Annotated in this window: 108 protein-coding genes and 1 tRNA gene (2 of these 109 running past the window's edge); 48 read left to right on the plus strand and 61 right to left on the minus strand. The window is 62.0% G+C overall.

Annotated elements, in window-relative coordinates; translation table 11 throughout:
- From hisD to RID42_15505, 3 genes are all read left to right on the plus strand, one after another.
- On the plus strand, positions 1 to 670 hold the 3' portion of the coding sequence (gene hisD / locus RID42_15495) for a histidinol dehydrogenase (GenBank protein ID MEQ8249083.1). The gene continues 617 nt to the left of window position 1, outside the view; 670 of the gene's 1,287 nt are visible here — the last part of the coding sequence; its start codon lies off the left edge, out of view; its stop codon occupies positions 668 to 670.
- 52 nt (positions 671 to 722) lie between these two features.
- A complete protein-coding gene (locus RID42_15500; GenBank protein MEQ8249084.1) occupies positions 723 to 1,475 on the plus strand; it encodes an SDR family oxidoreductase in 753 nt (250 codons plus the stop codon).
- Between the two features lie 134 nt (positions 1,476 to 1,609).
- Entirely contained in the window at positions 1,610 to 2,380 is a 771-nt protein-coding gene (locus RID42_15505) for a class I SAM-dependent methyltransferase (protein MEQ8249085.1), read from the plus strand.
- A 20-nt stretch (positions 2,381 to 2,400) separates the two neighbouring features.
- Here RID42_15505 and RID42_15510 read toward each other — a convergent pair whose 3' ends face one another.
- A complete protein-coding gene (locus tag RID42_15510) occupies positions 2,401 to 3,342 on the minus strand; it encodes a 3-hydroxyacyl-CoA dehydrogenase (protein MEQ8249086.1) in 942 nt (313 codons plus the stop codon).
- An 83-nt stretch (positions 3,343 to 3,425) separates the two neighbouring features.
- On the opposite strand from RID42_15510, the gene RID42_15515 reads away from it, so the two are divergent.
- The 7 genes from RID42_15515 to RID42_15545 all read left to right on the plus strand — a co-directional run bounded on the left by RID42_15515 (position 3,426) and on the right by RID42_15545 (position 9,386).
- Positions 3,426 to 4,004: an NADPH-dependent FMN reductase gene (locus RID42_15515; protein MEQ8249087.1), complete on the plus strand. Its 579-nt coding sequence runs from the start codon at positions 3,426 to 3,428 to the stop codon at positions 4,002 to 4,004.
- A gap of 11 nt (positions 4,005 to 4,015) precedes the next feature.
- Positions 4,016 to 4,756, plus strand: a complete 741-nt coding sequence (locus RID42_15520) for a hypothetical protein (GenBank protein MEQ8249088.1) — start codon at positions 4,016 to 4,018, stop codon at positions 4,754 to 4,756.
- 86 nt (positions 4,757 to 4,842) lie between these two features.
- Positions 4,843 to 6,255 (plus strand): 3-isopropylmalate dehydratase large subunit, encoded by a 1,413-nt coding sequence (gene leuC / locus RID42_15525; protein ID MEQ8249089.1) that lies wholly within the window; start codon positions 4,843 to 4,845, stop codon positions 6,253 to 6,255.
- 2 nt (positions 6,256 to 6,257) lie between these two features.
- Positions 6,258 to 6,884, plus strand: coding sequence for a 3-isopropylmalate dehydratase small subunit (gene leuD / locus RID42_15530; GenBank protein ID MEQ8249090.1), 627 nt, complete (start codon positions 6,258 to 6,260; stop codon positions 6,882 to 6,884).
- 11 nt (positions 6,885 to 6,895) lie between these two features.
- Positions 6,896 to 7,282, plus strand: coding sequence for a carboxymuconolactone decarboxylase family protein (locus tag RID42_15535; GenBank protein MEQ8249091.1), 387 nt, complete (start codon positions 6,896 to 6,898; stop codon positions 7,280 to 7,282).
- 113 nt (positions 7,283 to 7,395) lie between these two features.
- Entirely contained in the window at positions 7,396 to 8,424 is a 1,029-nt protein-coding gene (locus tag RID42_15540) for a zinc-binding dehydrogenase (GenBank protein ID MEQ8249092.1), read from the plus strand.
- Between the two features lie 23 nt (positions 8,425 to 8,447).
- Positions 8,448 to 9,386, plus strand: a complete 939-nt coding sequence (locus RID42_15545; GenBank protein MEQ8249093.1) for a polysaccharide deacetylase family protein — start codon at positions 8,448 to 8,450, stop codon at positions 9,384 to 9,386.
- Positions 9,387 to 9,392: 6 nt separating this feature from the next.
- Here the strand turns inward: RID42_15545 and RID42_15550 are convergent, their stop codons facing one another.
- Together RID42_15550 and RID42_15555 are read right to left on the minus strand one after the other, a co-directional pair.
- On the minus strand, positions 9,393 to 10,739 hold the full coding sequence (locus RID42_15550) for an amidase (protein MEQ8249094.1): 1,347 nt from the start codon (positions 10,737 to 10,739) through the stop codon (positions 9,393 to 9,395).
- A complete protein-coding gene (locus tag RID42_15555; protein ID MEQ8249095.1) occupies positions 10,736 to 11,551 on the minus strand; it encodes a hypothetical protein in 816 nt (271 codons plus the stop codon). The genes RID42_15550 and RID42_15555 overlap by 4 nt, the downstream gene beginning before the upstream one ends.
- 177 nt (positions 11,552 to 11,728) lie before the next feature.
- On the opposite strand from RID42_15555, the gene RID42_15560 reads away from it, so the two are divergent.
- From RID42_15560 to RID42_15575, 4 genes are read left to right on the plus strand one after another with little or no spacing between them, the layout of a single operon-like run.
- A complete protein-coding gene (locus RID42_15560; protein ID MEQ8249096.1) occupies positions 11,729 to 12,835 on the plus strand; it encodes a sugar ABC transporter substrate-binding protein in 1,107 nt (368 codons plus the stop codon).
- A gap of 56 nt (positions 12,836 to 12,891) precedes the next feature.
- The gene (locus RID42_15565) at positions 12,892 to 14,454 is read left to right on the plus strand and encodes a sugar ABC transporter ATP-binding protein (GenBank protein ID MEQ8249097.1); all 1,563 of its coding nucleotides are present in this window, start codon (positions 12,892 to 12,894) and stop codon (positions 14,452 to 14,454) included.
- Entirely contained in the window at positions 14,451 to 15,449 is a 999-nt protein-coding gene (locus RID42_15570) for an ABC transporter permease (protein MEQ8249098.1), read from the plus strand. Before RID42_15565 ends, RID42_15570 begins: the two co-directional genes overlap by 4 nt.
- 10 nt (positions 15,450 to 15,459) lie before the next feature.
- Complete coding sequence (locus RID42_15575; protein ID MEQ8249099.1) at positions 15,460 to 16,152, plus strand: isochorismatase family protein; 693 nt, start codon at positions 15,460 to 15,462, stop codon at positions 16,150 to 16,152.
- Here RID42_15575 and RID42_15580 read toward each other — a convergent pair.
- The 3 genes from RID42_15580 to sseA form a co-directional block, all read right to left on the minus strand.
- Positions 16,149 to 16,655 carry a hypothetical protein gene (locus tag RID42_15580; GenBank protein ID MEQ8249100.1) on the minus strand — a complete coding sequence of 169 codons (507 nt, stop codon included), beginning with the start codon at positions 16,653 to 16,655 and terminating at the stop codon, positions 16,149 to 16,151. The genes RID42_15575 and RID42_15580 overlap by 4 nt on opposite strands.
- Positions 16,652 to 17,218 carry a permease gene (locus RID42_15585; protein MEQ8249101.1) on the minus strand — a complete coding sequence of 189 codons (567 nt, stop codon included), beginning with the start codon at positions 17,216 to 17,218 and terminating at the stop codon, positions 16,652 to 16,654. The genes RID42_15580 and RID42_15585 overlap by 4 nt, the downstream gene beginning before the upstream one ends.
- Before the next feature lie 145 nt (positions 17,219 to 17,363).
- The gene (gene sseA, locus RID42_15590) at positions 17,364 to 18,230 is read right to left on the minus strand and encodes a 3-mercaptopyruvate sulfurtransferase (GenBank protein MEQ8249102.1); all 867 of its coding nucleotides are present in this window, start codon (positions 18,228 to 18,230) and stop codon (positions 17,364 to 17,366) included.
- Positions 18,231 to 18,332: 102 nt separating this feature from the next.
- Here sseA and RID42_15595 point away from each other — a divergent pair, with 102 nt between their 5' ends.
- From RID42_15595 to RID42_15610, 4 genes are all read left to right on the plus strand, one after another.
- On the plus strand, positions 18,333 to 18,797 hold the full coding sequence (locus tag RID42_15595; protein ID MEQ8249103.1) for a VOC family protein: 465 nt from the start codon (positions 18,333 to 18,335) through the stop codon (positions 18,795 to 18,797).
- The gene (locus RID42_15600) at positions 18,797 to 19,642 is read left to right on the plus strand and encodes a DUF4437 domain-containing protein (protein MEQ8249104.1); all 846 of its coding nucleotides are present in this window, start codon (positions 18,797 to 18,799) and stop codon (positions 19,640 to 19,642) included. Before RID42_15595 ends, RID42_15600 begins: the two co-directional genes overlap by 1 nt.
- 20 nt (positions 19,643 to 19,662) lie before the next feature.
- Positions 19,663 to 20,520 (plus strand): DUF4437 domain-containing protein, encoded by an 858-nt coding sequence (locus tag RID42_15605; protein ID MEQ8249105.1) that lies wholly within the window; start codon positions 19,663 to 19,665, stop codon positions 20,518 to 20,520.
- A 99-nt stretch (positions 20,521 to 20,619) separates the two neighbouring features.
- Complete coding sequence (locus RID42_15610) at positions 20,620 to 20,874, plus strand: hypothetical protein (GenBank protein ID MEQ8249106.1); 255 nt, start codon at positions 20,620 to 20,622, stop codon at positions 20,872 to 20,874.
- 9 nt (positions 20,875 to 20,883) lie between these two features.
- On the opposite strand, the gene RID42_15615 is transcribed toward RID42_15610, so the two are convergent.
- The 5 genes from RID42_15615 to RID42_15635 all read right to left on the minus strand — a co-directional run bounded on the left by RID42_15615 (position 20,884) and on the right by RID42_15635 (position 27,212).
- Positions 20,884 to 21,669 carry a hypothetical protein gene (locus RID42_15615; GenBank protein MEQ8249107.1) on the minus strand — a complete coding sequence of 262 codons (786 nt, stop codon included), beginning with the start codon at positions 21,667 to 21,669 and terminating at the stop codon, positions 20,884 to 20,886.
- A 59-nt stretch (positions 21,670 to 21,728) separates the two neighbouring features.
- A complete protein-coding gene (locus RID42_15620) occupies positions 21,729 to 22,664 on the minus strand; it encodes a DMT family transporter (protein ID MEQ8249108.1) in 936 nt (311 codons plus the stop codon).
- A gap of 145 nt (positions 22,665 to 22,809) precedes the next feature.
- Positions 22,810 to 24,318, minus strand: a complete 1,509-nt coding sequence (locus RID42_15625; protein ID MEQ8249109.1) for an ABC transporter substrate-binding protein — start codon at positions 24,316 to 24,318, stop codon at positions 22,810 to 22,812.
- 125 nt (positions 24,319 to 24,443) lie between these two features.
- Positions 24,444 to 25,601 (minus strand): LLM class flavin-dependent oxidoreductase, encoded by a 1,158-nt coding sequence (locus RID42_15630; protein ID MEQ8249110.1) that lies wholly within the window; start codon positions 25,599 to 25,601, stop codon positions 24,444 to 24,446.
- Between the two features lie 102 nt (positions 25,602 to 25,703).
- The gene (locus tag RID42_15635; protein ID MEQ8249111.1) at positions 25,704 to 27,212 is read right to left on the minus strand and encodes an ABC transporter substrate-binding protein; all 1,509 of its coding nucleotides are present in this window, start codon (positions 27,210 to 27,212) and stop codon (positions 25,704 to 25,706) included.
- A 175-nt stretch (positions 27,213 to 27,387) separates the two neighbouring features.
- Here RID42_15635 and RID42_15640 point away from each other — a divergent pair, with 175 nt between their 5' ends.
- From RID42_15640 to RID42_15660, 5 genes are all read left to right on the plus strand, one after another.
- Positions 27,388 to 27,711 (plus strand): hypothetical protein, encoded by a 324-nt coding sequence (locus RID42_15640; GenBank protein MEQ8249112.1) that lies wholly within the window; start codon positions 27,388 to 27,390, stop codon positions 27,709 to 27,711.
- A gap of 171 nt (positions 27,712 to 27,882) precedes the next feature.
- Positions 27,883 to 28,161 carry a hypothetical protein gene (locus RID42_15645; protein ID MEQ8249113.1) on the plus strand — a complete coding sequence of 93 codons (279 nt, stop codon included), beginning with the start codon at positions 27,883 to 27,885 and terminating at the stop codon, positions 28,159 to 28,161.
- Positions 28,162 to 28,219: 58 nt separating this feature from the next.
- Entirely contained in the window at positions 28,220 to 28,615 is a 396-nt protein-coding gene (msrB, locus tag RID42_15650) for a peptide-methionine (R)-S-oxide reductase MsrB (GenBank protein ID MEQ8249114.1), read from the plus strand.
- 4 nt (positions 28,616 to 28,619) lie between these two features.
- Positions 28,620 to 29,597 carry a zinc transporter ZntB gene (locus tag RID42_15655; protein MEQ8249115.1) on the plus strand — a complete coding sequence of 326 codons (978 nt, stop codon included), beginning with the start codon at positions 28,620 to 28,622 and terminating at the stop codon, positions 29,595 to 29,597.
- A 2-nt stretch (positions 29,598 to 29,599) separates the two neighbouring features.
- A complete protein-coding gene (locus RID42_15660; protein ID MEQ8249116.1) occupies positions 29,600 to 30,928 on the plus strand; it encodes a mechanosensitive ion channel in 1,329 nt (442 codons plus the stop codon).
- Between the two features lie 46 nt (positions 30,929 to 30,974).
- On the opposite strand, the gene RID42_15665 is transcribed toward RID42_15660, so the two are convergent.
- Entirely contained in the window at positions 30,975 to 32,141 is a 1,167-nt protein-coding gene (locus RID42_15665) for a multidrug effflux MFS transporter (GenBank protein MEQ8249117.1), read from the minus strand.
- A gap of 182 nt (positions 32,142 to 32,323) precedes the next feature.
- Between RID42_15665 and RID42_15670 the strand changes: the two genes are divergently transcribed.
- Positions 32,324 to 32,572 carry a hypothetical protein gene (locus tag RID42_15670; protein MEQ8249118.1) on the plus strand — a complete coding sequence of 83 codons (249 nt, stop codon included), beginning with the start codon at positions 32,324 to 32,326 and terminating at the stop codon, positions 32,570 to 32,572.
- Here the strand turns inward: RID42_15670 and RID42_15675 are convergent.
- Entirely contained in the window at positions 32,569 to 34,512 is a 1,944-nt protein-coding gene (locus RID42_15675; protein ID MEQ8249119.1) for a nitrilase-related carbon-nitrogen hydrolase, read from the minus strand. The two genes, RID42_15670 and RID42_15675, sit on opposite strands and share 4 nt — an antisense overlap.
- 163 nt (positions 34,513 to 34,675) lie before the next feature.
- Here RID42_15675 and RID42_15680 point away from each other — a divergent pair, with 163 nt between their 5' ends.
- Genes RID42_15680 through RID42_15690 form a run of 3 tightly spaced genes read left to right on the plus strand, consistent with a single transcriptional unit; the run spans position 34,676 to position 37,092 of the window.
- Positions 34,676 to 35,482, plus strand: coding sequence for a CoA ester lyase (locus tag RID42_15680; protein MEQ8249120.1), 807 nt, complete (start codon positions 34,676 to 34,678; stop codon positions 35,480 to 35,482).
- Between the two features lie 6 nt (positions 35,483 to 35,488).
- Complete coding sequence (locus RID42_15685) at positions 35,489 to 36,487, plus strand: 2-oxoglutarate and iron-dependent oxygenase domain-containing protein (protein MEQ8249121.1); 999 nt, start codon at positions 35,489 to 35,491, stop codon at positions 36,485 to 36,487.
- A gap of 20 nt (positions 36,488 to 36,507) precedes the next feature.
- Positions 36,508 to 37,092, plus strand: coding sequence for an HD domain-containing protein (locus RID42_15690; protein MEQ8249122.1), 585 nt, complete (start codon positions 36,508 to 36,510; stop codon positions 37,090 to 37,092).
- Here the strand turns inward: RID42_15690 and RID42_15695 are convergent.
- Genes RID42_15695 through RID42_15710 form a run of 4 tightly spaced genes read right to left on the minus strand, consistent with a single transcriptional unit; the run spans position 37,089 to position 40,905 of the window.
- On the minus strand, positions 37,089 to 38,558 hold the full coding sequence (locus tag RID42_15695; protein ID MEQ8249123.1) for an amidohydrolase family protein: 1,470 nt from the start codon (positions 38,556 to 38,558) through the stop codon (positions 37,089 to 37,091). The genes RID42_15690 and RID42_15695 overlap by 4 nt on opposite strands.
- A gap of 40 nt (positions 38,559 to 38,598) precedes the next feature.
- The gene (locus RID42_15700) at positions 38,599 to 39,393 is read right to left on the minus strand and encodes a substrate-binding domain-containing protein (GenBank protein ID MEQ8249124.1); all 795 of its coding nucleotides are present in this window, start codon (positions 39,391 to 39,393) and stop codon (positions 38,599 to 38,601) included.
- A gap of 50 nt (positions 39,394 to 39,443) precedes the next feature.
- Positions 39,444 to 40,205, minus strand: coding sequence for an ATP-binding cassette domain-containing protein (locus tag RID42_15705; protein MEQ8249125.1), 762 nt, complete (start codon positions 40,203 to 40,205; stop codon positions 39,444 to 39,446).
- On the minus strand, positions 40,198 to 40,905 hold the full coding sequence (locus tag RID42_15710) for an ABC transporter permease (protein MEQ8249126.1): 708 nt from the start codon (positions 40,903 to 40,905) through the stop codon (positions 40,198 to 40,200). Before RID42_15710 ends, RID42_15705 begins: the two co-directional genes overlap by 8 nt.
- A gap of 103 nt (positions 40,906 to 41,008) precedes the next feature.
- Between RID42_15710 and RID42_15715 the strand changes: the two genes are divergently transcribed.
- The gene (locus RID42_15715) at positions 41,009 to 41,707 is read left to right on the plus strand and encodes a hypothetical protein (GenBank protein ID MEQ8249127.1); all 699 of its coding nucleotides are present in this window, start codon (positions 41,009 to 41,011) and stop codon (positions 41,705 to 41,707) included.
- Positions 41,708 to 41,729: 22 nt separating this feature from the next.
- Positions 41,730 to 42,851, plus strand: coding sequence for a class I SAM-dependent methyltransferase (locus tag RID42_15720; protein ID MEQ8249128.1), 1,122 nt, complete (start codon positions 41,730 to 41,732; stop codon positions 42,849 to 42,851).
- Positions 42,852 to 42,854: 3 nt separating this feature from the next.
- On the opposite strand, the gene RID42_15725 is transcribed toward RID42_15720, so the two are convergent.
- The 5 genes from RID42_15725 to RID42_15745 all read right to left on the minus strand — a co-directional run bounded on the left by RID42_15725 (position 42,855) and on the right by RID42_15745 (position 48,567).
- Positions 42,855 to 43,898 (minus strand): zinc-binding dehydrogenase, encoded by a 1,044-nt coding sequence (locus tag RID42_15725; GenBank protein MEQ8249129.1) that lies wholly within the window; start codon positions 43,896 to 43,898, stop codon positions 42,855 to 42,857.
- Positions 43,895 to 45,649 carry an amidohydrolase family protein gene (locus tag RID42_15730; protein ID MEQ8249130.1) on the minus strand — a complete coding sequence of 585 codons (1,755 nt, stop codon included), beginning with the start codon at positions 45,647 to 45,649 and terminating at the stop codon, positions 43,895 to 43,897. Before RID42_15730 ends, RID42_15725 begins: the two co-directional genes overlap by 4 nt.
- 64 nt (positions 45,650 to 45,713) lie before the next feature.
- Complete coding sequence (locus tag RID42_15735) at positions 45,714 to 47,441, minus strand: ABC transporter substrate-binding protein (protein MEQ8249131.1); 1,728 nt, start codon at positions 47,439 to 47,441, stop codon at positions 45,714 to 45,716.
- Between the two features lie 146 nt (positions 47,442 to 47,587).
- Complete coding sequence (locus tag RID42_15740) at positions 47,588 to 48,073, minus strand: DUF3237 domain-containing protein (protein ID MEQ8249132.1); 486 nt, start codon at positions 48,071 to 48,073, stop codon at positions 47,588 to 47,590.
- Between the two features lie 8 nt (positions 48,074 to 48,081).
- The gene (locus tag RID42_15745; GenBank protein MEQ8249133.1) at positions 48,082 to 48,567 is read right to left on the minus strand and encodes a DUF3237 domain-containing protein; all 486 of its coding nucleotides are present in this window, start codon (positions 48,565 to 48,567) and stop codon (positions 48,082 to 48,084) included.
- A gap of 34 nt (positions 48,568 to 48,601) precedes the next feature.
- Here RID42_15745 and RID42_15750 point away from each other — a divergent pair, with 34 nt between their 5' ends.
- Positions 48,602 to 50,239 carry an AMP-binding protein gene (locus RID42_15750; GenBank protein ID MEQ8249134.1) on the plus strand — a complete coding sequence of 546 codons (1,638 nt, stop codon included), beginning with the start codon at positions 48,602 to 48,604 and terminating at the stop codon, positions 50,237 to 50,239.
- Here the strand turns inward: RID42_15750 and RID42_15755 are convergent.
- Positions 50,225 to 51,097, minus strand: a complete 873-nt coding sequence (locus tag RID42_15755) for a hypothetical protein (protein ID MEQ8249135.1) — start codon at positions 51,095 to 51,097, stop codon at positions 50,225 to 50,227. The genes RID42_15750 and RID42_15755 overlap by 15 nt on opposite strands.
- Before the next feature lie 58 nt (positions 51,098 to 51,155).
- On the opposite strand from RID42_15755, the gene RID42_15760 reads away from it, so the two are divergent.
- Positions 51,156 to 52,073 (plus strand): ChaN family lipoprotein, encoded by a 918-nt coding sequence (locus tag RID42_15760; protein ID MEQ8249136.1) that lies wholly within the window; start codon positions 51,156 to 51,158, stop codon positions 52,071 to 52,073.
- On the opposite strand, the gene RID42_15765 is transcribed toward RID42_15760, so the two are convergent.
- Positions 52,070 to 52,462 carry a DUF423 domain-containing protein gene (locus RID42_15765; GenBank protein ID MEQ8249137.1) on the minus strand — a complete coding sequence of 131 codons (393 nt, stop codon included), beginning with the start codon at positions 52,460 to 52,462 and terminating at the stop codon, positions 52,070 to 52,072. The two genes, RID42_15760 and RID42_15765, sit on opposite strands and share 4 nt — an antisense overlap.
- A gap of 75 nt (positions 52,463 to 52,537) precedes the next feature.
- On the opposite strand from RID42_15765, the gene RID42_15770 reads away from it, so the two are divergent.
- Both RID42_15770 and RID42_15775 read left to right on the plus strand, forming a co-directional pair.
- Positions 52,538 to 53,374, plus strand: a complete 837-nt coding sequence (locus tag RID42_15770; GenBank protein ID MEQ8249138.1) for a phytanoyl-CoA dioxygenase family protein — start codon at positions 52,538 to 52,540, stop codon at positions 53,372 to 53,374.
- A gap of 133 nt (positions 53,375 to 53,507) precedes the next feature.
- Complete coding sequence (locus RID42_15775; protein ID MEQ8249139.1) at positions 53,508 to 53,993, plus strand: YajQ family cyclic di-GMP-binding protein; 486 nt, start codon at positions 53,508 to 53,510, stop codon at positions 53,991 to 53,993.
- 6 nt (positions 53,994 to 53,999) lie between these two features.
- Here RID42_15775 and RID42_15780 read toward each other — a convergent pair whose 3' ends face one another.
- Positions 54,000 to 54,839 carry an alpha/beta hydrolase gene (locus RID42_15780; GenBank protein ID MEQ8249140.1) on the minus strand — a complete coding sequence of 280 codons (840 nt, stop codon included), beginning with the start codon at positions 54,837 to 54,839 and terminating at the stop codon, positions 54,000 to 54,002.
- 189 nt (positions 54,840 to 55,028) lie between these two features.
- Here RID42_15780 and RID42_15785 point away from each other — a divergent pair, with 189 nt between their 5' ends.
- Both RID42_15785 and RID42_15790 read left to right on the plus strand, forming a co-directional pair.
- Positions 55,029 to 56,624 carry an NAD(P)/FAD-dependent oxidoreductase gene (locus tag RID42_15785; GenBank protein ID MEQ8249141.1) on the plus strand — a complete coding sequence of 532 codons (1,596 nt, stop codon included), beginning with the start codon at positions 55,029 to 55,031 and terminating at the stop codon, positions 56,622 to 56,624.
- Positions 56,625 to 56,768: 144 nt separating this feature from the next.
- Positions 56,769 to 58,589, plus strand: a complete 1,821-nt coding sequence (locus tag RID42_15790; protein ID MEQ8249142.1) for an ABC-F family ATP-binding cassette domain-containing protein — start codon at positions 56,769 to 56,771, stop codon at positions 58,587 to 58,589.
- A gap of 3 nt (positions 58,590 to 58,592) precedes the next feature.
- On the opposite strand, the gene RID42_15795 is transcribed toward RID42_15790, so the two are convergent.
- Positions 58,593 to 59,834, minus strand: coding sequence for a TIGR03862 family flavoprotein (locus RID42_15795; GenBank protein MEQ8249143.1), 1,242 nt, complete (start codon positions 59,832 to 59,834; stop codon positions 58,593 to 58,595).
- An 80-nt stretch (positions 59,835 to 59,914) separates the two neighbouring features.
- Between RID42_15795 and RID42_15800 the strand changes: the two genes are divergently transcribed.
- Positions 59,915 to 60,964 (plus strand): YHS domain-containing (seleno)protein, encoded by a 1,050-nt coding sequence (locus RID42_15800; protein ID MEQ8249144.1) that lies wholly within the window; start codon positions 59,915 to 59,917, stop codon positions 60,962 to 60,964.
- A 124-nt stretch (positions 60,965 to 61,088) separates the two neighbouring features.
- On the plus strand, positions 61,089 to 62,291 hold the full coding sequence (locus tag RID42_15805) for an RtcB family protein (GenBank protein ID MEQ8249145.1): 1,203 nt from the start codon (positions 61,089 to 61,091) through the stop codon (positions 62,289 to 62,291).
- 117 nt (positions 62,292 to 62,408) lie between these two features.
- Here the strand turns inward: RID42_15805 and RID42_15810 are convergent.
- A tRNA-Glu gene (locus RID42_15810) sits at positions 62,409 to 62,483 on the minus strand.
- A 117-nt stretch (positions 62,484 to 62,600) separates the two neighbouring features.
- Positions 62,601 to 63,848, minus strand: coding sequence for a Xaa-Pro peptidase family protein (locus RID42_15815; GenBank protein MEQ8249146.1), 1,248 nt, complete (start codon positions 63,846 to 63,848; stop codon positions 62,601 to 62,603).
- Between the two features lie 196 nt (positions 63,849 to 64,044).
- On the opposite strand from RID42_15815, the gene RID42_15820 reads away from it, so the two are divergent.
- Positions 64,045 to 64,518, plus strand: a complete 474-nt coding sequence (locus tag RID42_15820) for a DUF3598 family protein (protein ID MEQ8249147.1) — start codon at positions 64,045 to 64,047, stop codon at positions 64,516 to 64,518.
- A gap of 69 nt (positions 64,519 to 64,587) precedes the next feature.
- Here the strand turns inward: RID42_15820 and RID42_15825 are convergent, their stop codons facing one another.
- The 6 genes from RID42_15825 to RID42_15850 all read right to left on the minus strand — a co-directional run bounded on the left by RID42_15825 (position 64,588) and on the right by RID42_15850 (position 71,797).
- A complete protein-coding gene (locus tag RID42_15825; protein MEQ8249148.1) occupies positions 64,588 to 64,965 on the minus strand; it encodes a hypothetical protein in 378 nt (125 codons plus the stop codon).
- Positions 64,966 to 65,017: 52 nt separating this feature from the next.
- Complete coding sequence (gene recJ / locus RID42_15830; GenBank protein MEQ8249149.1) at positions 65,018 to 66,799, minus strand: single-stranded-DNA-specific exonuclease RecJ; 1,782 nt, start codon at positions 66,797 to 66,799, stop codon at positions 65,018 to 65,020.
- A 5-nt stretch (positions 66,800 to 66,804) separates the two neighbouring features.
- Positions 66,805 to 67,791 carry a class II fructose-bisphosphatase gene (gene glpX, locus RID42_15835; protein MEQ8249150.1) on the minus strand — a complete coding sequence of 329 codons (987 nt, stop codon included), beginning with the start codon at positions 67,789 to 67,791 and terminating at the stop codon, positions 66,805 to 66,807.
- An 11-nt stretch (positions 67,792 to 67,802) separates the two neighbouring features.
- Entirely contained in the window at positions 67,803 to 69,095 is a 1,293-nt protein-coding gene (locus RID42_15840; GenBank protein ID MEQ8249151.1) for a homoserine dehydrogenase, read from the minus strand.
- Entirely contained in the window at positions 69,092 to 70,309 is a 1,218-nt protein-coding gene (locus RID42_15845) for an LL-diaminopimelate aminotransferase (protein MEQ8249152.1), read from the minus strand. Before RID42_15845 ends, RID42_15840 begins: the two co-directional genes overlap by 4 nt.
- Before the next feature lie 78 nt (positions 70,310 to 70,387).
- Entirely contained in the window at positions 70,388 to 71,797 is a 1,410-nt protein-coding gene (locus tag RID42_15850; protein ID MEQ8249153.1) for an OmpA family protein, read from the minus strand.
- Positions 71,798 to 71,947: 150 nt separating this feature from the next.
- Here RID42_15850 and phaC point away from each other — a divergent pair, with 150 nt between their 5' ends.
- Positions 71,948 to 73,726 (plus strand): class I poly(R)-hydroxyalkanoic acid synthase, encoded by a 1,779-nt coding sequence (gene phaC, locus RID42_15855; protein MEQ8249154.1) that lies wholly within the window; start codon positions 71,948 to 71,950, stop codon positions 73,724 to 73,726.
- Positions 73,727 to 73,729: 3 nt separating this feature from the next.
- Here phaC and RID42_15860 read toward each other — a convergent pair whose 3' ends face one another.
- The 5 genes from RID42_15860 to rplM all read right to left on the minus strand — a co-directional run bounded on the left by RID42_15860 (position 73,730) and on the right by rplM (position 77,369).
- The gene (locus RID42_15860) at positions 73,730 to 74,575 is read right to left on the minus strand and encodes a hypothetical protein (GenBank protein ID MEQ8249155.1); all 846 of its coding nucleotides are present in this window, start codon (positions 74,573 to 74,575) and stop codon (positions 73,730 to 73,732) included.
- 26 nt (positions 74,576 to 74,601) lie between these two features.
- Positions 74,602 to 75,126, minus strand: a complete 525-nt coding sequence (locus RID42_15865; GenBank protein ID MEQ8249156.1) for a gamma carbonic anhydrase family protein — start codon at positions 75,124 to 75,126, stop codon at positions 74,602 to 74,604.
- A 43-nt stretch (positions 75,127 to 75,169) separates the two neighbouring features.
- Entirely contained in the window at positions 75,170 to 76,300 is a 1,131-nt protein-coding gene (gene argC, locus RID42_15870) for an N-acetyl-gamma-glutamyl-phosphate reductase (GenBank protein ID MEQ8249157.1), read from the minus strand.
- Between the two features lie 86 nt (positions 76,301 to 76,386).
- Entirely contained in the window at positions 76,387 to 76,899 is a 513-nt protein-coding gene (gene rpsI / locus RID42_15875) for a 30S ribosomal protein S9 (GenBank protein MEQ8249158.1), read from the minus strand.
- Between the two features lie 2 nt (positions 76,900 to 76,901).
- Positions 76,902 to 77,369, minus strand: a complete 468-nt coding sequence (gene rplM / locus RID42_15880; GenBank protein MEQ8249159.1) for a 50S ribosomal protein L13 — start codon at positions 77,367 to 77,369, stop codon at positions 76,902 to 76,904.
- A 186-nt stretch (positions 77,370 to 77,555) separates the two neighbouring features.
- Here rplM and RID42_15885 point away from each other — a divergent pair, with 186 nt between their 5' ends.
- The 3 genes from RID42_15885 to RID42_15895 are packed head-to-tail and all read left to right on the plus strand — an operon-like array spanning position 77,556 to position 80,142.
- A complete protein-coding gene (locus RID42_15885) occupies positions 77,556 to 78,362 on the plus strand; it encodes an enoyl-CoA hydratase (protein MEQ8249160.1) in 807 nt (268 codons plus the stop codon).
- The gene (locus RID42_15890; protein MEQ8249161.1) at positions 78,363 to 78,845 is read left to right on the plus strand and encodes a CoA-binding protein; all 483 of its coding nucleotides are present in this window, start codon (positions 78,363 to 78,365) and stop codon (positions 78,843 to 78,845) included. It abuts the gene before it with no gap.
- A 10-nt stretch (positions 78,846 to 78,855) separates the two neighbouring features.
- Entirely contained in the window at positions 78,856 to 80,142 is a 1,287-nt protein-coding gene (locus tag RID42_15895) for an O-acetylhomoserine aminocarboxypropyltransferase (protein MEQ8249162.1), read from the plus strand.
- A 22-nt stretch (positions 80,143 to 80,164) separates the two neighbouring features.
- On the opposite strand, the gene cutA is transcribed toward RID42_15895, so the two are convergent.
- The 3 genes from cutA to RID42_15910 all read right to left on the minus strand — a co-directional run bounded on the left by cutA (position 80,165) and on the right by RID42_15910 (position 84,595).
- A complete protein-coding gene (gene cutA, locus RID42_15900; GenBank protein ID MEQ8249163.1) occupies positions 80,165 to 80,506 on the minus strand; it encodes a divalent-cation tolerance protein CutA in 342 nt (113 codons plus the stop codon).
- Positions 80,503 to 81,522, minus strand: a complete 1,020-nt coding sequence (locus RID42_15905) for a COX15/CtaA family protein (protein MEQ8249164.1) — start codon at positions 81,520 to 81,522, stop codon at positions 80,503 to 80,505. Before RID42_15905 ends, cutA begins: the two co-directional genes overlap by 4 nt.
- A gap of 265 nt (positions 81,523 to 81,787) precedes the next feature.
- The gene (locus RID42_15910; protein MEQ8249165.1) at positions 81,788 to 84,595 is read right to left on the minus strand and encodes a FecR domain-containing protein; all 2,808 of its coding nucleotides are present in this window, start codon (positions 84,593 to 84,595) and stop codon (positions 81,788 to 81,790) included.
- 144 nt (positions 84,596 to 84,739) lie between these two features.
- Between RID42_15910 and RID42_15915 the strand changes: the two genes are divergently transcribed.
- The 4 genes from RID42_15915 to gspD all read left to right on the plus strand — a co-directional run bounded on the left by RID42_15915 (position 84,740) and on the right by gspD (position 88,986).
- Positions 84,740 to 85,777 carry a PilN domain-containing protein gene (locus RID42_15915; GenBank protein ID MEQ8249166.1) on the plus strand — a complete coding sequence of 346 codons (1,038 nt, stop codon included), beginning with the start codon at positions 84,740 to 84,742 and terminating at the stop codon, positions 85,775 to 85,777.
- Positions 85,774 to 86,322: a type II secretion system protein GspM gene (gspM, locus tag RID42_15920; GenBank protein MEQ8249167.1), complete on the plus strand. Its 549-nt coding sequence runs from the start codon at positions 85,774 to 85,776 to the stop codon at positions 86,320 to 86,322. The genes RID42_15915 and gspM overlap by 4 nt, the downstream gene beginning before the upstream one ends.
- Before the next feature lie 10 nt (positions 86,323 to 86,332).
- Positions 86,333 to 86,785, plus strand: a complete 453-nt coding sequence (locus RID42_15925) for a hypothetical protein (GenBank protein MEQ8249168.1) — start codon at positions 86,333 to 86,335, stop codon at positions 86,783 to 86,785.
- Between the two features lie 68 nt (positions 86,786 to 86,853).
- On the plus strand, positions 86,854 to 88,986 hold the full coding sequence (gene gspD / locus RID42_15930) for a type II secretion system secretin GspD (protein ID MEQ8249169.1): 2,133 nt from the start codon (positions 86,854 to 86,856) through the stop codon (positions 88,984 to 88,986).
- 25 nt (positions 88,987 to 89,011) lie between these two features.
- Here the strand turns inward: gspD and RID42_15935 are convergent, their stop codons facing one another.
- The 10 genes from RID42_15935 to RID42_15980 all read right to left on the minus strand — a co-directional run bounded on the left by RID42_15935 (position 89,012) and on the right by RID42_15980 (position 98,562).
- Positions 89,012 to 90,190 carry a PPC domain-containing protein gene (locus RID42_15935; protein MEQ8249170.1) on the minus strand — a complete coding sequence of 393 codons (1,179 nt, stop codon included), beginning with the start codon at positions 90,188 to 90,190 and terminating at the stop codon, positions 89,012 to 89,014.
- Between the two features lie 3 nt (positions 90,191 to 90,193).
- Entirely contained in the window at positions 90,194 to 92,089 is a 1,896-nt protein-coding gene (locus tag RID42_15940) for a hypothetical protein (protein MEQ8249171.1), read from the minus strand.
- Between the two features lie 106 nt (positions 92,090 to 92,195).
- Complete coding sequence (locus RID42_15945) at positions 92,196 to 93,071, minus strand: type II secretion system protein GspK (GenBank protein ID MEQ8249172.1); 876 nt, start codon at positions 93,069 to 93,071, stop codon at positions 92,196 to 92,198.
- Positions 93,068 to 93,682, minus strand: coding sequence for a prepilin-type N-terminal cleavage/methylation domain-containing protein (locus RID42_15950; GenBank protein MEQ8249173.1), 615 nt, complete (start codon positions 93,680 to 93,682; stop codon positions 93,068 to 93,070). The genes RID42_15945 and RID42_15950 overlap by 4 nt, the downstream gene beginning before the upstream one ends.
- Positions 93,675 to 94,100 (minus strand): type II secretion system protein, encoded by a 426-nt coding sequence (locus RID42_15955; GenBank protein ID MEQ8249174.1) that lies wholly within the window; start codon positions 94,098 to 94,100, stop codon positions 93,675 to 93,677. The genes RID42_15950 and RID42_15955 overlap by 8 nt, the downstream gene beginning before the upstream one ends.
- Entirely contained in the window at positions 94,060 to 94,518 is a 459-nt protein-coding gene (locus RID42_15960; GenBank protein MEQ8249175.1) for a GspH/FimT family protein, read from the minus strand. The genes RID42_15955 and RID42_15960 overlap by 41 nt, the downstream gene beginning before the upstream one ends.
- Positions 94,499 to 94,930 carry a type II secretion system major pseudopilin GspG gene (gene gspG, locus RID42_15965; protein MEQ8249176.1) on the minus strand — a complete coding sequence of 144 codons (432 nt, stop codon included), beginning with the start codon at positions 94,928 to 94,930 and terminating at the stop codon, positions 94,499 to 94,501. Before gspG ends, RID42_15960 begins: the two co-directional genes overlap by 20 nt.
- The gene (locus RID42_15970; protein ID MEQ8249177.1) at positions 94,914 to 96,158 is read right to left on the minus strand and encodes a type II secretion system F family protein; all 1,245 of its coding nucleotides are present in this window, start codon (positions 96,156 to 96,158) and stop codon (positions 94,914 to 94,916) included. Before RID42_15970 ends, gspG begins: the two co-directional genes overlap by 17 nt.
- The gene (locus tag RID42_15975; GenBank protein MEQ8249178.1) at positions 96,158 to 97,810 is read right to left on the minus strand and encodes a GspE/PulE family protein; all 1,653 of its coding nucleotides are present in this window, start codon (positions 97,808 to 97,810) and stop codon (positions 96,158 to 96,160) included. Before RID42_15975 ends, RID42_15970 begins: the two co-directional genes overlap by 1 nt.
- Entirely contained in the window at positions 97,807 to 98,562 is a 756-nt protein-coding gene (locus tag RID42_15980; protein ID MEQ8249179.1) for an A24 family peptidase, read from the minus strand. Before RID42_15980 ends, RID42_15975 begins: the two co-directional genes overlap by 4 nt.
- A gap of 78 nt (positions 98,563 to 98,640) precedes the next feature.
- Here RID42_15980 and RID42_15985 point away from each other — a divergent pair, with 78 nt between their 5' ends.
- Together RID42_15985 and RID42_15990 are read left to right on the plus strand one after the other, a co-directional pair.
- Positions 98,641 to 99,012 carry a hypothetical protein gene (locus tag RID42_15985; protein ID MEQ8249180.1) on the plus strand — a complete coding sequence of 124 codons (372 nt, stop codon included), beginning with the start codon at positions 98,641 to 98,643 and terminating at the stop codon, positions 99,010 to 99,012.
- 167 nt (positions 99,013 to 99,179) lie between these two features.
- Entirely contained in the window at positions 99,180 to 100,526 is a 1,347-nt protein-coding gene (locus RID42_15990; GenBank protein MEQ8249181.1) for a multiheme c-type cytochrome, read from the plus strand.
- Between the two features lie 12 nt (positions 100,527 to 100,538).
- Here the strand turns inward: RID42_15990 and RID42_15995 are convergent, their stop codons facing one another.
- The 9 genes from RID42_15995 to RID42_16035 form a co-directional block, all read right to left on the minus strand.
- Positions 100,539 to 101,702 carry a serine protease gene (locus RID42_15995; GenBank protein MEQ8249182.1) on the minus strand — a complete coding sequence of 388 codons (1,164 nt, stop codon included), beginning with the start codon at positions 101,700 to 101,702 and terminating at the stop codon, positions 100,539 to 100,541.
- Positions 101,703 to 101,783: 81 nt separating this feature from the next.
- Positions 101,784 to 105,593, minus strand: a complete 3,810-nt coding sequence (locus tag RID42_16000) for a hypothetical protein (GenBank protein MEQ8249183.1) — start codon at positions 105,591 to 105,593, stop codon at positions 101,784 to 101,786.
- A 10-nt stretch (positions 105,594 to 105,603) separates the two neighbouring features.
- Positions 105,604 to 107,430 carry a hypothetical protein gene (locus tag RID42_16005; GenBank protein ID MEQ8249184.1) on the minus strand — a complete coding sequence of 609 codons (1,827 nt, stop codon included), beginning with the start codon at positions 107,428 to 107,430 and terminating at the stop codon, positions 105,604 to 105,606.
- Positions 107,420 to 109,399: a heme-binding protein gene (locus RID42_16010; GenBank protein ID MEQ8249185.1), complete on the minus strand. Its 1,980-nt coding sequence runs from the start codon at positions 109,397 to 109,399 to the stop codon at positions 107,420 to 107,422. Before RID42_16010 ends, RID42_16005 begins: the two co-directional genes overlap by 11 nt.
- Positions 109,396 to 109,890, minus strand: coding sequence for a hypothetical protein (locus RID42_16015; GenBank protein MEQ8249186.1), 495 nt, complete (start codon positions 109,888 to 109,890; stop codon positions 109,396 to 109,398). The genes RID42_16010 and RID42_16015 overlap by 4 nt, the downstream gene beginning before the upstream one ends.
- 165 nt (positions 109,891 to 110,055) lie before the next feature.
- The gene (locus tag RID42_16020; GenBank protein MEQ8249187.1) at positions 110,056 to 111,792 is read right to left on the minus strand and encodes a hypothetical protein; all 1,737 of its coding nucleotides are present in this window, start codon (positions 111,790 to 111,792) and stop codon (positions 110,056 to 110,058) included.
- Positions 111,793 to 111,797: 5 nt separating this feature from the next.
- On the minus strand, positions 111,798 to 112,628 hold the full coding sequence (locus tag RID42_16025; GenBank protein MEQ8249188.1) for a hypothetical protein: 831 nt from the start codon (positions 112,626 to 112,628) through the stop codon (positions 111,798 to 111,800).
- A gap of 11 nt (positions 112,629 to 112,639) precedes the next feature.
- Positions 112,640 to 115,042 (minus strand): cyclic nucleotide-binding domain-containing protein, encoded by a 2,403-nt coding sequence (locus tag RID42_16030; protein MEQ8249189.1) that lies wholly within the window; start codon positions 115,040 to 115,042, stop codon positions 112,640 to 112,642.
- Between the two features lie 190 nt (positions 115,043 to 115,232).
- Positions 115,233 to 115,343, minus strand: the final stretch of a protein-coding gene (locus RID42_16035; GenBank protein MEQ8249190.1) for a caspase family protein. 2,124 nt of this gene lie beyond the right edge of the window; 111 of the gene's 2,235 nt are visible here — the last part of the coding sequence; its start codon lies beyond the right edge, outside the window; its stop codon occupies positions 115,233 to 115,235.

Here is a 115,343-nt window from a genome sequence, read left to right on the forward strand (position 1 = left end):
CTTCGTCGCCGAAGCCAAACGTCAGCTCTTCGGCAGGGTCGGGATCGACTTGCTGGCCGGACCGACCGAAACGCTGATCATCGCCGATGAAACTTCGGATGCGGAAATGTGCGCAACCGATCTGTTGGGCCAGGCTGAGCACGGGCCCAATTCGCCGGCCTATCTTCTGACGACGTCGCGGGCGTTGGCCGAAGCCGTGCCGGGCGAAATCGCGCGCCAGCTCGAAACGCTGGAAACCGCCGATGTCGCCAGCGTCGCGTGGGAGGAATACGGACGTATCATCCTGTGCGACACAGTCGACGAGATGGTTCAGGTTGCCGACGAGATCGCCTCGGAACATGTCCAAGTACTTACCGCCGATCCGCAATACTTCTTGGATAACATGAAGAACTACGGCGCGTTGTTCCTCGGCAAAGAGACCAACGTGGCTTACGGCGACAAAGTGATCGGCACCAACCACACGCTGCCGACACGCAAAGCGGCCCGCTATACCGGCGGTCTGTGGGTCGGAAAGTTCATCAAGACCGTCACCTACCAACGCTGCACAGAGGAAGCGAGCGCGATGATCGGCGAATACTGCTCGCGCCTGTGTGCCATTGAGAACTTCGCCGGTCACAAGGCGCAGGCCGACCTTCGCGTCGCCCGCTACGGCAAGCAAGCGGCGGAGTAATGCACCGCTTGTTACCCCAGGCAGGCGTGTCGTTCGTGGCGGCCGCAGTCAAATGACGCCCCCGCTCGACGGGAAGGTTGCCCTCGTTACCGGCGGAAGCCGCGGTATCGGTGCTGCCACGGCGCATGCGCTTGCAGCGGCCGGTGCGCGGCTCATCGTTACCCACCGCGACAGTGCCGATGCCGCCGCCAAGGTCGCGACCGCATTACCGGGCAGCGGCCACCGCGCGATCCAAGCATCGGTCACCGATAGCGCATCGCTCACGGCGCTGGCGGCAGATATCGGCGGCGGCGAGGGTCGCTTGGACATATTGGTGAACAACGCCGGTTGGTCGCGCGTCATCGCCCACGGCGATCTGGCTGGCCTCGACGACGAGACTTTCGATCACATTATGAAAACGAACGTGCGCGGGGCGTTTGCCTGCGTGCGCGCGCTCGCTGGTTTGCTGTCCGAGGGCGACGGCGGGGTTGTCGTGAATCTCTCGTCGGTCGCGGCGCATATCCACTTTGGCTCGAACATTGCCTATTGCGCCTCCAAGGCCGCGATCGAATCGATGACCATGACCCTGGCGCGGGCGCTTGCGCCCAAGGTGCGCGTTGTCGCTGTCGCCCCCGGGGTCGTCGACACCGACTTTACGCGGGCCTGGGATCCCGCGGTTAGAGCAGCCCAGATCGCAGCGACGCCCTTGGGCCGTTTTGCAACGCCCGAAGAAGTCGGCGCGGCGATCCTTGCCGCCGTCATCCACTTCCCCCATACGACCGGCGCCGTCTTCCCGATTGACGGCGGGCGGCCGCTCGGGACTTAGGCGCGGGCCGACAACACCTCCACCGGTTAGCGGGACCACGCTCCGAGCGGTCCAGCGCGGCGGTCGTCGAACGCTAGGATTTTGGCTGATACCCGTGGTATGGACCTCACTTCCACCAAGTCGGAGAAAGGCCAATGACCCGCGATCATGCGGCCATCAATCGAGCAGTTTGGGACGCCGATGCGCCAAATTGGGTTGCCATCGGCGAGCGACTTTGGAACAGCGAAACGCCGGTGTGGGGAAATTGGGGAATACCTGAGCACTCCCTAAACCTGCTTCCCGCGGATATGAGCGGCAAAGACGCGATCGAGTTGGGATGCGGGACCGGCTATGTTTCCGGTTGGATGGTTCGGCGCGGCGCGCAGGTCACGGGCATTGACGTCTCGTCCAACCAGCTGGCCACGGCACGTCGGTTGGCGAAGAAACACGGCGCGGATATCACGTTCATTGAGGCAAACGCCGAGATAACTGGCTTGGCCGATTCTTCCTTCGACTTCGCGATCTCCGAATACGGTGCAGCCATATGGTGTCGTCCCGAGACATGGCTGGGAGAGGCCTGGCGCTTATTGCGCCCCGGTGGGCAGTTGGTGTTTCTCGGGAATCATCCCCTGGTGCTGATCTGCTCGCCGACCAGCGGCGCGCCCACCGAAACAACGCTGCACCGGCCCTATCGCAACATGTGGGGCGCAGACTGGACCACGGTCGAATTCGACCCCACTGGCGTGTGCTTCAATTTGACCATCTCCGCTTGGATGGCCCTATTCGCCGAGATCGGGTTTGTCGTCCGGAACTATCAGGAAGTCTTTGCGCCCGAATCCGAAACCGAAACGCGTGCGTGCGTTCCCGCCGAATGGGCCAAAAAGTACCCGGTCGAACAGGTCTGGCACCTCGATAAACCCAAATGACGAAGTGACGGCTTTTGCGGTTAGTCCCCCAACCGCGCCGCCGCATCCTTTTTGTGTTTGGCCAACGCCATCAGGCGCCGGTCGCGCCATTGCTGGCGCTCGACATGTTTGTCCATCGGCAGGGTGGCGCGGCGATCCTTGGCCGCTTGGCCGAATAGTTTGTCGTCCCACGGCCTAGCCTCCGCTTCCTTGGCGACCTGGTGGTAGATCGGACCGTAGCGCGTCGAGTAATCGGGGACGCCGCCCGGCGCATTGAGGTCGATCGTCTCCATCGGTCCCATGAACGACCAACGCAGACCGAGCCCGTACTTTACGGTCTTATCGAGATCTTCGGTGGTGACGTAACCGTCGGCGATCAATCGCATTGCTTCGTTAAGTAACGCGCCCTGGAGCCGGTTAAGAATGAAACCGTCGATTTCTCGCTGGACGGTGATTGGTTGCTGGCCGACCGCCGCCATGAGCTGGCGCACCTTCTCCACCGCGCCCGGATCGGTCCACGGTGCCGGCGCCAGTTCGACCAGCGGCACGACGCTCGGTGGATTGACGGGATGGGCGACGAGGCACCGCGCGCGACCCTTGAGATGTTCACTGAATTGCGAGGCGCGAATGCCGGACGTCGAGCTGCCAAAGATGGTCTCGGGCGGTGCCGCCGCGTCCATCGCGCCAAAGAGAGCGCGTTTGATGTCGAGGGTTTCCGGCGCGTTCTCCTGCGCGTAGGCCGCTCCCGCCAGCGCCGCGCCGAGGTTGGTTGTGGCGGTGATGCGGCCAACGATGGCTTGGGCGTCTTCGTCAACTAGCCCCTCGCGGTGCAGGTCGTTGGCCGCCCCGGCGATCAGCACCAGCGCGTTCTCCAATGCGTTGGCGTCGGTGTCGTAGAGTGCAACCGACCGCCCGGCCCGGGCAAAAACGATTGCCCAGGACCGCCCGACCATGCCGGCGCCGATAACAGCGATCTTTTCCATGCTTTCCCCTCGAAGCGGCGTTACCGCGAATATGTAATCTCGACAGTTAGTATCTAACATACCGAAACGAGAGAGGAGTGCCGATGACCTACGCGATCGCCGTTCTTTATGGTTCGGTCCGCCAAGACCGTCAGGGAATCCGCGCCGCGCGTTTTGTCGTGCGGCAGATCCAGTCGCGCGGGCATACACCGACTTTGATCGATGCCCTGGATGTTGGGCTGCCGCTCCTCGACCGAATGTACAAGGAATACGACGCAGGCCATGCGCCCGCGAACCTCGAATCCATGGCGCGCGTTCTAAGGGCATCGGACGGCTTTATCGTTGTAAGCGGCGAGTACAATCACGGCATTCCGCCCGCGCTCAAGAACATGCTGGATCATTTTCTTGAGGAATGGTTTTGGCGGCCCTCGGCAATCGTCGCCTACTCGCAGGGGCGATACGGGGGCGTCCGCGCGGCCATGCAACTCCGTATGACTTTGGCGGAACTTGGCATGCCCTCAATCTCATCCCTGCTGGCGGTGCCGCGGGTCCACAAAGCGTTCGACGAGGACGGCTCGGCGACCGACGATGCCTGGATGCGCCGCGCCGGGAAGTTCCTCGATGAATTCGAGTGGCACGTCGCCGCCCAAAAGGCGCAACGTGCGCTTGGAACGCCCTACTGAGGAGACCGTCGATGCCCGACAGAATGGGATACAGAGCGAAATGGGGCCTGATCGTGCCCGAGCGCAATACCGTGTGCGAGAGCGAGATGCACGCCGCCGTGCCGGCGGGGATCTCGATCAACACGGCACGAATCCAGCGCGATCAAGCGCCGACCTGGTCGACCGACGCCGAATTCAGACAAATGGCGCAGGGCGTTCGATCGGGCGAACCGGGCGCGCTTGCCGCTTTGATGCCGGCCGAGCCCGACTACTACATTGTCGGCGACGGCGGCTTTACGATCGGGCGCGATCAACACGAAACGATCGCGGCGGGGTATGACGCGCTCACCGGCAAGGACGTTGCGACCTCGGCGCGGGCGTTCCTGAAGGCACTCGACACGATGGGCGTCCGGCGGCTTGCCGTACTGACCCCACGGCTGCCCGCCAGCGGCGTCGTGTCCGGCGGTTTGTGGGAGGAATGCGGGTATTCGGTTTCGGGCGCTCACGGTCTGGACTGCGGGTCGGCCTTCGAGATCGTCAATACCAGCGAGGCCGATCTGCGATCAGCCCTCGCAACGCTTTGCGCAACGGACGCGGAGGTCGTATTGGCGACCGGTAGCAACATTTTTCTGATGCGCTTGGCCGAAAGTGCCGAACGCGAGCTCGGCAAGCCCATCCTGCATATCAACACGGTGCTGCTGTGGTATGCGCTGCGGCAGAACGGGTTTGCAGACCGCATCCCGGGGTGTGGTCGGTTGCTCCGCGAGTACTAGCGTAAAGCCGGTCAACATTGTGGCGCCGGGGTGATAGCCTGCGGCACCAACCACCAAAAAGACCACCAAGCAGGACGGGATAACGCATGAGCCAGCGGCGCACGCTCTTTCAAAAAATCTGGGCCGATCACGAGATCCGCGACTTCGGCGACGGCTATTCGCTATTGCATGTCGACCGCGACATCATGCACGACCTGCTCGGCGCACTGGTGTTCGAACCGCTCGACAAAGCCGGGCGCAAAATGCCCAACCCGGAACTCCACTTCGCGACGATGGACCACGGGGTCGACACCGACCCGGGGCGCGGCGACGAAACCAAGATCCCGGGCGGCAAGGCCGGCGTCCAAGGGTTGCGCCGCAAGTCCAAAGAATACGGTATCCACCTGTACGACATCGGCGACGTGCGTCAGGGCATCGTTCACGTCATTACGCCGGAACTCGGCATCGCGCTGCCCGGTAGCACTTTGATTTGCGGCGACTCCCACACCTCGACCATCGGCGGCCTGGGCGTTCTTGCGTGGGGCGTCGGGTTGACCGAGATCGAGCACGTCCTGGCGACACAGACGATCGTGGCGCAAAAACCGAAGACCATGCGCATCACCTTCGAAGGGAATGTTGCGCCGGGCGTTAGCGCCAAGGACATGATTCTCTATACGATCGGCCAGTTGGGCGCGAAGGCCGGCAACGGCTACGTCGTCGAATACGCCGGCGCGGCGATCCGGGCGCTACCGGTAGAGGCCCGCTTGACGGTGGCGAACATGTCGATCGAGATGGCCGCGCGCTACGGCATGATCGCCGCCGACGACACGACGTTCGACTACTTGCACGGACGCCCGTTTGCGCCAAAGGATGCGGTATGGGACCAGGCGGTCAAGTATTGGCGCACCCTGCCAACCGACGACGGTGCGACGTTTGACCGCGAGGAAACCATCGACGCGACCAAGATCGGTCCGATGATCACCTGGGGAACGAGCCCGCAGGATGTCATCGGCATCGACGGCACCGTGCCCGACCCGGCGCATGCGGGAAGCGCCGACAAGAAAGCCTATTTGGAACGCGCCCTCGCCTATACAGGCCTGACGCCGGGCAAGCCGATCGCGGACACCCCGATCGACGTTGCGTTCATCGGCTCGTGCACCAACGCACGGCTGTCCGACCTACGCGCGGCGGCGCAAATTCTGAAAGGCCGGAAGGTCGCCGACGGCGTACAAGCGTGGTGCGTCCCGGGGTCGGGCTTGGTCAAGCGCGACGCCGAGGCCGAGGGATTGGACACGATCTTCAAATCGGCAGGTTTCGAATGGCGCGAGCCGGGCTGCTCGATGTGCGTCTCGTTGGGCGGCGACAAATTCAAACCGGGGGGCCGGGCGATTTCGTCGACCAACCGCAACTTTGAAAACCGCCAGGGCGTCGGGGTGCGAACCCACCTCGCCAGCCCCGAAATGGTCGCGGCCGCCGCGGTCACCGGCAAGATCACCGATACCCGCAAACTGGCGAGATAATCATGAGCGACAAATTCACCACCCTCAAAGGCACCGCCGCACCGCTGATGCGGGCCAACATCGATACCGACGCGATCCTGCCGAGCCGGTTCCTGACCCGCATCAACGAAACCGGCAAGGATGGATTCGGCGGATTTTTGTTCGGCGATTGGCGTTTCGAGAAAGACGAGAAGACGCCCAAACCCGACTTCGTGCTCAACCAAGCCAACTACAAAGACGCCAAGATCATGTTGGCGCGCGACAACTTCGGCTGTGGCTCGTCGCGGGAACACGCCGTTTGGGCGCTGAAGGGCTATGGCATCCGCTGCGTCGTTGCCCCATCGTTCGGCGAGATTTTCTTCAATAATTGCTTCAAGAACATGGTCCTGCCGGTGGCCCTCGACGAAGACGCTGTTGAAGCGATCGCGGCGCAGGTCGAGGCCGGACAACGGACCGTGTCGGTCGATTTGGAGACACAGACGGTGACGGCCCCCGACGGCACGGCCTACCATTTCGATATCGATGCCGCGCGTAAGGATGCGTTGCTCAAAGGGCTCGACGCAATCGGCGTGACCTTGCAGGGATGGGATCAGATTAAGGCTTGGCAGGACGCCGACCGCGTCAAGCGGCCCTGGAACTACCTGGACTGAGCGGCACCGAGATGGGCGACAAATACGACGCCGGTTTGCGCAAACTCGAAGAGATTGTCGGGACCGAGACCGCCGAAGCGGCGCTCAAGGCTTTCGACGACATCGACCCCGACATCGGTCGGTATTTGGCCGAATCGGTTTACGGCGACCTGTACCAGCGCCCGGGGATCGACCTCAAGACTCGGCAACTGTGCACGGTGGCAGCATTGACCGCCCTCGCCGCGTTCAAACCGCATTTGAAGACACACATAGACGGCGCCCTCAACGCTGGGGCGGCTCCGGCCGAGGTGATCGAAGTGATCCTGCAGATGTCTGCCTACGCCGGCTTCCCCGCCGCGACGACCGGACTGGCCGCAGCCCGCGAGGTGTTTCAAAAGCGCGGGGTCAAACCGCGTTAGGCGCGCGGTACCGGTCGGTCCACGCGACGCGACATCGCCGGCGCTTCCCTTGACCGAACGGGAAAGCCCCCGTCAAATGCGCCGCAACAAGATCACCGGATAGGGAGACCCAAATGAAAGCGATCGTTCTGAGCAAGAACGGCGGGCCGGAGGCCCTTAAATATCAGACCATCGCAACGCCCGAGCCCGGTCCGGGCGAAGTGCTGGTGCGGGTCTATGCCGCAGGCGTCAATCACGTCGACATCGACATCCGCAACGGTCTGTCCGGCATGGAGGGAAGTTTTCCCCACATCCTCGGGGTCGACGCGGCCGGCGAGGTGGCCAAGGTCGGCGACGGCGTGCGCCAGTGGAAAAAGGGCGATCGGGTGGCGCCCCACTTCATTTTGAGCTGCGGCGTCTGCCAAAACTGCATGGCAGGGAAAGAAAACATCTGCCTGGCCTTCGGGATCCTCGGCGCCACCGCCTGGGGCACCTATGCGGAATACGTGAAGGTCGGCGCGCACAACCTCGTCGCCATCCCTGACAAGTTGGACTACGACCAGGCCGTCTCGGCCTATGTCCCATTCGCCACCGCCTGGGAAGCTTTGGTGGAAGTCGGTAAGATTCAAGCTGGCGAGAATGTACTAATCAACGCCGCGAGCAGTGGCGTGGGTTCGGCCGGCATCCAAATCGCCAAACTGGCCGGCGCGCGCGTGCTGACGACGTCCAGTTCGGCGCAAAAGCTGGCGCGCGCTAAGAAACTCGGCGCCGATGTCGGCATCAACTACCGGACTCAGAAGATCGGCGCCCAGTCCCGCAAGATGACCGGCGGCCTCGGCGTCGACCTCGCCCTTGAGATGGTCGGTGGCGAGACGCTGAAAGAGACCATTGACGCCCTCGCACCCGGCGGGCGGATCGTCACCGTCGGCGCGCACGGCGGTGAACAAGTCGACTTCGACATGATCGAATTTTTCCGCAAACACATCTCAATGCATGGCTGCGGTCGGTCGACCAAGGCAATGGCACGGCACGTCCTCGAACTTACCGCGGAGAAAAAGCTCAAGCCGGTGATTCACAAACGGTTCGCCCTGAAGGACGCCGCCGAAGCTCACAAGCTGATGGAGAGCCGCAAGTTCTTCGGACGCATGGTCCTCAATCCTTAGGCTGACATAGAGAGGCCCCACCGATGGTAAGCAACCCCTTCATCGACAAAGACGTCCCAGGCCCCAAGCGCGATTATGTCGGTTACGGTCGGGACGTACCCAAGGTGCGCTGGCCTAACAACGCCCGGGTCGCCGTCAACATCGTCCTCAACTATGAGGAAGGCTCGGAATATACCCACCCCGCGGGCGACAAAAAGAACGACGGGCTGACCGAGATTCCCTACATGATGGACCCCCAGTACCGCGACCTCGCCGCCGAGTCGGTCTACGAGTATGGTTCGCGCGCAGGTGTGTGGCGGGTGCAACGATTGGTCGACGGCTACAAGATTCCGATCACGTTCTTTGCCGCGGCGACCGCGTTGGAACGCAACCCCGAAGTTGCGTCGTGGCTGAAGGAGTCCGAGCACGAACCTTGCAGCCACGGCTGGCGCTGGGAGGAAGTCTGGACCCTATCGCGCGAAGAAGAAAAGCAACACATGCTGTGGGCGATCGAGTCCTTCAAGCGGACGGTCGGCCAACGACCCCAAGGATGGTACTGCCGCTATGGACCTTCGGTTCATACGCGTGAATTGCTGGTCGAAGAAGGCGGTTTCGTCTACGACGCGGACGCCTATAACGACGACCTTCCCTACTTTCAGGAGGTCAAAGGCAAGCGGCACCTGATCGTGCCTTACAGCTTTACCTATAACGATGCGCGCTTCGTCTTGGCGCAAGGCTACGGGTCGCCATCGGATTTCGCGGACTACTTGAAGCGCGCGTTCGATACCCTGTGGGAAGAAGGCGCCGAACGGCCGCGGATGATGTCGATCGGCCTACATCCACGCATGATCGGCCAGGCGGCGCGGATCTCCGGCCTCAAGGAATTTATCGAATACGCTCTGAACAAGGGCGATGTGTGGTTCGCCAAACGGATCGACATCGCCAACTGGTGGCTCGAACACCACGAAGAGTTCAAGCCCTGATCCCTACTAGCTGAACAGGATTGGCGCCTTGCGAAGGTGCCAATCCGTTTCACGCTGGTAGGCGGCACCCGCGCGCAGCAAAGCGGGCTCGCTCCACCACGGTCCCTCCAGCATTACTCCGATTGGCAAGTTGTTGCCGGTTAAACCACACGGCAGCGAGATCGCCGGGGTACCGGACAACCCAGCGCCGTAGGTGAACTTGGTCGCGTCGTGCGTGGCGTCGAGCAGTTTGCGCGAATCCTGGATGAGGGCGGGCTCGCCCGGCATCGTCGGCGTCAGGACCATATCGACTCCGCTGAACAGGTCGGCCAGCGTCCGTTTCCAAGTTTCTTGAGCACGCATGCCGCGCGCGTAGTCCGTACCGGTATGGACGAAACCGGTTTTCATCCGTTCCAGAACGGCCGGCGAAATCATCTCAGGCTGGTTTTCGATCACGTCGCCGAAGTGAGCGCACAGGTCTGAATAGATCATCGTCGCGGCCCAGCGATGGGCGGTCTCGGCCCCCGCCACCGTCACCTTGTGCAGCGTTGCCCCGAGACGCTCGAAGGTTTTGGCGGCGTCGGCAACGGCGGCTGCCACATCCGGGTGGAGGTCGTCATAGAAGAAGTTCTCCGGCACGCCTATCCGAACCCCGGCGACGCCGTCGCCAAGCGTCGGCAGGAAGTTCTCCAGAGGCCGGTCCGCCGAGAGGGGGTCCTTCGGATCGAAACCCGCCAAGACAGCAAAGAGACGCGCGACATCCTCGACCCGACGCGCCATCGGACCGACGGTATCGAAGCGGACGCTGACTGGGGTGACGCCGTGATTGGAGATGCGGCCGTGGGTGGGGCGCAACGCCGTCACGCCGTTCATCGCGCCAGGCAAACGGACCGATCCGCCGGTGTCGGACCCGAGCGCGCCGACGCACATATCGGCAGCCAGCGCCGCACCGGACCCGCCGCTCGACCCGCCAGGTATCCGGTCGAGATCCCAGGGGTTGTGGCACGCGCCAATGATTGGGTTATCGGAGCGCACGCCGAACGCGAGTTCGTGCATCGTCACCTTCCCCACCATCACCGCGCCCGCCGCACGGACCCGCCGCATGACCTCGGCGTCGTGGTTGGGGACGTGGTCCTTGTAGAGCAGCGAGCCGCTGGTGGTTCGAGTTCCCGCCGTCGCGATATTGTCCTTCACCGCGATCGGCATGCCGTGCAGGAGGCCAAGCCAACGCCCCTCAGCGGCGGCATGGTCGGCCCGCTGCGCCTGTTCGCGCGCGGCATCCTCGGTCACGGTTATGAAAGCGTTTACGGCATCGTCGTGGTGGCGAATGCGGTCGAGACAGACGTCCAGGGATTCACGGGCGGTGACGGTCATACGTTCTTTTCTTCCATTAGGGCAGCGGCGAGGAGCCGACCGACGACAATCATTTCAGGGATGCGGCGCGAGAACTTTTCTACCGATTCCGTCACGGCCGCGCGATTCGTAATCAAGAGCGGGGGAGCCGGCGCGATGTTCAGGCCCGCAACCAGGCGCGGCACTTCGTGTCGGCCTGCTTCTGCGACAGCGTGCGCGGCAGTTAAGATCGAGCCGTCGTCGAAGCGTCGGCCCAGCGCCGTGGCGGCAGCGCCGAGGAAGCCCGGCCAGTTCGCCAGGTGTCGGTAAAGGCTGGGCACGATGCCGTCGCCGGCCGTCTCGGACGACTCGAGTCTGCCGACGGCGACACGCAGTTCGGCCGGAAACGCATCGGGCGAAACCATCGGCGGCACATGCTTGGGTGCCTCGGGAAGCCGTTCGTCGCCAAAGACCGATCCCTCTAGGGCGTCAGGGTCGAGCGAACGGGCAGACAAAATGTGATCGAGCAAGGCGGCGCACGTGTAGTTCATCGGATTGGCGCGGTTGTAAGCGGCAACCACCGCGCCGATCGCCGCGCGGTCGTCCGGCGCGGCTCCGAGCGAAAGGCGCGCCGGCGGGGCGCCGGCGGCGGCGACACGCGCCGCGGTGCGTTGCAGCCGACCCGATGCCAGGAGCGGCGCGACGATATCCCACATCCAGGCCAAAGCACCGTCGATACCCGCCAAATTGCGGTAGAATAGAGCGACAAACGGCACGCCCATACGAATGCGTATCTCGCCGTAAAGATGAGCGATATCGGTGGGTGCGTCGGTTTCCGGAACTTCTAGAAGCATTTTTCGGTTCCTGCGCTTGCCATCTCGGCACCCATATCCCAGCCGCAGCCAAATGCCTAGGGCGCAAACCCCTTTCTGTTGGTCCGGACATTAGCTAGTGTACTTTCTGGCTGCGTTCGGGCCGGCTTATCACCGCCGAGGCTGGCCAGCATTGACCAACATCTAGGGAGGAACCCCGTGAAAGGGAAATTGTTACTCGGTACGGTTGCCGCAATCGCAACCGCCGCACTTGGCGCTCTGTCGCCCGCGTCCGCGCAAGGCATGGACGCCGCAAAGCAAATGGTTCAAACGCACCGGGCCTTGCCGGTGTTTTCAGCTCCTGGCCCGGCATTCGACGCTAAGTCGTGCGCCGGCGGTAAGCGGATCTTGACCATGCCGGTCTCGAGCGCCAATCCGTTCACCAAGAACATCGCGCTCGCCATCATCGAAGCCGCCAAGGAAGTCGGCGTCGAAGTGGTCGAGTGGGAGAACCAAGCCCAGCCGACCCAGTGGGTCCAGGGCATGAACTTCGCGATCAACGAAAAGTTCGACCTCATCGATCTGCTCGGTGGTATCGATCCGGGCGTGATCGTGCCGCAGATCCAGGCCGCCAAGAATGCCGGGATCAAAGTCAAGACCTCGCACTTCTACGATCTAACCCAGACCCCGCATGCAAGCCTCGACGGCACCGTGCCGTTGTCGTTCTATAAGGTCGGCCAGATCATCGCCAACTGGACCATTGCCGACTCGGGCGGAAAAGCCAATGTCGTCATTATCGGCTCCGACGAAATCCTGCCGACCGGCCCGTTCGTGAAGGGTATCCGCGACACCCTGAAAGCGAATTGCCCGGATTGTAAGGAAGTCGCCTACATCAATGCGCCGGTGCCGGAGTGGGCAACCAAGATCCAGCCGAGCGTTCAGTCGGCGCTTCTCGCCAATCCCGACGTCAACTACCTGATCCCGATCTACGACTCTATGTCGGGCTTTGTGGTGCCGGGCGTGCGGATCGCAGGTAAGAGCAATTCGGTCAAGATCGCGACCTTTAACGGTACGCCGTTCGTGATCGACATGATCCAACAGGGTCAGGTCCACATGGATGTGGGCGAAAGCCTGGGATGGATCGGACGCGCGATCCTCGACTCCCACATGCGCACCCTGTGCGGATTGGAAGAGCCGAAGGAATTGAACGTTCCGTTCTACATCTTCGATAAAGACAATGCGAAAGACGCCGGCACGCCGGCCGAACTCGACCGCGGTTACGGCGACGTGCATGTCGCTGGCTTCCGCAAGCTCTGGGGCCTCTAATTAGCTCCGAGCAACGCAACGGAACGGGGGCGCCGGATTCCGGCGCCCCCGCGCTGTTGGCGGAACATCTCTCCAAGACTTTCGGCGGCGAGCGTGCCCTAGACGACGTTACGTTCAGCGTATTGCCTGGCGAAGTCCACGGCCTGCTGGGCCAGAACGGATCGGGCAAATCGACCCTGATCAAGACCCTGTCGGGGTTTCACCATCCCGATTCGGGCGGCCGACTAAAAATATACGGGAAAGACGTCGGGCTGCCCCTGCCGCCCGGTCAATTCCGCCGCCACGGGCTTGCCTTCGTGCACCAGCACTTGGGCCTCGTGCCAAGCATCAACGTGCTCGAGAATTTTTTTGTTGGCGACCTCGCCACTAAACAGACCGGGTTCATCAACTGGGGCGAACTGCGGCGCAAGGCAATTGACACCTTTGCGCGCTTCAACCTTAACATCGACCCCGATGCGCGCGTAGCCGATCTGCCCCAAGTGGAACGAGCGCTGCTCGCGATCGTTCGCGCGTTCGAGGACATTCGTGCCGAGCAAGCGGAGCACGGGACGCCCGGGATTCTATTTCTCGACGAGCCGACGCCCTTTCTCCCGAAGGAAGGCGTCGACCAATTGTTCACGTTGGTGCGCGGTATCGTTCGCGAAGGCGCTAGCGTGGTGTTCGTCTCGCATGACGTCGACGAGGTGATGGAGATCACCGACCGCGCGACCATCTTGAGAGACGGTCGCGTCGCCGGCACGCTGGTGACCAAGGATGCCGACAAGGACGCTTTTATTGCCATGATCATCGGCAGCCGCGTCGAGCCGTTCCAGGCCGTGCCTCAGGATTTCGGGACCAAGAAGGCCGATATTACGATTCGAGGGCTCACCGGCGGATCGTTGGACAATCTGTCGCTGGACCTGCACAAGGGCGAGGTCATCGGCCTGACCGGTCTGATTGGATCTGGCTTCGACGAGATCCCTTCGATGCTTTTCGGCGCCACGAATGCGGACGCCGGGACCTTGGTCATGAACGGGGAAGCCACCGACCTTTCCAATACCAAGCCGCGCGATGCGATCGACCGCGGGATTGCCTTCTTACCGGCGGACCGTTTGGGCGCGGCCGGCGTGGGCGAGTTGACCCTCACTGACAACATGACACTTACCATCCTTCCCAAGATGCGGACCGTCTACGGTCTCGACCGGCGCGCCATGCGCGAAAGGACCGACAAACTCGGCAAAGAGTACGACGTACGCCCCAACGCCCCATTGATGAAACTGGCCTCACTGAGCGGCGGCAACCAACAAAAGGTGCTGTTGGCGAAATGGCTGCAGACCAACCCCCCGCTCCTGCTGCTGGACGAACCGACCCAGGGCGTCGACGTCGGCGCGCGCCAACAGGTGTTCGGCGCGATCGCCGAGGCTGCGGAACAGGGATCGGCGGTCATATGCGCCAGTACAGACTATGAACAGCTATCGCAAATCTGCGACCGCGTGTTCATTTTCGCCCGCGGCAAAATCGTCCAAGAGCTGCGCGGCAGCGACGTGACCAAAGATCGAATCGCGGAACAAACATTGCTGAGCCTCAGCCTCGCGGGAAGCCGCGGCGCGGCGACCGATACCACCGGAGTACCTGCATGACCGACACGACAAGCGCCGCCCCAAAGAAGAATAGCCGGACTTGGGCAACCGAGTTGGAGCGCTATGCGCTGTTGATCGCCTGGGTGCTGTTGATTCTATTTTTCTCGCAGGTCGCGCCGGCGTCGTTCCTAACCTGGTCGACCTTTTCATCGATCATCTTCGGATCGCAAGCGGTGCTGCTGGTCTTAACCTTGGCCTTGATCATCCCGCTGACAGCGGGGGACTTCGACCTATCGGTGGCGGCCGTCCTCACCTTCTCGGCGATGTTGCTCGCCATCTTGAACGCGAAGCTGGGCTGGCCGCTGTGGGGCGCCTTCTTGGTGTGTCTCGGCATGGGACTGGCCATCGGCCTGATCAACGCGTTCTTCATCCTGTATTTCCGAATCCATTCCTTGATCGTCACCTTGGGCACCGCCTCCATCATCCAGGGGTTGATCTTGTGGGTGTCGGGGTCGCAGACGCTGAGCGGCGTTTCCAACACGCTGATCGAATGGGTCATCGTGAAGCGGTTTCTCCAGATCCCGTTGGCCTTCTATTACGCGATCATCTTGGCTGCGATCATCTGGTACGTCTTCGAATACACGTCGATTGGCCGCCGGCTTCTGTTTGTCGGGCGGGGGCGTGAGGTCGCGCGGTTGAGCGGAATCAGCGTGACACGGGTTCGCGCTGGCTCGCTGGTGGCTTCGGCGATGCTTGCTTCGCTGGCCGGGATCATCAACGGCGGTACGACCGGCGGGGCCGACCCGCTATCGGGCCTGACGTTCTTGCTACCGGCGTTCGCCGCCGCATTCCTTGGCGCGACGGCGATCATTCCTGGCCGGTTCAATCCAATCGGATCGGTCATCGCAGTCTTTTTCCTGGTGACTGGGATCACCGGGTTGAACTTCCTCGGCGTCGACACCTTCGTACAGAATATCTTCAACGGTGCTGCGCTGATCGTCGCGGTATCGGCGTCCCAGCTCGTGCGCGGTCGCGAAGAACAGGGCATCACGTAAGGAGCGGGCGATGGGCGATTGGCGCGACAACCTGTCCGACGCGGACCGGGCGATCATCGAAAAGGGAAGTTGGGCGCAGCGGGCCGGTTACGGCCGGCGGCCGGCGTTGATCATTATCGACGCCCAGAACTACATGGTCGGCAAACCCGGCAACCACGACGACTACCCGTTGAGCTGCGGCGATGTCGGCTGGGAAGCGGTGAAACACATCAAGCGGATCGCCGAAACCTGCCGCGCCCGAGGCGTTCCGGTGTTCTACACCCAGTTCGTTTTAGCCCAAGACGGATCGGATGCCGGCATGTTCGATCGCAAAATCGGCGTGGCGCGCGGCGAGAACGCCTATTTCGAAGGAACCCACGGCGCCGACATCGTGGCCGACATCGCGCCCCAGCCCGGCGACATCCATTTCATCAAGAAAAAACCAAGCTCGTTTTTCGGCACGCCGCTTCAGGCGTACCTCAACGACCGGCAGATCGACACGCTCATCATTACCGGCGGCGCGACGTGCAATTGCGTACGCGCCACGGCCTGCGAATCCTTTTCGTTGAATTATCGCACCATCGTGCCACGCGAGGCGGTGTTCGACCGGATTCCCCTGTCCCATGAGATCACACTGTTCGACATCGACCGATTCCTCGGCGACGTGGTGTCGACCGACGAGGTCGTCGGATACTTGGACGGATTGCCGCGCGCGAACGACTAATTCGTTACCTGAAAGACCGCGCCGATCGCCATCGCGACAAGAGCCGCGACAAACGGTGCCGGGATCGACACCGTCATCCGCCGGGAGACGAAGGACCAACCCATCAACGGCGCCTCCCACATCAGCGTACGCTGAACGCCAAATAGCGACCACGCCGTCAAGAACGTAACCAGTTGCGGCACCCCGGCGCCGAGGTGCATCAACGCAATGGCCACCGGAAACGAGATGATCGGGCCGGAGGGGACGATCGCGCCCAAACCAGCAGCAATCAGCACGCCGAGGAAGCCGGAGTCGCTGCCGATCCAACCCGATATCTGTTCCTCTGGCATGAGTTCGGCGAGGAAGCCCGCGGCGATCAACGCCATCGGCATGCGCGGCAGCACGACGATCGCCTGGGTACGCGCGAACCGTAGCGCTTCGCCAAACAGACCGCGCCGCCGCCGGTACGTCACCGCCCCGAGGATTGCCACGAGACTCCAAATAAGCACCATCGACAGGATCATGGCGAGCCGTCCTTCGGTGCCCCGGGCGCCCGAAAAGCGATCGGCGGCAAACGCCGAACGAGATAGCCCGCAATGAAGGGTAACGGAATCGACGCGAGGAAGCGGACGACCGCGAAGTCGACGCCCATGAACGGCAACTCCCACACGATGATCCGGTTGAGACCAAGCGTCGACCAAGCGGTGAGATAGGCCAGCAGCGCGCCGATATCGGCCCCAGCGACTGCCAACGCCATAACAATTGGAAAAGAGATGATCGGCCCGCCCGGGGTGATAGTGCCGGCAATCGTCGCAATGAGAATGCCGCGAAAGCCGCTCTCGCGGCCAAGCCAGCGCGCCACGACATCGTTGGGGATCAACACCGAGATGAATCCACCGACGAGCATCCCGCCGACGATTTGCGGCGCAATGCGCAGGAACAACCCCATGTCCTTCTCGAGCGTCGCGATGAAGACCCCGCTTCCCTTCAGAAGGAAGACGGCGATCCCGCCCCCGATCGCGAGTACGAGAAAAACAAAAAAAGAAGTGTCGAATAGCTGGCGGCGAAAGCCCGGTGGACGACCCATCATCCCTCGTCGAAAACGGAAACGGCGGCGCGGGGCCGCCGTTTTGGTAAGCGCATCATAGGAATGACCTCGCAGCGCGGCAATCCGCCGTACTGCTCGCGTTCGCGCCGCGAGCCGCGACGGTCAAAGGATTTTGCCGCGGTGCCTAGGTTTCGCCGGTTTCGACCGGTGTGTCGGTCTGGGCGGCCCACTCGCTCCAGGACCCATCGTAGAGCGCCCAATCCGTGTGTCCGATACGCTCCAACCCAAGCGCCACCAAGCCCGCGGCAACGCCGCCGCCGCAGGTGGTGACTACCGGTTTGTCCGGATCGATCCCGGCTTGCGCGAAGAGGCTTTGCAAGGCCGCCGCATCGGGCAGGGTATTGTCCGGCGTCTTAAACCGCTGGTAGGGCAGGTTTTTGGCCCGGGGCATATGCCCGGTGCGCAGACCGGGCCGCTTTTCCGCTACAGCGCCCAGGAACCGGTCACGTTCGCGCACGTCGACGATTTGTGCCGTTCCCGCCGCCACCAGGCGGCGCATATCGGCCAAGGTGCGAAGCTGGGACGGCTCGAACGCTGCAGTGAAGCTCGCCGGCGTGGGTGCAGGGTTACCGCGCTCCAGCGTACGACCCTCGGCGCGCCACTTGGGCAACCCGCCGTCCAGTACTGCAACGGCCCGGTGGCCAAAGGTGCGGAACATCCACCACACCCGCCCCGCGTTCAGCATGTCGCCGGAATCATAGACCACGATGCGGTGGCGGTTGGCGATCCCCAGAGCCCCCACCGCCGCGGCGAACGTCGGTGCATCGGGGAGCATCAGGGGTGCCGGGTGGGACCGATCGCGAATCTCGCGGATATCGAACAGGACCGCACCCGGCAAATGCGCCTCTTCAAAGACCGCCGCGATATCGGGCGCGTCCTCGTCCGACGAGTAGCTCCCATCGACGATCCGTATGTCGGGATCGGCGCCGTTCTTTGCCAACCAGTCGGTGGTCACTAACGGATGGGTATCGGCGGGAAATGGATTTGTCATCGCGGGATTAAACCGCGCCGCACCGCGGGCGACAAGGGGATCGCGTTTGCCGCACTGCCGCCCCCGTGACACCATCCGGCAGGATCACTGGGGAGGCTTACCATGAACATGACCGCACCGATGAAACGGGTCACCATCATCACCCGCGACATGGACAAGGCGCTGGCCTTCTATCGCGACATCCTTGGGTTCGATATTTTTTACGAGGGCGATGTCGGTGGCGAAGGTGTCTCGACGCTGATGGGCGTCCGGTGCAAAAAAATTCGCATGAAGGTTCTACAGGCCGAAGGGAGCGAGGTCGGGATGATCGGCCTGATGCAATTCCTCGAGCCGGAGGATCCGCCGGAACCTATCGCCACCCCGTCGCGTCCGTCGATCGGCGAATCGATCCTAGTCATCCCGACCACCAACATGCGTGCGCTGGTGCAACGCCTCAAGGACGGCGGCCACACCCTGATCAGCGAACCTGTGCGCATGGAAGTCCCGAACCGTCCGCCAGTGCACGAATTGTGTTGCCGCGACCCCGATGGCACGTTGGTCAACCTGACCCAGCGCGGCGAACTTTAGTGAGCCGCCCCCATACAGTTTTCGTGCAGGCCCAGGAAATCCCGTGGGCGACCGGCCTATACGGCACCGGGCGCTCGGATGTCGGCATCAAGGAACTCTCGCGCGACGCCGACTCCGGCGCATCGACAACGATTATCCGCTACCCGGCCGGTTGGCGCCGCGATGGAGCACACCACCTCACGGTGCATGAAGAATTCCTAGTTCTTGAAGGCAGCATCGAGATCAACGGGCGCACCTATAGCCCTTATTGCTATGCAAACCTGCCTGCGGGGTACGCGCGGCAGATGGCAAAGTCGGCAGACGGCGCGGTTGTCCTCACCATGTTGTCGGGCGAGCCGCACACCAAAGACGGGGCGGCCGCGCCTGGTTTGCTAGACCCCAAACTTCTGGTCGAACACATCGACTGCGCGGGCAAGGGGCTCGAAGGGTGGACCGAAAACCCGTACACCCGTTACCTAATGGGAACCGGTGTGCAACCGCTTCGCGAGGATCCCTATACCGGCGAGATCACGATTCTCTACGCGGCGTTACCGTTCCGCTACATGGAGAAGCAGTGGTCGCACCCCACGGTGCAGGAGATGTATCTGCTGGCCGGCGAATATGTCATCAACGATGTCGGCATCCTGCGCCCCGGCGCCTATTGTTGGTGGCGGGAGAATCTGTTTCACGGTCCCTACGGGTCTCGCACAGGTTTCATGTTCCTGATCCGCACGGATGGCGGCAAGCTTGCGAACATCATCAAGGACGAGATCATTCCGGTGGACTACGACGCCCCGCATCGTCCGTCGCTGCCGGACGAACTCCGACCTTATGACGCCGAACTGCCGCCCATCAAAAATTACTGACCGCCGACCGCAGGGACATCATGGCGCGACCCCATACACTGTTCGTTCAGTCGCAATTTGTGCCCTGGGAGGACGGTGTCGTCGGCGGGGCGCGCAACGATGTCTTGGTGAAGACATTGTCGATCGATGCCGGGAACGGCGATTGTAGCCTTATCGTACGCTACCCCGCGGGCTGGCAACGGACCAAGCCAGAGACGCTCGGCGCGACCGAAGAGTTTTTTGTCCTCGACGGCGGTCTAGAGATCAACGACCGCCATTACGGCCAGCACGCCTACGCCAATCTGCCGGCAGGATATCCGCGCGAACGCGCCGCCGCGCCGGAGGGTGCCACGGTCCTCACGTTCTTCGACCGCGAAGCCCGGACCGTCAAGCGGGCAAAGGTCGGGTTCGACGAGGCGCGATTGGTGGAGCATATCGATACCTTGAGGCTTCCTTGGGTGGGCGGCGCCGCAGGCAGCGTCACCGGTAAACCGCTGAGCCACGGCATCGAAACGAAGAAACTGCGGCTCGATCCCGAGACCCAGGAACAGAGCTTCCTCTATACCGCCCAACCGCAGCACGGTCCGCCGGGAATCATGAAGGGCAAGTTCGGTCACCCGATGATCGAGGAGATTTTCACGCTCTCCGGGACCTACGTCTTTGCCGATGCTGGGATCATGGGCCCTGGCGGCTACTGCTGGTGGCGCGAAAACGAGTTCCACGGTCCGGCCGGGAGCATGACGGGCTACAATCTCTTCATACGGATTATCGGCGGACCGCTGCGCAACGTCTTTTCGGACGACCCCTTCCCCTTCACATTTACGCCAGACCACAACCCGGTCCTGCCCGACGAACTCAAGCCCTACGGCCAGCCCTACCCCTATCCCCCTGCATATTGACGTTGGCGCCGTTCGTCGGCGCAGATGAGAACGGCTCGCGCTCGACGTGCTGGATTGCTGCGGTCGATTACCCTAGGATGTGGGTGCCAGGGCAATGGTATGAGTCTATCCAAAAAGGGGATCGGGATGGGCAAGACAACGCTCGAACTCACGTCACGTGACGCCGCCGTGGTGAAACGGACATTCGATCAGGAAATCGATCGGCTGTTCGGTCGCGGCAAAAACATTACCCACATCAGCGCACCAGATTGGGCATTGAGCCAACTCGGCGCGCAAAAGGGCACCTACAAGGGACTGCGGGTGGCCTCGCAACGGGAGGCTTCCGATCAGGTCGCGATCATCTTCGAGGATTAGGTGGCGGGCCTAGAGCCCGCCGAATAGCCAACCGAATCCGCGCGCGACCAACCACGCGCCGCCGACGAGTATACCGGAGGCGAGCGCGACGAGGACCATGTAGGCAGCGGCAACCGCGTGCCCAAAGACCATGAATCCCGCCGCCTGGACGGTCAGGATGACAATCGTCACCGCAAGCCGTACCGGGAAAAACACAGCGCGTTTCCACCGCGGTACGACGACGGCCACCGGACGTATCGGCGGGAGGTTGGCGCTGTCCATGCCCGCGCGGGCACCGGCGTGGTCGCGCGCCGCAAATACCGCGCCGGGTAACGCATGGATGAGTATCCAAACGTCATCTATGAAATAGAACGGGAACCCGGCCGCGGTATAGCCGGTCTCGCGGTAGATAAAGCCGCGCCCAAGCAATGCCGCGATCTCCGGTGCATCTTCCGCGCGGGCGATCCCCCGTTGGCGGAGGTTGAAGGCCTGGCACAACAACCGAAGTTCGGCCAACGACATCTCCGAGAGCGTTCGGTCGAATGCAGCGCCCTCTGTCGCAAGGAGGGCCGCGTGCCGCAACGCCTCTGCCCGCCGTTGTCGTTCGCGTTCGACCCACTGGACGGTATCGAAGATCCACCCCTGGACGCCGACCACCACCGGGAGGCCCGACAGGACCGCCATGCCGATGAAGTAGGCGACCGACTGGCCCGTGGCAGCGCCGATAACGATAGCAAGGGCCAACGGCACCAGGTAGGTCGCCCATCCGGTCCAAACGGCGGCTTTGTTTTCGTCAAAGCGGGACAGACGGGGCATGTCAGACATTCTTGGACAGCCGCGGAACCGGGCCGGAAGTGCGCGCCATCCCTCGTCCCCTACGTCCGGGCCCGCATGGCGATGTAGTTTCCGGCGAGCACCGCGACCACGCCAAATGCCAACGCGCCGGTGATCGGCAAGCCTTCGACCAAGACCGAAATGACGATGGCGACCATCGGCGACATCAACGTGAAGTAGGACGACCGCGCGGGCCCGACGCGCGTCACGACGACGAAATAGATGATGAAAGCGACGAGTCCTGCGGCGAGCGACAGGTAGAGCAGGGATGCCACGTAGGGTAGAGTCCAGTCGAACGTGAGTTCGCGTCCGAGGACAACAACGAAACCGGCGTTAAACAGCAGTCCATAGACCATTCCCCAACCGTTCGCCTGGAGCGCAGGCACCCGCCGCAAATTTAGCTTGGCAGTCACGACGGTGGCGAGCGACACGACGTAAGCCGCACCAAGAAGATACGCGACGCCAATCAGGGTTGAGCTATCGACACCGGAATCGAACAACGAACCGCCGAAGATCACGACGAGACCCGTGACCCCGATCAGACCGCCCAGGATAATTCTGGGGTTGAGAGGCGCCGACAAAAATAGGCGCGCATTGAGCGTTGTGAAAAACAACGCCATCGTGAAGGTGATCGCCGATAGGCCGCTTGTGAGTTCGGTTTGACCGCGGTAGATCAAGACATAGTTGAGAGAGAAGAAGCACAAGCCCAGCGCCGCGAAATAAAAATGATCGCCCCGCGAAAACCCGCCCATTTTCCGGCGGGCCGCGAAACAAATGCCGATCATTGCGACCGCCGCGATGGCGTAGCGATAGAGAATGGAGACTTCGGGCGCGACCACGCCGAGCTGGAACTCGATCGCCAGGAACGACGCCCCCCATAGCAAGACCAAAACCGCGTAAAGAGCGACATCGCCCGGGGTCATGGGCCGATCTTGGGGCGTCGCCGACGCGACAGCGGGCGTTGGGGAATCGGTCATGGGCCTATCGAAGAGCTTGGCGAGCGGGAGCACCTTGATTAGGGGCTCGGCAACGTTTTGACAACGGTCCGCGGTGCGGGCCGAAAAAAGGCCCGCCGAAAACGTCTCCGGCGGGCCGATCGGTTAGGCTAATTCCGTCGAGCGCCTATCCTTGAAACTCGACCTCGTGCCAGTTGATCACCCAGTTGTTCGGGTTCCAATTCTGGACGGCCGCGTCCATGCCCTCGAGCTGATACTGCTCGTGCAGATAAATCGACGTCGCTTGGTCGTGATAGAATTGCGCAACCTTGGCCAAGAGCGCGTCGCGCTTGGATTGATTGAACTCTTGATTTGCAGCCGCGATCGTCGGTTCGATTTCCGGGAAGCAGGTCCACTTGGATTGCGTGTTGCAAGAATGCAGCGCGTTTATCGAACGCATCATGTCCATTGTAGGAAACGAGCCCATGTCGAAACTGAAGAGCTGACCCTCGATCGGCTTTTGACCGCGCGCCTTGGCGATCAGATCGGGAAGCGTGATTACCCGCAATTCGACATCGACACCGATCTTTTTCAAATCGGATGCCACATACTGATAAACGTCGTTGAGTTCCGCCGTGTTGTTGACGACCTCTGCGACAAGTTTCAGACCGTTGCCATACCCCGCTTCCGCCAAGAGCTGTCGCGCCTTTTGCGGGTCGTAGGGGTAGGCCTTAATGCTGGCCTGGTAGCCCCTCACCGAACGCGGCGCCGGTTGCCCGGTAGCAACCGTAACCCCTTTACCGATGATCGCGTCGATATAAGCGTCCTTATCCACCCCGTAGTTTATTGCCTGACGGACCCGCACATCGGTCATCGGTCCTGGATTGGTCGACTGAATCATTAGGGTCAAAACCGACGGTGCAACGGAACTCTTCATCTTGCCACCGGAGGAGACGACCTGGGGGGTCGCGTCGTTATTCAAGCCTAGGGCAACATCGATCTGATCGGACTGGAGTGCCTGGACCCGTGCCGCGAGTTCCGGCAACTCCAGCCAAGTGACTTTGTCGATCTTGCCGGGACGCCAGCCCTCCTTGAACGCCTCCAACTCGATCCGGGTACGCTCCCATTTAATCGACTTGTACGGTCCGGTGCCGATCGGCGCGGTCGCATATCCATCAAACCCGACATCGGCGAAGTGTTTCATGTCCATACCCTTCAGGATGCCGATCTCGTTCATCATCAGGGGGTTGGATGCTTTGGTTGAGATTTCGAAGGTGGTGTCGTCGATCTTTTTGGCGCCGGCGAGCGCACCCAGATTGCGCACCATCGCGACACCCTTGGCCTTGCCTTCGTCGGTCAGCAGATAGTCGAGCTGTCCGACGATGTCGTCGACGGTCATCGTTCTGCCGTTGTGGAATTTCACACCGGTGCGGATCTTTGCCCGCCACGTTGTCGGACCGACGTTTTCAAACGAGGCAATGAGGCCCGGCCCCGGCGCACCGGAGGTATCCATGTAGGTCAGATGATCGAACGCGGACTGAAATACCCAACCATGACTGTTCGACGAACAACACATCGGATTACCGAGCCCGTTAGGCAAACTGGAATGGCCGACCCGCAATTCCGCGGCCGACGCCGTTGTCGCAAACCCGAATACCGCAACCGCGACAAAGCCCGCTTTCAAGCGCTTGTTCATGGCGAGATCCTCCCTGATGAGATCTTGGAGCTGCGCGCTCCATGCCCCTTGCTACTGCCAAGCCGCGTGCACCCCCCAATGGATAATCGGTGGGGTGCTAATGTCCGGTTATTTGACGCAAAGCGTTATTGCGCCGCGGTGCTGCTTTCTTCGCCTAGGTGACGAACCGCCGGAAAGACGATATCCCGCAGGTATTCCATGGTCCGCCGCCCTACCGCGCGCGGCATATTGCCGATGTTGCAGTGCAATCCCATGTGCCGGATGCCCAACTCCTTGTGGAATCGGGTGATCTGTTCGATCGCCATTTCAGGTGTCCCGCAGACCATCAACCCGGCCTCGACCTTGTCGTCGAAACTCAGGCCGCCTTGGCGCATGTTGACAAAGGTCTTGCGACGTTCTTCCAGTTCCTGGGCCGAACCGAAGTACCGCGTTTTTTGAATGACGATCTGTTGCGCCGTGCGGATGCCGCCGCCCAAGGTGCCGAAGAAATACTCGATCGACGGCTCGAGGTAGCTCTTGGCCTCTTCGTAGGTCGGCGCGATGCAACAGTTGGCGCCGGTTGTGAAATGATCCGCGGTCGGTTCCCAGCCGGCCTCGCGCGCATACTGGCGATAGCGGTCCTGCGTCTTGCGCGCATCGTCGAACGACGTCAACGCAAGGATACCCGCGATGGCCTTGAACTTGGCCGCGATCCGCGCGGAGCGGTCGGTCGAGACCGACATTACGAGCGGCGGATGAGGTTTTTGGATCGGGCGCGGCCAGACCGAAACGGCGCGGTACTGATAATACTCGCCCTCCCACCCGAAGGGTTCGGGCTCGGTCCAGCACTTGAGGATCAGTTCGACTGCCTCTTCCATCCGGTCGTAGGATTCGTCGGCCGCTACGTTGTACGCGACGTACTCATGGGGGATGCCGCGCATGAAGCCAGCGACGAGACGTCCGCCGCTGGCGACATCGAGCATGGCGTATTCCTCTGCGATGCGGATCGGGTTAGTGATCGGCACCAGGTTGCCTGCTTGGAGAATACGCGCCGTCTTCGTGCGATCGGCGAGAATCGCGCCAACGAGATTGGGATTGGGCATCATGCCATAGGGGCTGAAATGGTGTTCGTTGGATCCCATCCAATCAAAACCACAAGCCTCGGCGTAAACCTTGTCTTCGATATATTCCCGCCACAGAGTTTGGGCGAGGTCGCCGTCGTACTGTTTATTCGGAACCGGCCAGTCCTTGGCGGCCTCTTTCACCCCGGTATAGGGCATGAAGTGCGTGTGGGTGAACTGCATGGGATGCCCCTCCGCTACCGGCGCCGGTGCGCGCCGCACGTGACGACCTATAGAAAGGGGCCCACGACGGTGCCGTGAGCCCCCCAATCCGTGCGTTTCGCGTTAACCGCCGATGGAAAGATCGTGCCAGTTGATGACCCGATTTTTCGGCGCATAGCCCGAAACTTTATTGCTGACAGCGTCGATCTGGACTTCCTCATAAAGGAAAATGGCAGACGCCTGATCGTGGTAGTGCTTGTTGATCTGCTTCAGCATTTCGCGGCGCTTGTTCTCGTCGAATTCCTCGTTCGCCGCTTTGATGGTCGGCTCGATCTCCGGGAAGCACGTCCATTTGGTGGCCGTGTTGCACGAGTGCAGCGCGTTGATCGAACGCATGACATCCATCGTCGGTTCGGAGCCATAGTTAAATCCGAACAACGGGGCCATCTTGGTCGAATCCCGGACCTTGCCGATCAGGTCCGGTAGCGTGATCTCGTTGATCGTGATCTTGACCCCGACCTTGGCTGCGTCGAGCGCGACCTGCGAATAGATTTCGCGACGTTCGGCGACGTTAACCACGGCCTCGGCGAGCAGTTCGAGACCATCGCCGTAACCGGCTTCGGCAAGAAGTTGACGCGCTTTGGCTGGATCGTAGGGATATGCCGCGACATCCGGATTGTATCCGTTCACGGTGCGGGCCGCGGGCTGGCCAGCCGGCACTGAAAGTCCACCAAGGATGGCATCGACGAATGCCTGTTTATTGACGGCGTAGTTTAGGGCTTGGCGCACACGGACATCGTGCAAGGGCGTTCCCGGCCGGTTTTGGAAGAACATCAGGTTGATGTTCTGCGGTGTCGAACTGACGACGAGTTTGCCGCCCGCAGCTTCGACGCGGCTGCGTGTCTCGGGCGAAACTTCGATAGCGAGATCTACTTGCTTGGATTCGAAAGCCGACATCCGGGCCGCCACTTCGGGCAGTTCGCGGACGACCAGCTTGTCGATCTTGCCCACGCGCCACCCGGCAGTATGCGGCGTTACTTCGATGACGTCTTTTTGCCATGACACCGATTTGTAAGCGCCGGTGCCAATGGGATTGGTTGTGATCCCATCGTAGCCAACGTCGTTGAACAGTTTCATGTTCACGACATAGAGGCCGCCGAGCAGCGGCGGCACCATCGGATCGGGTGTCTTCGTCGACACCTCGAGGGTTGCATCGTCGATCACCCGCGCAGCAATAATGTTCGACATATTGCGCAGCGTGTTGATCCCCTTGGCCTTACCTTCGTCGGTGTTGAGCCAATTGATGAGGTCGGCAATATCCGAGGCGTGCAGCGCCTTGCCGTCGTGGAACGTGACGCCCTGCCTGACCTTGAGCTCCCAGGTCGTGGGCGAGATGTTCTTCCAGGAAACGGCTAGCCCGGGCACGGTACCGGTATCGGCGCCGTAAGTAACCGGATCGAAGGCAAGCTGGAAAAGCCAGCGCCCGGAATGCGACGCGTCGCCGAGCGGGTTGGCGAGCGAACGCGGCATGCTCGCGGTCGCGACGGTCATTTCAGCGGCACTTGCACCCCCGACCGCGATCATCGACGCGGTCGCGAACGGCACCAAGAAGTTACGTACGTATTTCTTCACAATCCTACCTCCCCGAAGGTTATCGTTAAGACAACGCATACTATAGGAGGCCCGTGTGCTGGGTAGCGGAATCATTCGCCAATCACCGCGAAGAATGTCCGGACCTTTGCCCGGCATTGCGTCAGCTTAGATTGCGGAGCGTCCGCGCCATCTGCTGCATGCCATCGCAGTAGGCTTGCCAATTGGGGCGAGCGAAGTCGTTCTTGAGGACGGCACCGGCCCGAACCAGGGCGTCCTTGAGACCGAGGATGCGGTCGCTGACATCGTCAGGATAACCGCGCGCAAAGGCATCGAAGGCCTGCTGGTCAAGGGGCGCGAAGAGGATTTGCGGGAAAAGGTCGATACTCTTCAGTGGCGCATCGATCCCGCGGGTCTCGCTGGTTGGCGGCGGATATCTGCGGACGAAAGCCTCGTACCCTCGTTGGCACTGGACGGCTATCTTTTCATCGACTTGGCCCGCATAGAGCCTGGCACTATCGGGGTCCGGCCCGTCGCATGAAACCAAGAAACCTGCCAACAAAAGAGAGAGAGCCGCCCTTCGCATCGTTCATCTATTACGCTGGTTCGCTACCTCGGGCAACGCCCGTTCTGTGCGGGGCCTCTCGGTATTTACCGAGTCTTAACCATGCCGTACCTACCCTAGGCTAAAGAAATTTCCGAGAGGACGACCATGCGATCCACCTTCTTACGCTACTTGGCGGCATCGACCCTCCTCTTGGGCCTCTTCGCTTTGCCGGCCGCATCCGGAGCCCAATCCCAGGCCTCCAAGACCGGTCTCGGCGTCTCCCGCCAGCAGGCCGGCGCGGCATCTGGTCAGTCCGCCGGCGCAACCGCGGGCGCCCTATCCATTGGCGCCGTTGCCGCCGCGGTCGGCGTTGTTGTTGTGATCGGGGTCGCGGTCGCCATCGGTTCGGGCGACGGCGCATCGTCGGCCTCCAGCACGAACTAGCGAACAGCCCTAGACCCTCGCCGCGCGCCCTGCCAGACTCACGGCAGGAGGCAACATCATGGCGAAAACCGAAAAATCCGACGATGCGTGGCGCGACAAGTTGACGCCTGAAGAATTCCACGTCCTCCGTGAGAAGGGGACGGAACGCGCGTTCTCCGGCGAATACAACAGTTTTAAGAAACCGGGGACTTTCGTATGCCGGGCTTGCGGCAACGACTTGTTCGATTCCCAAACAAAGTACGACTCCGGTAGCGGCTGGCCTAGCTTCTACGCGCCGATCGCGCCGGACAGAGTCGCCGAGGAACGCGACGTCAGCCACGGCATGGTTCGCGTCGAAGTTACCTGCAGCAAGTGCGGCTCCCACCTCGGGCATGTCTTCGACGATGGGCCGCAACCGACCGGTTTGCGCTACTGTATGAACTCGCTCTCGCTGAAGCACAAACCCACCGACTGACCCGATGACCGACCGAGACGGCTTAGTCTACGCCGCGGTCCTTGACGGCAAAGGCGGTGCAACAACCGTTCTCGATTGGGATGGCGTTCGCCAGTGGCAAACCGACCAGGGTCCCATCTGGATTCACCTTCAGCGTAATGTCGCCCAATCCGACCGGTGGCTGCGCGAAGAAAGCGGCCTCGATCAATTCACCGTCCAAGCACTGTTGGAAGACGACCCGCGCCCCCGAACCGCCGTCGTCGGCGACGGCATTCTCGCGGTTCTGCGCGGCGTGAACCTCAATCCGGGGGCCGATCACGAAGACATGGTGTCGGTGCGGCTTTTCGTGACGCGGGACCGCGTGATCTCGGTGCGAACCCGCGTCTTAGCCTCGGTCCAAGCCATGCGCGACGACATTAGCGCAGGGCGCGGCGCGAGAACGGCACCGGGCGTCCTCGCCCGCCTTGCCGACCACCTCGCGGTAAGAGTGGATCCCATCATCGAAGGTATCGAGGACCGTCTGGGCGACCTTGAGGCCAGCATCAGCGTCCGCCGCTCCACCGACTTGCGGCGCGATTTGCACGAAATTCGACGCGAAGCGATCGCCTTGCGCCGCCACATCGCGCCTCAACGCGACGCCATGAACAAACTTCCCGGCATCGACTCGCCCTTGCTTGATACGGCCCAGCGCAGCCGGATGCGCGAGGTCGCCGACCGGACCATGCGCCATGTCGAAGACTTGGATGCTGTGCGCGATCGTACCGCCGTCCTACAGGACGAACTGACGACCCAAATGTCCGAACAGATGAACCGGACGATGTACCTGTTGACGGTCGTCGCGACCGTCATGCTTCCGCTCGGTTTCGTCACCGGATTACTTGGCGTCAACGTCGGCGGCATACCTGGCGCCGACACCCCATGGGCCTTCGCCGCGCTCTGCGCCATCCTCGCTGTGCTTGTGGCGGTTGAGGTCGTCCTCCTACGCCGGTTGCGGTGGGTCTAGCGATGATCGGTGCCTTCGACGTCCAGCGCGTTTGGAATTTGATCGACCGTCTTGGCGATTGGCTAGTCGTTCATCTTTTGGTGCCACCGACCCTTGTCCAGTTTGCTGCCGCGTTGGCGTTGATCGCCGTCGCCGCGACGATCCGTATTCCCCTTCGACGCATCGCCAATCGGTTAATCGGCGATGCTACTTCGGAGGGGCCAGTGCGCCGCGTTATCGGCACGTTGCTGAGTCTGGCATTCCCGATCCTTGCCATTGCGCTGCTTTGGCTTGCCGTTGGCATCGCTAACAGCCTGGATCTGCCCAGTCGCGTGATCGGGGTCGCCGCCAGCCTTTTCAGTGCTTGGGTCCTGATCCGTTTTGTCTCCGGAATCGCGGGCGATACCACCCTCACCCGCTCGGTTTCCTTCCTCGCATGGACCGTCGCCGCGCTCAACATCGTCGGCCTTTTGGACGTGACAATCAGCACGCTCGATGCTGCGTCCTTCGAACTGGGATCGCTCAGGATTTCGGCTTTGACGATCATCAAAGGCATCACCGTCCTCAGCCTGCTGTTGTGGCTGGCGGTTGTCGTTTCGAGCGCGCTTGAGCGCCGCATTCGATCGGTCAGCGATCTCACCCCTTCCGTCCAAGTCCTCCTGATCAATCTCTCCAAGATCGCGCTCATCATTGTGGCCATCGTTGCGGGGATCAGTAGCGTTGGCATCGACCTGACGGCCTTTGCGGTCTTTACCGGTGCACTTGGCGTCGGCATCGGCTTTGGTTTGCAAAAGGTGTTCGCGAACTTCATCAGCGGGATCATCATCCTGCTCGACAAATCGATCAAACCTGGCGACGTCATCGAAATTGGGACGACCTACGGTCGGGTTATGTCGCTCGGGGCGCGGTATGTTGCCGTTGTCACACCGGACGCCCACGAATACTTGATCCCCAACGAAGAGCTGATTACCCAGCGTGTCGTTAACTGGTCGTTCAGCGACCAGATGGTTCGACAATCTGCCGAGGTCGGCATTCATTACAATTCCGACCTACGCCAAGCCATCACACTTTGCCTCGAAGCGGCGGACGAGGTCGAACGCATCCTAGAGACACCGAAACCGAAGTGTTTTGTTCAAGGGTTCGGCGACAATTCGGTGAACCTGTTGGTGAGTTACTGGATTAACGATCCGATGAACGGCACCGTCAACGTGCGGAGCGATCTGTTCTTAAGGATTTGGGACAAGTTCCATGCAGAGGGGATCGAAATTCCCTATCCGCAAAGGGATATCCACATCAAGGAGGGGGCGCTTGCGATGCCGCAGCCCTCATTGAACCCGAACGACACGGCGTAACCGGCCGCCTCGCCGCACGGATACGCTGAGAGTTTCGCCACGAAGGTTAGCCGCGTTTCGTCAGAACGACGGTTAGAATCCCGAACCCGAGGCCCGGGATCGAGAGCGCCGCCAGCATTCCCGTCATCCCCAGTCCGTCGCCGCCTTCGAGACTTCCCACGAAGAAACTCGACAGTGTCATGAAACTGAACGAGACCGCCCCCAGCAACGCCGCGCCGGTTCCCGCGATCTTTGGGTCCACCTCGATCGCGCCGGCCATCGCGTTGGGGATGTTGATCCCGACGCCCACCGTGTAGACCATCATCAGCGGATAGAGAATCGCGATGTTCAGTTGGCCGGATAGGACAATGACAAACGACAGACTTGCAGCACCCGCAGCAAGCGAACATCCGACGATAACCATCGGGTGAATCGATACCCGGCTCGAAATCCGGCTGGAGATTAGGTTGCCGATCATGAACCCTGCTGGAAGCAAGGCCGTGAGGACACCGTAGAGTCCGCTGCTAACGCCAAGGGTCTCGATCACGACAAACGGTCCGCCTGTCATAAAACCGAAGATTCCGCCGCTTAGAAGCGCTTGGGACAGGGCGTAACTCATGAACAGCGGCGAGCGCAACAGACGGCCGTAGTTCGTGAGCATGCGGACGCCCCCGTACGCCGCAGCATCGCGTACCTTGTGCGTTTCCGGCAGAAAGACGATGGCGATGCCCAGAAAAATAAAGGCGATCACCGCAGTCGTCCAAAAAATACCCTGCCAGCCCAGCGCATTGGCCACAAAGCCGCCTGCAACCAGCGAGAGCAGCGGCGCGAGTGTTGCGCCGCTGTTGATCAACGCCATCGGCTTGCGGACATGGGGAAACGCCCATACATCGCGCGCGATAGCTCGTGCCAGAATTGTTCCGCCCACTGCACCGAAAGCCTGGGGTATCCGGGCCAAGGTCATCCATTCGATGGTGGGTGCCAGCGCTACGGCAATCGACCCGAGCCCGTAGATCGCCAAGCTGCCGATCAATACCCACCGCCGGCCGTAGCGATCGGACAACGGCCCATAGATCAACTGGGACACCGCGAACACCGCAAGAAACACCGTGAGCGTGAACTGTGCCGAGGAGGCATCGGTACCAAGGTCGCGCGCCAATTGCGGAATCGCTGGCGTGTACATGACGCCACCGATCCAACCGATCGCACTCAGGCCTGCCAGCAGAAGCAACACGCAATCAAATCCTTTGAGCGATAGGGGCCGTGGACGGGGCCATGGCGGGAAACCGGCGAACAGCCAGCCCGCCACAGTAGGCGGTTAGCCCGGATCCGCTATCGAAAAGATCGCACCGTGCAAGCAGACGATGGGATGGGGTCTTGATAAGTGGGACCGATGCCATCGCCGTTGGAGTGTCCATGGTCCCCCTATCGTGGCTTGTCGAAGAACGAATGCGCCTCTTTGTCTGGTGCATTCGCTGCGACCACCATGGCACGATCGCGCCAGGGCTGCTGATTGACAGACTTGGCCCCGACTTTCCGATCCCGAAGGTCGCAAAAAAACTCGTCTGCACCAAATGCGGCGCGCACGAGTTCACCGTGAACCCCCATTGGAACGACGTCGACATTCCCGGCGCGCCCAAGATGTTTCCGGTTGCACCGCGCTAGGCCGCCTCCGGTGCAACAAAAACGCCGTCGGCGGTATATCTCCGGACGACCTCCATCGTCGGCTTCATACCGCGGTAAGGAAACTCGGCGCCGTCGTCCGCCCATAGATCGTTCGGCAACCCCTGGCGAGCGGCATAGACGTGGCCGTAAACCGCCGGCTCGTCCCACGCCGCAAGATTGGCAAACGGATTGGCGCGAGCCTTGCGCAATGCCCGCAAATCTACCCGCCCCTCGAGCGCGACCCGACCGGGGCCGTCGGCAACCACCTGCACCCCACCGTCGTAGTTCACGATCTTCGCGTGGCCGCGCGAATAGAGGTTGGGCACAGTGTCAGTGTGGTTCAAGTACTCCCCGCCCATCGCCGCCGACACGACGTAGGCCGTGTTTTCGAAGGCCCGGCTGCGCCGCCCCATCTCCCACGCCGCGCGGCCGCCGCCGTGCGGTTCGGACGTCGGGTGAAGAATCACCTCCGCGCCCCGTTTGACCAGCGCCCGGGCCGTTTCAGGAAAGTTCATGTCGAAACACACGACGGTACCTAGACACCCAAGCGGCGTGTTCACGACCGGGAACAGATGATCGTAGCCGTATTTGTCGACGTAACGCGTAAAGATGCTCCCCGGCGTCGTATCCGGGAGTGTCCCCAGCACGTCGGCGCATTGAATCTTCCGGTAGCGGTGAATGACCGTGCCGGAATCGTCGATAATGAAAGCCGTGTTGAAAAAGCGCCCCGGCCAGTCGTCGTCGGCTTCGAAGCACCCGCCTGCGACATAGCACTTCATGTCCTGGGCGAATTGGCAGAGCCGGTCGATTTCCGGCCCCGGGAACCGCACGCCGATTTGCGCCCATACGTCGGGCGTTCGGTTGACCTGGGCACCGGTAATAAAGAACTCGGGGAATACGACGATGCCGGGTTTGGTCCGCTCGACCCGGAACTGGACGAGTTCGATCGCCTCTTCGACATTGCGCATCTTGGTTTCCGCGGCAAGATCGGCCCGGCGAACGATGCGCACCACGTGCTGGCCGAGAATCACTCCGTAGTTGAGGCGTTCATCCTTTGTTGGCGTGCGGGCGACAGCGGCGACGCGGCGTTGGCCCTCTTCTTTCCACGCGGCACGGGTGGCGGGCGATTCGACAACGTTGCGACCGTCGGTTCGGTACTCCGGCGCGTAGAGTTGGGTGCGCAAGATTGCCGGGAAGTTCGGGCCGGGCGCTTGGCGCAAGCGGCGCAGGCGGTCGATGTCCGGATTGCAGACGATGAAACTCTCATTGCCCTTCGCGCTCACGGTATTGCCGATCCAATCGTTCAACGCCGTGGCCGGCGGGAGTGCGATTTCGGTATCCTCAAGCGTCACCGTGCTGGGCGACGCACAGGCTAGATAGAGACGGTTTTCGTAGGGCCGCGCCCGACGCACGATCTGCCGCATCTCAAAGCGATCGTCGCTCAACTCGCGTGCCGGGTTGAGCAGCAATTCGCATCCATTGAGGGTCAAGGCCCGGACCAGGTGCGGAAACAACACATCCTCGCCGAGGAGAAACCCGAGTTGGCCATGCGGGGTGGCGGCCACCGCGAAATCGGCCGGGGTATTCAGGACTGCCGCTGAATCGTTGTAACGATCCACGAGGTCCGGTGAGATTTTTGGCGTCCGGAGCAACCTGTTGCCGTCGGGATCGAAGAGAAACGCAACCGTCTGCACCTGCCCGCTCGTGTCGGTGACGACCTGCCCCGCTGCGGCGAGGTAGATCTCTTCGCTGCGCGCCACCGCGCCCAGGCTTTGTTCGAAGACACCTTCGCTGGGGGCCCCGCCCGCCGGGTCCGCCAAGGGGAGCAGGACCAACGGCGCCCCATCGTCCTCCGAGCGGCGTTTTGCCGCTCGAATCTGGGCTCGCGTTTGGGTCTCCAGGGTCTTCGGCCCCCACGCATGTTGAAAAATAACGAGCATCGGCGTCCTCCTCGGTTGCGCGGCGATTGTTTCGACCACGCCGAAACGACGCAACACTTACCCAAACCGTTGACCGCCCTGCGTCTGCGGACCATCCTGCAGCCTAAACGACCCACACAAGGAGGGTGTCATCGCTCGTTCAGCCAATCTCTACCGCAGCACCTTGTTCGTCCCCGGAAACAAACCGGAGCGCTTCGACAAAGCCGCCGCCAGCGGCGCCGACCTCATCGCGGTCGATCTTGAAGACGCGGTGCCGCCCGAGAATAAGGACGCGGCGCGTAAAACCGTGATGGACTACCTCGCCCAGCCCTACAGCGGCGCGGCGCGGCGGTTTGTGCGCATCAATTCGCCCAAGACCGCAGCGGGAATGCGCGACCTGGTGGCGCTGATCGATTCCCCCTCGATGCCAGACGGCATCCTGATCCCCATGGTTGCGACCGCCGCGGAGGTCCAATGGGTCGACGGCCTTCTGGCGCATCAAACCGACCTCGATCTCATTGCCGTGATCGAGACGACCGAAGGGTTGAACAACGCCTATGACATTGCGGGCGCCTCGCCCCGTTTACGCGCGATCGGGTTCGGTTCGGCCGACTTTACGTCGGAAAGCGGCAGCACGATGGAATGGGATCCCCTTCTCTACCCCCGCAGCCGTATTGCCGCGGCGTGCGCGCGGCACCGGGTGATCGCTATCGACGGGGTATGGTTGAATATCAACGACGAAGACGGACTGGTCGGCGAAACTCGCGCGATCCGCGCGTTGGGCTATCGCGGCAAAATCGCCATTCACCCCAAACAAATTGCGGGAATCCATACCGGATTCGCCCCGACCGAGAAGGAGATCGAGAACGCCCGCAAGGTCGTTGCAGCCTTCAAGGACGCCGGCGGCGCCGCTATCAAAGTTGACGGCCTGATGATCGACCTACCCCTGTACGAATCGGCACAGCGAACGCTTGCCAGCGCTAGGGAGTAATCACCCATGTCTACCGTTCCTTTGATCGACATCGCCCCCTTCCTCGACGGTAGCGACAAGGGCGGCGTTGCCGCGCAGCTCGACGCCGCGTGCCGGAAGATCGGATTCCTGGTGATCCAGGGCCACGGCGTGGATCCGGCCCTGATCGCGGAGATGCACCGCGTCAGCAAGGCATACTTCGAGCTGCCGTACTGGGAGAAAATGCGTTTCAAGATGCCCCCAGACAGGTACCGAGGCTATACCCCTTACGGCGCCGAGAGCCTCTCATATAGTTTGGATGAAGCGCTCCCGCCGGACCTGAAGGAATCGTTCTCCATGGGTCCGTTCGACCACGCCTACGACGCGTATCATTTCGGCGCCGCCGGGGCGCGCTATTTCGCGCCCAACTTCTGGCCGGCGCGGCCCACGACGATGCAGGCGGTTTGGGAGACCTATTACACCGAAATGGATCGACTAGCCCGCGACTTGATGCGGATCTTCGCCGTCGCACTCGGCCTCAAGGAGGATTGGTTCGCCGACAAAATCGACCGACACATCACCAACTTCAGTGTCATCCACTACCCGGGCCAGGAAGACACCGCCCCGAAAGCTGGCCAGAGCCGGGCCGGCGCGCACACCGACTATGGCAGCCTAACTATCGTCCAGACAGATACCGACGTGGGCGGACTAGAAGTTCAAACCCGGGACGGCAATTGGTCGGCGGTGCCCTGGATTCCCGATACCTTTGCCATCAACCTGGGCGACCTGATGTCCGAATGGACCAACGATCAATGGGTCTCGACGCTGCACCGCGTTGCCAATCCGCCGCGCGACAAAGCCAATGTCAGCAAGACTTCCCTGCTGTTCTTCCATCAACCCAACTACGACGCCGTCATTGAGTGCATCCCAACCTGTACCGATGCCGATAACCCGCCGCGGCATGACAAGATCACGTCGGGCGACCACGTTACGATGAAGATCAACAAGCACCGCACCGTGGACGACGTGATGCAGGCGGCCCAATAGCTATTCTTCAGGAGACGACCATGGAGAAACTCACGTTCCGGCACCTCGCCGACTCGACGAAGGCCGATCACGAGATTTTGCAGCCCTACCTCGAAGAAGAAAACAAACTGACCGGAGAACGGGTGCTGGAAATGTTCGCCGCCCTAAAGGACAAGGACTGCGGACCGCTACCCGTCGACATCTTCGAACACGGACTGCAAACAGCAACCCTGGCACTGCGTGACGGCGAAGACGAAGAAACCATCGTCTGCGCCTTGTTACACGATCTTGGTCACTTCGTTGCACCGATGAACCATGGCCGCTTCATCGCCGAGTTGTTGCAGCCCTTTATTTCCGAGGAGAATTATTGGGTCTTGCAGCACCACACGATCTTTCAAGCCTACTACTACCTCCACCATATCGGTAAGGACCGCAACGCCCGCGACAGGTACAAAGACAGCCCCTATTACGAACGTGCGGTGCGGTTCGTCGAGCGGTGGGACCAAATGGCCTTCGACCCGGACTTCACGCCCGAACCGATCGAAACCTTCGCCCCGATGGTCCGGCGCATTTTCGCACGCCCACCCCACGGCGCGAGCGCACCTTTGTCTGCCTCGGTGACCTAGGCCTCGGCCTTTGTCTTCATCGCCGCGGCCACTGCGTCCTCGACAACCGTCCCCTTGAAGATGTCGGGATTCATCCCGGCATGCATTTCAGCGGGATGGACAAAGGTCAAATCGCGGAAGTCCGCCAGCGTAAGGGACCCTTCTTCAACGAGACTGTAGGCCTTGGCAATCACCTTGCGCGCGTCAGTGACGTCAAAATGTCCGATATCGGACCCGATTAGGGCTTTGAACTTGGCGCCGAACTGGTTGAGTTTTTGGTTGAAGGCCCACGCCATGATGCGATCGTCGGATTCGCAACCGAAATAGAAGTTCGGAACAAAGAGATCGTAGATGTCCTTTTCGCTAACGATGCCGCAGCGCGCAAAATCATCAAGATCAGTCTCCCGCTCGGGCGGCCATTCATAGAAGAAGCCGTCGCTCGTCTTGAGCGCGTCTAGTTTGGTCTGAACCTTGGGACCGCCGTATTGTGTGGCGAGCTCCACCAGCATCTCCCGGTCGATCCGGGCCGGATCGAGGTGGCGCTTGAGTTCGGGTACATTGCGCTTTTCCCAGTGTTCGATGAGATCGTTGTAGAGGCTTGCGGCCCAACCGACGCCGCATTCGAGGAAGCCGAACTTCAGATCGGGGAACCGCCGCGTCACTCCGCCAAGAACGAGCGCCTTGCAAAAGGCCTGACTGCCGGCCGCAAAATGTCCGATGTGATTGAAGGTCACGTTGGAAATGGAGGTCCGGTCGACCCAACCCATCGTGCTGGTGTGCATCGTCGGCGCGACCTTTAGGTCCATGCATTTCTGCCAGACCGGGTCATAGTCGTAGGGGCTGTCGAGCGCGAGCGGATCAATCCAATAGGACGCCGCGGCCGAGGCAAGGTCGCGGTCACCGCCGATGGCACCTTGGATCGGGCGCCGGACAGCGCCTTCGACCATCGCCGCTTTGAGTCCGCGTTGGCCGACTGCAAAGTCGAGTTCCTCGATCGCTTCCACGGGTGTGTGCATCGGGATCACGGCCGCCGGCGCCAAGCGATCGGAATACTCGTCGAACAAATCCGCGTTCATTGTATTGATCGCGCGCACCACACCGCGGCGCATCTCTTCGTCGTCAAGGCCGACGAAAAGAATCGCCAACGTGGGGTAAACGAAGGAGAAATCGATGCCGAACTCGTCGAGCCGGGAGCGCAACAGGCCTGGGAACATCGCTGTCGCCCGGTCCCGAGTATTGCCCGCTGGGAACATCCAAAAGGGGGCGCGCTTGATCCGCTTGCGGGCCCGTTCCTCCGGCGTTGCGTGATACCAGCCCCAGAACTTCCCGTCCGCAAGCATGTCGACGTAGCGCTTGACCATCGTCGACCCACCGACGTCTTTGACGTAATCCATCAAGACCGGTTCGACTTCGAGCATATGCGCATCGGCATCGATGATCGGGTGGTTTAAGCCCTCGCGGACGATTTGAGATTTACTTTTGGTCATCTTGTCTCCCACGGGTTGCAATTCGAAATTGATTATCTCGTTATGAATTCGGTTTGGCGGAGGTATGAACCGGATAGAACAGTTGTTGCCCCTCGACCTTGAAATCGGCGATGGCTTGCTGCCCGTGCGAACCGATCAGCCAATCGATGAAGCGTTGTCCGTCCGCCGCACGGACCCGCATATGGCGCGCTGGATTGACCAAGATAACGCCATAGGGATTGAACAGACGGTCGTCGCCTTCGACTAGAACGGCCTGGCGACCTTTGTTGCCGAAGCCAATCCATGTACCACGGTCTGTCAGCGTGTAGCCCGCCATCCCGGTCGCGGTGTTGAGCGTTGCTCCCATCCCCGCACCAGTCTCGCAGTACCAGGTACCGCTCGCCTTGGCGACATCAACGCCGGCCTCCGCCCATAGAAACAGTTCTTTTTGGTGGGTACCGGAGTCATCGCCGCGCGACAGAAACGGGACTTGGGCCGCGGCGATGGCTTGGAGCGCGGCTACCGCATCGCCTTTTCCCTTGATGCCGGCCGGGTCGTTCTGCGGCCCGACCAAAACGAAATCGTTGTACATCACGTCGTAGCGCCGGACGCCCCAGCCTTCGGCTACGAAGGTATCTTCCGCGACGCGGGAGTGTACCAAGACGACGTCTCCGTCCCCGTTTCGCGCATTCTTTAGTGCCTGACCGGTTCCGACGGCAACGACTCGCACCTCTATCCCGGTTTCACGCGTGAAGCGCGGCAAGATGAAATCAAACAAGCCGGCATTCTGCGTCGAGGTCGTGGATTGAACGACGATGAATCGTTCAGCAGTTTCACCACTTTTGACGTGTGCCATCGTCAGACCGAGGCACACCAACAATCCAGCGAACCAACGCCATGCCGTGTTCATAAAACCAACTTTCCTTCAAGGAAGGCCTGGGCCTGCAGCGTTGTGGGCGAATCGAAAAATGCGGGGGTTGCCCCGCGTTCAACGATTTTACCGCCCACCATGAAGACGACATCCTCCGCGATGCGCCGGGCTTGGCCAAGGTCATGGGTGACCATAATGAGTTTGGTTCCGCGGGTCCGTGCGGCTTGCAGCAATGCCTCGATGGCAATGATCGAGGCGTTGTCCAAGTTGGCGGTGGGCTCGTCCAGGAAAACGACGTCGGGTGCGCAGCACAGCGCGCGGGCGATCGCCAAGCGCTGCTTCTCGCCCCCCGAGAGCACGCCGGCGGGGCGCCGCGCCAAATCGGACAGCGTGGCGCGCCCGAGCCATTCCTCGACGCGGTCGCGTAGTGCCGCTCCGGTGTATCCCCGGATACGCAACGCATAGCGCAGGTTTGCCGCCACCGATCGGCGGAGAACCACCGGGTCCTGAAAGACCATTGCCTGGCGTAGGCGCAGATCGCGATCGGCGCGCGCGCCGCGCCACTCGACCCTTCCGGTCGTCGGTTCCAACAGACCGTGAAGAAGCCGCAACAGAACACTCTTGCCGGCGCCGTTGGGACCGAGAATGACTGTTGACCCGCCGGGGCCGATGGTCAGATCGAGCGGACCGACCCAAGTACCCGCCGCCGTCGTGTAGGACAGGTCGGTTGCGCGCAAGGGCAGGATCGGTCGCCGGTCGACGATCGTCCGATCCGAGGGGAGTGCCAAATCAACCATAGGCTTGGCTCATCAACCGCGTCCTAAAGGTCATCGCCGCCCCGTTCACGATCATGGCGATCAATATGAGAATGAAACCTAGCGCCAACGCCAACCCAAGATTGCCTTTCGACGTTTCCACAGCGATCGCCGTCGTCATCACCCGCGTGACGTGATCGATGTTGCCGCCGACCGTAATCACCGCGCCGACTTCAGCAATCGCGCGGCCAAAACCCGCCAAGGCGGTCGTGAGGAGACTAAAGCGCGCGTCCCATAGCAACGTGCCGACTTGTCCCATCGCCCCCACGCCCAACGAACGCAACTGCTCGTCGTATTCGCCGGCCAAGTCTTCGATGGTCTGGCGCGTCAGCGCCGCCACGATCGGTGTCACCAGGACGCACTGCGCGATAATCATCGCGGTCGGTGTGTAGAGCAATTGCAAGACCCCAAGCGGCCCCGCATTCGAGAGCATCAGATAAACCATTAGGCCGACCACGACGGGCGGTAGCCCCATCAGGGCACTCATGGTCACGATGACTGCTTGGCGACCGGGAAAGCGCAGCACCGCCGTTAGCGCGCCCAAGGGGAATCCGATCAGACAGGCAATCACCACGGCGGTGAGGCTCACGCGCAAGGAAAGAAACACGATTTCCGCGAGGTCGGCGTCGCCCCGGACGATTAGGTCGAAGGCCAAAACGAAGGCTGCCCCGAAATCCTGCACGTTCCTCCCCACAATTTCTTTGCAACGGTCACGTCGATTTTGACAGTTTCCGACGAGCGCTCCAAGCTATCGGCGGACATCGCTTTTAGGGGAGGCAGACGCCGTGAAGCATCGCAAGATTAGAGGCCGGATCGACTACATCACCGACGACGTCGGGGTCATGGGCCGGGAGTGGTTCACCCATAGCGTCCATTCGGACGGGCGCCGCACCATGCGCGCCCTCACCGAAATGGACGACGACGACCTGATGCGCGACGTCACCTTCAGCGTCGACGAGAACTGGCTACCGTTGGATTGTTTCGTCCGCCTGACGATCGGCGACCGGTTTCAAGGGACCGGATGGTTCCGTTTCACCGACACGTATGCCGAATGCGAATCGTTCTCGATCGACGGGGGGCGCGTCAGCCAGCGCTGGCCCATGGACGGACGTCCACCCCTGTTCGTTAGCCATGCCGTCGCTTGCGACGCCTGGACCAACGCTGCTTTCGACATGTCTCGCAAAGGCGAACGCCAATTGGTCTATCCGCGCATGGCGTGCTCGCCACTCGGCAACGGCGGATCGGGTCCGATGCTGGGGAATTCGACGACGGTTACACCGACACCGGCGACGTTGTACCTCGACTATCTAGGCGAGGAGGACGTGACCGTCCCAGCCGGGACATTCAAGTGCCATCGCATGGCGCTCAACCGCGGCGATATCCCGCGCTTTGAAATCTGGACCCACGGGCCAGACTTCCTGCCCGTGCAACTCCGCTACGACCGGTTAAACCAGTACTATCAACTCGCCGAACTGGACATGTAATCGGCGCGCGAAAGAGGTTCGTATGGAAACGCAGTACCGCCACAACCTTCTGGTTGACGAAAACCACGACGAAGAGGCACGCGAGATGTTCGCCGTGGACCTCGCCACGCATCTTTCCAAGGATGTCTTCCCTGGAACACGCCGCTTGTTCGAGGAACGGATCGCACCGGCGTTCCAGCGTCAGCACGATCGGGCCCCGAATCGAACCGAGACCCGGCGCGCACTGCTGGGCCAGCCCTTCTATCAGATGTGGAGTTCGCTCAAGCGAACCGACCAGGAGATATTGTTCGACTATGTCGGCGAAGCGGTCGAGCACCAGTTGAGCGGCATTACCGCACGCAGCAAACGACCCCCCCGCAAGGCTGGTGGCTCGCTCCGTCTGGACCCAACCGTCAAGCCGCCGCGATACCTCACGGCGGTCGATATCCATTGTATGCCAGGCAACTACACCGGGGATTTGGGCGGCGACGACGTTTCCGCCGGCGCGATTTTCGACCGCGGTCTGTTTCTGTACGGGCGCGGCGGTCTCGGGCCGCAGAGCGACGATATGGGCGCCTCGGCCTGCGCCTGGCTCAAGCGGACGCATCCCGGTTTCGCGCCAAGCGACATTCTGGATATGGGCTGTTCGATCGGCGGCAACACCCTGCCCTTTGCCCGCGCGTTTCCGAAGGCAAACGTTCAGGCGATCGACGTGGGGACCGGTATCTTGCGCTATGGCCATGCCCGGGCCGAAGAACTTGGCGTGCCGATCCATTTTTCACAACAGGATGCCGAACACACGTCGTTCCCCGATGAGAGTTTCGATTTAATCGTCTCGCACTTGCTCGGTCACGAAACCTCGTTGGCGGGCTATCGCAACATCGTCCGCGAATGCTTCCGGCTACTGCGGCCCGGCGGCATGATGCTGCATACCGAGACCGAGTGGTCGACCGAGGTCGATCCATTCAACCAGTCGGTTCTCGACTGGGAGACGCACTACAATGCCGAGCCGTTCAAGACAAAGCTCGACACGCTCGACAACATCGCCGTCGCCGCCGAAGCGGGATTCACCAAGAATAAAGCCTTTGTCGAGCGCGCGCCGAGTTTGCGGGCCGGCACTAAATACTACCAAGGCCGCTGGGTGATCTTCGGCGCGACGAAATAGGCCCTAGACCTCTAGAACAATGTTCCCATAGAAGTCCCGGCTTTCGAGCATTTCGTGGGCCTTGCGAGCGTCGCTGAGGGGAAAACGGGCGGCCAGGACCGGTCGCAGATCGCCGCGCGCGAGGAACCTGAGGACTTGCTTGATCGATTCCTTGGGCGTGAAGTGAGTCCCGGTCAGCATGATTTGGCTGCGGACCAATAGACGGCGGATATCGATTAGGGTTTCGGTCGGTTCGATCGAGCCCGCGCTCGACAGCCGGCCGTTATAGGCGAGCGCATCCAAGCTCTTGCGCAAGATGTCGCCGCCGATAGTTTCCAACACGACGTCGACCCCGCGCCCGCCCGTGGCCGCGCGGACTTCCTTGGTCAGGTCCTGGGTCCTATAGTTGACCCCGACATCGGCGCCGTCCTGCTGGGCTCGGCGCAGTTTGTCGTCCGACCCCGCACTCGCGACAATACGACAGCCGGTCATATGGGCGATTTGGACCGCCGCACTCCCCACCGCGCCGCCGACGGCGTTGATGAGGACCGTATCCTCGGGCCGAAGGTTAACCTTGCGCGCCATCTCCCACGCAGTTGCATAGGCGACAAGCGAGGTCGCTGCGTCAAGGAACGAAACCTCCGCGGGTAACGGCAGCAGACTGAACTGGTTGACCCTGACATACTCGGCGTAGGTGCCCCACCGAGTGTGGCCGAGCTTGTCGAACTTGGCGCAAATGTTGTCGTGGCCTTGCATACAATAGCAGACTGGCTCGCTGCACGTGCCGAGTGAAACGGTGAGCACAGGGACGACCCGGTCGCCCGCCTTGAGCCCGGCAACCCCTGGACCGACTTCCGCCACGGTCCCCGCACCCTCGACTCCCAAAATGTGCGGAAAAGTTACCGATGCGTTGGGGACGTTGCCGTTACGCACCAGGGTGTCGAAGCGGTTGATCCCGACGGTATCGACCTTGATAAGAACATCGCCGGGACCCACCTCGGGTGTCGGAACATCGGCATACCGCATGGCTTCAGGCCCGCCGTGGCCGTCAATAACGATCGCTTTCATGGCGCCTTTCCGGTTGGTGACTCGTAACGCGGGCCATCCGGGGTCGAGCGAATTAACCGACCGGGCCGAGCCTCGGTTTCCTGTCCGCGTCGTTGAATGACCTGACCTGCAACGATGGTCGCTTCGTAGCCCCGCGCCTTTTGCATGAGGCGCATCGCGCCAGCCGGCAAATCGTTGACGAAGTACGGCGTCTCCAGCCGCAGACCGTCGAAATCGATCAAGTTTAGGTCGGCGCGCAGACCGGGCTTGATCGCGCCGCGATCGTTGAATCCATAGAGCGCGGCGTTATCCAGCGTTTGCTTCTTGACCAACCACTCCAAAGGCAGCGACGCACCGCGCGTGCGGTCGCGAGCCCAGTGGGTCAGCATGAAGGTCGGGACGCTCGCATCGCATATGTAGGTCACATGCGCCCCTGCATCGCCGCCGCCCAAAACGGCCTGCGGGTGGACGAGCATTTCGCGAACCGTCTCTAAGTCGCCATCCGCGTAATTGAAGGCGGTAAAATACAAAACCGCGCGCCCGTCGTCGGCAAGCAACTTGTCGTAGCCAAGGTCTGCAGGGTCGCGACCGCCCGCTTTCGCTTGCGCTGCAATGCTATGGGCCGGGTCAGGTTCGTAATCCAACGGATCGCCCAGGTCGTAGCTGCCCGCCCACGCGGTCTTGAGAATATTGTTGAACGCATCGTCGTTAGGATCCGATTGCGCCAAAAGCCGCGCCTTGAACGCCGGATCGCGCATCGTTCGTACGATTTCCCCATGCGACTTCCCGGCGATTTCGACAAAGGCCGGATAACGAAAGAACGGATGGATTCCCGCCAACGTGAACAGGTAGTTGGTCGGCCGACCGAAGACCTGGGGATAGATACGTGCGCCATCCGCCGCGGCTGTCGCGCAGGCATCCAAAACGGCACGCCAGACCTCGGGGTAATCGTGGGCCTGCCCGAGCAAGAAGGTTATCGGACACCCCGTGCTTTTGGAGATCCGGTGCATCCATTGAATTTCACTGGGCGGACCGGCGGCATCGAAACCGCTCATCCCGCGCACTGTCATCTCAAAGACGCCATGGCCGGCACCGGCGAGCGCTTGGGCTAGGGCGAGAAGTTCGTCCTCGGCGGCAAAGGTGCCCGGCACGAGGTCACCGTCGATGTCGAGGTGGAGCAGCGAGCGCGACGTGCTAAGCCCGGCGGCACCGGCCGCCATCGCTTCGCGCACCACACGCGCCTCGGCGGCGATGTCGCCTGCGGTCGCCCATTCGTCGTGGGCGCGGTCGCCCATGACATAGGCGCGAATCGCGCCATGACCGATTTGCGCCGCGACGTCGAGGGCGCGCGGCATCGCATCCAGCGCATCGAGATATTCGGGGAAGGTCTCCCACTGCCAGCGTATCCCCGCCGCCAGGGCGCTGCCGGGAATGTCCTCAACCCCCTCCATCAACCCGAGGAGCCAGGCGCGCCGGTCCGGCGCCGCGGGCGCGAATCCAACGCCGCAATTCCCCATCACCACAGTGGTGACCCCATGCCAGATGGACGGCGTCAGAAGCGGGTCCCAGGTGACCTGACCGTCATAATGGGTGTGGATATCGACCCAGCCTGGGGTCAACAGCAGGCCGTGTGCGTCAATCGTTTCCGCGGCCGCGCCGGTGAGGCGGCCAACCTCGGCGATGTGACCATCGGCGACCGCGACATCGGCAACGACCGCAGGCGCGCCGGTCCCATCGACAACCTGCGCCCCTTTGATCAGGAGATCGTACATAACCCACTCAAAGAAAAGGGGCGCAACGCCGTGACAGCCTTGCGCCCCTCGTCAAGTTGGTCTGCTACCTACTCAGGTCGAAGAAGCGCGGTTGAGCCTCGGGTTGAATACTGAGACCCTTGAGGCCTTCACGCCATGCATACTCGTGCTTGTATTCCAAGACCGGCACAAGCGCGAGCTCGTCCATGATGGTGTCCTGGATTTCCTTCAGCATCGCGTCGCGCTTGGCCTTGTCGGGCTCGGCTTTGGACGCGAAGGCCAGCTCGTCAACGCGGGGGTTGCTGTAATTCCCCCAGTTATTGAGCCCGCCCTTGGACACTGAAACGTATTGCAGCATCACGGAATACGCCGCGTCGATCCCGAACGGACGGCTGGTGTCGTTCAACGCCATGCCGAGATCCTTCTTCACGAATTGCCGGTCCGAGTACTGTTGGAGCGGCAACGGATCGAGCAATACGGGAAAGCCGACGGCCTTGAGCGAGCTTTGGATGATCGTCGCGACCGGGCCGATGATGGACTCGCGCTCGGCGACGAAGGCGAGCTTAAATTCCTCGGCAAATTTTTCGAGGCCTTCGCCGTTCGGGTAACCCGCCTCGGCGAGCAGTTGCTTGGCTTTTTCGGGGTTGTAGTCGTAGCTCACCGACGGCTTGTGGTAACCCGGGTACTCCGGCGGCACTAAGCCTTCCCATTTGCGCGCGGCGCCGAAATAGACCTTTTCAATGAGTTGGTTGTAAGGGATGGCATGGGCGACGGCCTTACGGACCTTGACGTTGTCGAACGGTGGCCGCCCCCAATTCAACGACATCATGATCGTCGAATTGAGGTACCCGCCGCCGACTTTGATCCCTTTGACCTTCTTGAGGCTGTCGAACTCCCGGGGGGCCAAGGAATCGACGAAGTCGGCTTGGCCGGACCGCAAGATCGTCAGGCGGTTGGAGCTTTCCGGAATCTTCTTCCAGACGACTCGGTTGTAGTGGGGCTTGCCGCGGTAATAGTCCTGGTTGGCCTCGAGGATGATGGTGTCCTCTTTTTTCCACTCCCCAACGCACCAAGGACCGAAACCCGGACCATTGGTGGTATTGGTATAGTTGTGGCTCCAAGGGTCTTCCGGCGTGGCGTTCGCCTCCATGGTTTCCTTGTCGTAAATGTGGAGCGCGAAGATCGCTAAGACCGGCAGAAATAGACCGTTGGCCTGATCCTGCCGAATCTTCACCGTGTATTGATCGACCTTGGTGACCTCATCTCCCAGCACGCGGGGATCGGGACTCGGCACCGGCTTGCCTTCTTCGATCGCCTTGTTCGCAGCAGCACGGGCGGCAAACAACGAAGGGGCGAACGTATCGATCGAGCCGACGTTCGCGAGGAAGTAGCCGACCGCTGCCGTACCGCTGATCGATTTGGCACGGGCCAGGGTGTAAAGGACATCGTCGGCATCGAAGGTGGCGCCGTTGCACCCCTTCACGCCACGGCGCAAGTTCAGCGTCCAAGTCAGGGTCGGAACGTCGAAGCTCCAGGATTCAGCGAGCCTGCCTTCGAAGGTGTGCGTGTCAAGTGCGGCGAAACCGTCGGCATTGACCTCACCCAGTTTGAAGTAGACCAGCGGTTCGAGGACCTGAACCATTCCGCTATAGGAAGGCGGAAAGGTCCCGCCCGGTCCGTCGACGTTCAGGCTATTCGGCACGTTGTACGAAAGATACAAAAGGTCTTCGGCTTGGGCGACAGTCGTCGCCCCTAATCCGACCAGCCCCATCCCTGCGGCGGCCAGTACGTTGCGTACGCGTCTCCTCAGCATTACATCCTCCCAATTGGCTCATGCCCATAGGTCGGCACGATCTCTCCCTCAGACCACGCCGTCCCTCGGCCAATTCTGTGGTCGCGGCCTTGCCCGAGTCAAATGGTCGATGATCGGGCGACCGATTTGGGCCGATAGACCCGCGCCTAGAGGACCTGAAACAGTTCGTACCGGACGCCAAACGCACCGCCGTCGAGAATTCGAACAGCGCCGCGCCCGATGGCGATCGTGCTGTTCAACCAGGCATAGTCGTTATCCATGGCAGTTTCGAAGAAGACGGCGCTCCGCATGTAATAGCGATCGCCCGGCACCGCTTCGCGCCGTCCCAGTTTCTTTAGTACGTCCTTCGGACCCGACACGATGCCTTGATAGGCGATCTGGATGAGCACTCCGTCGTCCGCCTCAAGGACCAGCCGCACATCGGGCCGCGCGGAATCGTCGCGCAGAACCAACAGGTGATCCGTCGCGGTGACCACGCGACCGCGCAACTTTGGACCTTCGAAAGTCCCCCTTTCGATCCGGTCGATTCGCCGCCACCCCCGAGGGGTCTTGCCGATTTCGAGACCGGGCTTGGCCTCCATGTCGAGAGTCATCAAATATTCCGTTCGCAGCGGCGCTTGTTGATCGTCCATGGTTCCTCCTAGTGCACGAGATAAACGTTGTAGTGATCGCCGAAAGCGCCACCGGGGAACACCAACAAGCGCCCCGTTGCGACGGCCAATGCTGTGTTTAGCCAGTCGTAACGCGAGTCGGCGGTTTCGAATGCGACGGCGGTTCGCAGATAATAGTCGCGCGGGTCGACCACCTCGCGCCGGCCAATCCGTTTCATGACCTCGCGCGGCCCGGCGACGATACCGTCGTAGGTCATTTGAATGAGCGCCTCATCTTCGGTCCGTAATACCATCCGCACATCGAGCCGTGCCGAATCGTCACGCATCACCAGAACGGGATCGGTCCCGGTTACGATCTCGCCGGTGAGGCGCGGCCCGGCGAATCGACCTCGCAGGATGCGATCCACCCGGCGCCAGCCCCCAGGCGTCTTGCCGATCTCCAGACCGGGCATTGCTTCGATCACAAAGTGCGTCAAGAACGACGTTTCCAACGGCGCAACATCCGGGTGCGTCATGACGGTTCCTCCCCTTGGGTGCTAGCATCTTGGCATGACACAGGATCGTTATCACGACGTCTACGCCGCCCATCGCTGGCAGGTTCCAACGCGTTACAACATCGGCTTCGACATCTGCGACCGAATTGCCGCTAGCCATGCTCATGCGACCGCGATGGTCTGGGAGGATTTCGAGGGCCACGACCACACAATCACCTACGGCTGGCTGCGGGAGCGCAGCAATCGTTTGGCCAACGGATTGATGGCTTTAGGTTTGCAGCGGGGCGACCGCGTGGCCGTACTGCTCGGACAGCGTCCCGAGACGGCCGTGGCCCATATTGCGATCCTCAAAGCAGGCTTTGTTACGGTCCCGCTGTTCACCGCCTTCGCCGAAGCTGCCCTGGCCCAACGCATCGCCCATGCCGGCGTTCGCGTTTTGATCACCGATGCCGAGCAACTTCCAAAAGCGGTCGGCCTGTTGGAGCGCGGGTTGGACCTTCGGGCGATCCTGTGCGTCGGCGCCGAAGAAAGCGGGATCGAATCGTTCGACACCTTCGTGGACGCCGGGGCACCCGGCTTTCACGCGGTCGATACCGACGCCGAGGACGACGCTCTCGTCATCTATACCTCCGGCACGACGGGACCACCGAAGGGCGCGCGTCACGCCCACCGGATGCTGATCGGGCACGACCCCGGCCTTCGGTTCGTTCACTACGGCCTACGCGAGGGTTCGAATGATCGCCACTGGTCGCCGCAGGATTGGGCGTGGGTCGCCGGGTTGGTCAATATCCTGTTTGCCTCCCTGCGCCACCGCATCCCAATCATTGCCGCCGCGCGGCGGTTCGATCCCGAGTGGGCGTGGCGCCTATTGGAACATCACCGACCGACGCGGGCGTTCATTCCACCGACGGCGTTATTGCAAATGCGCCAGATCAACCCCGATCGCGCGCGCGACTTGCCGCTGCTATCCGTCGGCACCGGCGGTGAAGCGGTCTCGCCAGGGCTCATCGCCTGGGGCCGTGAGGTTCTCGGCGCCGACCTGAACGAAGCCTTCGGCCAGACCGAATGCAACATGATCGTCGGCAACAGCGCCCAGGTGATGCCGGTACGCCTCGGCTCGATGGGGCGCGCGATGCCGGGCCACGACGTGTCGCTGGTCGACGAATCCGGGCAGGAGGTATCGGACACCGGGATCGTCGCGGTTCGGCGCGGCGACCCCGTGATGTTTCTGGAATATTGGAACGATCCCGCGGCGACCCGTGCGAAATTCGCGGGCGAATGGCTCCTGACCGGTGATATCGCGCGGCGCGACGCGGATGGATATTTCTACTATGTCGGGCGCAACGACGACGTCATCAATACCGCCGGCTACCGGGTCGGACCGAGCGAGATCGAAGATGCGCTCCTCGCCCATCCGGCCGTCGCCGGTGCCGGTGTCGTCGGCATCACCGATGCGGAGCGCGGTCAAGCGATCAAAGCCTTTATCGAACTGCGCCCCGGCGAGGTGGAGTCGGAGGCGCTAGCCCGTGCGTTACAGGACCATGTGCGTACACGCTTGGCGCGGCATCTGTATCCACGCGCCATCGCCTTTATCGACGAAATTCCGCGCACGGTGACCGGTAAAGTTCGGCGCGAAGCCTTGCGGTCGCGTGACAGTAAGCCGCCCGATCCGAGCGACCTAGCCGCTTCTTGAAGGTGCCACCGTAGAGGGGGGCGAGACGTCCGACATGCTCTCACGGTGGGCGCAGCGGGCGCACCCCATCGTCTCGCGCACCGCGATCAGACCGCCGTCGGCGCCGCGCTCCCATTGCGCCGCGACCCTTCCCCAGCCCGGCGATCCACATGCGGGGCAAGTTGTCGCCAGCCGCCGCGCCAATCGGACGGCGAGTGCGGCAATGGTCCGCATGCGCGTCGGGTTGAGGTGTGCACGCATGTCGGTTTCGACGTGGGCAAGACCGTCGGCGGACAATGCCGCGCATCGTTCGACTGCTTGCGCCAATGCGGCGTTGTCCTCGAGGCCCTTGTAGAGCTGCTGCTCGGGCACCTCCTCAAGCACCAAGCGGACGCGGTCGTCATGGTCGATGCGAATGCGATCGTTGGGAACCGCAATGAGGGCATGGGCGGGAAAGCCGACGCGCTTCAGGAAATCGCCTAGGTCACCCGGCGTGCGCGCTTTGGCATTGGCAAAGTTCGTATCCAGGGTAAACAGGTCTTCGACGACAACGAGACCCTCCTCGTCGTCGACGAAGGCCATCAGCTCGTGGCACCCGACGGCAAAGGACAATTCGGCATGCGGACGAAAGCTGCCTTCGCTGGCAATGCCCAAGCCCAAGCCCGCTTCCGCCATACCAAAGCGGGCCTTGTCCACCACGACGGCGCTTGGCGTGCCTTTACGCTCCACCTCACCGGAGAACGTGCCCAACAGATCGGTGTCGAGGCCCGGCGGGACGACGACCGACAGGCCGAGGACATCGCGCATCGGACCGGCAATGGCTTTTTCTTTATGGTGTTTAGTGGCGAGGACCGCTTGGCGGTTCCGATACAGTGTCACGTGATATGGCTGAAATGGTCGCGGGGCGGCGATCTTACCGCACTCAAGGGTTGACTCAATGATTAGATTTACCCGTCAAGGAATTCGTAGAAGCACCGTTTTGCTCGCCGCTATCGGCCTTAGCACCTCGATCGCTGTGACGTCGTCAACGGCAGCGCCCGCGACCGTACTGCTTGACCATCCCCTCGTGGGCGAGATTTGGTCCAGCCATACAAATCAACTAACGACCGTCGACGATATCGTTGCCGCCGCGGAGGTCGCGGATGCCGTTATCCTCGGCGAAAAACACGACAACGCCGAACACCACCAGCTCCAGGCGGCCCTGTTGGCGCGACTTAGCACGGACGGTCGTAAGGCAGCGGTTGTCTGGGAAATGATCCCGCCTGCAAAAGATTCGATCCTGGCGCGGGCCACAGCGATTGGCGGCGACGGGCTTGGCGCCGCGTTGGATTGGGCCGAGGCGGGTTGGCCGCCGTGGCCCGAATACCAGCCGATTGCCGACATCGCCATTGCCCGCGGCCTGACGATGCGGGGCGCCGCGCTGACCCGCGCCCAAGTAGGTACCCTCCTCGGCGGCGATACCGATTTGCTCCGGGACACCAAAGCATTGCCGGCGGCGTACCAAGCCGCTTTGCTGGAGCAGTTGGAAGCCTCGCACTGCGGCGCCGTCCCCCGTACCGCGCTTGGCGGCATGGCCGACGTCCAAGTTGCCCGCGATGCCGCCATTGCCAAGGCGATGGGCGAAGTTTTCGACGCCGGAGGTTTTCCGGTGGCAATCACCGGCGGTGGCCACGCCCGGCGGGACCGCGGCGTACCTTGGCAGCTTTCCCGCCGGACGGTCCTAGTTGTCGCCTTCGTCGAGGTTGTCCGCGGTGAGACAGACCCCGCGCGCTACGTCGATCCGGGGGTCTTCGATTTTGTATGGTTCACGCCACGCGTGGATGAGAAGGATCCGTGCGACCGCTTCCGGCGCTAATCTGCAGGCGACCGGCGTAGCGTCACGGCACCCGCGGCCGCGAGCGCAAGCCACCCCAGAATCATCAGGGCACCCCCGATTGGGGTCAGCCAAGGGAGCGGCGATGAGCCGGCGAAGGCGTGAAAGTAGAGCAATCCGCTAAACAGACCGCTGCCGATCAAGAAAGCGGCCGCCGCCGTATGGACTAAGCCCCGCGCCGCGCCGTTCAACCGGCCGCCCGCGAAACCGATCGCTAGGAGGGCCAGGGCATGGACGGCATGGTTGTCCGACGCGGTATCGAACAGACGACCCAGCGATGGGTCGGCGATCACGCCATGGCTGCCGGCGGCGCCGATCACCACGAACGCAGCGCCGTCGACCGCGGCAATGAGAATCCAAATGGGCAACATAGAGGCGACGCTCGGCGACCTGCGGTCCCGAGTCAAGCACGCCACTGTGGTATAATGACCCGAGGGAGAGTTGCGATGATCCACCCCAAGACCCGTCCGACGGCAGCGGATCGAGACACCTTCGAACGCGATGGTGCGGTCTGTCTACGCGGCGTTTACGCGCCCGACGTTATCGCCGCGTTGTTGGCGACGTGGGATGCGGTTGCCGCCGACCCCTATGCCAGTGGACTTGTTCCCCCCGGCGAGGAACACCGGGAGGTCGGTGACCGTGCCAACATTATCAGCCGCCCTTCGCACGGCGTCGCCGCCTTTCGCGATTTCATTCGCACCTCGCCGGTCCCGGCCTTACTGGGTGACCTATTGGGCGCACGCGAAGTCGGTTTCTACTGGGATACCGTTTTCGCCAAGGATCCAGGGAGTCCGTGGCCGACCACTTGGCACACGGACGCCGGGGCGACGGCGATCCTCGGCAATCAGCTTCTAAACGTGTGGACGCCGCTTACGCCGGTGACTCGTGAGAACAGCCTGGAGATCCTTGCAGGCAGCCACAAAACCGATGTTCTGTATTGGCCGCGCTCGCCGAACGGTGCGCGGTTATCGCGCCCGGCCGATCGCCCCTGGTGCCCGGACTTCGAGGCCGAGCGAGGAAATCCGGCGGCGCGCTTCATTGCCTGGGATATGGAACCGGGGGATGTCGTGGTCATGCATCTGAAGACGGCGCACTACAATCGCGGCAATCCCACTGCCCAGCGCCGGGTTGCCTATGCTACCTGGTGGTACGGCGACGACGTCGTGTGGGATCCGCGCCCGGAGTGCGAGGCGGGCCACCCCGAAGCGCCCTTCGCGGCAATGCCCCGCGGCGAACGACCCAACCACCCGCTGTTTCCAATCCTGTGGCGCGCAGCGGACTGAGCATTGCCTCCAGCACTAGGACCGAGATCCCTCCGGGACATTGGTTTTTTCGCGGGCTAGACTGCGCTCCGCCGATTGAATAGCTAGCGTTTCACGTTGGCAAACAGCGAAGCGCACGAACCAGGAGTGAACGATGCCATCGATGGATGTCGTCTCAAAAACGGACTTGGCCGAGGTCGACAATGCGGTCCAGGGCGCGGTGCGCGAGATCGGCACACGGTTCGACTTCAAGGGCAGCAAGTGCACGATCGAACGCACCGAGGGGACCCTTCTTGTCACCGCCGACGACGACCTCAAACTCAAACAGGTCAACGAACTGATCCGCGGCTACCTATCGCGCCGGAAAATCGACGGCGGCGCGTTCGATTTCGGCAAGCCGGAGAAGGCGTCGGGCAATACGATTCGTCAAACGATCACGATCAAGCAGGGAATCGACCGCGAGGTTGCCCAGAAGATCATCAAAGCCGCCAAGGGATCGAAGCTAAAGGTCCAGGTTGCCATCCAGGGCGACGAACTGCGGGTGTCGGGTAAAAAACGCGACGACCTCCAGGCAACGATTGCGCTGATCAAAGACCTCAAGATCGAACTGCCCTTGCAGTTCGTCAATTTCCGCGACTAACCGGGGTCAACTCAACAGGAATTCCGTGCACACCTGCGCGGTTTTACGCAAGCCCTCGACCGTCTTGGGATCACCGCCCACCGCGTGTTTTGCGCCGGGGATGAGTTTCGCGGCTTCTTCGAGGTAGGGCCGAAGCATGTCGGTTTCCGCCGCCGTCACCAGCACCGGCAATTTAAGTTGCGCGACCCGCGGCCGCTTGTCGTAGCCGAGGGCCGCCCGGTAATTATGATGGTAGGTGCGCGAGCATTTGAGCAGTTCGACAACGTCGTCATGCAAAGTATCGGGATCGGGTAGTCCCAAGCCGCGAACGCCCTGGATAGTACGGTTCCACCACGGCCAGAAAATCTTGCCGTCGCGCACGAGATGCCAGGTGCGCAGGAGCTGGGTTCCCTCCATGTCCGGCTTGATCTCGGGGGCCTGATTTGCGAGCAGGTCGGCTTGATCCTTGCTCGAATACAAGCCCATACCGTCGATGATCAATTTATTGACGGTCTTGGGCTGCGCCAGTGCCGCTTCAATCCCGAGGTTACCGCCGGTGTGAAAACCGTAGACGTAGTATTCCTTGAGGCCTAAGGCCGCCATCCCGCGCAGCATGCCATCCGCCAGATAGGGAATGGTGACGGGCAGTTTGGTTTGCGGAGACGAATCGCCGTTCCCAAGCGTATCTGGGGCGATGACCCGGAAGGAATGCCCAAACTCCTTCATGAGGGGAACGATCGACAACGCGCTGAGCGGCGAGCCATGCAACATCACCAGAGGCGGTGCATCTTCTGGACCGCACGTCCGGTAGTGAATTTGCCCTTCGTCGACTTCGACGAATCCTCTATTGACCTTTTCGACCGTCATCTTGTGTGCCTCCCCATCATCTCGCCGAACCGACGCACCGCGCCACCGGTACAAATCGGTCGCGATAAGATCATAGAAATCGGGATAAGAAAATCCTGCGGCCCGGAGCGACAGGGTATTTCGGCTTCTACTCCCAAGATCGACCCCTTAGACTTCGCGCGCCACTCATCTCCGACGGGGTACCTCGCCATGAACGCTGCGAATCTCGATGTCGTTATTGTCGGCGCCGGATTTTCCGGGATCTACATGCTGCACAAATGCCGCACGCTCGGCCTGTCGGCGCGGGTTATCGAGGCAGGATCGAACGCTGGCGGAACCTGGTACTGGAATCGCTATCCGGGCGCCCGCTGCGACGTCGAGAGCATGACCTACTCCTACTCTTTCGATGAGGACTTGCAGCAAACATGGCGGTGGCCGGAACGCTATGCCACCCAGCCCGAGATTCTCCGCTACATCGATCACGTCGTTGACAGGCTCGATCTTAGATCGGACATCCAGATCAACACCAAGGTAACCGGCGCGTCGTTCGACGAAACCACCGATCGGTGGACAGTCGTCACCGATGGGCAGGATCGCCTGAGTGCCAAATACTGCATTATGGCGACGGGTTGTCTGTCCACCCCGAACCTGCCGCAGTTCGACGGCTTGGAAAGCTACAAAGGCGATTGGTATCACACCGGGTACTGGCCCAAGGGCGGTGTGGATTTTTCAGGCAAGCGGGTTGGCATCATCGGCACGGGCTCCTCGGCGATCCAGTCGATCCCGGTCATTGCCGCGCAGGCCGATCACCTCACGGTCTTCCAACGCACACCGAATTTCAGCATCCCGGCATGGAACGGCCCGATCGGCGAAGAGAAAGAGAAAGCCTGGAAGAAGGCCTATCCCGATCTGCGCGCCCGGGCGCGGGTGTCACCCGTGGGCGCGACCTTCGATGCGCCGGATATATCGGCCCTCGATTTTTCGCCGGAGGAGCGCGATGCCATCTTTGAGAAGCGATGGAACGAAGGATCCTTCAACTTTCTCGCGGCGTTTAGCGACCTGTTGACCAGTAAAGAGGCTAATGCCTACGCCGTTGACTTCGTGCACCGCAAGATTAAGCAGCGGGTCAAGGACCCCACCGTTGCCGAGTTGCTGTGCCCAAAGGATCACCCGCTGGGCACGAAACGGCTTTGCGTCGATACCGACTATTACGAAACCTACAACCGCGACAACGTCACGTTGGTAGACGTCAAAACGACGCCGATCGCTGAGATCGTCCCGACGGGGATCAAGGTCGGTAATACCGTTTACGAACTCGACGCCATCGTGTTCGCGACCGGCTTCGACGCGATGACCGGCGCGCTCCAGAACATCGATATCCGAGGACGCGGCGGTTTGTCCTTTCGCGAGAAATGGGCCGACGGTCCAAGCAGCTACCTTGGCATCGCCGTCGCCGGTTTCCCTAACCTGTTCACGGTAACCGGACCCGGGAGCCCATCGGTCCTGAGCAACATGATGGTCTCAATCGAGCAGCACATCGAGTGGATCGCCGACTGCATTGGCCAGTTGGAAAAGGACAACCGCCGCACGATCGAACCGAAGCAAGATGCCGAAGACAAATGGATGGCCCATGTCAACGAACTTGCCGGCGAAATGCTTTATCAGGATTCGAACACCTGGTATCTCGGCGCGAACATTCCCGGCAAACCCCGCGTCTTCCTGCCCTACGTCGGTGGCGTTGGCCATTACCGAACCGTCTGCGACGACGTCGCGGCGCGCGGATATGAAGGATTCTCCGTGGCATAGGAGCGCTTGACGCGCGGGATTTGGCTGCTTCTTGGGCGCCCCGCCGGTGGCGCCTAGAAATGACCGGGTGCGCTATTCCCAGCGCCGCCTGAAAAGCGTACTCATCGCGCGCACCATCCCTTCTTTATTAGAATTTGACCTCGCTTGGCAGCCCCCCTTCTCACGCTTCAGGATATTCACGTCACGTTCGGTGGTACACCGCTCCTGACGGACACCGACCTGATGGTGCATCCGGGCGACCGTCTCGGCCTCGTCGGGCGCAACGGCTCGGGCAAGTCGACGCTGATGAAGATCGCGGGCGATTTGGTCGAACCCGATCAAGGCGAGCGGATCGTTCAACACGGCGCGACTATCCGCTATCTGGCGCAAGAACCGCAATTCGCGAACTACGCCAACACGCTTGACGTCGTACTCGCAGGCCTTGGCGCACACGGCGACCCGCACCGGGCGCGCCACCTTTTGGAGCGTTTGTCCCTCACCGGCGCCGAAAACCCAACGACCTTGTCAGGCGGCGAATTGCGGCGCTGCGCCCTGGCGCAGGCACTGGCGCCCGAACCGGACATTCTCTTGTTGGACGAACCCACCAACCATCTAGACTTGCCGGCAATCGAATGGTTGGAAAGCGAACTTGCGAGTGTACGCTCGGCCTTGATCGTCATCAGCCACGATCGCCGATTCTTGAGCAATTTGACCCGCGCGACGCTGTGGTTGGACCGAGGAAAGGTGCGCCGCTACGAGAAAGGGTTCGCTACCTTCGAGGCGTGGCGTGACCGGATCCTCGAAGAGGAAGACCTCGCGCGGCATAAATTGGACCGCAAGATCGTCACCGAAGAGCACTGGGTTCGGTACGGCGTCTCGGCGCGGCGCAAACGCAACCAAAAGAGATTGCGCGACCTCGCGAGCTTGCGGCAAACCCGACGGGAGCAACGCGGGCCCACCGGCAATGTCGCGATGACGCAGTTGGCCGCAGATCCCTCGGGCAAGATGGTCGCCGAAACGCTCTCCGTTTCCAAAAGCTTCGGCGACCGCCCGATCGTGACCGATCTATCCTTGCAGGTTCAGCGCGGCGACCGCCTCGCGATCATCGGGCCCAACGGCGCTGGCAAGACGACATTGCTCAACCTGTTGACGGGTGCGATCAAACCCGACGCCGGGAAGATCAAGCTCGGCGCCAACATCAAACTAGTCACGCTCGATCAACGCCGTGATACGCTCGATCCCACGACCTCACTGCGCGATTCATTGACCGGCGGCGGCAGCGACGTAGTTGAAACTGGCGCCGGCAACAAACATGTCATCGGCTACATGAAGGACTTCCTGTTCTCCCCGGAACAGGCCGGGACACCCGTCGGTGTCTTGTCCGGCGGCGAGCGAGGACGATTGATGCTGGCGATCGGGCTCGCCACGCCCTCGAATGTGCTGGTCCTCGACGAACCGACTAACGACCTCGATCTAGAAACGTTGGACCTGTTGCAAGAACTGCTGGCCGACTACACCGGCACGGTCTTTTTGGTAAGCCACGACCGCGACTTCATCGACCGCGTCGCGACCTCCGTCCTCGCCTTCGAACGCGACGGAGTGTGGACTGAGTATGCCGGCGGGTACAGCGACATGGTGGCGCAACGCGGTCACGGGGTTTCGGCGCTCTCAAACGAAACGGAAAGGCCACGCCAGGCCAAATCGGTGCGCAAGTTCGAAGACGGCAGCCCGGCACCGACGCGGCGACGGCTAGGTTTCAAGGAACAGCACGCCCTCAAGACGCTGCCCGGCCAGATGAAGGACCTTGAAAAGGAACTTACCGCGCTCGACAAGGTCCTTTCGGATCCTGCGTTGTATGGCCGCGACCCTAAGCTATTCGATACGTCTGTCTCACGCCGCGAGGCCGCACAGGCAGAACTCGATGCCGCCGAACAGGCGTGGCTCGAACTTGAGATCCTGCGCGAGGAGATCGAGAACGCGGGTTAGCCGTTAACCCTTCGCAGCCTGCGTCGTCTCGGCCCACGTCGCGGCGGCGTCGCCCGCTGCGCGCCCCGTGGCGAAACAAGCTGTCAGTAGATAGCCGCCGGTGCGGACCTCCCAGTCGAGCATTTCGCCCGCGCAGAACACGCCGGGCATCGCCTTGAGCATGAAGCCGTTGGTGACGGCGTCGCGCGTCACGCCGCCGGCGCTGCTGATCGCCTCGGCAAGCGGCCGCACCGCCGTCAGGTTCAGCGGGAGGTGCTTAATCGTTTTGGCCAAGCGTTTGGGATCGCTGAAAGCTACCGGGTCGAGCGCGTCGCGAAGCAGCGCCGCCTTTACCCCCCCCAGGCCAACCGACTGACGCAAATGGTTGGCAACGGTTCGCTTGGCGCGCGGGCGTTCCAACCGGGCCTTCAGGTACTCTTCGGTCCGGTCGGAACTAAGATCGAGGAACACGCACGCCGCGCCTTCTTGATCGACCGCATCGCGGATTTGCGGCGAAAGAACGTAAACCGGGCCAGCCTCGATGCCGGTCGATGTAACCATGATGTCGCCGTGGGCGCGACCGTCCCGGAACGACAGCGTGACACCCTTGATCGGACTCCCGGCAAACCGTTCCCGGAAATGGTCTCGCCAGGCGATGTCGAAACCCACATTCGAAGGGCGGAGGGGCAAAACTTCGACCCCGCGCCCCGCGAGTACCGACGCCCACCGTCCGTCGCCACCGAGGCGCGGCCAACTGCCGCCGCCGAGGGCGAGGACAGTGAGTTCGGCCTTGCGCGCGATCATGCCGGTCGGAGTCTCGAACTTGAGCGCGCCGTCGTCGTCCCAGCCCTGCCAGCGATGACGAGTGTGGAGCGTTGCGCCCGCCGCGCCCAGGCGGCGCAACCAGGCACGCAGCAGCGGGGCGGCCTTGAAGCCGGTCGGAAAGACCCGACCCGACGACCCCACGAAGGTCTCGATCCCCAGATCCGCTACCCAGGCTCGGAGTGCTTCCGGCGGGAATGCTAAGAGCGCTGGGTCGAGCCACGGTTGGGCTCCGCCAAACCGTGTACGAAACAGCTCGAACGGTTCGCCATGGGTGATGTTTAGGCCGCTTTTCCCGGCAAACAGCAATTTGCGCCCTGGGGATTGCATAGCTTCGTAAATGTCGACCGGAATCCCGCGACCGGCCAGAACCTCCGCAGCCATCAGCCCCGCGGGCCCCGCGCCGATCACCGCCGCGGAACCAGTTGATTCATTTTTATGCAATTTTCTCTCGATTTTATGGTAAATAGTTGAGAACTAGTCGCAAAGAATGGGCGAAGTGGCCTGTACAAAGCGAGGGACCGATGCTTCGAGGTACGATTCTTTCCATCCTAGCGCTCGCCGGGCTGTGCGTCGCGATCGCGGCACCATTAGGGGCCGCAGACCGCCAGGGGGCCGACGCCCCACTCGCCGTCGGTGGCTTCGACACGACGGTCTACTTCGATCGCGGCGCGGCTATCCGTGGCAGGGCAACGAATACGGTCGAGTATGAAGGCGAGACCTACTGGTTCAGCACCGAATCGAACAAGAAAGCCTTTGTGGCGGCGCCGTTCCGGTATTTGCCCCAGTACGACGGATACGACGCCTATGGGGTGTTTCTGGGCGAAGTTGTCGCGGCCAACCCACGGCTGTGGTCGGTTGAAAACGGACGATTATATCTGTTCAGCACTGCCGACCGGCGCGACGCGTGGCTTCGAAGCCAGGACAGCCACCGCCGCAAAGCCGACCGGAACTGGCCCGGCATCGAAATCGGTTTGGCCCGCGCCAAAGAGCACCGCGACGAAGAAGCTGGCAGGGCGGCAGCGGCAGCAAATCAAAACTGCGCGCAAGTTTTTCGCGATCATTATTCGGTGCCGAACCGGCACGATTTGATCGTCAACGCATGCAAGGCCTCAGCCGATGCCGGCAACGCCAACGATGCCGTCTACCTCGCCCGGGTTTTCGCCGAGGCCTACTCTCCGCACCACAACTACGCCAAAGCGGCACGGCTTCTCAAATTTGCCGCCGATGAAGGCAACGAGGAAGCGCGCTGGCGCCTTGGCGACCTCTACGCGGATGGGCACGGCGTTCCGAAGAATCTGGAATTGGCGTACAAAATGTACAAAAGCGCCGCGGAACACGGCATCCCCGATGCAATGCTCCGGGTGGCGCGAAGCTACCAAGATGGAAGAGGCACCGAGCAGGATATCGTCAAGGCATGGGCGTGGTTCAACATCGCCTCGAACCACAGCGACCGGGCCGCCCACGAGCGCGACCGTCTTGAGCCCAAGATGACAGCAGAGGAACTCGATCGCGCCCAGATCACGACGATCGCGCTTCTCGGGCGGCTCCAGTTTACCCGCGACCGTAGTTAGCCCCCGCGGCCGCGGGACGGCCGTCCACTGACAGCGCGTTCCTAAACGACGCCCAGTCGACGGACGACCGAGCGTACCCGGGCGGTGCAGCGGCTGTTCTCCGGCCAATTACCAGAGGAGGAAAATGGGCTACGAGTGGCACGATGCGCGAATCAAGGCTTGGACGGTCGGTGTCCCGGTCGAGGATCAGGCCTTACAGCAGTTGCGGAACGTCGCCTCGCTGCCGTTTATCCACAACTATGTCGCGGCGATGCCGGATGTGCATTGGGGCATGGGCGCAACCGTCGGATCGGTGATTCCAACCAAGGGAGCGATCATCCCGGCCGCCGTCGGTATCGACATCGGGTGCGGCATGATGGCCGTGCAAACCTCCCTCACGAGTCTCGATCTGCCCGATAACCTGGCAAAGACGCGCGCCGACATCGAGGCGGCGATCCCCCACGGACGTACCGACAACGGCGGTGCAAACGATCGGGGCGCCTGGAGCGACGTTCCCGACTCGGTTGCCAGCCGCTGGCGGGCGCTCGCAGAGCGCTACACGGCGATCACCGAGAAGCACCCGAAAGCGCTGGCGTCGAACAACGCCCGCCATCTTGGAACGCTTGGCACCGGGAACCATTTCATCGAAGTTTGTCTGGATGAAGGCGACCGTGTTTGGGTCATGCTGCATTCCGGTTCGCGCGGGTGCGGCGCCAGGATCGGAAACTACTTCATCGATCGCGCGAAAAAGGAAATGGAGCGCTGGTTTATCCAATTGCTCGACAACGATCTTGCGTACCTCGTCGAAGGTTCCGACCTGTTCGAGGACTATGTGGAGGCCGTCCAGTGGGCGCAGGACTTTGCCGTGGAAAATCGCACGGCGATGATGGAATCCGCGCTCGGTGCAGTTCGTACGACGCTGGGCGACTTCGCACTGACCGACCGGGCGGTGAACTGCCACCACAACTATGTCACTAAGGAAAACCATATGGGAGCCAATGTGTGGCTAACCCGCAAGGGCGCCGTTCGCGCCCGCGCGGGCGACCTGGGGATCATCCCAGGCAGCATGGGCGCGAAATCCTTCATCGTGCGTGGAAAGGGCAACGCCGAGGCGTTTCATTCCTGCGCGCACGGTGCAGGCCGAACGATGAGCCGAAACGCCGCCAAGAAAGCGTTCACCCTAGAAGACCATGCCAGGGCAACCGAGGGCGTGGAGTGCCGTCAAGATGCGGGCGTGATCGATGAAACGCCTGGGGCATACAAGGACATCGACGCCGTGATGGCAGCACAAACCGACCTCATCGACGTGGTTCACACGCTCAAGCAGATCGTCTGTGTGAAGGGATAGCGCCGGCCCTTAAGCCCTCGGAGGGCGCGACCGGCACCGACCCGAAGGGTCGTTGCCGGTCCCCGCACGACATCGAAACACCGCTTGCACGGGGCCGATCTGTCGACCAAGTAGCGCTGGTGACCCCAACGGGAATCGAACCCGTGTCTCAACCTTGAAAGGGTCGTGTCCTAACCGCTAGACGATGGGGTCGCAGCGCGGCCCCTCCTTAACGGTTGGACCGCCGGGAATCAAGGGAGATGGCGGCTTATAGAGCCCAAATGACCGTCGTTTCGGCATCCCGACGGTTTTCCTCTCTTCGCGGCCCGCCTATTCCGGGATCACCACCAAATCGGTCTTCATCGAGGTCAGCGGTTCGCAGCCGTCCTTGGTCACCCGAATCACGTCTTCCAGATGCATCCCGCCGAATCCAAGCTCGTGATAGGGCAGATCGACGTTGATGATCATGTTTTCCTCGAATACGAGATCGCCGCGCGAACCCGGCATGTCGAGGCCAAAGGGGATCGGATGATCGGTATGTTCGAGACCGACCGAATGGGGTGTCGCGACGAGAAAACCGGGAAAGCCCTCGCGCTCGATCGCCGCCAAGACCTTTTCCGTCATGGCCCGCCCCGTCACACCGGGCTTGATGGTATCGAAAGCAGTCTGCCAACCGACCGACATGGCCTTGTTGCGCTTGACGATCTCGGCGCTGGGCTTGCCGACCACGGCGGTGCGGCCGATATCGCCGTGGTAGTGCCGATACTCGCCCAAGGCGTCGAGCATCACCGGTTCTCCGGCCGTGACTTTGTCGTGCGGCAAGCCGCCGCTACCTGTCGTGATGTAAACGCCGCGGCCGCCTTGGCGCGCAACCTCGATGTTGTAGGCAAGCTCAATCTCGGGAAACGTCACGCCGACGCCGAGCGCGGCGATTGCGGCATTCACCCCCTCCTCGTTGATCCGCGCGGCTTCGCGCATGATGGTTATTTCATCCGGTGATTTGACCATCCGGATCTCGCGAAAAATATTCGTCGCCTCGACGCCCTTGAGACGGTCGAGCCCGAGCGCATTCATCCAGGTGATAGGACGCGGGTCGTCGGTGCCGACGGTCCCCTTCTCGAGGCCGGCATCGCGGAGCGCTTGGCGCAGCGCGTAGGTCGGCGTGGCCCGATTCTTCTCGGCGAGTTCGTTGCGCATTGCCTCCCACGCGCGCTCCTTGGGCGGCAAGCTTCCGGCGTTGCGGACCGGCCAGCGATAGCCCGGACCGGCGTCCGGTTCCTCCGTCGCGGTGTCGTAGTCGCGTGAATTGGCATGGACCGGGTGGGTATAAGTGACGACATTGGGCACCCAGGTCGGCATTTCGGTGAGGCGGGCAGCCTCGGTCGCCGTCAAAACGAGGGCCGCCGGCGCGTTCTCGTCGCGCGGCAGTACCGCATAGTTGAAGAAGCTGCGGCGCATCCGCATCAACGCGCCCCAAAAATCCGTCAGGTAATAGACGTTGATCTGGGTCGCCGCCAACAGGCCGTCCAACCCATGCTTGTCCATTACTTCGTAGGCGCGCGCTTTGTTCAGCAGCATGTCATTCTCCCGTGTATCGACACCCTTGGTTGCCCCATTCTAACCCATAGATGGGTGTCGAACGGGACCGGCAATCAGGCCATTGAAGGTCGTGTTGACCCAGCCCCTGGCTTTCGTGGGATGCAGCAGGCGCCGTCTGGTGCACACCGGGCGGTACGCCTAGCCTAACCTTAGATGCATTCAGCAGGAGTTTCGCATGACCGGATTTCGCCAAGGCATGCCCCTTGTGGCCTCGAACGAAGGGGTATGGGGCGGCACCTACAGTTTCGTTTCGCCGGCGGGAGCGCTCATCGACCGCTACGACTTTAGCATTGTCCTCACCATGGGCGATGACAATGCCTGCGCTTACCGCCAAGAAAGTTCCTATCGGTGGCCGGATGGCCGTACCGAGGATAGGGTCTTCGAGGCGCGTTACGACGCGGACGCCAACCGATTGGTGTGGGACGACGGCCGCATCGCCGGACGCCTGTGGGAGATCGACGACACGACGTTCTATTTGCGTTTCGGATTCGCCCAAACGCCCGGCATGGCGTGCTTCGAGATGGTGCAGATGTTCGATGGTGGGGCGAAACGGGGCCGTACATGGCTGTGGTACCGCGACGGCGTTCTTTTTCAGTCTGTCTTGATCGACGAGCGGCGCATCGCCTGGCCCGATGGAACGTCGGCCTGAAGCGGCCGATTGCACCGCAAGCCGTTCGGCAGAAGGGCGGCTCAGCAACTTTGTTCAGGCGCCCAGGCTCTAAAAGTAGGCGACCTGTTCGGGAGGGGGTGTCAGGCGCGGCTCCGGCAGGTTGACGATGCGCATCATCATCATTGTGTGGCCCAAACCGATTTCGTTGCAGAATACCCGATAGGCCATCGCCTTTTCAGGCTCGGTCGAGAGAAACGTGACCGGAACATAGCCCCCCGGAAATTTCGGATATCCCCACGCATCGAACATTGCATAGGCGATATGATTCTCGCGCAGCCAGGACTCGATCTTTCGGAGCAGCGTGACTCCATCATAAAATTCGTTCGACCACGGGTGCGGGCCGAACGAAATATGCACGATGAACTGGAGCCATTCTGTTTTCTGCATCAACACCCCGCCGGTCTGTCGCGCCGCGTCGCGCAACACTGAATGATTACACAATTTCCCGTCAAAATCACCCTGCGCCGCCGCGCACGGCCTAGGCTAACGCTGCATCCTCGATGGTGAACTGGACCTCTTCGCGACCGCCCCATGTGTCGGCGCGCAGATGACCGGCGAGATGGTAGCGCCCGTCGCGCGCGCTCAGCAACGTGAGGCCGAGCGGTTGGTCGTGGCAGCGAAACGCGATGGCCTTGACGCGCCGACCGATCTCGCCGGCTAGGAGACAGCGCACGTGCTTGCCGCCAACCAGTTGCGGCTTGACGATGCGCGCCCGCATCAGGACGAACCGCGGCTCTCGGTTGCCCGCGCCGTAGGGTCCGGCTTGGTCCAGCAGTTCGACCAACTCTGGGGTCGCCCCCTCGACGGCCAATGCCCCGTCGATATTCATCACCGGCTGGGATACCCGCCCATCGACGGCCGCGGCGGCCCGTCCGCATAGGAAGTCGCGTAGCGCACCGATCCGGTCCGTCGGAACCGTCAGTCCGGCTGCCATCGGATGACCACCGCCGTTTGTCAGCAGTCCCCCCTGGCGTGCCGCGATCACCGCCGCACCGATGTCGAAGCCCGGCACCGAACGGGCCGAACCCTTCGCCGACGCACCGTTTGAGCCGATGACCAGTGCCGGGCGGTCGAAACGATCTTTGAGGCGACTGGCGACGATGCCGATCACGCCGGGATGCCACCCCTCCCCGTCTACAACAATGATCGGGTCGGCGGCACGAAGCGTCTCGGCTTGGGTCAACGCATCGATGGTAAGCGCATCCTCAATCGCTCGGCGTTCCTGGTTGTGTCGGTCCAGTTGTTCGGCAATCAGGCGCGCTTCCATAGGGTCGTTCGTCGAGAGCAGCCGCGCGCCAAGATCCGATTCGCCAACCCGGCCGCCGGCGTTGACACGGGGCCCGAGGACAAATCCCAGATGATAGGCGTCGATCCGTTCGCGAATGCCGGCGACAGCGGCTAGCGCGGCCATACCGGGATTGCGAAGTTGGCGGACGACCTTGACGCCCTGGGCGACGAGCGAGCGGTTGAACCCCCGAATCGGGACGACGTCGCAGACCGTCCCCAGCGCGACCAAATCGAGCAGACCCAGCAACGACGGCTCCTTGCGCGGTCCGTTGAACCACCCGGCATCGCGCAAGGCGCGGTTGAGAGCAACCACCAGAAGGAACGCGACCCCCACCGCCGCCAAATGACCCAGGCCCGGGCTCTGATCGAGGCGGTTGGGATTGACGACGGCGATTGCTGCCGGCAGTTGCGGCTCCGCCGCATGGTGATCCACGACCACGACTTCCAACCCCGCCGCGGCGCCGGCCGCAAGGGCTTCATGGGCGACAATCCCGCAATCGACAGTCACGACGATCTTCGAACCTTGGGCTGCGATCCGCTCAAGCGCGGCAGCATTGGGCCCGTAGCCTTCGCGTAGACGATCGGGTACGTAGATCTCGAGGTGCCCCCCCGCCATGTCAAAGAACCGCTTCAGGACAGCCGCGGACGTCGCGCCGTCGACGTCGTAGTCGCCGAACACCGTGACGCGCTCGCCGCCTGTGATTGCCGCTGCAAGGCGCCGTGCCGCCAGGTCCATGTCCTTGAGAACCGACGGATCGGGCATATCCTCGCGCATGGTCGGGTTAAGGTAGCCTTCGCACGTGTCGAGGGTGACACCGCGCGCGGCGAGAACCCTTCCAAGTATCTCCGGCAACCCGAGAGTTTCGGAAATGGCCAACGCCTGGCGCGGATCGTGCGGCCGCGAACGCCACCGCCGATCGGTCAGGGACTTGGCAACATCCAGAAACGCCGGTTCAAGGGGCGCTTCGACCACGCGAGTTAGCGCTGGATCGTGCCCTTGAGCGCACGGTCGACATCGTGTTTAGCGCGAATCCACCGCACGGTGCCGGTCCGCGCCCGCATCACAATCGATTCGGTGGTGACGTAGCCGGGGTAGCGTTTGACCCCTTGCAACATGGAGCCGTCGGTAACGCCGGTCGCCGCAAACAACACATCGCCATGGGCGAGGTCGGCGAGCGCATATTTGCGCTGTAAGTCCTCGATCCCGGCCTTGTGCGCCCGCGCGCGCTCATCGTCGTTGCGAAATACGAGGCGGCATTCCATTTGTCCGCCGATGCAAGTCAGCGCGGCGGCCGCCAATACGCCCTCGGGCGCGCCGCCGGTCCCCATGTAGATGTCTATCCCGGTACCCTGTTCGGCAGTCGCGATAACGCCGGCGACATCGCCGTCCGGTATCAGTTTAATCCGGGCGCCGGTCCCACGGATGTCCTCGATGATTTTGGCGTGGCGCGGACGATCGAGAACGCAGGCCATCAACTCCGACGTCGGGACACCCTTAGCGTCGGCCAACGCATGCATGTTTTCCGCGGTGCTGCGGTCGAGGTCGATCACCCCCGGCGGCAGGCCGCCGCCGACCGCGATCTTTTCCATGTAAACGTCGGGCGCATGCAGAAAGCCGCCCGATTCCGCCATCGCGATAACCGCCAGGGCATTGGCCCCGCCGGTCGCCGTCAACGTCGTCCCTTCGAGGGGGTCCAGCGCGATGTCGATCTTCGCGCCAGCGCCGGTGCCGACCTTCTCGCCGATATAGAGCATCGGCGCTTCGTCGCGCTCGCCTTCGCCGATGACGACTTTCCCGTCAAAGGCCAAATCGTTGAGCATGGTCCGCATCGCATCGACCGCCGCTTGGTCCGCGGCCTTTTCGTCGCCCAGACCGATAAGCCGCGATGCAGCAATGGCAGCCGCTTCGGTTGTCCGAACCGCCCCCAAAACCAAACTGCGATCTAGGCTCACCTGCTCACTCATCCGCCGTCCTCCTAAAGATCTTCTATTCTTATCATACACGGCGGTTCTACAACCGCCCCGGACTCCGAAATCGTCGCCAACGCCTCGATCAAACCGGCTTCGACCGTCTCATGGGTCGTCATGATCACCGAGACCCGCTCGCCTGGATCACGACCGCGTTGCAGCACCGATTCGATCGACACGTCGTGGTCGCGCAGATGCGCGGCGACATTCGCGAGAACGCCCGATTGGTCCAACACTTCGAGGCGAAGATAATACGCACCGTAGCGCTCCGCGATCGCGACGTTGGGCCGCGCAACCAAGGCGGAGGTCTTCAAGCCAAACGGTGGGACGCACCAACCCCGGGCGATGTCGATGAGGTCGCCGACGACGGCTGACGCGGTTGGGCCGGCACCTGCGCCGGGGCCTTCAAAGATCGTACGGCCGACGAAATCGCCATCGGCGAGGACGGCGTTGAAGGCACCATCGACATGGGCCATCGGCGAGGTCTCGGGCACCATGCAGGGATGAACGCGTTGGGCGATGCCGTCTTTCCCGATCGTCGCGATACCGAGGAGTTTGATACGAAACCCCAATTCGCTGGCATGGCGGATATCCGCCGCGGTGACGTTGCGAATCCCTGCCGTGTAGACGGCGGAGAAATCCACCGGTGCACCGAATGCCACAGCCGATAGAATCGCGAGCTTGTGGGCAGTGTCGATTCCATCGACGTCGAACGTCGGATCGGCTTCCGCGTATCCCAACGCCTGCGCTTCGGCGAGTACGTCGTCGAAGTCGCGGCCGGTCGATTCCATGGTCGTGAGAATGTAATTGCAGGTGCCGTTCAAAATTCCGTAGACGCGACTGATGTGATTGGCGGCCAGGCTTTCGCGCAGCGCCTTGATGATTGGAATACCTCCGGCGACAGCGGCTTCGAACGAAAGCGCCACGTTGTTCTTTTCGGCGATCGCGGCGAGGGCGCCGCCGTGCAGCGCAATGAGCGCCTTGTTTGCCGTAACCACCGGCTTGCCGGCGTTCAGCGCCGCCGACACGACGTCCAACGCGGGGCCTGATTCTCCGCCGATCAGTTCAACCACGACGTCAACCTGCGGATCGCGCACGAGAGCCCTGGGGTCGTCGTGCCAGGCAATCCCATCGAGATCGACGCCGCGGTCCTTCGTGCGATCGCGTGCCGAAACGGCGGTGACGGATAAGGCTTTGCCACAACGGGCGCGCAGCGCCGCCCCATTGTCCCGCAGTACCGCGAGGGTGCCCGCGCCGACCGTCCCAAGGCCCGCGACCCCGATGCGCAATACATCCGTCATGAAGCGACCGCGTGCCCAATCGCCGCGCTGTTGACACCCTGCCCGCGCAAAAAGCGTTTGATGTTGCGCGCCGCCTGGCGAATCCGTTGTTCGTTCTCGACCAGCGCGATGCGGACATATCCCTCGCCGTATTCGCCAAATCCGACGCCCGGTGAGACCGCTACGTTCGCTTCGCGCAGCAGGAGTTTGGCAAATTCAAGCGAGCCTGCATCGCGGTATGCCGGCGGCAACGGCGCCCAAGCGAACATCGTCGCGGCGGGTGCCGGAATATCCCAACCGGCCTGGGCCATCGACGAAACCAGCACGTCCCGTCGGCGGCGATACACAGTCCGAACTTCTTCAACGCAATCTTGCGGTCCATTAAGGGCGGCCGTGGCGGCAACCTGGATCGGCGTAAAGGCACCATAGTCGAGGTAGCTCTTCACCCGGGCCAGCGCGCCAATGAGGCGCTCGTTGCCGCAAGCAAAGCCAATGCGCCACCCCGGCATCGAGTAGGTCTTGCTCATCGAGGTAAATTCGACCGCGATATCGCGGGCACCTTCGACCTCCAAGATCGAGGGGGGCGGCTTGCCGTCGAAGAAGACCTCGGCATAGGCCAGGTCCGAGACAATGTAAATTTCCTGCTCGCGGCAGAACTTCACAACCTCGCGGTAGAAGTCGAGATCGACGACTTCCGCGGTGGGGTTTGCCGGATAGCACAGGATCAGCGCGATTGGTTTGGGTATCGAATGGCGTACCGCGCGCTCGAGCGATTGCATGAGGTCGTCGCCGGCACCGGCCGGCAAATGCCGTAGGCTCGCGCCCGCAATAATGAAACCGAAACTATGGATCGGGTAACTCGGATTCGGACACAGGACCACATCGCCCGGCGCGGTGATCGCCTGGGCCAAGTTGGCTAGACCTTCCTTCGACCCCAACGTCACGATCGCCTCGCGCTCGGGATCTATTCGAACGCCAAAGCGACGATCGTAATACGCCGCCACCGCGCGGCGCAGGCCGGGAATGCCCCGTGAGCTCGAATAGCGGTGCGACCGAGGGTCCTGGACCGCCTCGGTCAACTTGGCGACGATATGGGGTGGGGTCGGCATATCCGGATTGCCCATCCCGAGATCGATAATGTCCTCGCCCGCGGCACGGGCGGCAGCCTTCATCTGGTTCACTTCCGCGAACAGGTAGGGCGGCAGGCGTCGAATGCGATGGAACTCGCCATCCATGGGCGTAAACCTCAGCCAGAACGAGAATACCCGGGGACCACCGAGGCTACGGCGGCGCGGGCCGGCTGTTTCCTAGACCTAACTCGTGGAAAAATCGAGGAAGATCTCAGCGCGGCGGTTACCGGCCTCGCCGGCCGGCATCGATTCGAAGAAGGCTGGATCGGCTGCCCCCCGTGCCTCGACAAAAATTGCCTCCGGCGGAACGCCGTTACGGATCAGTTCGTTGGCGACGGCCTGGGCACGGTCCAAGGATATCTTGAAGTTGGTCAGGTTGTGCTCGGCCACCGACATGTTCTTGGTCTTGCTGGAGGCGTGCCCAACGACCCGGATCACACCGCCGCGCGCCCGGTATTGCTCGGCAACGTCGCGCACCGTGCCGCGTGCACTCGCCGGAACCACAGCCGAATCATGGCCAAATTGAACCACGGCCCCGGTCGAACCGGCGTTGGTCTGGCTTTGGAAGGCCACCGTTTGGGTACCACTGATCGGACCGACGTTGCGTTGCGTCGCCTCTAGGGCGGCATTGTAGGTGTCGCGCACGATCGACGAGACCGGCCGTTCGCCGGGCTGGATCGGCGAGGCGCTTGAGGCATTGAAACCGGCATTGGCCGGCGCCGTCGAAACCGTCGACGCCGAATCCAGCAACATCCGGGCAAACGTCTGACTGACCACCGTCTGACCGAGGGCGACGGCTACGGTCGGCTGGGGCGGCATCACCAACTGCACGGTTTGGGGAGCGGTGGCGGGGGCGACGACCGCGGGCGCAGCGACTTGCGCGGGGCGCGCGGCGAGGGGGGGCGGCGCGGCCTCGACGGCGACCGCTGCACGCGGTACCGCTGGGGGCGCAGGCGCGACGGCAGGCGCGCGATCCTGGGCAATCTGAGGGGCAGCCCGGCGCGGTTCGGCTGCTGGCGGAGGCGTCCGCCGACCCGATGTTATCGTGCGGCGAGCATCGAGCGAGTCCTCGGCCATGGGCCGAGCCGGTGCGGCCTGAGGCGCCACGCGGCGATCTTCCAGAATGCTGGGACGCGCAGGCACTTCGGCGACCTGGCGCGGGGGTGCCGGCGGTGGGGTGGCGACCGTCTCGGCCACACGCGGCGGGGGTGCCGGACGCGGTGCCGGGGTAGGTGCCGGTTCCGAACGTGCAACCGGTGAGACTGCGGCGACCTGTGGAGTCTCATCGCGGCGAATCTCTTCGTCGGTGTATTGGGCGTTCTCACGATCGGCAACCAAACCTTGGGCCGTCTGCGTGCGTTGCTCGGCGCTGGAGGACGCTGGCCGGTCCGGCACATCGCTGACGGTTGGGAACGCTTCGTCGTCGCCGTCGCCTTTGAAGACGCCACTTACCTGACCGTAGAGTTTGCTGGGGTTTGCCCAGTTCGGCACCGAGGAACACGCTGACAATGTGGCGGTAAGCAGGACAATGAGACCGACCCGGCTCCATCCGCTATTATTCATCGGTTCGCTACGGCTCTGACGTTGATTCATGTCCGCGATCCTCTATATGTCCGGCACGGGCGAGGCCGCAGCCTATACCGCGCCAGACAGAGTTCAATTGCTTTGTCTGACGTTCGGCCCGCGAAGCCCAACAAACCATAGTTTTCAAAGGCTTCGGGCGATACCATAAAGGATCATCTTATGTCCGATCAACATGGCGATGCGAGGCCAGGGGACGAGACGGCGGTTCTCGGCGAAAACCTCCAAAGATTGAGCGCCCAGTGGCAGCGCCTGTTCCAGGCCTACATAAGGCAACTGGGGGACGCCGAACGCCTGCCGTTCGACCCGGCAACCGTCGGAAACGCCTTTTTGCGTTTGGGTGGCCAGATGCTTGCCGACCCCCAGCACCTCGCCGAAGCGCAGATGAAACTGTGGCGCGACTACCTCGACCTATGGCGGGGCGCCGCCACCGGGCACACGGCGGCGACACCTGCAGGCGCCCCGGAAAAGGGCGACCGACGGTTCAAGGACTCCGAATGGAGCGAAAACCGGGTTTTCGATCTCCTCAAACAGTCGTATCTGATTACCGCACGATGGTTGCAGAAAACCGTCAGCGACGTCGAAGGGTTGGATGACGACACACGTCGCAAGGTCGACTTCTACACCCGGCAATTCGTCGACGCGATGTCGCCCACCAACTTCTTCCATACCAATCCCGAAGTTATCCGTAGGACGGTCGAGACGCACGGTGAGAACCTCGTCGATGGCCTCGACAACTTGATCAGAGACCTCGAAAGCGGCAAGGGGATTAGTCAGACGGATGCCGCAGCGTTCGAGGTCGGTCGAAACGTCGCTACCACGCCCGGCAAAGTGGTGTTTCAGAACCGCCTGTTTCAGCTGATCCAGTACACGCCGACGACCGACGAAACCTTTGCCGTGCCCCTGCTGATCTGCCCACCGTGGATCAACAAGTACTACATTCTAGATCTCAAGCCAGAGAACTCCTTCGTCGCCTGGGCCGTTTCGCAGGGGTTCACAGTCTTCGTCATTTCCTGGGTCAACCCCGACGCCAGCTATGCCGACACCGGGTTCGAGGACTATATGCACGACGGACTCTTGGCGGCGGTCGATGCCGTCCTGGCGGCGACCGGTCATTCGCAGGTCAACGCGGTTGGCTACTGCGTCGGCGGCACTCTACTTGCGACCACCCTCGCCTATCTCGCAACGAAGAAAGATCGGCGCGTCAACGCGGCGACATTCCTCACATCGTTGGTCGATTTCGAAGACTGTGGCGAATTGCGGGTGTTCATCGACGAGGAGCAACTCAAAATCCTCGACGAACGCATGGACGAAGAAGGTGTCCTTGACGGCCGCCGAATGGCAGCGGCGTTCAACATGATGCGCGCCAACGATCTGATTTGGTCGTTTGTCGTCAACAACTACCTTCTCGGCAAGCATCCAATACCGTTCGATTTGTTGTTTTGGAACGCCGACGGTACCAACATGCCGCATGCCATGCACACGTTCTATCTGCGCAACATGTACCTGAAGAACCTGTTGTCGAAGCCTGGCGGCATCGAGATCGACGGCGTTCCCATCGACTTGGGCAAGATCTCGTTGCCTTCGTATGTATTGTCCACCAAGGAGGACCACATCGCGCCCTGGCGGTCGTGCTACCTCCTTCCGCAGCTAACTGGGGGCGACACCCGCTTCGTGCTGGCTCAGTCCGGTCATGTGGCCGGCGTCATCAGCCCGCCGGGGAAGACCAAATACGGCCATTGGACCAACGACGACCTGACCAAGGACGCCGAGGCCTGGCTCGCCGGTGCGACTGAAAACAGCGGATCCTGGTGGCCCGATTGGGCGGCCTGGCTGGCCCCACAATCGGGCGAGAAGGTAGCCGCGCGCATTCCTGGCAAAGGAAAGCTCAAGGCCATCGAGGATGCGCCTGGCAGTTACGTCAAAAAGGCCATCGCCTAGGGACTAGGTCTCGATCTCGTCGCCGGTTTCTTCTTCGTCCCGGAGAAAATTCTCGACATCGTTGCTGTCGAATTCGTCGAGATCGAACTCGTCGAGGCATTGACCGTCGACAACGCCTCGCTCGCAGTCGCCGGCGGTCGCCGGCCTATCTTCTACTGACTCCGATTCTTGCCCGTCCCGCGGTACGAGACGGGCAAATGGATCGTCTTCATCGTCGTCGAGCGGCACAACGGCACCGTCTTCGCGCGGCAGGCTTCCGACCTCGACATCTTCCCGCGGCAAAGCCAGCGGCACTGTTGCCTCGTCCTGGGTCGGTGCCACAGCAGGCGGACCGTCCGCCGGCGGCAGAACCGCAGGCAACGGTTCGACCGACCGCGGTCGCTCGGGCGGTGGCGGGAGCAAGGCAAATTCCTGCCTCAGATTCTCCTCGGAAAGTTGGAGTCGGCCAAAAACAAGTTGATACAAGCCATTGCCGGTATCCTCGGCCAGACCTGCCCCTCGGTCGAATCGCTCGTAGGTGAGTTCGCCTTGGATGAAGCGCCCGTCCTCGCATTTCATCATCAGCCGGGTTGTCGTTCCCGGTGCAACCCTGTCGATGCCCCCGACTCCCGTGATTCCTCGACACTCAGTGCGATCGCCGATCCCGAACAGGGTGATCGATGAGGTCGGTTCGCCAAACACCGTTTCAAAGGTCCCGACAAGGAGTTCGTTGGACGTCGTCTCGCGGGCGGCAATGAACAGTGTCTTGGCCGGCAGACTGGGGGCACAACCTGCGACGGCGGCGGCCAAAAGCAACCACCCAAACCCGCCTCGCCCGGTCTTCGCCAATTTCTGATGCTGTTGCGTCAAACCCTGAACGTCCTACTTCCCTCGCATCAAGCCGATGCCGTATCGCCCGTACCCAGACCTAGTGCCTTGCGGTACTCCGCGGCCATGCGGCTGTAGTGCAGCGCCGTCCCGGCATTATACGCGATCTCGTCGGCCGTGAGGTCGCGCATGTATTTGGCCGGTCGGCCCGCCCATAGTTGGCCGCTCGGCACGCGCTTCCCTGGCGTGAGCAACGATCCTGCTGCAAGCATGGAATCGGTTTCGACTTCGGCATCGTCCATCACCGTGGCCGCCATCCCGACGAAACACCGCGACTGCAAGCGACAGGCATGGAGCAATACCTTGTGACCGATCGTGACTTCGTCGCCTATCCAAGCATCGCCACCCTCGCGGCGACTCACATGAACGATCGATCCGTCCTGTATATTGGTGCGAGCGCCGATTCGAATGACGTTGACGTCGCCGCGGATCGCGCACTGGAACCAAATGTTGGAGCCCACGCCAATCTCGACGTCCCCGATTACGCAGGCACCGGGCGCGAGGAAAACGTCGGACGCCAATCGAGGCGTCACGCCCCGATACGGCAATACGATTCCGCCGGCCTCCACGCCGCCCTTACGGAAACAGGGGACGTTGCTCTAAGGACAGCGTCTCAGCCAACCCGAACATGACGTTCATGTTCTGGATGGCCTGACCCGATGCGCCTTTGACCAAGTTGTCGATCGCCGACAACAGGATGGCGCGGCCCTTGACCCGATCGGGATAGACTCCGATCAGACTATGGTTCGACCCGCGCACATGCCGCGTCGCCGGCGAAACGCCTTCGGGAACAACGCTCACGAACGGCTCGGCGGCGTAGCGGGCGGACAATGTCTCCCGTAGGTCCGCTGCCGTCGCGCCGGCTGCAAGCCGAACATAGATCGTCGACAAGATACCCCGGTTCATCGGCATGAGGTGCGGCGTGAAGTTCACGACGATGTCGCGCCCCGCAGCCCGGGCGAGCCCTTGCTCGATCTCCGGGCCGTGCCGGTGCCCGGCGACGCCGTAGGCATGGATCCCCTCGGACACCTCGCCAAACAGACTGCCCTCCTTGGCCGCGCGACCCGCACCGCTGACGCCCGATTTGGCATCGACGATAATGTCGTCGGGGTCGATCTGGCCGACCTCGATCAACGGCACCAACGGGAGCAACGCGCTTGTCGGATAGCAACCCGGACAGGCGACCAACCGGGCGTCCCGGATATCGTCGCGGGCGAGTTCGGTCAGACCGTAAACGGCCTCGGCCTGAAGTTGGGGCGACCTATGCGGGTGGCCGTACCATTCGGCATAGGTCTCGACATTGTCCAACCGGAAGTCCGCGGACAAGTCGATGACCCGCACCCCGGCCGGAATCCCGGCGATCATGTCTTCGCGCCGCTCGGTCAGAAGTTCGTCGAGGGCGTCGTGGTCGGTGTGGTGCAGCAAGCCCGCCACGATCTCTTGGGTTGTGCCGTGCGGTAGCGCACAGAAAATGAGGTCGGCTTCGACCCCGCGCCATTCTACCTCGTCGATCTTAATGAGACCGGGCAGCCCCAGACCGAAGAGGTGCGGAAACACCTCGCTGATGTCCCGCCCGGCATGTCGGTCCGCCGTCAGCAGAACGATCTCGACATTGGGGTGATTGCAGAGGAGCCGAATTAGCTCGGCGCCGGTGTACCCGCTCGCCCCGAGAATGCCGACGCGGATCTTCTTTCCTTCGCTGGACATGACTTAACTCCCGCAGATGGGTCCAAATGCCCATAAAAAAGGGGCGTCCGTCAAGACGCCCCTCGGGGTCGAAAAAAACGGGCGGATTAGCGCTTCGAAAACTGGAAGCTTCGGCGGGCCTTGGCCTTGCCGTATTTCTTGCGCTCGACGACACGGCTATCGCGCGTCAGGAAGCCATTCTTTTTCAGAACAGGACGTAGGGACGGCTCATAGCGAATCAAGGCATGGCTGATGCCGTGACGGACAGCCCCCGCCTGACCCGACAGCCCGCCACCGGTGACGGTGCAGATAACGTCGTACTGACCTTCGCGGCCCGCGGTCTCCAGCGGCTGATTGATGATCATGCGGAGTACCGGGCGGGCAAAGTAGACCTCGCTCGTGCGGCCATTGACCGTCACGCGACCAGCGCCCGGTTTGATCCAAACCCGCGCGACAGCGTTCTTGCGTCGACCCGTTGCATAGGAGCGCCCTTGGGCATCGATCTCGGGTTCAGCCGGTGCGGCGTCCTCGACGGCAACGATCCCTGCGGCCCCGGCAGGCGCACTTGCCCCCGTCGTCAACGACTTAAGATCGGAAAGCGATTGTCTCTCGTCGGCCATGATTAGGCTGCCCTATTGTTTTTCGAATTCATGGAAGCCACGTCCAGCACTTCGGGTTCCTGCGCAGCATGCGGATGCTCCGCGCCGGCATACACCTTAAGATGGCCCAATTGCCGGCGCGCCAGGGGGCTTTCCTTTGGCAGCATCCGTTGGACGGCCTTGATGACGACCCGCTCCGGATGGTCGCCACCGAGAATCTCGCCGGCGGTCCGTTGCTTTATCCCGCCGGGATAGCCCGTGTGACGGTAGTAGATTTTGTCCGCAAGTTTGTTCCCGGTCACCCTGATTTTGTCGGCATTGACGACAATCACGTTGTCGCCCCCGTCGACGTGCGGGGTATAGGTCGGCTTGTGCTTACCCCGTAGGCGATCGGCTATAATGACGGCCAAGCGGCCCAGAATCAGGCCCTCGGCGTCGATCAACAGCCACTTCTTCTGGACTTCGGCAGGTTTTGCGGAGTAGGTCTTCATGGTCTAGCGTCCTTTGGCGGGTATTCCCGCAATGGCGCGGGAGTATGCCCGTGAAATTGGAGATGTCAACGATTTCTGGCTGAATTTCAGAGGGTTAGAGAAACGGTATCTAAATACCGCAACCAGAGGGTAGCCGCAGGCGTTCCGCCCCTAAGCTGCAACCAGCCGAATCCGGGTGTTTCGAACATGACCCAACACGCTGCCGCCAAATCCAGTTCCACCCCGCCGCTTGTTCGTCAAACCGAGGACGGCGGCGTGGTCACCGTTACGCTCAACCGGCCCGAGGCGCGCAACGCTCTGTCGCGCGGGCTCATGTCCGCCTTGCAAGAAACCTTCGAGACGATTGGCGCTTCTTCCGCCCGGACGGTGATCCTAGCGGGTGAAGGACCGGCGTTCTGCGCCGGACACGACCTTAAGGAGATCCGCAGCGATCCACGGGCGCAAACTTACGAGGCCTTGTTTGCGCAATGCAGCCGCCTGATGCAGACCATCGTGGCCCTACCCCAACCGGTAATCGCCCGAGTCCACGGCCCTGCCTCCGCCGCCGGGTGCCAGTTGGTTGCAACCTGCGACCTCGCCATCGCCGGTACAAGCGCCCGATTCGCCACCCCCGGCGTCAACATCGGCCTGTTCTGCTCGACGCCCATGGTGGCGCTCAGCCGCAACGTGTCTTCCAAGCACGCGATGGAAATGCTGCTGACCGGCGACATGTACGATGCCCCGGAAGCCGTCCGCATGGGCCTGGTCAATCGTGCCGTGGCGGACCACGAACTAGTCGACGCGGTCGATACCCTTGCTCGAAAAATCGCGACGAAGTCGGCGACGACGATAAAGATCGGTAAACAGGCGTTCTATCTGCAACAGGAAATGGACCTTGCCGCGGCATACGACTACGCCTCGCGGGTGATGACCGAAAACATGCTCACCCGCGACGCCGAAGAAGGCATCGATGCTTTTATAGAAAAGCGCCCGCCGCAGTGGGAAAACCCGTAAGTGGATCACGAGCGCTACGACGATAACTATATCCGCGCGATCCTCCGCGAGACCAAAGTCATTGCCATGGTCGGCGCCAGCTCAAACTGGAACCGGCCGAGCTATTTCGCAATGAAGTATTTGCAGAGAAAGGGTTTCCGCGTCATTCCGGTGAACCCACGGGAAAGCGGCAAGGAGATTCTCGGTGAACCCGCTTACGCGACCCTTGCGGAAGTTCCCGAAAAGATCGATATGGTCGATGTCTTCCGCAATTCCGAAGCTGCCGGACCGGTTGCCGAAGAGGCAATCGCCATTGGCGCCCAAGTTCTGTGGATGCAACTCGGCGTTCGCAACGACGTGGCGGCGGCCCGTGCCGAAGCGGCAGGCCTCAAGGTCGTCATGAATCGTTGCCCCAAGATCGAGTTCGGGCGGCTGTCGCGCGAGATCGGGACAATCGGCATCAACACGGGCGTGATTAGCAGCAAGCGCCGCAGCCAACTATAGGAAACAAGCAATGAGCGACACACCGACCTACGGCTTCGAGACCCTTGCGGTTCACGCCGGCGCCGCACCCGACCCGGTTACCGGATCCAGGGCGACGCCGATCCATCAGACGACATCGTTTGTCTTCGAAGACGTCGATCACGCCGCCTCGCTGTTCAACCTCCAAGCCTTCGGGAACATCTACACCCGTCTGACCAACCCGACCGTGGCCGTCCTCGAACAACGCCTTGCCGGTCTGGAAGGCGGACGCGGTGCGGTCGCAGCAGCTTCGGGCCATGCGGCCCAACTGATGGCGTTCCATGTGTTGATGGAGGCGGGCGATCATTTTGTTGCCGCTAAGCAGCTTTATGGCGGCTCGCTCACCCAGTTCGGCCAGTCATTCAAAAAATTCGGCTGGGAATCGACGACCGTAGATGCCACCGATGCGCAGAATTTCCGCGCCGCCCTTAAGCCAAACACCAAGGCGATCTTTATCGAGAACCTCGCCAACCCGGGTGGGGTCGTGGTCGACATCGAGGCCGTGGCGGCCATCGCCCAAGACGCCGGGATTCCCTTAATCGTCGACAACACCTTGGCCACGCCTTACTTGTGCCGGCCATTCGAATGGGGCGCTGACATCGTCATTCATTCTTTGACCAAGTTCCTTGGCGGCCACGGCAATTCGTTGGGCGGGATGATCGTCGAGTCCGGCAAGTTCGATTGGGCTCAGAACGACAAATACCCGAGCCTGACCGAACCCAACGCCTCCTACCATGGGCTTAAATTTTACGAAACGTTCGGCGACATGGCCTATTCGGTCGCGATCCGAGCCCAATCGCTGCGCGATCTCGGACCGGCGCTGAGCCCGATGAATGCGTTCTTAATCCTGACCGGAATCGAGACCCTTCCCTTGCGCATGGAACGTCACTGCGCCAATGCGCTCAAAGTCGCGGAGTATCTCGAAGCTCATAAGAAAGTGGATTGGGTTTCTTACGCCGGACTGAAATCGAGCCGCTTCTACGACCTTGGTAAAAAATACCTCCCCCGCGGGGCCGGGGCGGTGTTTACGTTCGGGATTAAGGGCGGCTTCGAATCCGGCGTGAAACTCGTCGAAGGTGTCGAGTTGATCTCGCACCTTGCCAATATAGGCGACACCCGCAGCTTGATTATTCATCCGGCGTCGACGACGCACCGTCAGTTGGGCGAGGCCGAACTGATCGCTGCGGGGGCCGGACCGGACGTCGTCCGGTTGTCGATCGGCATCGAAAGCGTCGACGACGTGATCCGCGATCTAGATCAAGCGCTATCGCGGGTTTAATCGCCGATCGCAACGGCCCGGGTCATTGGCCGCGGCCATGGGCTCCTTGCGTAGTTTGCGCCGCGACCCAATCGAGGTAGTCCGGGTTTCCTCCGTCGATCGGGAGCGCAACGACGCAAGGGCAGTCGTAGGAATGCAACGCTCGGACGCGCGCAGTCAATGGCGCGATCAGTTCCGCCCGGGACTTCAAGACGAGAATGGCCTCAGTGTCCTCTTGGACCACACCTTCCCAGCGGTAAATCGATGCGACCGCGTCGATCACATTGGCGCAGGCCGCTAACCTCTCGTCGACCAGGGCGCGCCCGATTGTCACCGCTTCCGCACGGTCCTTCGTCGTGACGTAGACGAAGCAGGCGTCGCTCAACGCCGCCCCCGCGTCGCGTGGAGCGCAAAGATTGCGACTGAAAACAAAACCATGCCGCCGGCTTGATGCGCCGCTGCGAGCGGGATGGGCACGACCAAGACGAGCGTCAGGATACCGAGCGCGGCTTGCGCGACCGCGACCAAGGCGAGCGCGGCGACGCGCCGAGACATCCGATCGTTGGTCTGCACGAGTCGGTTGAAGAACCAGATCGTCAGAACGACGGCTACAGTCGTAACACCAAGGACCCGGTGGGCGAATTGAATGGCGATCGTGTTCTCAAAAAAATTGATGGCCGGCGGCGATAGATCCAACAATCCCGCCGGTACCCACCGACCGTCCATGAGGGGGAAGGTGTTATAGGCGAACCCTGCATCGGTTCCGGCCACGAACCCGCCGGAAAGAATCACCAGAAAGACCCACGGAACCAACAAACGCAGAATGCCGCGGAGAGCCCCGCTGTCGGGCGCCACCGGCGCCGGCGCCAGGAGGGAAAGCGCCGTCCATAGCATGTAGCCGTAAATCAGGACGGCGAGGCCGAGATGGGCGGTTAGCCGGTATTGGCTGACGTCGGGCCGATCGACCAGGCCGCTCTGCACCATGAACCAACCCAATAATCCCTGCAGCCCGCCCAACACGAACAGGAGGACCATCCGCGGCACCATCGAGCGGTCGATCCGCCCGGTGAACGCGAAGAACAGAAACGGCACCAAAAAGGCCGCGCCAATGACACGACCAAGAAGCCGATGGGCGTATTCGTACCAAAAAATGTATTTGAACTCGGCCAACGTCATCCCGGCATTGACCTTCTGGTATTCCGGATAGGCGCGGTAGCTGTCGAACATCGCCTTCCACGTCGCATCGTCGAGCGGCGGCAAAATGCCCGAAAGGGGCCGCCAGTCGACGATCGACAGCCCCGAATCGGTCAGGCGCGTCACGCCACCCAGAACGACGGTCGCGAAGATCAAACTGCAGACACCGATGAGCCACCACCCGACTGGTGCGGCAGATCGGCTCATGCTGGGGGACTTCCCCGGATAGAGGGCCATAGTTTGGGTCACGGGCCGAAACGTATCAGGGATTTGTACCGTCGTGCAGCACTCGAATGATGCAAATCGACGCAGTCGCGACCGATGTCGTTCGTACAACCGCAAGGCAAGATAGCCGAGAATATGTTGTGGAAATCGTCAAGGACCGACACCAGGTTTGCCGGCTCATGCCGCGTCTAGGTTGCGCGAGCGTCAAGCAACGCCGTGACCGCCGTGGGGCGGCCCTTCGGTGCGGCTATTTTTTTGCCGCGAAAATGCCGACGGCGCTATACCCGCCGCCATCGACCTTGAACTGGCCGCCCATTTCAGCGGCGACATCGCCGCCGCCCGACATGAACGAACCGTTGTAACTCCCCGAGCGCCCGGCACCAGCGATGGAGCCGACGAACTTGTGCCGCGCGCCGGTCGACGTGACCGCCAGACCGGTACCGGCGTAGTTCGCCCCGTCGAAGTTCGAAATGTTGAAAGCGCTCGACCCCGGACTGTCGAAATTCACCGTCGCCGACAAACCGCCGATCGCTTGGTAGACCTGGGTCCCATTGAAGACGGTGCCAATCGCGTGTCCGGTGTAGGTCGCGGTCCCCTGCAGCGCATTGATCGCAGCAATACCCGCGATTTCGCCGGCCACGTAATTCGCCATATGGATGATTTCGGACGACGAGCCGGTGTTGGAAATGCGCCCGCCCCAGAAACCCCAATTAAGGTATTTGCAGGCGCAAACGGACACGCCGCTTGGGGCAAACCCACTCCCGAAGTCGCTCGCCTCGGAGACACTAACAAACGCGACACTGGACATGTTCTGCGGCGACGAATTGATCGTCACGCTGCCGCCACCATCCTGGTCGCCCGCCGCAATGTTATTGTCGTCGATAAAGATGCTGTCACCGGTCGAGGTAGTGTTGTCCCCAAATGCCGTCGTGTCTTTGTCGCCGAAGACAACTTGGAAGTTCGGCCCACTGCCGAACGCATTGGTAAATTTGAAAGTTCCGCGAACTTTGTTTGCGGCTGCGTTGGTCTTTATTTCAACGTCGGCACTATCGCCGTTCAACCCAATCAGCATGGTTGTCGTCGATAGAGCGCCGGCGACTTCGGTTTGATAGGCGCCGCCGAGGTAGCCACCCATCGTGCGCGTGGTGCGAGTGCCCAGCGTCGAGGTGGCGGGAACGGCCACGACCGTCGGAAAGAAGTGCGTCGTCTGCGGCGACCCGCCTGGTTGGAACCGGTCCGTACCGTTATTGGCGACGAGCCCATCGTTGGTATCGACCTTCGCGCTTTCCAGAACGAAATAGGACCCATTAGTGCCGAAGAAATCGTTGCCCAGGGAATCGTCAGCCGAGGATAGGTCCGAATCCGTCAGTGTCGGCAACGTCGACAAGTTTTGGCGCGCCGAAGCAATCGCACCGCCGCGGATAAATGGACGGCCCTGGGAATCCAGCAGAACCGCCCCGCCGCCAAACGAGATCGCGGACTTTTGATTAACGCCCTGACCGGTGATCGAAATCGTCTGGAAGCCGAAGGATCGTTGCGCGGTGCTCGACCCCGATACATCCCAGTAGATCGCCGCGTCGGCGGCGCTTTCGGCCTGCGGCACGGTAAGGCCGGCAACGTCGATGGCCCGCATGAACGGGATCGAGGACGCGAGGCCGAAATCGTTCTGAAGCGCATAATATGATACGCCCGATGTCGGAATCGAACCGCTCGGCTTGCCCGCGAACCCAACAATCCGCGTCGCGGAGTCGGCAGATTCAACCCCTTCAAGAAACAGGAACTGAAAGTCTGACGACAGGAAAACATCGCCCGAGAAGGTTCCGTTCGGCGACGCGGTCGATCCCGACGCGGCAAACGACGACACACCGGAAGCGTTCAAGGGGAACTTGAAGGCGTTCGAGCCAAGTGTCGCTGTGAAAGAGCCCGAGGAAAGCGTCGCGCCGGAAAACGCGACGTTGTTCGAAGATACCGCGTCGTTCGTGCCCACCACGCGCGACAACGAGCGCTTGATACGACCTGACAGATTGGTGGCGGTTGGCGACAGGTTCTGTTGCAACGCGTTGTTCTGTTGCGCTTGATTGGCCGTGTTCGTCGCCCCCGTCGCGCCCGCGCCAGCCCCTGGCGGTGGCGGCGGCGGTGGGGCGCGCGGCACCGGGGCGGCGATCGCGCGCGGCGGTTGCCGCGACCCCCGCTCGCCGAGGCTTGTCTGGGCAACGTCTTGGTCGGTTGGCACCTGACGCCCGCCGCCCTGGCCAGCCTGTCCATCGCCGCCTTGCTGACCACCTTCCTGCTGGCCGCCGCCTTGCTGACCGCCTTCCTGCTGGCCGCCTTGTTGCTGATTGCCTTGCTGCTGGCCCCCTTGACCCGGTGGTCCACCGCCGGGGCCCTCACCTTCGCTGGCCGACGGCTCGTTGCTGCGTTCGAGCGCACTCAGCGCGGCATTGAGTTGCGCGGGCGCGGCAGGTGCGGGCGGCGTCGGCGATTCTTCCGACGAAGCTGCCGTGATTGCAAAACCCGGCCGGGTCGCCGTTTGGGTAACGCCCCCGGCCGCAACGGTCATTTGGTCACCAAACAAAAATGTCGCCTGGGTCGCCCCGCCGGGCTGAACGTTGACTAGAGCGATCCCGCCCCGAATCCCGATGACCGCGGTCGGGGTCGTGAGCGTGACGGGCGTATTTTTGCTGATTTTGCCGCCGACAAAGCGGAACACGCCTTTGGTCGCCGTCAGCGCCAGGCGGCCAGTACCGGTCGCCGGATCGAACACGAACTCGTCGAGAACGACATCCGAGTTCGGCCCTACGGTAAAAGCGCTTTCGTCGATAAAGAGCATTTGCGCCTGACCGCCCGCGGTCGTCGCAATCCGTTCGTTTGCGAACACATTTACGCCGACCTCAAGCACGCGCGGCGCCGACTGTGGCGGCGTGCCGGTGGCGTTGGGGTTCAGCGCGGCCGTGACCCCGATCTCGGGTCCACCGGCGGACTGGGCAAAGGCCCCGACCGGAACGGTCAGCGCGACGAGAACAGCAGCCAAGCGAAAAAACATCTGAAAACCCACAATTACTCCTGGGGCATCCTACTGAAAACCGGGCGTAAAATGCTTCCTAACAACATTACACGCGAGAACGGCCGGGGGATGCAAATCGGCAATCCGCGTGGCCCCCCTCGCATGGGCACCCTATACTCCCGGCCGGAGCCGTACATGACGACAATTCGCCTCATTTCCTCGTTTCTTGATTGGTGGGGGACCGAACTTTCGGGCCTCCTACCGGCTGGCTTGCGGCGCGCCGTAGGTCTGGAGCGGCGCCCCCTCGTCGTACGGCTAGAGGGACGCACCGTCGAGGCCCACCTCGGCGGCATCGACGCTGGCACCATCGTCGCCGCAACCGAGGTGACCCCGGAAGACTGGGGAGACCTGGGCGCGAACTTCGCGCGCGCCCTTCGCGGTCTCGACCCGGTGACGGTCGACACGACACTGCGAATCGGTGCGACGCAGGTTGTGCGGCGCCACTTGCGGCTCCCGCCAACGCCGGACCGGGACTTGCCCGGCCTGTTGTCGTTTGAGATCGAACGCCACACGCCGTTCAAACCCGAAGAGGTGTATTTCACATTCTCTCGCCACGGCGGCGATGTCGATGCAACCAGCGTTTCGATCAACGTCGCGCCCCGCCGGGTCGTCGATCCGCTGATCGACAGTTTAACGCGTATTGGATTTGCCCCCGCGCGGGTCGTGTTGGGCGACGACGACCGCCGCGCCGTCGGCGGGATCGGCGCACACCGGCGGCGCGGCAGGCTTTCGGTCGTGGGTGGCACCCTCGCCATTCTTCTCGTTGCGGCGATCGTGTCTCCCCTGCTTCGACTTGAGAGTATTGCCGGCGATCTGGCGACCGCCATCGGCGCGACCAAGGCCGGCAACGAAACGCGCAACGATGCGGCAGTCAAGGGTGTCGCCGCGGCTCGTTTTCTTGACAATTATGCGCGCGAACATCCGTCGTCGCTCGCCGTCCTCAACGAACTCGCCGTGCGGCTGCCGGACGGCACGTGGCTCGTGCAGTTCAACCAATCCGGCCGCGCGGTCACCCTGGAAGGGCAAGCGGAATCGAGCGCCGACCTCGTGCCGAGGCTTGAGGAGTCGCCGCTCTTTACGAAGGTCGACTACGACGCGCCGGTGACCAAGGAAGGTACGGGTCGCGGCGAGCGTTTCGCTTTTTCGCTTGAGATCGCCGAGGACGCTCCGTGAAACCCGGCTCTCCTGCCTCTCGGATTGCGGCCCTGGCACTCCTCATTGCGGCGCTGGCAATAGCCTACGTGGTCGCGGGCTGGCCCGTGCAGCGTGGCTATGAGCGGACACTGAGCGCAATCGGCGACCGACGCGTCGCGCTTGAGCGCCTCGCCGGTTCGAATGCGCGCGACAGCGCTGTGGCTACAGCGCTGCAAAACCGCCCGGATTCCGGTCTGTTGGTGGAAGCCACCACCGACGGCAGCGCGGCGGCGCTGTTGCAGACCCACCTCCAACGGTTGATCGAAGACCAAGCGGCACAGCTCGTGAGTATCGAGGCACTGGAAGGCGAAACCCAGGGGGCATACCGCGCGGTCCGCGTTCGCGCCCAGTTCGCCATCGGCCACGACGGTCTGGGGCACGTCCTCCACGCCCTCGAGGAAGGAAGGCCGGTGGTGTTCTTGGACAATCTCAGCGTCAACGCCCGTTCTGCCCGCGCGTTCGGGGTTGAGCGACCGTTGGATGTCCAGGTCGAGTTGACCTCCTTCCGCGCGCTCGAGAACTAAGGAGCTAATCGTGCCACGCCTCCTCTTTAGCCTCCTCGCCGCCGCGCTTTTTGCGATCGCGACCGGGGTATGGGCCATCCCCGCGGACGACCTGGGTCCAGCCGCGCGCGACGATACCGAGATTCGCGTGGTGCCCCCTATCCGCCCCTTGTTGGCACCGCGTCCGATCGAGAACTTCGCCGCGCTCGCCGAACGGCCGCCGTTCAGCGCCTCTCGGCGTGCCCCAAACGCCGAACCAGGGCGTGACCCCAACTTGATCCTCGGTCGCTATCGGCTCGCCGGTGTTATCGTCGCGCCGGCGGCCCGGTCTGTGATTTTGAGCGCACCCGACGGTCGTGCGCTTACCCTCGCCGAGGGTGAGACGGTCGATGGGTGGATCGTCGATGAAATCTCGCCTGAACAGGTCGTTTTCAAGGCCGGCGGGCGACGTCAGGTTTTCGACGTTTCGCCGACCGGTCGCTAGAAACCGCCGGCATTGATTCGTTATGAACCGCTTCGTAGGGTACGACGTGTTTGAGGGAGGACTGGGACGTGCATAGGAGACTGGCTTTCGCCGGAGCGGCCGTCCTGTTTGCCGCCGCGTGCACCGCCCAGCCGGTGCGGGACGTTTCGGAAATCCCCGCCTCGATCCCCGAGACCGGGCCGCGCGTTGCCCAGAATCAAACGACTCCAGCACCCGTTGCCCAACCCGCGTTCCCGGGGTCCAGCGGCGCGGCGGTCGCACGCCAACCCCGTATCGACGAGCTCTACCCGGCGCGCGCTGCCGCATCGGCGGGCGGCGGTACTCAGCCGCTGCGCAATGCCGAAGGCGACATCACTCTCAGTTTCGACAACGCGGACGTGCGTGAGGTCGCTCGCGTCATCCTCGGCAGTCTGTTGCAACTGAATTACATCGTCGATCCGAGCGTGTCGGGCGCCATCAGCCTTGCTTCGGGTCGCCCGCTGCGGCGCGAAGATCTCCTGCCGACATTGGAGGCGATTCTAGCGAGCCAAGGCATTCAACTCGTCAACTACGGCAACGTACTGCGCTTGAGCCGCCTGAACGACGCCCAAGCCCGCGCCGGCGGCGGGATCGGTTTTGGACCCGGCACTGCTTACCGAGTCTTCCCGCTTCAGTACGTCGCCGCGGCGCAACTGCAGACGGTATTGGCGCCACTTTTGCCCGACGGCGCTATCCCGGTTGTCGACGCGGTTCGCAATTTGATCGTTGTCGCCGGCGATTCGACGGTCATGCGTCTTGCCGCGGGCACAATCGAGATCTTCGACATCGACCGTATGGCGACACAAACCTCGGCGATCATCACCTTGCAAGACGCCGACGCATCGGTCGTTGCAGCCGAACTGACCAACATCTTTGCGGCGACCGGATCGCTGTCAGGCAGCGACGGCGATCCCGGCGCCCTGCAATTGATCCCCATCGAACGGCTGAACGGCATTCTCGTAGTCGGTCAGAATCGCGACTTGGTCGAGGATGCCCGCGAGTGGGTATTCCGGTTGGACCGCAAACGCGACCCTGCCGAACGCCGCGTCTTCGTCTACTACGTGCAGCATGGCGGGGCAGAACGGATCGCGACAGCGCTCAACGAAATACTTGGCGGCAGCCCGGAGAACGAGGCCACGACCGAAGGGAACGACGCAGCGGGGACACCTTCCGGGCTCCTAGATACGAACCTACGGATTTCGGTCGACGCTGAGAACAATGCGCTTTTGGTATCGACGACAACGCCCAACTTCACCTTGATCCAGGACGTTCTACGCCGGCTCGATATCCAACCGCTCCAGGTGATGATCGAAACCAGTATTTTCGAAGTATCGCTGCGGGACGATCTGAGGTTCGGCGTTCAATACGCTATCAACAACGGTGGGATCGGAATCGGCGAGGGCGGCAGCGCGTCCTTCACCAATGGGACCAACACCGTTACCGGCCCGGGATCGGTAGTGACGCCGACGATCAATCCGGTACTGGGGGCGATCGGCACATCGACGACGGTGGGCGGCTTCAACTTCACGATCGAGGGCGCGTCGGCGACACGGTTCATTATCGACGCGCTTTCGGATCTCACCGAAGTCAACATGATCTCGTCGCCGAATGTGATCGTGCTGAACAACAACACAGCTTCGCTGAACGTCGGCGACGAGGTTCCGATTATCACGCAAACAACGACCAGCACCGTCACCACTAGTCCGTTGATCGTAAACACCGTGCAGTACCGGCCAACCGGTGTGAGCCTCGAGGTCACCCCGCAGGTCAACGCCAGCGGCATGGTCACGTTGCGGCTCTCCCAGGCGGTTAGCGATGTGCGGGTGACGACGTCTTCGACCATCAACTCGCCCACGATTCAGAACCGCAGCCTCCTGAGCACCGTTTCCGTGCGCAGCGGCGACACGGTTTTGCTCGGAGGGCTGATCCGTGAGACTGCAGGCGACGGTCGGACGGGAATCCCGCTGCTCCACGAACTCCCCATCGTTGGAAACCTGTTCGGGCGCACCGCCGAAACCACTCAGCGCACGGAACTCGTGATTCTCATCCGGCCCATCATCATCTCGACACCCGAAGAGGCAACCAGCGTCACGCAATCGATGCGGAACAAATTCCTGTCGCTGGTCCGCCAGGAGCGCGAGGGCATTCGCCAGCCCCGCAACATCCCGGGCGCCGGACGCTAAATCCGAAAGAAACGCTACGGCGCCGTTATTGTAGCGACGCGCTTACAGCGTAGCTGCCGGTACCGCCGCAGCAGTGCGCGACGCTGACAAAATACGTCCCCGCCGCAACCGCGGCACTCAGGCGCGCGTTGTACCAGTTGGCCGAATCGTCGTCCTCGGCGACAACGTCGCCGAGCGCGTTGCGCAGGGTGAGTTTGACGTCGGTCGACCCCGTGGTTGAAAGCACGAGCGTGCCCGGCAGATCGGCGTCGACGCGGAAGGTATCGATGTCCCCGCTTGTTTCGATTCTCCCCGTCGCAGCGCCGTCCAAAGTCGCCGCGCTAGCCGCCTCTCCGGCATGGTCGTCGTCGAGCGCATCGAGCGTTCCGCTACCGGGAAGGAGTGCCACGCTTTTCGTCGCGCCGAGCTGCTCGACCACATCGACTACTTGAACGGCGAAGTCTTCGACCGACCGAAACGTCTGGGCCGCGTTGAAGACGCTCAACACGGCGCGTCCCGTCGGTGCGGCTGGTCCGATCGATACTTTCGCGACGATGGACGTCGCATCGATAAAGGTCACCCGATGTACCGTAAATCCAATGGGAACTTCGACCACCGGTATCCCGCCGGTCGAACTGAAACCCTCGGCCTCTAACGTCAACGACACCGTGGTACCGCGAGGAACGAAAGCGATGAGCTCGATAAGTTCCCGGTAGGCGATTTCGGCAATACAGGCCACATCGCTGCACCCTGCCGATGGCGCTTGCGAGACTGCGTCGCGCACGGTGCCCGGCAGATCGTGGGCGCCATCCACCAACTCACCGAGGAAAAACGCCGCCGCGGCGCCCGCGTCGGCAAACCAACGCCCACCCTCGCCGTCCAGCCCAACGTAGACGCGACCGTCGGCGCGTTCGACGATCCCGCGCCGGTCCGACGCGCCACCCAGCGCGCGGAATAGATCGACCGTTCGCGCCATCGCCCGAACCAATGCTTGGTCCTGCGCCGCCAACCCCGTCACGTCGGGCGCGTCGCTGAAGTCGATGAAGCGCGGCCCCATCGACCCGGCGCCGTCGGCACCGGACGCCAAACCGGTTACTTCGTTCGAAAGTTGCCTCACATAGCCGCCATAGGGCGCCGAATCACCCCGTGCAACACCTGCCGCATTGGCACCGTGTCCGAGCGCCACGAAGATTGCAGCGATGACCGCAAAACGAAATGACATCATCGCCTAGCCCACTACCTGCATGCACCGCTTGGGTACACGGATCGAGGTGCCGCGCGAGAACCAGGTTAGGAACGTATTCCCGGTGCAGGTTGACCGCGTAATCCCGATCTGGCCGAAGCCGTTGATCGTGATGTCGGTCACCTCGACGCGCATGAACTGACCTTCGTCGAAGGTGACAAGGCCGCACCAGCGCGCGTCGTTGGCATACAACCCGTTCTGCGAACAAACCGTTTTGTTGATCAGTACCGATTCCAGTGCCAGGGCCGGATTGCCGACCGTTCCAGCCGGCGGTAGGCCGGAGTAGCGCGGGGACGGCGAATTGGCCGACACGACGTACTGTTCTTGCGGGACCGGGGCGATGGCGGATTGATTCTGTGCAACCTGAACGGTTCCGCGCGATCCGGCCAACGATTCCAAGCGTGCATTGGCGAGGAGCGCCGCCGGCGCCGACGGGTAGGTCACCAACAGATCATGGTATTGCCGTTCGGCTGCTGCGTAACTTCCCTGGAGTTCCAACTGGTAGGCCGCCGCAAACATAGCATCTGCATCGCGCACAGGGGACGCCCCCGACGCCGCGACCGGCGGCGCGGGTGTAACGGCCACCTCGGCAACAGGCGCCCGAACGACGAGCGGTTGAACGCCACTTTGGCGCGCCGCGTTCGCGCCAATCACCCACGGGCCGTCGCGCCCCGCATATCTTTGCGCCAGCGACCCGCTGTCGTCGCGTTCGATTCGCAAGGCCCCGGTGAGTCGGGGCGCCGTTAGCGCAACCGGCTCCGCGCCACCGGTTCGCGCAACTTCTAACTGGGTCGGTCGCCCGTCGCCGGCGATCAGCATCGTCCCGGTCGCTGCAAACGACCGCTCAGGCGTTGTCGCGACTGAAACCGGCGCAGCGGCGGTCACGACGGGCAACCGTGGCGCGGGCGGCGGATCGACCTGAAGCGCTGCAAGCTGCATGCGTCCACCCAACGCTTGGGTTACGTGGGCCGTTCTTTGCGCGTAGGCGCTTTGATTTGGCTCGGACGCTGCCGTCGCGACGGCGATCTCGCTTCGCGTCGCGCGCGTCGGCGAGACCGCGACGGGCGCCCGTTGCAGGGTGTCACCGACATCGGCACGCGCGAGTTGCACGACCGGGACCTGCTGTGCGGGCGCCGGTTGGGCCGCCAAGAGGGCAATGGTGTCACGTGAAGCCGCCGGCGCATCGGCTATCACCTGACGGTTCGCCGACGGCGACGATGCCGAAACCTGCGGCGACTGACTTGCCGCCTGTGCCAACACCACACCTGGGTACGCCGAGGCGCGTTCGTTCTGCCAGCTTTGGACCTCGGCAACGGTCATTTCCGATTCGTCCAAGAGGTCTCCCATGCGGTAGTTCGCACGCACATGGGAACCGGCGACCCCGATGATCGTGAAGGCCCCGTCGCGGATACCGTCCGCATAGCTCCCGACGATCACCTCGCCGTCGGGATACGTCGTGATGACCTCGCCATCGAACTCGCCCGCACGAAAGGTGCCTTCGTTGCGCTCAGATTCGATACCTTCGATGTACCAGACCAACGTTCCCCTACCTGTGAGGCGCCCGTCTTCGCATGTACCGAACCAACGAATCTCTTCGTCGGCGCGGGCAAACGGGTTGCTCGTTGCGCATTTCGATACGGGATCGACGATCCAACCGGGTTGTCCGGCGACCACAGCCAACGGCCCATCGCCAACGCCTGCGCCAAGCAAGGGCGCCGGGACAGGCTGGCTTCCACTACTCGCTACCGGGTTAAGTCGCGGGGCTTCGCTCCCTGGGGTCACTAGGTCGGCAATCCGGTCCATTCCCGGTAGGCCACCCACAAAGGAACACCCTGCCAGTGCCAGCGTCAGCGCACCGGCGGCGATTAGCGGCCTCATCATCCCTCGTTTCCCCCGCCTTGTAGCGGCTCCTAGACCTCAAACAACCGTTAGAATATCAGGGAATACCGGAAACTCACGCCCTTGAATTGGCGGAATCCCGTGAATCCTAACGGTCATTACGTTCCCACGTCCGAAACAACAGGGGCAACCCGCCGTCGCCGGTGAGCCAGGTGATGGCCCGCCACGAAATCGCCCTGTCCTGGGATTGCGCCGTGGCCGTGATTTCGACGGCCAACCCCGGCGATGCTGCGATGTAGCGGTCGCCGCCGGGCAGGTCCGGCGAAGCGCCGCGCAGACCGCCAGCGATAAAGCTTTGGCGGGCCGTTAGGAAGGTTGCGCGGGCGTCGTCGCCGACACCGGGTATCGAGGCCAGCACCGCCTCCGATGCAGCCATCGGATCGATTCCGGCATTGAGACAATCGACGGTCACGTCCGGGCGTAGCGCCTGCATCAGTCCGGCATCGACACCGACGATCTGCTGCAGTTCGGCGACCGAATCCAGTGGACCGTTGCGCGCGCCGTGGGTTCGTCCGGCGGCGCGATATTGCGCATCCTCGGCCCCGCCCATCGCAACGGACGAATCCGGATCGCGCCAGTCGAGAATCGCCGCTGCAGCGCTGCCGCCGTGGAAGTCCACCAGCCGCCCCAACAGCTCACCCCAACCGGTGTTGAGATCGACCTTGCCACATTCGTCCGTGAAGTCGACGCGGACTTCGACGTCATCGAAGGCGACAACCGTGCCATCGGCAATGAGTGGGTCAACGCCGGCAAGGAGAAGAAGCGCACCGTGGACGACGCCCGCCTGGGCGCGGGAACGGGACTGCGCCTCTTCAATCAGGTGGCGCGCCGATGCCAGGTCCGTGCGCACCGTACCGGCGACCACCGTAGCGAGACCGGCCAGAAGCAAAGTCGACCACAGGACCACCAACAACGCCGATCCGCGTTGTGGATTGACCCGATCTTTACGAATTCGACCTGTCATCGCGGTTGCTCGCCAAGTCGTGGCGCGATGACGATGGCCGGCCAAATGGCGCCGTCGGTGCGAGCGGCACCGAGTTCAATACGAACGAGGTCGGGGAGCGATTGCGCCGCGGTCCAGGTATCGTGCCACATCGGCTCGCCACGGTCGGCGCGACCGAAATAGGAAAAGCGCACCACACCGATGTCCCGCGCAATCACATCGCGCGTGGCGGAGACGCCATCGAAGCCCGGCACCCTGCCTTCGGTGAGAGTCCGCGCCAGAACCAAGTCCGTTCCCTCGCGTTCGACTACGAGTTTGTAGAGGCCCCCGACGTCTGGATAGGCCGGCAGGTCGGCGACGAACGCTAGGCGACCGGCACGTCCATCAAAAGCGATGACGCTCCCGCCGCGGTCGTCGGTCCAGCGAATCGGACGCGCTGCGGCGATACGCTCGCGCAGGAAAGCCTGGACGCCGCGAAGCTGGTCGAGTTGACTAGCGCGGGTGGTTACGCGGTCAGTACCCATGAGCCCGATCCTCAGTCCACCGCTTAAGGCAACGACGACGAGTCCAAGAAGCGTCAAGCCCACCAGCAACTCGATGAGCGTAAACCCGCGCTGCCCGCGCTTACTCATTGCCGTCCCGCTTCGACACCTTGAGCGTCCGCAATGTGACGGAATCGCGGGGATGGCGATCCCACGCGACAGTGACCTGAATGTCGTAAGCTTGCACCGGAAGTCGCGCTAGATCCTCGACCGAAAGCCCTCGGTAACGTTGAACCTCCGCGCGCCACGACATGCCGCCTCCGGCATCGCCGCGCTGGGTGCCTGCCCGCAGCGGCAATGCCGTGCCGAATGCTTCAAGCGTCGATTCCGCCGAGACGAGCGCCAAGGTCAACCGTTCGGCCCGGTCGCTGCCGTCGAAGGCGCCACCGAACAGACGCAACGCCGCCACCAGGACGAGGCCGGTAATCACGAATGCGACCACGACCTCGACAAGCGAAAACCCCGCCTCAGGGCGCTTGGCGAACATGTCCGGTGATCCAATCGACATGCACGCTCCGCGCGGCGGTGCCGCGGCGAAGCTGAACCGTTCCGCCGGTCGAGCGACCGTCGGCAAAGAAGCGGATGGAGCGTGTGCCCCGGTCGCCAATTCCGGCTGGCGGTACGTCCACCGAAATCGAGACGGCACCGCCAAGGGTATGACGCCGCTCGCCGGCCTGCCACTCCGACGGATCGTGGACAACAAAATCGACAGCGCGGCCCGACCCGACCGCTTCGGCCCGCGCCCCCCGGAGCGCCGAGACCAGCGCCTGATGCTCGCTGCCCAATCGGGTCACGCCAAGCGCGGCTCCAAGCGGCGGTGCCACGACCGCTGCCGCCAATGCAAGAATAGCCAAGACGACTAGGAGCTCGATCAGGGTAAATCCAGCGTTCGTCTTACGGCCGTCCCTAATTCGAAACGTCGGCATTCTCCCCCTCGCCGCCCGGCTGACCGTCGGCGCCGAGAGAAAACAGCCGGTACGGCGCGCTCCCCTCACCCGGCGAGACATAGCCGTAAGGGCGTTGCCAAGGGTCCAACGGAATTGCCTCGCCGCGTACATAGGGACCGTTCCATCGCGTTGCTCCGGCGGGCGGCGTCACCAAGACCGTTAACCCCTCCTGTGTTGCCGGATAGCGCCCGACATCGAGCTGGAAAAGATCCAATGCCGTCACCAATGTCTCGATTTGCAGCTTGGCGACATCGGATTTGGCGCGAGACAGAAAGTTTACGGCGCGCGGCGCGACGATGCCGATAATCAATCCAAGGATCGCCAGAACGACAAGCAGTTCGATCAGGGTAAAGCCGCGTTCCTTCGCACGTCGTCTAGAGGGCAAGCGCATTGATCCCCGCGATGGCTGATACAAGTGACAAAATAATCGCGCCGACCACGACGCCGATGACAACGATGAGGCTTGGCTCGAGGATCGCCACGAACCGTTTGATGGCGGTTTCGGCGTCCGCCGCATTGGTCGCCGCCAACCGCTCCAACATCTCGACCAATCGCCCGCCTTCCTCACCAACTCGGAGGAGTTCGATCGCGATCGGCGGAAAGATTCCGTCCCGCGCGAGCGCGGCGGCCAGGGTCGACCCGCCTTTGACCGCGTCGATGGCGTGCCTGATCGCTTCGGCAACCGCGCGATTTGCTGCGGCGTCGGCGGCCAAACGCAGGGCTTCGGGCAAAAGCACGCCATTCCCCAGGAGCGCCCCAAGGGCATGGGCAAAGCGTTCAGTTTCAATCCGGCGAATGACGTCGCCAACGAGGGGGGCGCTTAGCGCAAGACGGTCGACGCGCAAACCGAACGCTCGGCGACGCCGCCCGACCCTGATGTAGAGCCAGCCGCCCAATGCGGCCAACAATACGAGCCAACCGTAGTCCACCACGAAGCCCGACACGGCGACGACCGCGCGCGTTCCTCCAGGCAACGGCACCGCAGCTTCGCGGAACAATTGGTCGAATTGCGGCACGACGTAGACCAACAGGACCACCAGCGAAATCAGCGCGGCGAACGCCAGCAGTGTTGGATAGATCAGCGCCGATTGAACCGACGTCACGAGACGACCCATCCGCTCTTGATACCGCGCCAACGATTCCAATGCCCCAGTCAGCTGGCCACCCACTTCTCCGGCCCGCAATGTGGCGCAATAGAACGGCGAGAACACCTCCGGATGCGCCGCCGCGGCGGCGGCGAGGCCCTGCCCCTCGCGAACCCGTTGGCGCATGGTCTGGGCGACGCCGGCCAAGACAGCGTCGGTTGTCGTTTGCGCGAGCAGATCGAGCGCCCGGTCCACCGATACATCGGCGCCGACCATGGTTGCCAATTCGCTGGTAAAGCGAAGGCGCGCGGCACGGGCCGGCCCTCGGGCACCGAGAACATGAAAGGCACCTTGGCGACGCTGTGCGGAGGCGGACCCGACCGACGGCCTAGGGCCATCATCCGGCGCGATACTCACCGGCAGCCGATCGGCCATACGCAACTTGGCAATCGCGGACTCCCGGTCCGGCGCCTCTATCACGTCTTCGCTGACGGCACCGTCGTTGCCGACTGCCCGGTAGCGGTAGCGCGCCATCAGTCTTCACCCACCGCGCGCAAGACTTCGTCGATCGTCGTCACGCCCGTCGCAGCTTTGCGCAACCCGTCACTGCGCATCGATGTGGTACCGGCGGCGCGAGCGAGACGCGCGACCGCCACCGCATCGGCGCCGCCCAGGATTGCCGCGCGCATCGCGTCGTCGATAACGACAAGTTCCGCAATCGCCTCCCGCCCAGCGAAACCGGTATCGCCGCACCGGTGGCAACCGCCCGCTTGATAGACCGTCGCTGTATCGTGCACGAATCCCGGGTCGAGGGAGCGCAACGCTGCGACACCTCCATCGTCCGGTACGCGGCACGCCTGACACAACGTGCGCACCAGTCGTTGCGCCATCACGCCGCGCAACGCCGAGGCCATCAGGTAGCGCTCGACTCCCATATCGGACAACCGGGTTACCGCGCTTGCCGCGTCGTTTGTATGGAGCGTCGAGAGGACAAGATGGCCCGTCAACGCAGCTTGGATCGCCATCGCGGCAGTGTCGAGATCGCGAATCTCGCCAACCATGATGACGTCGGGGTCGTGGCGCAACACCGACCGCAGGACGTTCGCAAACTCTAGCCCGATCCGTGGGCGCACTTGCATCTGGTGCACGCCGGGCAGTTCGTATTCCACCGGGTCTTCAACCGTGATCAACTTGCGCGCAGGATCGTTGAGCTGCTGCAACATCGCGTACAGCGATGTCGTCTTACCGCTGCCGGTCGGCCCCGTTACCAGGAAAATGCCCTGGTTGGCACCGAGAACCTTGCCAAGCCTGTCACCGACAGCGGCAGCGAACCCGAGCTGCGGTAACGTCAGCGGGGCGTTGGCTTTATCCAATAGGCGCAAGACGACACCTTCACCGTGCATTGTCGGCAGACAGGACACCCTGACATCGACCGACCGACCCTCAACGTTAACGCGGCAACGCCCGTCCTGAGGTAAGCGACGCTCGACAATATCGAGGTTTGCCAAGATCTTGACCCGGCTGACAATCGCCGCGTGGTCCTCCGACTGCAGCAAGTCGACATCGTGCAATATCCCATCGATCCGGTGGCGCAAACGTAAGCCCCCGGCCTGGGGCTCCATATGGATGTCCGATGCCCGGGCCGCTACGGCCCGTTCGAGCAACTGGTTGACGCGGCGGATCACCGGCGCGTCGCTCGCCATTTCGCGCAGGCGTTCGATGTCGTCGCCCCGGGCCGCGACGGGAACGGTTTCCGCGGGCGCGGCCCCGTAAAGCTTCTCAAGCCAACGATCCAATTCCGCCGGCACCGCGACCGCCGTACTTACCGGTTTACCGAGTTGCAACGCCAGCGCCCGCCGGGTCTCGTCGTCCGTCGGATCGGCCATCGCGACCACAACGGCGTCGGCTGTACTGCGTAGCGGCAAGACGCGGTAGGTCCGCAGGAAGTCGGGCCGCAGCTGATCGACGAACAACGCGGCGGCGGGATAGTCCCGCGCCTCGGCAAGGGGCAGCGACATGCACTGCGCCAGTCCGCGCGCGACCTCTTCCTCTGCCACCAAACCGAGACTACAAAGGATGCGATGAAGCGGCTCACCGCTCCCCTGGACGACAAGCTCGGCCCGCGCCAGATCCCGCGGGCTCAAGGTGCCGCGATCGAGGAGAATTTGGGTCAATTGCGCGGTCATGCGATCACAATTGGCCCATGCAACACAGTGATCCAAGTTGCCGCCGCGAGGTAGGGGCCGAAGGCAATTTCGACGGCGCCAATGCCCGCGCGCCGGCGCATGATCGTCGGCACCGCAACCACCAAAGCCGTAACGCTCGCGGCGAGAACGATCCCCGGCAGGCCGACCCACCCGACCCAGGCGCCCGCGGCCGCGAGAAGTTTGGCATCGCCCAATCCCAGGCCATCACGGTGCCGCCACCGCCGGTAACCCACCGCAAGTGTCGCGAACAGGGCGAACCCGATCGCCGCGCCCAGGAGGGATTCGATCAACCGTCCGTCAAATCCGGCAAGTCCAACGCCGACAATGAGAATCGGCAAGGTCAGTAGATCGGGTAGCAGCTTCGTGCGGGCGTCGATCACCGCCAGCGCCAGCAGGGCCCACCCTAGGACACAGACCAGCGCGAGTTCGACGCCGGAAAACGCGAGGGTGGCCCAGATGCCAACACCGAGTGCTGCAACCTCGGTCGACGGGTAGAGGAGCCCGATCTCAGCGCCACACCGGCGGCACCGGCCGCGTAGCGCGATCCAACTGACCAGTGGCAGCAAATCGCGCCAGGCCAAGGTGGCATGACACGAGCGGCAAGCAGAACGGCCACCCACGACGGAATCGCCTGCGGGCCAGCGGAGCGCGAGGGTTCCCACGAAACTACCGACGAACGGGCCGGCCGCGATCAGGAAGACCGCGAGCCAATCGGTCGCAAACGGGGTCATGCGCTTCGGTCTCGGATTTGACCCTGGGTTTCGTATGTTGTGTTGTAAGCCACAACACATGGTATCCGAAAAACCGTTATGAACCGAGCGAGCCTAGCCCTCATTGTAGCGGCTGTTGCGACCGTGGGCCTAATTGCCGGAGGCGGCGCTTGGTACGACGCCCACACACGGGATTTGACCGCGGCCCCACCGACCGCAGCACCCGATGTCGCCGCAATGGAAGCCCGCATTCAGGTGCTCCAGGCACGGGTCGCCCGGGAACCCGCGGATGCCGCGAGTTGGCGCGAACTGGGCCGGGCCTATATGGATTTGGGCAGGTTTCTGGAGGCCGTCGAGGCGTGGAGCGTCGTCGCCGAAATGCGGCCAGGCGACCGCGAGGCAGCGGCCGCATTTGCCCGGCTCGACGATATCGCCCGGGCGCGTGGGCGGCACCAGGATCAGGCCCGATAGGGCCCGTCAAGGGCAATCAGGCTGACAATAATGTCGAATAAGTAACCCGAGTGACATAAGGTTGTTGTAGCAATGTCGGCTGACCGCCGCGCCCGGTGCGCGCAGAGGTTGGGACGGCGAAAAACCCGCGACCCATTAGGGAACGCAGGATTTCGAGGGGAGGCATTATGTTTGGTTGGGCGCGGACACTCGCATTCACGGTCGTCGCGGTATCGGGCTTGGCGTTAACGTCGCAAACCGGTTGGTCGCAGCAGCAGGCGAAGATGCCGCTTGTCGATGGCGAGTTGCACCTTGGGGTCGCATCGTGCGCGGGCAGCACCTGCCACGGCGCCGCCGCGCCGCTGCCAGGCTCCAATGTGCTGCAGAACGAATTCATTACCTGGCAGCAAAAAGATAAGCACCACAAGGCCTACGAAGTATTGCTCAATGACCGTTCGAAACGGATTGCCCGCAACCTCGGTCTCGACGCTGCCCATACCGCCAAGTTGTGCCTCGACTGTCACGCCGACAACCCACCAAGCGACAAACGCCACACCACCTTCCAAATCACCGACGGGGTAACCTGCGAGTCCTGCCACGGCGGGGCGGGGCGTTGGATCGGCACCCATATCGTGCCGGCGGCAACCCATGCCAACAACGTTCGTAACGGCCTATTCCCGACCGACGACCCGGTCGAGCGCGCGCGGCTCTGCCTGTCCTGCCATTTCGGCGATGAAACGCGTTTCGTATCGCACCGGATCATGGGCGCAGGGCATCCCCGGATGAGTTTCGAGCTCGATACCTTCACAGCCCTGCAACCGGCCCATTTCGTGATCGACCGCGACTACCGTCAACGCAAACAAGTTGCGGGTGGAATCCAAACATGGGCAATCGGCCAAGCGATGTCGATCAACGTCATGCTCGACACGATGCTCGACCCGGAACGCGGGGTTGACGGACTGTTCCCCGAATTGGTCGTGTTCGATTGCCACGCCTGCCATACGCCCATGAGCGCGCTGGATTGGGCACCGCGGAAGGGCACGGCCGCACTGGGACCGGGGACGCCACGTTTCAACGACGCCAATCTATTGATGCTGCAGGTGATCACCGACTACATCGATGGTGAACTGGGCAACCAGCTCCGCGCGAAGACCAGCGCCCTCCACACCGCGACCCGGAGCAACCACGCGGCGATGCTCGCCGCCGCTCGTGACCTGAAGCGGGTGACCGCTCAACTCATCGCCGCGTTTTCCAACCGGACGTTCAAGGCCGAGGACATGAAGGTGCTCTTGAACGGGATTATCGCCAACGGTCTCGAGGGTGAATACGTCGACTACGCCGGCGCAGAGCAAGCGGCGATGGCGGTAGGCACGATCGTTACGGCCATGCAAAACGCCGGCACCCTGAACAAGGATCAAATGGCCGGTGTCAACACAGCGCTCGACAAGGTCTTCGAAGCTGTTGACGACGATGAGAAGTACCGCCCACAGACCTTCATGGCCTCGTTGCGGGAATTCCAACAAAGCGTTCCGTAGAAGCGCGTTGGCCTAGGACGCACAGCTAATCCGCAAGGTATAGGCCGACCCGGTTTCGGTATTCGGACTCTCCGCGGCTCCGGCCTCTTCGTAGGGGACGCCGTAGCTGTCAAGGAACGCACGGATCGCAGCGACCCCGACTGCGGGCTGGGAGTCGACCCCAGTTTCCTCCCCGATCACCGCAACGACCGCGCCGCCGACATTCAACGCCGGCCCGCCTCGGGCCACCATCGGCGACTCCACGCTCACCCGCATCGGTCGGGCGATCGATGGTTCGGCCACGACCTCGCCCTTGATGAGGTTCAGGCTCGCGCCAGGCGAACCGCCGGCGGGAAACCCCATCACGACCACGACTTCCCAGCGTTCGGGGACCGTCGTCGCGAGCGGTGCTGCCCGGTAGGTCCCCGGTGGCAACTCGAGGACCGTCAGTCCTTGACTTGGATCGGTGGCAAGCTCACGTAACGCAATATCGCGGCCCTGCAACCGACCCTGCAAGACACCGCACCCTTCCACGACGCGAGACGAGGTCAACGCATAACCTCGAGTCGACACTACAAAGCCGGTACCGCTGCCTGGCGGCATCGACCGGACTGGGATGCGTCCCGAGGCCCGCGGCGTTGGCGTGGCCACCGCTTGCCGCGCCGACGCGCCCTGGGGCGACGTCGCTAGCGCGATGTCGCTTGCATTCGCCCGGCGACCGAGCCGCCCGGTATCGGGGAGGTTGCCGAGCGCCGCCCGGACCGCGCCGCGAAAATCGAGCGCAATGGTCCAATCGATGTGCTCTCCTTGCCCGGTATACAGCACCCGATCGGTGTTGATATCGGTGATGGCGCACTCGACAGCCCGCGATGTTCCTATGATCTTCACCCGCACCCCAAGGTCTGCGCACAGAACGGATGAAACCTGCCGGGCAGAGCCGGAAGCGAAAAGCCGCGAGGTGGTGTGCCCGGGCAGGACAACATACCCTTTGCTCACCAGAACCTCGGCGATCGTGTCCTTCGTAAACTCATGGCTTTGCGGGGACACGATCGCAAACGGTCCGGCACCGGAAGACCCACCGCCGGTTACGGCCGGGGGCTGATAGGCAGCGCCGGTTCCTTGGTAGGTAATTCCCTCGCAGGCACCGACGAAGACCGAAAAAATCAGCACGAGCCAAGCGGCCTTGATGCGACCCACGGTCTCCCTCCCTTGGGAAGAATCGATGGGTGAGGATAACGCCTAGAGAACGATCCTCAAACTGCCGATGGCGATCCGACTCTACTGAACGGCGCGCCCAGAATCTTGCGCTTGTCGTCGCGGTTTGGCCGGAACGAAACCCCGCATTTGAACCGCATCCTCGACAGACCAGATACTGCCATCGGGGTTCATGAACAGTTTTTGCTGTTCTTTCAGGTTGAACGGCCGCGACCCCAACCGACCGAAGACCGCCATTTGTCCGCCCGTTTCATCGACGCCGCGGTCGCGGTCTAACCCCTTCGACATCGAAAGGGCCGGCCATTTGGTGGCGTAGGTCGCGATGAGTTCAGGCTTCGGATCGGGGCTGAACCCATAGAATCCGGGCTGACTTTCCGGCGACGTCAACTGGATCACCCGTAACCCGTTTCGTCCGTCGGCAACATACGCGAATGCAGAGGCATTGGTGTGCGCCACGACGACATCGTGGGCGTCGTCGATCTGGCCATCGGCAGTAAACGTCCGATAGACGAAGGGCACCTCGGGTTTCTCGACGTCGACGATCACGAGCCCTTCCTTCCCCGCCGCGACGTAGGCAAAGAAACGCGCGACGTAGACTCGTTGAGCGTCGACAAGCGGAATCCGGGCATCGGTTATGCGCGGCCGGTCGGGCAACGTGACATCGACTACCGACAATCCGTTGGCATCGGTGACAAAGAGATAGCGGAACTGGAGCGCTGTCGCGCGGGCATCGGGCAAATCGATTGTCGCTGCCACGATCGGCTTGAGCGGATCGTCCAGGTTCAACACGACGACCCCGCGCGGCGTCGAGACGTAGACCCAGTATCCGGCGATGGTCGCGTGACGGGCGCCGTTGAGGATACCGCCTTCATTCCACGTCAACGCGCGGGTCAGGAAATTGTCGCGCGGCTCACCGTTCGCCAGCGTGTTCACGTCGGTGAGAATCAATCCCTCCTCCGCGTCGGTGATGAGCGCATAATCGTAAATCGGGTGGAACGGCTGTTCCTCGTTGGTCTCGAGCATTAACGCGCCCTTATTGCGATCGGGATGAATCGGTTGGTTGGTCGGCAGGGCAACGCAGGTCGCATTTCGCGACTTCACTCGTACGTCGTGCCCCCACGGCCCGAAGGGGCCCGATAGAATCCGATCCGCAACGCCCTTGTTGCCGATGGAGGCTATATCGTAGGCGATCATGCCGTCGGAACCCTCGGCGGTGAAGAGGTACTCGCCGCGCATCTGCAGGCATCCGGTGCGGTTGCCCTTTTGAGTATACGCTTCGTTCAACTGACGGTCTCGCGCGAGATGATCGCCGTACCAATCGGGAAAGGCGTAGCGCTGCAAAAACGACCCAATGACGGCTTGGGGTTCGTCATACTCGGTGATCCGCACACCGGTCACGCCGCCAGCGCCACCAACCCAAGCGAAGGGCGTCATGAAGTTGATGTAGTTGGTACCGTGCAGGAGAGTCTGGGCAATGATCGCGTTGTTGTCGTTAGCCTTGCTGACATGGCAATCCGAACACCCCTTGGTCTCGGTCTTGCGTGCGGTGTGCGCAAAGTGCGGCGCAAAAGCTTGGCTAGAATAACCGCTCGCCGCGATCGGCGGTTGGGTTATGTAGATTCGCTCACGGTTGATGTTTTGCGAGGACAGCACGAGCGCGGAGGTCGAGCGGATTGGGGCGATTGTATTGCCCTTGACCGTGCTGTGGATGCCAATCTGGAAGATCTGGTCGCGCACGACCTGCGGATTATAGGTGGCAAAATTGCGCGACACCCCGCCTTCGAAGTGATGACGTTCGCTCAGGCGGTTCGCTTGAATCGGCAAATGGCACCCGCCACAGGACGTCGTCCACGCCAAGTGACACGTGTAACACTCCATCTTGTCTTCTACGTCGTGGGCGCGATCTTCTTTAGCGACGCCGGGGCCCCATTCCTGGGTTGCCGTATTCTTGGAGACAAGTTTGGCGCGGGCAGCCTTGGCGTTGAAGTGCGCATTGTCGGGATCGACCGACTCCTTCACCAGGCTCATTTCCCATTCTTTGCTTGGATCGACTGCCGAGCGTTGCATCAGTTTGCAACCGGCTTCGTGGTTCTCGGTGCCGCAGTTGCCGCCGCCAACCCACTCGAAGCGCTTGCGGCCGTCCTCGACGCGCAGCAAAGACAAATCGTTGCCCCGGGGCGGCGCCGCCGGGCCGCTCGTCCGCAATGTCGGGTAGGCGTCCGGCGTGCCGTGACAATCTTTGCAGCGGATTTCGATGGCCGCCTGGACTTCGCCGTAAAGGTGGCCGTTACCGTGGGAATCTTGCGAAAAATGACAATCGACGCACTGCATACCGATTTCGGCATGGATCGACCGCATGTGAACGGCCTTCTTGAACTTGTCCGGGTCTTCGTGGTCAACCTTGGCACCTTCCGCGTCCAACAAATTGCCCTTTCGGTCCTTCTTGAAGACCGCGCGGAAGTTCCAGCCGTGACCATGGTAGTCAGCAAACTGCGTGTTCTTGGCTTTGGGGTTGATGTCGGTCCACACGTCTTTCAAGAACTCGAGGTCGGCCCAAAGGCCGCGGAGCACGGCCTCTTCGGGGTTGCGGTCGAGAAGCTCCATCTGTTCGTCCGACGACAGGTAACGCTGCTCTTCGGGGAACATCAGAGGGGCGTCGGATTCGTAGTCCCACATCGTGTATCCGAGGTAGGAGTTCACGAAAACATTCGGCTGGTGCATGTGGCAGACCATGCACTGGCTTGTCGGAATTGCGTTGGTGAACGCGTGTTCGATCGGGTGGCCAACTTCCTGCGCCGGAATTGTCGGATCGACCGTCTGGGTCTTACCGGAATGACCGAACTTCGCATAAGGACCGGAATGGATTGGATCGCGGTCGTTGGCGTACACCACATGGCATGACGAGCACCCCGACGACCGGTAGTCGCCGGGTTGATCGTTGGTCCCGAGAAACCATAGGAACGGATCGTTTAGTCGCGTTTTGGTGATGTTGATAACCGGAACCGCGATCCGCAATCCGGTCCCGGGCCCACGGTTCGATTGACGAATGTCCGGTCGTCCCGGTTCTTCGAGTTGCTGCAAACGGCCAACCGAGTTCGGATTTCCGATCTCGGGAAACAGATTGACGATGTTACGTCCGCCGCGTTCGAAGATCCGGAAGATGTCGCCGGGTGGGATCACCTCCCATGCAGGTAGCGGCACGATCTGCGGCAGGATGCCCTTTGCAATCATCCGCTCGTCGGGCGGCACAGCGTTTTCAATGATCGCGGGCACACCCTCACGGGTATAGGCCTCACCCAGGATATAGCGCTTGAACGGCAGGATGCCGTTGTTGTACGCCGCCCCACCCCACAGCATTGCGCCCGTGGACATTAAGCTACGCTCGACTTTGGCGATCTGGTCGAGATGACATGCCCCGCACGCCTCGCGCGCAATCCTCAGGTCGCCCGGGTTGACGAACCGGATGTACTCGGGCGATTCGCGATTCAGCAGCGTGTAGCTGCGTTCGGGATTAGCCGAACTGGGATGGTGCCAGGTTTTGGGATAGCGCGGCTGAACATGGGCCCGCGTGATCGCGTCGCGGTCCTCGATGGATGTCGCTTTCACACTGGGGTCGCCGCCGTGACAGTCGACACAGCCCAGGATGACTCCCGGCGTCTTGTGCATGGAGAACGAATCTGTGCGCGTATGACAGGTGATGCAGCCGACACTCTTGGCCATGGCCTGTTCGGGTAGTTGCGCCCGCGGCGCCGGCGCGGTCGGCACATAATCGATATGACGCGGGTGCTCCCCCTCCGCGGCTTGCACGCTAGGCGTCGCAAGGACGATCAACGCGAGGAAGCCAACGGTCAGTGAAAAGAAGGTACGCGCCATGCTCGGTGTCCTAGAAACTCAGGGTGCCGTTGGCCAGGATAGAGTAGAGGATCTCGTCGTCGCCGCCCTGGGACGTCGCGAACAAGTCCTTGAAACCCGGACCCGGGACCAGTGCTGCGGCCGACAGGCGCATCACGATATTCTGAATAAAAAGCGGTCGCCAAATGACCGCGGCCGACAGGTCCCAACCGATCTCTTCGTCGATTTCACCCTGGTTGCGCAAGACCTGGAGGTTCGAGGTGTCCTCAAAGCGCAAGTTGTTGAAATTCGTGGAGATGCGCACCTCGGGCGAGACATCGAAGTCGGTGCCGAGTCCGACAAGAACGATACCCGGATTGTTAAAATTCGATTGGCCATGCTCCTTCGAGGTTCGCAGCTCCGCCAACACCCCGTTGCGCTGGGTCAGTTGAACCCCGCCGCCGCCGATCAGGGGGATACCTTGGCGGATCCAAAAACTCGTATCGCCGCCGGCAAACTGCGGGTTTTCGAACAACGCCGAGAAGCCTTCCTCCTTCTTGTCGAAGGGGTCGCTGTCGCCACTGGCCAATAGGAACGAACCGCGCACGCGAATCCAATCGAAATCGAAAGACGGTTCCGCTGCGAAGAAGTAAGCGCGGATGTCCGCGTTGTCGTCGATCAGGTTGCCGTTCAGTTGATTGTGAGTGTCCTCGCCGAAGGCGTAATAGAACGACGTGGTGAGCTGGGCCCGACCGACGCGACCGTCGCCGTTGTAGCCCAAATATGTGACGTTGTACTTATGCAGCCGCTCGTCGCCGAACGATGCTGGCCGTTCGATAAAGTTGTTCTTGTTGAAGAAGAGCTCGCTGTCCTCGTCGTTGCGGTTATGCAAGATCGTGAATTGCGACACGAAGCCGAGCCGCGGCAGGTCCTGGAGATAGAGGTTTGCGACGAAAAACTCGTCCTTGCGGATCTCCTCACCGAAGTCGTTAAGCCCGGAGTTGGTGTCTTTCTCGATTCGCCGGAAATAACCCAGGTTGTATTGAAAGAGGTTGTTGTCGCGGTTTCCGAAGATCCGGAAGCCGAGTTGATTGTCCTGGAAGAGAAATCCGCGGAAATCTGTCGAGAACGGCTGGATGCCAATCCGGAACGAATCAAAATCGAACCGGCGCGACACATTGCGGATGTGGTAATCGAAAAACGCCTCCTGAATGCCGACATGCACATCGTTGCGCACCGTGCCGTCGCGCGGGTCGCGGCGCAGGACAGCGCGTTCTTCGACTTCGGCGCGGGTGAAGTTGAAGACCGGTGTAAAACGAAACTCGATATCGGGCGGACGGTAGGCTGTGTCGCCCTGCAGGAACGAAAGACTGACTACAAGGTTTTGCAGGTAGAAGAGCTGTTCGCCTTCACCGAAGGTGTCTAGTGAGCCTGGTTTTTGCGAAGAGTTGGGGCTGATCGGAGTCGGCAACCGCCGCGGTTCGATGACGGTGTCCGAGATCACCGCTAGATTGAAGAAGAAATCCTCGGTCCCCGGAATCGGACGATCCGCTTTCAGCGTGTTCTGATTGTAGGGATCCCAAAAATTGACTCTAACGCCCAGGTTGTCGATCAGGCGCCAGCGGTCCGGCACCGGAATGAACTCGGATGGCAAATTGGGTTGCGGCGGCCCGACGCGCGATAGATCGGCTGGGGGAATCGGCGCGATTGCTTCCTCGCTGCGCTGAGGGATGCGCCGACTGTTGTTCTGGACGAGCACCGGTTGTTCGGCCGGTTCTACCGCGCGCAAACGCTCCTTCCCGGCCTCGGCCGGGGCCACCACCGCCAGCAGGCCGGCGGCAATCGCACCCGTCAGCGTGAGGTGAGTTCTATTTCCCATCGCACACATTATTTTGGCGCGATCCTAGGAACGGCTTGAAGGGGCAGTTCACGTAGCGCAAAAAGCCCCCGGACGCGCGCAGTTGATCCGCACGCCGCGCCGGCGGCGCATTGCCGACCCCGGTACCCAGCGCTAAGCCTGCGTTGTGAAGTCCAAGGAACGATACCATGTCGTCCTGATCGATCCCGTCACCGGAAACGCCGATTCCGCCGATTACCGAACCATTGCGATAGATCGGCACACTTCCCGGAAATATCTGAAAACCGTTGGAAATGCGGGTGATGAGCGTACCGGCTGTTGCGGTAAACGCCGAACAGGTCGCGCCCGTGTCGTTATTTGCGCCACCGACGTCGGTATAGAGCACGTGGGTGGCGATATTGTCGAGGACAGCGTCTAGCTGGAGGCCCGTGTTAAACGGGCTCCATGTCGCGATCGGGTAGCTCAGCGGCCCGTTGCTCGCGCCAATAATGCCGTCTGGCAAAAAAGGCCGCGCGAGGTTACCGCCGGATCGGTCCGCGAACGCCGTCCCGTCCTGCAAGGCATTGTTGCCCAGTACACCGCGAACCGCCGTTACATAGTTCGCAATCGTGACACCGTTGGCGTTCTGGCCGGCCGCCGTCCCGCCGACGGTTGAATTAAAGGTACCCAAATAGGTGCCCGCGGTACTGCTTGAGAACAACGTGGCGGTACGCGCTTTTTGCAGCGACACGTCGGTTCCGAAGATCGGTCCGTCAAAGGTCCGCGCTATCCCCAAGATATTGCCGGCGCCGTCCACTACAGAAACAGTCACCTGCACTTGGCTCGACAACGGGCGGCGAATTTGCGCCCTACTGGCGAAGGCAACGGTCAACGCGCTGCGAATAATCTGGCGAACTTCCGCCGTCGTTAACCCACCTGCGGCGGTCGTGGGGCTAATACTATCGCGCGGGCGAAACCGTGCCGCCGGCGGCGTTGCGCCATTAAACAGCACGAACACGACCCCGCCCACACCGTTGTAATCGCCATTGGGATCGGACGCGAAACCCGATTCAGCATTGCCATAGGCCGTCCCAGCAATCAGGGCCGCGCCGGCATAGTAGCCGTTGACGGCAACCAAATTTCCGCCGGTACCGTTGGCGAAGGCCGGTGCGTTGGCAGGATTTCTGATCAGGACGTTCACATCCTGATCGACGTACCGCAAACTCTTCCCTTCAACGAAAATCCTGTTCGCTCGGATATCGTCGGGCGGAGCAAAACCGGATTGCCCAGCCAGCGCGACGATTTCCTCCGTATCGAAGTCCCGGTCGATCACCGAGTTGTCGATCGTGTAGGTGCCGTTGATCTCGATCCCAATGCCACCGACCACCACGCCAGCCTTGTAGAGCGGCAATCCGCCGGGGTCGGCCGATAGTCCAAGCGGCGACCGCTTCGGGCCCGCCGTGGCATCGACGAATCCCGTCGGGTTCCCGTTGGTAGCAAAGCGAACAGACAAATCCGAACAGGGCAACTGGCTGAACTGAACCCCGAAAAGCGGGCCGCTCGGCGCAAATCCTTCGCCGGGATTGAAGTGTTCCTGAACGATCTGGCTTGCGGTCCGGGTGGTGAATGCGTTCCCGCTTGACGACAGGTAGGCGCCGGTGATGGCCTTTGCGATCGCGGCGAGACGGGTCGTCGGCGACCCCGTCGCACCTAGATTTGTGAAAGTATCTTGAACTTCTTCGAGTCCATTGGTCCGGGCGATTCCTTTGCCGCTCGTGACCCGAAGACGGGCGGTCGCACCGGTCATCTGAAACACAGCCAGAACGTTGCCAACACGATCGACGACGGAAATCGTCGCGGCGAGGTTCCGAGCCTGCGCCTCCTGCGTAGCCTGGGAAATAATCCGCCCGACCTCGGCAGTTGTTAGCGCCTGCTGAGATACTTGCGCGAGCGCCGCCGGCACGAAGGCCATCACGGCGCCTGCCACCAGAGTCGCCACCAGCCGTTTCACGAACCATCCCCCGACTTGGGCACGACGCCGAGCGTGCCGAATTTAAGAACGTCGCCCGAACGGTATCCGACGACAAAGGTAATCCCTTGGTTGTCGGCTGAAATGGATCCATCCACGATCTTGAAAACGATCTTGCCGTCTTTGGCGGCGAAGCCGTTATCGATCAGGTCCGTCACAGCGCCGCTCCACGGGACCCAATAGCCGTTGTTCGTGCGTTGACGATAATCGCCGCCGCCGATGACGGCCCAGACGTGGGTCGAGGCAACAGCGTCGCCGCCAACGTTCACCACGATGCGCAAATCGTCCAGAGAACCCGCCGACTGAACGGTGCCGAGCGCAGTACCGCCCTCGGTTAAGGTATGCACGGCCTCCTGCGCAACGGCAATGCCGGTTAGTGTGAACACGACCGACAGGGCCGCGACGACAGCGACAACCCGCCGCGAGGCCAGCCCAACCTTCGATCCAAGCAATGTTTGCCGTGGGTCTTCCATTAACACGCCCATGCCGTCCACTCTCGATCGCCCGGCTCTAGACCGTAACGGCGCTTCCCGATGCGCGGGTCGAACCGACGCCGCACCACGGATGATATCAACACATCTGAATATCGATAAGCCCACAGGGTTGTCGGGTGCGCCAGGACTGCGAAACCGCGGCACTCAACCGTCCTCAGCACGCGCATTCTTCACGGGCTCGCGCATCGGTTGATGGAAATCGAGATGGAAGTCGTGGCAACTCACACAGGTCGACGGCACCCGCTGAACCGCCGCTTCACCACCGTGGCAGGCCTGGCAGGTCGCTATTTGCGGCAGCAGAACGTCCGTCGCCTTGTCGGAGTCGACGGCCGCATGACAATCCAAGCAGCCCGGCGCACTGTGACTGCCATGATCGAAGCGCCCTTTAGTCAACCAACGGTCGACAACAAGGACTGGGGCAACCGAATAATCGAGGGGCCCATCGCCGGTTCGGGTAACTTCGTGACAGGTACCGCACACCGACCGCGTGAAAACTCGCGCGCCCGCGTCGCGGGCCGCCTTGTCGGCCCAAGCCAGCGCCTCGAGACGCTCTTCCTCCGAGAGCGAGCGCCCGCCCGGCCGCCGCCGTACGACCGCAGGTGCGGCCTCAACCGTCGCGCCGCCCCGCAGAGCGAGGTCGCCGTAGAATTCCTTCAGCGAGTTGGTGACGTCCGCGACGCTGCCATGCGGTAGCCGGCGGGTCGGTACGGTCGGCTCGAAGTTGAGTAGGTGACAATCGCTGCAATGGTCTTCCATGACGACCGGCGCGAAACCCCCACCACCCTGCTCCGAAGTATGACAGTCCGCACACGCCATAACGCGCCGCTGCTGTTGGCCCGGCACGAGAATTCCTTGCGGATTGAGATGCTTCTTGTGGGTGAAGATCAGGTTCGATTTTTCGACCGGCCAGTTCGCCTTGTCGAGCGCCACCCGTGCGAACGTCTTTGCGGCGGCATCGATGACGACCGCGGGACGAAACTCTGGATGGTCGCGTCCAAAATTGGCCGCATCCCCAAGGTCGGTCTCGCGCGCGACCTTCTTCAAATCGCTGTGGCACGACGAACAGAACGCCTGATCTTCCCGCGTGATCGGTTCGGACCCTTGGTGTTCCTTATGACAACTCTGACACAGTGCCGTCGATATTTCTGGCAGATCGTGGACCTTGGGGTCGACATGGTTCTGGATGTCAGCATGGCACTCCGCGCACACGTTATCCTGTACGCGGACGAACGGCCGTTCGTGGCAAAAACCACAGTTCTGCGCCATGAATTTGTGCGGCCCCGATACCGGGCCCGTCACCCACGCCAGATCGGCCGCCATCGGCCAGTACTCGGTCGCCATGGCCATTTCGATCGAGTTCCTGGAAACGCGCGCATCGTCGCGGTTGATCACGAAGGCCTCGATCAATGGCCATAGCAAAAATGCGGCGAGAATGACAACCAGCGCTCCCCACGCAAGCGGCCTTTTGCCAATCCCCGACTGGTCGAGCCGTGTAACGCTGTTCGCCCGGAGCGTCGCGAGGGTATCGCCAACCGGGCGCACCAACTCGACCGAAAGGGTGATCTCGGCATCGCCGACCGGCGGCAGAACCACGATGTCATACGGGCCGACGCCGATCGTCGAGCCAATACGCACCGATCCATTGGCAATCGGTTGGCCGTCGACCGTAACGTTGTTGCGCGCCTCGCCGAAGCTTTCGAAAAAAAGCCCGCCTACACGTTTGTGAAGAACCCCTTCATGCAGGACAACGCCGGGCGCCGGTAACTCGACTTCGTTGTCAGTGCTACGACCGAATCGAATCGATTCGCACTCGATGCGCTCGTCGCGGGTCGCTGTCGCGCCGTCGCGTTTCTTAGTGAGATATCGAACAAGAACTTCCACGCGCCCTACCAGTACAAGAATACTGTGATGATATGGATGGCCAATGCACCAAGCAGTGCGACTGACAGCGGGATGTGGAAGTAGAGCCACACATCCAGCAACGCCTTGTATTGAATGTCCCGGCGAATCCGGACCAGAAGCTCTACCTTGCGGGCGAGAACGCGAACTAGTCGGCGCGCCGCATCGGCGTCCTTGCCGCTATATTGTTCGGCCATCGCGCGCACCTTATTCAGGGCGTGCGTACTCGCGCACGTGGGGTCGTGACCCGCGAGCTGGCGCCACATGCTCCCGCCAAGAGCCGTGTTCTTGTCCGCGTCTTCCACCAAGCGGTAAACCTCGTCCGGCAGATCGCGGGCGATCTCGTAACAATCGCGGCTCATTCCCGCCACCAATGCCCAGACGTCGCCCAGCGCGCCCTCGCCGCGGTTGAGCGATCGCAGCCGCGGATAGCGGAGATAGGCGTAGAGACCGAAGGCCCCGCTGCCGATCACCAAAACCATCAGCGCGTACGCCAAGGTGTGAACGTTGATGCCGAACTGGAAGCCGCTGTGTAGGGTTCCAATCACGAGGAGCGACAGGCCAAGGTAAACATGGGCCGACGCCCAATCCTCAAGCAACAGCTTCCCGACCCCATAGCGCCGCTTGCGGATGCCAAACCACGCCAGCCAAACGATGATCGCAGCGCCCAATCCGCCTAGCGTATATCCGAGCCACGTGCCCCCGTTGGGCCGCCCCAGTGGGTCGTGAACCGCATAAGCCAGAAGCGCCACGACGATCAACGCCACCGCGATCTTCAGATAACGGAAATTCCGGAATACCAAGATGGATGTGTGCACTACCCGCTCCGCTAGCCGCGCGCCGCGAGTTCTGACAACGAAAAGAACTCTTCAGGGCTAACGCGAATCGCCGCACCGGTCGGGCAGGCCCGGACGCAGGCCGACCCCCCAGGAACATTGAGGCACATGTCGCACTTAACCGCGACTTTGGGAGCACCGTCGTCCTTTTTATGCGCCTTGTTCCAGATTTTGTTTTCACCCGGCCCCGGTCCGATTCCGAACATCATCCACGAGAACAATCCGGGCTTCTTCGGTGCACCCGAGGAAAGTTGAATCACGCCATAGGGACAATTGCGTTCGCAATTGCCGCAACCGATGCAGCTATCGTCGATATAGACTTCGCCATCGACAGCCCGGTGTATCGCATCGGGCGGACAATCGGCCATGCAGTGCGGGTGCTCGCAATGGCGACAGGAAGTCGGCACATGAATGCTCGCATAGGTTGGCCCCGCCTCGCGATTGAGACGCGAAACGCCGCCATGGGTTTCCGCGCAGGCCTTCTCGCAGTTGTCGCAGGCGACGCATAGTGTTTCGTCGATGAGCAAGATGTCGGTCGCCTCGCCAACGCCTTGCTCGACGAGGAACTGGATGATGTTCCCGGCGTCGGGGCGCGTTTGCATGCTCTCGCTCTCGATGAAACGCGTGAGCAGGCGCCGTTCGACTTCGCCGCGCAACTCGGGCGACGCATCGATCATCTGGCGGAACTTGTCGCTCTCCATCCAGATGGTCTCGGTGTTGATCGCAGCGCGCACTGTCGCGTTCCGCCGGGCGCGCGTGAGAAAGGCCATTTCGCCGACATAGTGTCCGGCGGGCACGTAGGCGATGACGATGTCCTTGCCACCGATCCGCCGCGAGACGGTTACCGAACCCTTCCGAATCAGGTAGACGCCCTCGTCCGGATCGCTTTCCTTGAACATCACTTGGCCCGACTTGAAGCTGCGCACCTCGGCGGTTTCGAGAACCGGTTGGATCGCCTCGTCGGTCAGGTGCGGCGACAGGTACGTACGCAGTTGGCGCACCAGTGCCACTTCGTTCATCGACCGTTCGACCGCCTCGACCGAGTTGATCAGCTTGACCATCGAGCGGCGTGGCGATTCCAGCATCACCGAGGTTTCGGCGGCGAGGACCGTCGCGCTGCGACGGCGGCCCGCAATCAGCCCGATCTCACCAAAAAAATCGCCCACACCGACAGTCACTTTGATGTTGGGGTCGTCCTCGTCGATGAGAATGTCGGCGCTCCCCTCGACGATCATGAAGAACGAATTGGTGTAGTCGTTGCGTTCGAACACGATCTCGCCGCGACTTGGGACATGGATCGTCGCATCGAGCAAGAACTCGCGAAGCTGCAACGGCGTTAAGGCACGAAGCAGCGGTACGTTGTCGCGAATATGCGTGATCACGTCGTCTACCGAGCGGCCACCGGGGAGCGAGCGGAACTTCTCTTCAAGGAGCGGCTCATCGGCCGGTTTGATTTGGTTTCCGAGAATGAACTCGATGACTTCATAGCCTTGGTTCATCGCCTGTTTGATGAGCGGAAACCCCGCAAGTGCGCCGACGATGTAAAGACCCGGAACGTTCGATTCGTACTGAGGGCTGAGTTCGGGCAGCGACGACGGATCCTTGCTTGGGAACTCGATCCCACAGGATTCGACGAACTTACGCGGCGCCACCGCACCCAATCGGGCAATGATTCGGTCGCACTCGATTTCAGCTTCGCCGTCGGCAACGGTCAATACCAGCTTACCGGGCGTTACCTCCTTGGGATCGGCATTGTAGTAACAAACGATATCGCCGCTATCGATGGCCGATTCGATCAGGTTGCGGTTGCCGTCCTTGGCGCGCGCGAATTCATCGCGCCGATTGACGATGTACACGTTGTTCTGTTTGGCGAGTGCAACCGCGTTCTCGATCGCGGCATCGCCTGCCCCGATGACGACAATGTTTTCCCCTTCGTATTCGTCGGGGTCGTCGAGTTGATACTGAACACCGTCCCAATCGCCGCCCGGGCACGCCAGTTTGCGCAGGTTGCCTTGTAGGCCGATCCCGAGCACTACATTGTCAGCCGTCAGCATTTCGCCGTTCTTCAAGGTCAGCGAGAAATTGCCCTTCTCGCCCGTAATCGCGGTGACCTCGGCGTTATGACGGACATTCACACCGAGCGACGCGGTTTGCTCGTCCCATCTGCCCAAAATCGATTCGCGGGTCCCGGCATCGAACGCCATTGAGCTGCGCAGCGGCAGGATGTCCGGCGTCGCCATGACATGCTTGCCCTTTTGGTACTTGAAAATCGTGTCCGACAGGTGGTCGGTTCGCTCTAGAACGACGTGCGACACGTTTTGTTGGGCCGCACGGCCGCCGGCGCTCATGCCACAGGGTCCCGATCCGACGATCGCAACCTGATAGTGCTCTGCCATTGGTACGGTAGCCCTTCAGCCGCGGAAAACCGCGACCCCCGTTTGCTTAGTGGAGCATAACCGTATTTTTGAAGGGGTCTAAAGACAAGGCCCTGAGGGGAAAGAAAAACCTTGATTTTCTGAGCCTTTAGGCTCTCACCGCAACCCTACCGCCTGGGGTTGGCCGCGGGCCGGCGAAGGCCAGTACCGCTCACTCCATTCGCGAAACCACTGTCGCACGGCCACCGGCAATGGTCGCGGTTTGTTCTCGGTTGAATCGTTTGCGCGCTTGGAAGGTCATTTCGTCGTCGAGATAGGTCTT

The sequence above is a fragment of the Alphaproteobacteria bacterium genome, assembly GCA_040216735.1.
In the GTDB taxonomy this organism is placed as follows: domain Bacteria; phylum Pseudomonadota; class Alphaproteobacteria; order SHVP01; family SHVP01; genus CALJDF01.

What these genes read in the sequence shown, in the direction of transcription:
- RID42_15960 (MEQ8249175.1), bottom strand. Translation starts at nt 94,518, where the DNA reads ATGCCGACGTTTCGAATTAGGGACGGCCGTAAGACGAACGCTGGATTT.
- RID42_15505 (MEQ8249085.1), top strand. Translation starts at nt 1,610, where the DNA reads ATGACCCGCGATCATGCGGCCATCAATCGAGCAGTTTGGGACGCCGAT.
- RID42_15990 (MEQ8249181.1), top strand. Translation starts at nt 99,180, where the DNA reads ATGTTTGGTTGGGCGCGGACACTCGCATTCACGGTCGTCGCGGTATCG.
- RID42_15660 (MEQ8249116.1), top strand. Translation starts at nt 29,600, where the DNA reads ATGATCGGTGCCTTCGACGTCCAGCGCGTTTGGAATTTGATCGACCGT.
- RID42_15845 (MEQ8249152.1), bottom strand. Translation starts at nt 70,309, where the DNA reads ATGGATGGCGAGTTCCATCGCATTCGACGCCTGCCGCCCTACCTGTTC.
- RID42_15745 (MEQ8249133.1), bottom strand. Translation starts at nt 48,567, where the DNA reads ATGACGCACCCGGATGTTGCGCCGTTGGAAACGTCGTTCTTGACGCAC.
- RID42_15985 (MEQ8249180.1), top strand. Translation starts at nt 98,641, where the DNA reads ATGAACCGAGCGAGCCTAGCCCTCATTGTAGCGGCTGTTGCGACCGTG.
- RID42_15585 (MEQ8249101.1), bottom strand. Translation starts at nt 17,218, where the DNA reads ATGGGTCGTCCACCGGGCTTTCGCCGCCAGCTATTCGACACTTCTTTT.
- RID42_16015 (MEQ8249186.1), bottom strand. Translation starts at nt 109,890, where the DNA reads ATGGAAGACCCACGGCAAACATTGCTTGGATCGAAGGTTGGGCTGGCC.
- RID42_15545 (MEQ8249093.1), top strand. Translation starts at nt 8,448, where the DNA reads ATGGTAAGCAACCCCTTCATCGACAAAGACGTCCCAGGCCCCAAGCGC.
- RID42_15725 (MEQ8249129.1), bottom strand. Translation starts at nt 43,898, where the DNA reads ATGAAAGCGATCGTTATTGACGGCCACGGCGGGCCTGAAGCCATGCGG.
- RID42_15940 (MEQ8249171.1), bottom strand. Translation starts at nt 92,089, where the DNA reads ATGATGAGGCCGCTAATCGCCGCCGGTGCGCTGACGCTGGCACTGGCA.
- RID42_15620 (MEQ8249108.1), bottom strand. Translation starts at nt 22,664, where the DNA reads ATGACCGATTCCCCAACGCCCGCTGTCGCGTCGGCGACGCCCCAAGAT.
- RID42_15500 (MEQ8249084.1), top strand. Translation starts at nt 723, where the DNA reads ATGACGCCCCCGCTCGACGGGAAGGTTGCCCTCGTTACCGGCGGAAGC.
- RID42_15720 (MEQ8249128.1), top strand. Translation starts at nt 41,730, where the DNA reads ATGGAAACGCAGTACCGCCACAACCTTCTGGTTGACGAAAACCACGAC.
- phaC (MEQ8249154.1), top strand. Translation starts at nt 71,948, where the DNA reads ATGTCCGATCAACATGGCGATGCGAGGCCAGGGGACGAGACGGCGGTT.
- RID42_15705 (MEQ8249125.1), bottom strand. Translation starts at nt 40,205, where the DNA reads ATGGTTGATTTGGCACTCCCCTCGGATCGGACGATCGTCGACCGGCGA.
- RID42_15935 (MEQ8249170.1), bottom strand. Translation starts at nt 90,190, where the DNA reads ATGATGTCATTTCGTTTTGCGGTCATCGCTGCAATCTTCGTGGCGCTC.
- RID42_15675 (MEQ8249119.1), bottom strand. Translation starts at nt 34,512, where the DNA reads ATGCTCGTTATTTTTCAACATGCGTGGGGGCCGAAGACCCTGGAGACC.
- RID42_15615 (MEQ8249107.1), bottom strand. Translation starts at nt 21,669, where the DNA reads ATGCCCCGTCTGTCCCGCTTTGACGAAAACAAAGCCGCCGTTTGGACC.
- RID42_15750 (MEQ8249134.1), top strand. Translation starts at nt 48,602, where the DNA reads ATGACACAGGATCGTTATCACGACGTCTACGCCGCCCATCGCTGGCAG.
- RID42_15760 (MEQ8249136.1), top strand. Translation starts at nt 51,156, where the DNA reads ATGATTAGATTTACCCGTCAAGGAATTCGTAGAAGCACCGTTTTGCTC.
- RID42_15610 (MEQ8249106.1), top strand. Translation starts at nt 20,620, where the DNA reads ATGAGTCTATCCAAAAAGGGGATCGGGATGGGCAAGACAACGCTCGAA.
- glpX (MEQ8249150.1), bottom strand. Translation starts at nt 67,791, where the DNA reads ATGAGTGAGCAGGTGAGCCTAGATCGCAGTTTGGTTTTGGGGGCGGTT.
- RID42_15535 (MEQ8249091.1), top strand. Translation starts at nt 6,896, where the DNA reads ATGGGCGACAAATACGACGCCGGTTTGCGCAAACTCGAAGAGATTGTC.
- RID42_15815 (MEQ8249146.1), bottom strand. Translation starts at nt 63,848, where the DNA reads ATGCTGCTGAACAAAGCGCGCGCCTACGAAGTAATGGACAAGCATGGG.
- RID42_15850 (MEQ8249153.1), bottom strand. Translation starts at nt 71,797, where the DNA reads ATGAATCAACGTCAGAGCCGTAGCGAACCGATGAATAATAGCGGATGG.
- RID42_15630 (MEQ8249110.1), bottom strand. Translation starts at nt 25,601, where the DNA reads ATGCAGTTCACCCACACGCACTTCATGCCCTATACCGGGGTGAAAGAG.
- RID42_15800 (MEQ8249144.1), top strand. Translation starts at nt 59,915, where the DNA reads ATGCTTCGAGGTACGATTCTTTCCATCCTAGCGCTCGCCGGGCTGTGC.
- RID42_15945 (MEQ8249172.1), bottom strand. Translation starts at nt 93,071, where the DNA reads ATGACAGGTCGAATTCGTAAAGATCGGGTCAATCCACAACGCGGATCG.
- RID42_16005 (MEQ8249184.1), bottom strand. Translation starts at nt 107,430, where the DNA reads ATGGGAAATAGAACTCACCTCACGCTGACGGGTGCGATTGCCGCCGGC.
- argC (MEQ8249157.1), bottom strand. Translation starts at nt 76,300, where the DNA reads ATGTCCAGCGAAGGAAAGAAGATCCGCGTCGGCATTCTCGGGGCGAGC.
- RID42_15765 (MEQ8249137.1), bottom strand. Translation starts at nt 52,462, where the DNA reads ATGTTGCCCATTTGGATTCTCATTGCCGCGGTCGACGGCGCTGCGTTC.
- RID42_15540 (MEQ8249092.1), top strand. Translation starts at nt 7,396, where the DNA reads ATGAAAGCGATCGTTCTGAGCAAGAACGGCGGGCCGGAGGCCCTTAAA.
- rplM (MEQ8249159.1), bottom strand. Translation starts at nt 77,369, where the DNA reads ATGAAGACCTACTCCGCAAAACCTGCCGAAGTCCAGAAGAAGTGGCTG.
- RID42_15555 (MEQ8249095.1), bottom strand. Translation starts at nt 11,551, where the DNA reads ATGCTTCTAGAAGTTCCGGAAACCGACGCACCCACCGATATCGCTCAT.
- RID42_16030 (MEQ8249189.1), bottom strand. Translation starts at nt 115,042, where the DNA reads ATGGCAGAGCACTATCAGGTTGCGATCGTCGGATCGGGACCCTGTGGC.
- RID42_15730 (MEQ8249130.1), bottom strand. Translation starts at nt 45,649, where the DNA reads ATGTACGATCTCCTGATCAAAGGGGCGCAGGTTGTCGATGGGACCGGC.
- RID42_15575 (MEQ8249099.1), top strand. Translation starts at nt 15,460, where the DNA reads ATGGGCGATTGGCGCGACAACCTGTCCGACGCGGACCGGGCGATCATC.
- RID42_15770 (MEQ8249138.1), top strand. Translation starts at nt 52,538, where the DNA reads ATGATCCACCCCAAGACCCGTCCGACGGCAGCGGATCGAGACACCTTC.
- RID42_15510 (MEQ8249086.1), bottom strand. Translation starts at nt 3,342, where the DNA reads ATGGAAAAGATCGCTGTTATCGGCGCCGGCATGGTCGGGCGGTCCTGG.
- RID42_15980 (MEQ8249179.1), bottom strand. Translation starts at nt 98,562, where the DNA reads ATGACCCCGTTTGCGACCGATTGGCTCGCGGTCTTCCTGATCGCGGCC.
- RID42_15905 (MEQ8249164.1), bottom strand. Translation starts at nt 81,522, where the DNA reads ATGAGCCGATCTGCCGCACCAGTCGGGTGGTGGCTCATCGGTGTCTGC.
- RID42_15690 (MEQ8249122.1), top strand. Translation starts at nt 36,508, where the DNA reads ATGGAGAAACTCACGTTCCGGCACCTCGCCGACTCGACGAAGGCCGAT.
- RID42_15895 (MEQ8249162.1), top strand. Translation starts at nt 78,856, where the DNA reads ATGAGCGACACACCGACCTACGGCTTCGAGACCCTTGCGGTTCACGCC.
- RID42_15655 (MEQ8249115.1), top strand. Translation starts at nt 28,620, where the DNA reads ATGACCGACCGAGACGGCTTAGTCTACGCCGCGGTCCTTGACGGCAAA.
- RID42_15780 (MEQ8249140.1), bottom strand. Translation starts at nt 54,839, where the DNA reads ATGACGGTCGAAAAGGTCAATAGAGGATTCGTCGAAGTCGACGAAGGG.
- RID42_15700 (MEQ8249124.1), bottom strand. Translation starts at nt 39,393, where the DNA reads ATGGCACACGTCAAAAGTGGTGAAACTGCTGAACGATTCATCGTCGTT.
- RID42_15950 (MEQ8249173.1), bottom strand. Translation starts at nt 93,682, where the DNA reads ATGAGTAAGCGCGGGCAGCGCGGGTTTACGCTCATCGAGTTGCTGGTG.
- RID42_15735 (MEQ8249131.1), bottom strand. Translation starts at nt 47,441, where the DNA reads ATGCTGAGGAGACGCGTACGCAACGTACTGGCCGCCGCAGGGATGGGG.
- sseA (MEQ8249102.1), bottom strand. Translation starts at nt 18,230, where the DNA reads ATGACAAATCCATTTCCCGCCGATACCCATCCGTTAGTGACCACCGAC.
- RID42_15625 (MEQ8249109.1), bottom strand. Translation starts at nt 24,318, where the DNA reads ATGAACAAGCGCTTGAAAGCGGGCTTTGTCGCGGTTGCGGTATTCGGG.
- RID42_15645 (MEQ8249113.1), top strand. Translation starts at nt 27,883, where the DNA reads ATGCGATCCACCTTCTTACGCTACTTGGCGGCATCGACCCTCCTCTTG.
- RID42_15785 (MEQ8249141.1), top strand. Translation starts at nt 55,029, where the DNA reads ATGAACGCTGCGAATCTCGATGTCGTTATTGTCGGCGCCGGATTTTCC.
- RID42_15885 (MEQ8249160.1), top strand. Translation starts at nt 77,556, where the DNA reads ATGACCCAACACGCTGCCGCCAAATCCAGTTCCACCCCGCCGCTTGTT.
- RID42_15520 (MEQ8249088.1), top strand. Translation starts at nt 4,016, where the DNA reads ATGCCCGACAGAATGGGATACAGAGCGAAATGGGGCCTGATCGTGCCC.
- RID42_15580 (MEQ8249100.1), bottom strand. Translation starts at nt 16,655, where the DNA reads ATGATCCTGTCGATGGTGCTTATTTGGAGTCTCGTGGCAATCCTCGGG.
- RID42_15550 (MEQ8249094.1), bottom strand. Translation starts at nt 10,739, where the DNA reads ATGACCGTCACCGCCCGTGAATCCCTGGACGTCTGTCTCGACCGCATT.
- RID42_15970 (MEQ8249177.1), bottom strand. Translation starts at nt 96,158, where the DNA reads ATGGCGCGCTACCGCTACCGGGCAGTCGGCAACGACGGTGCCGTCAGC.
- RID42_15805 (MEQ8249145.1), top strand. Translation starts at nt 61,089, where the DNA reads ATGGGCTACGAGTGGCACGATGCGCGAATCAAGGCTTGGACGGTCGGT.
- RID42_15685 (MEQ8249121.1), top strand. Translation starts at nt 35,489, where the DNA reads ATGTCTACCGTTCCTTTGATCGACATCGCCCCCTTCCTCGACGGTAGC.
- RID42_15670 (MEQ8249118.1), top strand. Translation starts at nt 32,324, where the DNA reads ATGGTCCCCCTATCGTGGCTTGTCGAAGAACGAATGCGCCTCTTTGTC.
- RID42_15740 (MEQ8249132.1), bottom strand. Translation starts at nt 48,073, where the DNA reads ATGGACGATCAACAAGCGCCGCTGCGAACGGAATATTTGATGACTCTC.
- RID42_15605 (MEQ8249105.1), top strand. Translation starts at nt 19,663, where the DNA reads ATGGCGCGACCCCATACACTGTTCGTTCAGTCGCAATTTGTGCCCTGG.
- RID42_15775 (MEQ8249139.1), top strand. Translation starts at nt 53,508, where the DNA reads ATGCCATCGATGGATGTCGTCTCAAAAACGGACTTGGCCGAGGTCGAC.
- RID42_15595 (MEQ8249103.1), top strand. Translation starts at nt 18,333, where the DNA reads ATGAACATGACCGCACCGATGAAACGGGTCACCATCATCACCCGCGAC.
- RID42_15840 (MEQ8249151.1), bottom strand. Translation starts at nt 69,095, where the DNA reads ATGACGGATGTATTGCGCATCGGGGTCGCGGGCCTTGGGACGGTCGGC.
- gspG (MEQ8249176.1), bottom strand. Translation starts at nt 94,930, where the DNA reads ATGCGCTTGCCCTCTAGACGACGTGCGAAGGAACGCGGCTTTACCCTG.
- RID42_15915 (MEQ8249166.1), top strand. Translation starts at nt 84,740, where the DNA reads ATGACGACAATTCGCCTCATTTCCTCGTTTCTTGATTGGTGGGGGACC.
- RID42_15975 (MEQ8249178.1), bottom strand. Translation starts at nt 97,810, where the DNA reads ATGACCGCGCAATTGACCCAAATTCTCCTCGATCGCGGCACCTTGAGC.
- RID42_15695 (MEQ8249123.1), bottom strand. Translation starts at nt 38,558, where the DNA reads ATGACCAAAAGTAAATCTCAAATCGTCCGCGAGGGCTTAAACCACCCG.
- RID42_15820 (MEQ8249147.1), top strand. Translation starts at nt 64,045, where the DNA reads ATGACCGGATTTCGCCAAGGCATGCCCCTTGTGGCCTCGAACGAAGGG.
- RID42_16000 (MEQ8249183.1), bottom strand. Translation starts at nt 105,593, where the DNA reads ATGGCGCGTACCTTCTTTTCACTGACCGTTGGCTTCCTCGCGTTGATC.
- msrB (MEQ8249114.1), top strand. Translation starts at nt 28,220, where the DNA reads ATGGCGAAAACCGAAAAATCCGACGATGCGTGGCGCGACAAGTTGACG.
- RID42_15955 (MEQ8249174.1), bottom strand. Translation starts at nt 94,100, where the DNA reads ATGTCGATTGGATCACCGGACATGTTCGCCAAGCGCCCTGAGGCGGGG.
- RID42_15570 (MEQ8249098.1), top strand. Translation starts at nt 14,451, where the DNA reads ATGACCGACACGACAAGCGCCGCCCCAAAGAAGAATAGCCGGACTTGG.
- leuD (MEQ8249090.1), top strand. Translation starts at nt 6,258, where the DNA reads ATGAGCGACAAATTCACCACCCTCAAAGGCACCGCCGCACCGCTGATG.
- rpsI (MEQ8249158.1), bottom strand. Translation starts at nt 76,899, where the DNA reads ATGGCCGACGAGAGACAATCGCTTTCCGATCTTAAGTCGTTGACGACG.
- RID42_15515 (MEQ8249087.1), top strand. Translation starts at nt 3,426, where the DNA reads ATGACCTACGCGATCGCCGTTCTTTATGGTTCGGTCCGCCAAGACCGT.
- leuC (MEQ8249089.1), top strand. Translation starts at nt 4,843, where the DNA reads ATGAGCCAGCGGCGCACGCTCTTTCAAAAAATCTGGGCCGATCACGAG.